Raw genomic sequence first — 94,539 nt, 5'->3', positions numbered from 1 at the left:
GTGGGCCCGCGGCCGGCCCGGCCTGAGGCCGGGAAGTCGTCAGTTGGCGCCGAGCTGGACGTCCTCGAGGATGCCCAGCGCGTCCGGCACCATCACGGCGGCGGAGTAGTAGACGCTCACCAGGTAGGAGATGATCGCCTTCTCGTTGATGTTCATGAAGCGCACCGACAGGCCCGGCTGGTACTCGTCGGGCAGGCTGGTCTGGTGCAGGCCGACGACGCCCTGGTTGTGCTCGTCGCCGGTGCGCATCAGGATGACCGAGCTGGTGCGCTGCTCCGTGATCGGGATCTTGTTGCACGGCAGGATGGGGATGCCGCGCCACGACGGCATCTGGTGCCCGCCGAAGTCGGTGTTGCCCGGGTAGATGCCGGCCCGGTTGCACTCCTGGCCGAACGCCGCGATGGTGCGCGGGTGGGCCAGGAAGACCGTCGGCTCCTTCCACACCGTGGCCAGCAGGTTGTCCATGTCGTCCGGGGTCGGCGCGCCGGAGCGGGTGTGGATGCGCTGGCTGAAGTCGGCGTTGTGCAGCAGGCCGAAGTCGCGGCTGTTGACCAGCTCGTGCTCCTGGCGCTCGCGCAGGGCCTCGATGGTCAGGCGCAACTGCTGCTCGGTCTGGTTCATCGGCTGGTTGTAGAGGTCGGCGACGCGGCTGTGCACGCGGAGCACGGTCTGCGCGACGCTGAGCTCGTACTCGCGGGGCGCGGCGTCGTAGTCGACGAAGGTGCCGGGCAGGTCGGGCTCGCCGGTGTGGCCGGAGGCCACGCTGATCTCGGCCTCGCCGCTGTCGTCGGCCCGGCCGAGCGCGGCGTTGGCCTGGAACATCACGACCTGCTCGCGCAGCTCGGCCGACTGGTCGGTCAGCGCCTGGAAGTCGGCCCGGGTCAGCGAGAGCAGGGTGGCGCTGGTGACCGCCTTGGCGGTGAAGCCCCAGTCGGCGTCCGGGTCGACCAGCGCGTCGACGCCGAAGTAGTCGCCGTCGGCCAGCGTGCCGAGCACGGACTCGTCGCCGTACTTGCCGGCGCCGACCTTGTTGACCTTGCCGTGCGCGATGAGGAAGATCCGGTCGGCCGCGGCGCCGGACTCGGCGATCACGTCGCCGGCCGAGAACTCGTGCTGGCGGAACCGGTTGGCCAGCGCGTCCAGCACCTCCATCTCGTCGAATCCGCGCAGCAGCGGCAGCTCGCCCAGCTCGGCCGGGATGACGCGGACGTCGGCGCCGGTCTTGGTGAACTCGATCCGGCCGTCGCCGACGGTGTAGCTCAGGCGCCGGTTGACGCGGTACACGCCGCCGTTGACCTGGGTCCAGGGCAGCACGCGCAGCAGCCAGCGCGAGGTGATGCCCTGCATCTGGGGCACGGACTTGGTCGTGGTGGACAGGTTCCGCGCGGCGGCGGTGCCCAGGCTCAGCTGGGACTGCCCTTGCTCAAGTCCGGCTCCCGGCTCCAACGTCTCCGTCACGACGGACAACTCCTCACCAGATCGACAAACGAGGAAAAAAAGAGAAAAAGAATAGGGGGAAGCGCATTCGCCCCGCTCCCACAAATTTGTGGGGCCATTGGCGAATTGATCGCAGGCCGATATGGACGCCGACTGCAGCGAAACTAGCACCGCCGTTCAGCGTACGTACAGTCGCCCGAGCGGGTGACTATTGAGCGGCCAGAAGTTTGGTCTTTTGTTCACCCAACCCGGCTAGTAACGAGCCACCGTGCGTAGCACCGCTCACGGATAACACCCGGCCACCGGCCGGCAATACGACAGCGGTGTAGCGACGCACCGCCGTTCGGGTTCTTTTTTCGACCGGACCCTCGGCGGACATAAGCCGGTGGCGGTCGCGCCGGCCGCCCGGGATCGGGTCATCCGATGTCTGGCAACCACTCGAAAGAGACATCGTTCGGCAGGACAGGCCCCCCTTTCGGCCATCCGGGTGGCGATCGATCACGGGGCGCGAGCAGGTGATGGTTGCCCAGTCACGAAACAAGACGTGACCAATCGCTCACTCCATGTCACCACATCGGGCGGAATCACGCGATCCCACGTGTGCTATCCACTCCCGATCGGATTCGGTGAACCAATCATCGACAAATACCGCATCGACGGACACGGACTCGCGGCGATCCGCTGACAAACAGGACAGAGCGTCGGCCGTGCACTTGCTTACCGTGGTCACTGCCCGAAAGTTCGTGACACTTCGTCAGGTCACCGGGGTGACCTTGTTAGCTCTTCGCGATCACGGGGGCGCACCCGGTAACGTCGGTGGCCCCCAGGCCTGACGGGAGCACAGCGATGCGCGACGGCGGCGGCACCGGCCGGCGGTTGATGCCGCGCGAGGAACGCGCCGCCAGCATCGTGGCGGCGGCGGCGCGGGCGTTCGCCGGCCGCGGCTACGCCGGCACCTCCATGGACGACGTGGCCGCGGAGGCCGGCGTCACCAAGATCATTCTGTATCGGCATTACGCCACCAAGAGGGACATCTACACCGCCGCGCTGGACGCCACCTGGCAGCGGCTGGTCGACAGCTCGCAGTTCGGCTACGACACCGAGGTCGGCTTGCAGGCGCTGCTGGCCGCCGCCCGCCGCGACACGGCCGGCTTCACCCTGCTGTTCCGGCACGCGGTCCGTGAGCCGGAGTTCGCGGACTACGCGCAGCAGCTCGTGGCCCAGACCGTCCAGGTGGCCGAGCAGACGCTGGCCGATTCGGTGCAGGACCCGCGGCTGCGCTCGTGGCTGGCCCGGGGCGTGACCGATCTCGTGCTCAACTCGGTGCTGGAGTGGATCACCACCGGAGACCCGGCGCGGGACGCCGAGGCCGCCGGCCTGCTGTTCCAGACAGCGGCGGCGGTCATTGTCCACCACAGGTCAAGGGCGGTCCCCCGGCCGGTTGCACGACGATCGGACGGACTTCGCGAAACTGTATACTGACGAGTTGCGCAGGGAGTACTGTCGGGCCTCCACGGTCAAATCTGGGGAGGTGACAATGGCGACTGGCCAATTCCCGGCGGATGACGCCGAGACCGCCGCGAACGTCTTCGCTGGAGAACTCAAGCGTTGGCGGACGCTGCGCGGGCTGTCGAGGACCACACTCGCACGACGGATGGGCTATGACCGCTCATACGTGTCCAAAGTGGAGAGTGGGGCCAAACCGCCGTCCCGGGACTTCGCCTTTCACGCAGAGAAGGCGTTGCACTCGGGTGGCGCGTTGTACAACGCGTATCGGGAGCACAGCAGCTCGGTCGAACGGTCCAAGGCCGACGGCCAGCTGGTGCGCGCCGCGTCGAGGCCGACGCAGCCGTACGCGGACCTGATCGCCGGTGGCGTGCCACCGGTCGGGAGGTAGATCGGGTCGAACCGCCGATCGGGAGAAAGTGGCGCGAACCCCCGCCGTGCCGACGAGTTTCCCGAGACGCAGCCAGGCGGGCCACATCCAGTGGCCCGCCTGGTTTCTTTTTGCCCGCCGCCGGCTGCGGTCGTGAAAATTCAACTACTTGCAGGTTCAGGAAATGTTCATTGGCCCGACGAACCGATCGAGGCGATTCGGCCGGGGAAGTTCGCCCAGATCTCCGGCGTGTAGAAGTGGCCGCCGGGCAGCTCGTCCACCCGGACCCGGCCCCCGGCCACCTTGGTCCACCGCTCGGCGTTGCCGGCCGGGGCCTTGCCGTCCTCCACGCCGTAGATGACCTGCATCGGGGCCCGCACCAGGGTGTCCGGCCGGTACCGGTAGGTGGAGCTCACCGTCAGGTCGGCCCGCAGCAGCCCGACCGCCATCTCCACCAGCTCCGGCTCGTCCAGCAGCACCTGCGGCAGCTGGCCGACAGTGCTCATCCAGTGCACCATTTCCTCGTTGCTCTGCCCGAGGTGCGGCGGCGTGCCGTCGCGCAGCGGCCAGTCCGTCGGCGCCTCGCTGGCCGACACCGTCAGCGCCATCGGCCCCCGGCCCCGCCGCTCGGCGCGGGCCGCCACCTCGAACGCCATGATCGCGCCCATGCTGTGCCCGAACAGCACATAGGGCCGGTTCGCGACATCCGTGACGACGGCGTCGACCACCTCGTCACACAGCGGATCCCACTCGGTGGCGAACGGCTCGGTGAACCGGCCCTCCCGCCCCGGGTAGCAGACCAGCACCAGCTCCGTGTCGTCCGGCAGCTGCTTCGCCCACGGTCGGAACGGGGCGGTGCCGCCGCCGCTGTAGCCGAGGCACACCAGCACCCGGCTCGCCTGGGGCCGCTCCAGCGGCCGGACCAAGATCTTGGCTCCCGTGCTCACCGGGCCAACCTAACCCGTGCCCGTAGCCTGGTGTGGTGCGCCTGCTACCGCCCCAGGCCCGTCGACCCGCCGTCGGCCTCGTCGTGTTGTGTGCCGCCGTGGTCGCCGTGGGGGCGGCGCTCTATCACGGGCAGGCCCGTGCCGGGCGGTTGGACGACGCCGTCGACGACCGGCTGTTCACGATCTTCGGCCGGGACCGGGCGTTCCTGTACCAACTGCTGCACGTGGCCGATCTCCAGGTCGTGGTCACGGTCCTCGCCGTCGTGGCGGTCCTGGCGGTGCTGCGCGCCCGCCCGGACATCGCGGCGCTGGCGGCGATCGGGCCCGGCGCGGCGATCGGGCTCACCGAGCTGGTGCTCAAGCCGTTGGTGCAGCGCCGATACAACAACTGGCTGTCCTACCCCAGCGGGCACACCGTCGGCATGCTGTCGACCTGCACAGTGCTCGGCGTCATCCTGCTGGGCGCCTCGCTGACCCTTGCGCTGCGCGTGACGCTCGGCGTGCTTCTGCTGGTGGTGTGCGTCATCGTGGTGCTGGCGCTCATCGTCGACGGCTTCCACTACTTCACCGACACGGTCGCCGGCGTCGGTCTGGCGGTCGGCGTCGTGCTGCTGGCGGCGCTCGGGGTGGACGCAGTCACGGGGCTGGTCACCCGGCCGAACGGTGGATTTGCCGGAAGTTGCACTTAGACAGTTCTTTACATCGTCGCCTACCATCGCGAAAATCCTTGACCAGGGCGACGAGCGAGGTGACGGCGTGCGAAGGCTCGCAACTGTGCTGGCAGCGCTACTGACCGTGATCGCTGCTGCATCCGCGGCGACAGCGTCGGCGGCAGTTTCGTCGGTGGCGGCTCCGTCGGTCGCCGCGCCGCGGGAGCTGCGCGGGATGTGGATCGCCAGCGTGGCCAACATCGACTGGCCGTCCAAGGCGGGACTGCCGGCGGCGCAGCAGAAGCAGGAGTACCTCAGCCTGCTCGACCGGGCCAAGGCCCTCGGCGTGAACGCCGTTTTCGTGCAGATCCGGCCGACCGCCGACGCCTTCTACCCGTCGACGCTGGAACCGTGGTCGCAGTACCTGTCCGGGACACAGGGCCAGGATCCCGGTTACGACCCGTTGCAGTTCCTGGTGTCCGAGGCCCACCAGCGTGACCTCGAGTTCCACGCCTGGTTCAACCCGTACCGGATCAGCCTCCAGGGTGACGTCGGCAAGCTCGTGCCGACCCATCCGGCGCGGCTGCATCCGGACTGGGTCGTGGGCTACGGCGGCCAGCTCTACTACAACCCCGGCATTCCGGCCGTGCGGCGGTTCGTGGAGCAGGTCATCCTCGACACCGCCCGGCGCTACGACCTCGACGGCGTGCACTTCGACGACTACTTCTACCCGTATCCCGTTGCCGGGCAACAGTTTCCCGACCAGGCCACCTTCGCCCAGTACGGCGGTGGCTTCGGAAATGTCGCCGATTGGCGGCGGGACAACGTGAACAAGCTGATCAGCGAGCTGTCGACGGGGATTCACCGGACGAAGCCGTGGATCGCGTTCGGCGTCAGCCCCTTCGGCATCTGGCGGGACGCCCGCACCGATCCGTCCGGCTCCGACACCCAGGGCGGCGTGCACGACTACGACGACCTGTACGCCGACACCCGCACGTGGATCCGCAACCGCTGGGTCGACTACATCGCGCCGCAGCTGTACTGGCCCGTCGGGTACACCATCGCCGACTACGGGAAGCTGCTGCCGTGGTGGGCCCACGAGGTCGCCGGCACCGGGGTTTCGCTGTACATCGGGCAGGCCGTGTACAAGATCGGCACGCCCAGCCCCGCCGCCTGGCTGGACCCGTCGGAGATGCCCCGGCACATCGCGCTGAACCGCGCCACCCCCGGCGTGAACGGCGACATCCTGTACAACACCAACACGTTGCTGGCCAACCCGCTGGGCTTCGCCGACCGCCTGCGCACCGATCTCTACGCCCAGCCGGCCCTCATTCCCGTGCGCCCCACCGTCGCCGGGCACGCCCCGTTGCCGCCGGTGCTGCTGCCGCTATGGGGGAACACCCTGCGCTGGATCGGTTTCGCCACCTCGTACGCCGTCTACCAGGACGGAAAGCTGTTCACCACGCTGCGCGGCGCCACTTTAACCCTGCCCGAGGGCCGTCACAGCTATGCGGTCACCGCACTGGACCGCACCCATCACGAGAGCCGTCCGAGCATCACCGAGGAGTACCGATGAGCCCTGTGCACAACAGGTTGACCAGGCTCGCCATGGTGGGCACCGTCGCCGGCGCCCTCGTCGCGCAGCTGACCGCCGCCCCCGCCGTCGCCGCGACCACCGCCGCGCCGGTGGACTTCCACCAGTGGAGCAGCGACTCCCAGTTCTATAGTGGACACTCCGATGGCCTGCTCGTCCGCAACGGCCTGGTGATCGGCCGTCCCGCCGGCTCCGTGCAGCACACCGAGCCCGCTCTGGGCACCACGAAGACCTACGACTACGCCACGTGGACCTCTCCCCGCTACAGCCAGCGTTTCGGGGCCACGCAGCTGATCGCCTCGTGGAACGCCACCACTCCCGCCGGCACCTGGCTCCAGGTGGAGATGCGGGGCACCTCGTCCACCGGCGCCCAGACCGGGTGGTACGTCATGGGTCGGTGGGCGTCGGGCGACCAGGACATCCACCGCACCAGCGTGCCCGACCAGACCGACGCCACCGGCACCATCGACGTCGACACCTTCGAGGCCGCCGACGGCGTCAAGCTGATGGCGTACCAGCTTCGGGTCACCCTCTACCGCCTCCAGGGCACCCACGCCTCCCCCAACCTGCACATGGTCGGCGCCATGACGTCCGCCATTCCCGACCGCTTCACCGTTCCCACCAGCCCCAGCGGCGGCGCGTGGGGCATGGAGCTACCCGTTCCCCGCTACTCGCAGGACATTCACAAGGGCCAGTACCCCGAGTACGACGGCGGCGGCGAGGCGTGGTGCAGCCCCACCTCCACCCAGATGGTCGTCGAGTACTGGGGCAAACACCCCTCGGCGCAACAACTTTCGTGGGTCGACCCCAGCTACGCCGACCCCCAGGTCGACTACGCCGCCCGCAACACCTACGACTACGACTACGAGGGCGCCGGCAACTGGCCGTTCAACGCCGCCTACGCCGCCAGCTACGGCCTGGACGCGCACATCACCCGCCTGCACTCCCTGCAGGAGATGGAGCACTACATCCGGCGGGGCATCCCCGTGATCACGTCCCAGTCCTTCCAGGCCAGCGAGCTCGACGGCGCCGGCTACTCCACCTCCGGCCACATCATGGTCATCGTCGGCTTCACCAAGACCGGCGACGTCATCGCCAACGACCCCGCCTCCAACGACGATCCGGCCGTGCGCAACGTCTACAAGCGCAGCCAGTTCGAGAACGTCTGGCTCCGCACCGAGCGCCCCCTGCCCGACGGCGGCGTCGGCGGCGGCTCCGGCGGCGTGGTCTACATCGTCACGCCCCACGGGATGCCCCTGCCGTAGGTCCGTCCGCCACCCACCTCACTCGCGAACCCGCACGCAGCGCACATGAGTGGCTCACTTGGCCTCCAGCGCCACTTGAGCCACTCATGTGCGCCTGGCCCCGTCACTCTCGCCGGGCGATCAACCTCGTGTTGTGCGGGTTGAGCTGCTTCGCCGCGATCATCTCCGCAGCCACCTCGGTGACGAAGTCGTCCGCGTCGTCCCCCAGCTTCAGCGCCTGCTCCGCCAACCCAGCCGCCTTCATGATCTGCCCCAGCGCGACGGGATCCGCCACGAACTGCGCGTCGAGCTCGGTCGGCGGCACGTCCAGAACCAACCCCTCGGCCGCCAACCTCGCCACCACCTCGTCAGCGGGATGCTGCTGCATGGCGAACGGCGTGTCGGCCAACCGGTCCCGCCACCGGGGCCGGCGCATCACGTCGTCCAGCATGGTCACCGCATCAGACATGTGCCGCGGATTGCCGCGGCTCCACTGGAGCACCAGAGCACCGCCGGGCTTGACGGCGCGGGCCATCTCGCGCAGGGCGTGATCGACGTCGTCGAGCCAGTGCAGCACCCAGGAGCAGTGCACGATGTCGAACGCCCCGGGCTCCAGTTCCAGCTTCCGAGCGTCACGAACCTCGACCGTCACCGGCAGTCCCCAGCACAGCTCACGCGTGGCCTCGACCATCGCCGGCGAGAAGTCGCTGGCCGTCACGGCGTAACCCCGTGCGGCCAGCTCCCGGGTGATCTCCCCGCTGCCGCAGCCGACATCGGCCAGCCGGCCGCCGTGCAGGCCGGCCAGCTCCAGGGCCTCGATGGCGGTGCGGAACTGCCGGCTGTTGGAGCGCCGGTAGTGCTCGGGTGTCCAGGTCTGACGGTCCACGCCGTCGATCAGACCACGGATCACCAGCGCGTGGCGGTGAAGTCGACCGGTCGGGGCTCCAACAATGCCGTCCGGGCCACCAACCCGGACATCCGAGCGGCCATCTCGTCGGCCGACAAGCGTTTGCGGTCACCGTGTCCCGGAAGCACGTACTCGAACCGGATGAGCGGGGCCGTCCGGGCCAGCGACTCGGCCAGCACGCGGATGTCGTACCAGGTGACGGCCTCGGCCACTTCGAGGTCGCCGGTGGTGCGGGACCAGTAGAACGAGTCGCCGGTGAAGCAGTACTTGTCGTCGGCGAGGAAGAGCACGCTGCCCTCGGTGTGTCCGGGCAACGGATGCACCACGACGCCGGGCACGACCTCGACGGGATCGAGCCCGCGCACGACGACGTCGGCATCGGGCGCGTGGGCGAGATCGCCCTCGTGGATCCACAGCTTGGCCCCGAACCGGTCGGCGTACTGCCGGCCGTGGGCCACGTGGTCGCGGTGGGTCAGCAGGACGTGGGCAACGGGCCCGAGCCGCTCGTAGCGGTCGGCCAGCTCGGCGCTCCACCGCGGCGTGTCGATCATCAGGTTCCCGCCGGGACGGCGCAGCAGGTACGAGTTGGCGGCGGCGGTCTGCCGGGAGTTGTGTCCACAGTGGAACAGGTCGTCGTCCAGCGCCAGCGGGAACGGGTCGAGCGACGGATCGAGCCGGTCCTCGGTGTGCCGGATGGAGCGGGTCGGGCAAGCGAAGGCGGCGGTGTGCAGGATCCGCAGCTCGGCCTCGGTCTCGGGCTGCCGGATCACCTCAGAGCGCCCGTTCACCCGCGCGATCAGGTCGGGCGCGAACTGACGGGCCACATCGCAGTCGGTGCAACGGTCGTCGACGTACCAGCCGGTCATGTCTTCCCCCAAAGGTCGGTAACCCAGGACTACCAGGTATTTCCGGGGAAAAGAAAGCGTTGACTTGCCGCCGGACCCCTGCTCTACAAGATCCTTTGACTGTGCCGCAACGAAAAGGCCGGCCCCGACGAATCGGGACCGGCCTCGCGGAACGGGGGCTCAGCCCGCCCAGACGTCCTCCACGTAGCGGTCCTCGGCGATCAGCCCGTCCAGCCACGCCTGGTCGTCGCCGGAGCCGTGGCTGCGGTGGATGGACCGGAACGCCTCCCGCACGGCCGGGGCCATGCCCTTGCCGTCGCCGCAGATGTACACCCGGCCGCCGGCCTCCATGGCCGCCCAGATCTCGTCGCCGTCGGCGGCGATGCGGTCCTGCACGTACTTGACGCCGTCGACCTCGGCGCGGGAGAAGGCGGGGCGCATGGAGATCACGCCGTCCTTCTCGGCCGCTTCGAGTTCGTCCCGGTGCAGGTAGTCGACGTCGGGGTGCCGAATGCCGAAGTAGCACAGCCCGGGGCCCAAAGCCTGGCCGGCGGCCAACTGCGCCGCCCGGTCGCCGATGAAGCCGCGGAACGGAGCCAAACCCGTGCCGGCGCTGACGTAGATCACCGGCACCGTGGTGTCCTCCGGCGCCTGGAACGCCTCGCGCGCCTTGTCGACCCGGGCCCGCAGCTGGTCGCCGGCCGCCAATTGCGACAAGTAGTACGAGGAAACCCCGTGGTACTCGCCGGATCCGGTCCGCGAGGGGCCGGAGACGACGCCGACGATGAGCTCGATCTCGCCCGGCCTGGCCAACGCCGAGGACGAGATGGAGTAGTGCCGGGCCTGGATCGGCGAGAGCATCTCCAGGAAGTCCTCCGGCGCCAGCTGGCAGGCGGGGTTCTGCTCCAGCAGCTCCAGCAGGCTCAGGTCGGTCTCGGCCATGGCCTCCAGCGCCGCCTTCTCGGGCGGGCACGGGTTGCCGCCGGCCAGCACCTTGATCTGCGCCGGCGTCGCCGGGTTCTGCAGCTCGACGAAGTGGGTCAGCAGCTGGCGGATCGTCACGGGACGGTCGACCGGGATGGCGCGCCGGGTCTTCTGCCGCGGGTTGATCGCGACCACCAGGTCCAGCTTGAGCCCGAACCGGGCGGCGACCCGGTCCACCAGGTCGGACGGGTTGTCCGGCACGACGGTCAGATGATCACCGGTGCGGTACGAAACGCCGTCCGGCAGCTGGATGCGCAGGTGCCGCTTGGACCGCCCGAGCGGGCTGTCCACGTCCACCAGCTCGTCGTTGGCCAGCACGGTCATCGGCGCCACCTCGTACCGGGCGTCCAGCGCGGCGGTCACCGGGCCGGTGATCACCCGCACGTCGTAGAGCCGGTCGGAGCTGTCCTCCGCGACCGGCGCGGCGTCCGGATCTCCGTACCGGGTGAGGAGTTCCGTCCACAGCAGGTCGCTCCACGACTCGATGTCGCCGGTCAGGTCGCCGGAGGCGTCGGCCTCGCACCGCTCCACCAGCCGCGTGGCCCCCAGCTCGGACAGCCGGGCGTCCAACCGGGTCGGCACGTGCTGGTAGGTCGCGGCCCAGTTCCGGTCGCCGACACCCAGCACGGCAAAGGACACCGCGGACAGATCGTCCGAAGTGGAATCCAGCCACGACACGAACTTCGCGGCGTCGTCGGTCGGCTTTCCGTTGTAAGAAGCGGCAACCACGACCACCGGACCGTCCGACGGCAGCTTGCCGGCGAACTCGTCCAGCGGCGCGGCGACGGTGGTGAACCCACGGTCGGAACCCTCGTCGGCCAGCTGGCGCGCCATGGCCCGGCAGGTGCCGAGGTTGGAGCCGTGCAGCACGGTCAGCGTCGTGCCCTGCTTGGCCCGCCCGGCGGCCTTGGTCGACTCCCGCGCAACCGAAGCCTGAGCCGCCTTGACCCGCTCGGTGCGGCGAGCGAGGTCCAGCCGGAAGCCGGTCGGCTTCAGGGTCAGCGTCTCCTTGATCTTCAGGTCGTAGTTGAAGGTGTCCAGCAGCCGGTACCGGTGGATGATCATCCCCAGCAGCAGCGTGGCCTCGTGCAGCGCGAACTGCCGGCCGATGCAGGCCCGCTCGCCCGTGCCGAACGGCTTGAAGGCGTGCACCGGGCGGGCCTTCTCCCGCTCCGGGTCGAAGCGCGAGGGGTCGAAGGCCTCGACGTTGTCGCCCCACACCTTGTCCCGGTGCAGCATCGGGGCCAGCACGACGACCCACTGGCACTTCTTGATCGGGTGCCCGCCGATGGTGGTGTCGACGATCGCCTCGCGGGAGAACGCGGCCGCGGTGGGCCACATCCGCAAAGCCTCGTTGAGCACCTGCCGGACGTAGCGGAGCTTGCCGACCTCCTCGTACGTCGGCTGCGGGCTGTCCTGCTCGCCCCACAGCGCGTCCACCTCGGCCTGCGCGCGAGCCAGCACGGCCGGGTTCTTGAGCAGGTAGTACAGGGCGAAGGACAGCGCGCCGGAGGTGGTCTCGTGCCCGGCGATCAGGAAGGTGATCACCTGGTTGCGGATGTTGGTGTCGTCCAGCACCGTGCCGTCGACCGGATGCGGCGCGTTCAGCATCAGGCCCAGCATGTCATCCGTGGACTTGTCGCCCGATTCCTTGCGCTCCTTGATGACGTCGTCGACCACGCCGGCCAGGAACTCGGCGTCCCTGGCGAACTGCTCGTCGGCCCCCTTGTTCAGGATCGGGCCGATCCAGGGCAGCTCACGGGCCTTGGCCTGGGCGTGGGCCAGGCCGCGGACCAGGGCCTGCACGAAGGGGTGCGGGTCGGGGCGCTGGAAGGACTCGAAGTCGAAGGCGAAGCCGGTCAGACCGATGGTGTCCAGGGTCAGCCGGGTCATGTCGTCGGCGACCTCGACCGGGCGGCGGTCGATGTGCTCGTCCCACGAGGCGACCAGCCGGTTGGCCACCTCCAGCATGGCCGGGTGGTAGCCGCGCATCGACTGCAGCGAGAACGCCGGCAGCAGGATGTCGTGGGCCTTCTGCCAGTTGGGCTCGTCGTTGAACGCGGTGAACAGGCCGTCCCCGGCGATGGCCCGGATGCGGGCCAGCGAAGGGGCGACGTGCTTGGCGAAGCGGTCCTCGTCGGCCACCTCGGCCACCAGGTCGGCGCCGGACACGAACACGACGTCGTGGCCGAAGAACTGGCGGGCGAAGATCGGCCCCAGCTCGCGGGACTGCCGCATGGCGTCCTGGATCGGGGTGGCCGGCGAGGTCCCGACCACGTCGCCGACCAGGGGAATCCGGTTGGCCGGGTGCGGCAGGCCCGTGGTGTCCATCGAGGTTGTCATAGCTCTTCCCCAGGTTGGTGCGTCTTGATCGCTCCATCCCAGCCTGGCAGCGACCGGGCGCGCACGCGACAAGAAGGACTACAAGAACCTGTAGCTTTGCCCTGTGAGTGAAGCGACGCCCGATTTCCGCGCGGAGCAGCGCCGGACCGGCGTATGGCGCAACCGCTTCCTCGCGCTGCTCGACCGCACCCCGGTGCCCACCGCGATCTGCCAACTGGACGGCACGATCACCGTGGCCAATCCGGCCTTCGCGGAAGCGCTTTCCACCCGCCCGTCCCACTTGCGCGACCGGCGCGTGCTGGAGTTCTTCCAGGCCAAGGTGCAGCGCGACTACGAGCGGCTGGTCGCCGGGCTGCACCGCGGCCGGGCCCGGCTGGTGATCGCCGTGCAGTTCCCGGGCGGCGCCGGCGAGCTCACCGTGCAAGCGGTTTCCGACGACGAGGGCTCCGGCCTGCTGATCACGCTGCGGATCACGCCCGTGCCGACCGACGTGCACCTTTCCGACCGGGAGAGCGAGATCCTGCGGATGATCGCCGGCGGCGCGACCTCGGCGGCCGTGGCGGCCGAGCTCGGCATCACGGGCGACGGCGTGAACTACCACCTGACGCGCATGTCCGACCGGTTCGGCGTGCCCAACCGGACCGCGCTGGTGGCGCGGGCCTACTCGCTCGGGCTGCTCGACCCGACCACCTGGCCGCCACGCTGATCGTGTGATCCAGGGCACATCACCGGAACGTCGGTACCGTCGAATACACCAGCTCACTACGCTTTTCGGACTAGCCGGCCAGGTTCGTGCCGACGCGCATCGTGTGCGAACCTGACCGGCTTTCCTATGCCCGCCGCTCGGCCACCCGGCGCAGGTTGTCCAGCGTCCGCTCGATGTTGCGGCGGTTGTGCTCCGAGCGGTCCCACACGCCCGTGGCCAGCGGCGCGAGCACATAGCGGAAGAACGCGTTGCGGCGGTCGAAGGTCGTCTCGGTGACCCGGCAGCCGCGATCCCCCGGCTCGATCAGGTACTCCCACTCGGCCACGTCGATGCCCAGGCTGCGCACCATATAGCGGAACCGGCGGCCCGGCTCCGCGCTGACCACCTCGGACGTGGTCGCCCAGCGGAACGGGCCGTTGCGGTTGCTGCCACGGAAGACCGCGCCCACCTCGGGGCCGGTGGCCGGGTGCACCCACTGCGAACGGGTGCACTCCTCGGTGAACCGGTGCTGGCCGGTGACGTCGCTGACCAGGTCGTACACGATCTCGGCCGGCGCGTCGACATGCATGCAGACTCTGACGGGATCCTCGCTCACGCCAGGCACAACGACGCCGCTCGGCCGGGGTTTCGCCCCGTGTCACCCGTTCCGGTGACGGCTTTCGCCACATGCGCTTCCCGTTTGCGTCCTGGCGCCACCGGGGAAGCGCATGTGGTGAAACCCGTGCGGGGGTCGCGATGCGGGCGGGGAAGTGCGAGGCTGCCGATCAAGGGCGACGAGGCCGGAAGGGGTAGCCGATGCCGTACGAGGTCAACGGGGTGGTCGCGGCCGGGAAGGGCGCTCCGGTGAGCGTCCAGAAGATCATCGTGCCGGATCCGGGGCCGGGCGAGGTCGTGGTGCGCGTGCAGGCCTGCGGGGTCTGCCACACCGACCTGCACTACCGCGAGGGCGGCATCAACGACGAGTTCCCGTTCCTGCTGGGCCACGAGGCGTCGGGGATCGTGGAGGTGGTGGGCGCGGGCGTGACGAACGTGGCGCCGGGCGACTTCGTGATCCTGAACTGGCGCGCGGTGTGCGGCGACTGCCGGGCCTGCCGCAAGGGCAAGCCCTGGTACTGCTTCAACACCTTCAACGCCAGCCAGCCGATGACGCTGGCCAGCGGCCAGCCGCTGAGCAACGCGCTGGGCATCGGGGCGTTCGTGGAGAAGACGCTGGTGCATGCCGGCCAGTGCACGCCGGTGGACCGCCGGGTCAGCCCGGACGTGGCAGGGCTGCTGGGCTGCGGCGTGATGGCCGGTCTGGGCGCGGCGATCAACACCGGCGGCGTGTCCCGCGGCGACACGGTCGCGGTGATCGGCTGCGGCGGCGTGGGCAGCGCGGCGGTGGCCGGGGCCCGGCTGGCCGGGGCGGCGAAGATCATCGCGGTGGACGTGGACCAACGGAAACTGGAGTGGGCCAAGGACTTCGGCGCGACCGACACGGTCAACGCCCGCGAGACCGATGTGGTCGAGGCCATCCAGGGCCTGACCGACAGCTTCGGCGCGGACGTGGTGATCGACGCGGTCGGCCGGCCCGAGACGTGGAAGCAGGCCTTCTACGGACGGGATCTGGCCGGCACCGTGGTGCTGGTCGGCGTGCCGACTCCGGACATGACCCTGGACATGCCGCTGATCGACTTCTTCTCCCGCGGCGGCTCGCTCAAGTCCTCCTGGTACGGCGACTGCCTGCCTTCGCGGGACTTCCCGATGCTGGTCGACCTGCACCTGCAGGGCCGCCTGCCGTTGGAGAAGTTCGTCACAGAACGAATCGGGCTCGGCGACGTAGAGCAGTCGTTCGAGCGCATGGGGCGAGGCGACGTGCTGCGCAGCGTGGTCGTGTTCGACTAATACTGGACAGGTGCTAGCACCGTTCGGCGACGAGGACTACCCCGCTGCGCCCTACCCGGGCGCCCGGCCGGACGTGTCGTTCGCCCACCTGAACGGGGTCGGCGCGCCGCTGCGCCCGGATCGGCACTGCCCGTCCGGCTGGCGCGTCGACCACTCCGGGCAGGATCTGGACGAGTGGCTGGCCGCGCAGGACGCCGTGCCGATGAGCGGACGGGTGCCGGTGCTGGCCTACGGCTCCAACGCCTGCCCGTCGAAGATCACCTGGCTGCGGGAGTCGCTCGGCCTGACCGGGCCGGTGGTGGTGCTGCGGGCCCGTTGCGAGGGCCTGTCCGCGGTCTGGGCCGCTGGCCTGCGTGTGGTCGACGACCAGCGGCCGGCGACGTTGATGGCCGACAAGGACGTGGTCGAGGAGCACGCCGTCTGGATGGCCGATCCGCAGCAGGTGCGGGTGCTGGACGCCTGCGAGGGCCGCGGCCGGCGGTATCGGCTGGCCCGGGTGCGCAGCGGCCGAGTGGTCCTTGACGACGGGGCCGTGGTGGATCGGGTGCTGGCCTACATCGCCGCCGACCGGGTGCGCCGGCCCATCCTGGTGCGCGGCAAGCCCGTGCGCTGCACGGACATGGACCAAGCGGCCGCGCAGGGCCTCGTCGGCAAGCGGGCCGGCAGCGATGGCCTCAAGGCGTCCACAGTGGACGGTGAGCCCAGCCCCGACTCGTGGCCCAAGCGCGTCTTCGTCTACGGCACGCTGCAGCCCGGGCACGAGGCGTGGCGGCTGCTGGCCCCGATGGTCACCGGCCGCCCGCGCAAGACGTCGATCCGGGGTTCCCTCTACGACACCGGAATGGGCTATCCGGCGCTGCAACTTGACGGCACGGACACCATTCCGGGCTGGGTGGCGCCGATCCGCTCGCCGCGCCGGACTCTGTCCACTTTGGACAAGTACGAGGGCCCCGACTACCGGCGGGTCCGGCTGGTGCTGCCGGACGGCGTCGTGTGCTGGACCTACGTCTGGACCGAGCCGACGCACGGCATGGACCTCCTGCCGCAAGGGTGGCGGGCCTCGGCCTGAAACCCGGAATCCCTGAGGCAACCTCAGACCGGGCCCGGGCGTCTGGGGAATGGAGGTGGTCCATTCATGTTCATCAACCGCGTTCTGGTCGCCGCCGGCGTGCTCGCCGCCGTCGGGGCCGTCGTCGCCCCGGTCGCCTCGGCGAGCCCGGCCAGCACCCGCTGCAATGCCGGCACGTTATCGGCCACACTGGCCAATCCGGACGCCGGCGCCGGGCAGCGTTATGCCCAGTTCATCGTCACCAACACCGGCCGCGCGGCCTGCACGCTCTACGGCCACGGCGGATTCGCCCTGGTCGGCGCGCCGACCCAGTTGACCTGGACCGCCAATCCGGGGGCCAGCCTAGTCACGCTGTCGCCGGGCGAGCGGGCCGCGATGACCCTGCACTGGACGGCCGTCCCGGCCGACGACGAGGCCGGTGACCAGTGCGAGCCGGTCGCCGCCTCGGCGATCTCCATCCCGCCGGACGAGACCGTGCCGCTGTCGGTCAGCTGGCCCTACGGGTCGGTCTGCCAACACGGCCAGATGGACGCCAGCGCTTACTACAAGCTGTGAGATGTGCTGAAGTGGACGGGTGATCCCACCGATCGAATGGACCCTGTCCGGGCACGCCGGCGAGCTGGCCGCCCGCACCTGGCCCAATCCTGACGCCCGCTGGCTCGCCGTCCTCGTGCACGGGCACGGCGAGCACCTCGGCCGGTACCAGCACGTGGCCGACGCGCTGGCCGGCATGGGGGCCATGGTGGTCGGCGCCGATCTGGCCGGCCACGGCCGGTCGGCCGGCGAGCGGGCGCTGATCGGCGACTTCGAGGCGATGGTGTCCGATGTGGACGCCGTGGTGACGGCGGCCCTCGACGGGCACCCCGACCTGCCGGTGGTGGTCATCGGGCACGGGCTGGGCGCCGCCATCGCCGTCCGCTACGCCCAGCGCTTCGCCGACCGGATCGCCGCCATGGTGCTGTCCGCGCCGGTGCTGGGCGTGTGGCCGATGCTGGATCTGTTGGAGTACGAGGAAATCCCCGACACGCCGGTCGACCCGTCCAAGCTGTCCCGCGACGCCTCGGTCGCCGCGGCCTACGCCGCGGATCCGCTGGTGTGGCACGGTCCGTACAAGCGGCCGACGCTGGTGGCGCTGGACGAGCTGCTCCAGACGATCAGCTTCGACCGGCCGCTCGGCGACGACCTGCCGGTGCTGTGGCTGCACGGCGACGCCGACGAGCTGGTCGACCAGGCCGACACCCGCGCCGGCACGGACCGGGTGCGCGGCCTCGGCTTCGAGGAGCACACCTATCTCGGGGCCCGGCACGAGCTGTTCAACGAGATCAACCGGGACGAGGTGTTCGCCGACATCGCCGCCTTCACCGCCCGGGCGGTGAAAGGCTAGTCAGCTCCTGGTCCTTGCTCTGCGCCGGCGGCACCTCGGGCGGCGGGGTCTTCGTCGGCGGCAGCGCGATGTTGCGCACGCCCGACGCTAGCTCGTGCAGGCCGAGATGCTTGTTGTGCAGCTTGGCGAACACCGCGAAGCCGACCGGCAGGGCCACGCTGACCAGCACCGCGAACACCGCGAAGGCCACCTCGCCCGGCCGGTCCTCGGCGATGCCGATCAGCGTCGACAGCTGGAAGTTCTGCATGACCTCGACCAGCCGTGACGCCGACACCACCAGGAAAACCGCGCCCAGCATGGCCACGAAGGTCAGCGGCACGAAGGCGACGGCCAGCAGCACCTGGCGGATCAGCAGCCGCCACACCGGCGGCCGGTTGCCGTCCTTGTCGACCAGACGCAGCCGCAGCACGTGTTTGCCGACCGTGCCGCCGGTGACCCACGGCATGAGCACGAACCACAGCACAAAAGCGAACAGCGCCACCAGGAACGCGCTGGACAGCGACTCGCCGCCGAGCAGGTACCAGGCGCCGGCCAGGAACGGCAGGCAGAACGCGTAGCCGACGGCGTCCAGCAGCAGCGCGATCAGGCGGCGGCCGAACGGCACCGGGACCCGTTCCAGCGCCCGCACGTCGATGCTGTCCAGGGTGGGCAGCCAGCGGGTGATCGGGCCGGCCAGCGCCCAGCCCAGCATGCAGCCCAGGGAGTTGACGATGATGTCGTCCACGTCGAACAGCCGGTACGGGCACGGGTAGATGCCCCACAGGCCGGTCAGCTGCGTGAACTCGAAGAAGCAGGCCACCGCCAGGCCGGTCGCCGCGCTGGTCCAGCGGCCGCGGCGGAAGTGGTAGCGCAGGTACATGCCCAGCGGCAGCAGCAGGGCCAGGTTGAACGCCGTCTCCCAGACCGCCGGATTGTGGATGATCAGCGCGTTCGGGTTGAGGGAGCCCTTGGCTTCCTTCCAGATGTCGCTGAAGGTGTTGCCCGGCACCAGCTGCGGATGCCCGAAGTCGGCGTACACCCGGCAGACGTCGACCTGGCGGCTCGGCAGCGGCACGATCACCAGGCAGAACGCGGCCAGGCAGTAGTAGAGGAAGCTGGCGAACGACAGCCCCCGCCACCGGCTGAGCACGCCGTGGCGGCGGTACAGCACGATCGCCGTCGGCACGAACAGCACTATCGCGAGCAGCGGAAACAGCAGGGCCGCGGTCCGGATCGGCAGCAGGTAGGCGTTCACCACCCGCCGCACTATACACACGGTGAATACCGTCAATAAAAGCGCGTGGGCCTCAAGTTGACCCGTACGTGTGACAGTAGCCCTCACATCCGCCTCACGGCCCCTCAAGGGCGGGCTCGTACCCGAAGGACTGCCCTCGAAACCACCGACAAGTGCCGCCCGGCCGACTGCGCAGCGCAGCCGCGGGCGTGATCGATCCGAGCCGGGACCACACAGGTGGGTGACCCTCGTGTTTCCCTTCGCTCTCGTCGGACATCCCTTGCCCATCAGGGGAATTCGACCAGGAAAGGGCGCAGCCATGACCAGCATCGCCAATCCCCGCGACCTGATCGGCACCGAGGTCGTCGACCGCGACGGCGAACGGGTCGGCAAGGTCGGCAACGTCTACGTCGGCGACGACAACCGGCAGCCGCAGTGGGTGACCGTCCGAACGGGACTGTTCGGCCAGAAGGAGAGCTTCGTTCCCTTGCAGGGCGCGCAGATCTCCGACGGCGGCCTCCGCGTGCAGACCACCAAGGACGCCGTCAAGGACGCGCCGCGGATGGACGCCGAGGGCCACCTGTCCGACGAGGAGGGCCGCCGGCTGTACCAGCACTACGGCCTGCCCGGCCAGCGCGGGCGCACCGCCCCCAAGGGCGGCATCTCCGGCACGGGCGCGGGTTCCGGCGCCGGTGCCGGGGACCAGGCCATGACCCGTTCCGAGGAGCAGCTGCGGGTCGGCACCGAGCAGACCGAGAGCGGCCGCGTCCGCCTGCACAAGTACGTCGTCACCGAGGAGCAGCAGGTGACCGTGCCGGTGCGGCACGAGGAGGTCCGCGTCGAGCGGGAGCCCGTCCGCGGCGGCGAGCGGGCCCACATCGGCGAAGACGACCAGGAGGTCGTGTTGCACGCCGAGCGCCCGGTCGTGGAGACCGAGGCGGTGCCGGTGGAGAAGGTTCGACTGCGCACCGAGACCGTGACCGAGCAGCGCACGGTCAGCGGCAAGGTCCGCAAGGAGCGGATCGAGGTCGACGACGCAGGCGAGCACAAGAAGTAACCGGGTGTGGCGCCGGTCCGCCCCTCAGTCGGGCCGGCGCCGCCGCTCGCCTTGACGCCGCGGCAGGCCGTTTTGCCCGGGACCTGACGTGACGCCACCCACCGCGCCGCGTCGCCGCACGCCTGAGGGACAATTGGCGGCGATGGTGGAGCAGGACCTCAGGCTGCTGATCTCCGTGGTGGTCAGCGCCGAAGACGAGCGACAGGCTCATGACGCCTGCCGCGACCTCGTCGACCGGATCGGCGGCCGCGTCGTCGAGGCCGCGGACTGCTCGGACGAGGAACCCGGCTGCTGGTCGGTGACGATCGGCAAGGACCTGCCGTCGGTGCAGGTCCACAACGACGCGGCGGCGCTGGCCCGGTCGGTGCGCACCTTCGTGCGGGAGCTGGCCCCGGACTCGCCGCTGCCCCGCGTGTGCTGCGAGCCGCCGACGGCCTGGACGGTGCTGGACGACCCCGAGCTGATCGGCAAGCTGGTCGAGGGCGCGGAGCGGCTGCTGGTGGAGGCGTGGTCGGAGCAGGCCCCCTTCCAGCCGGTCAGCTATCAGGAGCCGGTGGCTCCGGAACCGGTGCCGGCGGAGCACACGACCCGGCTGCGGCTGCGGGTCGACGTGGCCGTGCAGCATCCGGCCGGGGCGCAGTGGCAGGCGCGGGCGCTGGCCAGCCGGATCACCGAGGCGGCCACCATCACGGGGGTCACGCAGGGTGGCGACGGCGTCTCCGTGCATCTGGACCTCGGACGATGGGCGCAGCCGCCGCAGCAGGCCGTGGCCGACGCGGCCGAGGCGCTGGGCCGTCCCGAGTGGTCGCCGATGGAGCTCAAGGCCGATGGGACGGTCGTGCAGCGGTGGCTGGACGTGCTCCGGCCGACCTCGGGCATCACGTCGTTGGAGCTGGTCGCGGACCGCGCGGAGGCCGAGGTGGCGTGGCCGACCGAGGACGAGCCACCGGTGTGGCGGGAGCCGGGAAGTTGATCGTCTACAGTGGAGGGACACGGACTGCCGCGACCGAGGCCAACCGTGCACTCTAATGCCCAGAAATACCGCTCGATCAGCCGATCCTGGTTGAGCGGGCGTCGTGTGACAGTACTAAGTTCGGGAGCGTTGGACTGCACGGTCGGGCAGTCACGTTACTGGGAGGGACCGGATCAGCTATGGCTAGCGTCGAGCAGGTGATGGGCCAGATCGGCCAGGCCAAGGACCAGGCCGAGCAAGCTGCCCAGGCGTTGCAGACAGCGGAGACCGAGGTCGGACAGGCGCAGCAGGCCTTCCAGCAGGCCTCGCAGGGCAGCAACCAGTCCGAGGCCAGCGATGTGAACAACATGTTCGCCCACGCGCTGCAGAAGATCGGCGAGGCGCGCGACGCGGTGATGGCCGCGGTGAGCGGTGCGGAGTCCTACGCCGGCCGGTTGTGACCGATGGCGTCAGTCGAGCAGGTGCAGGCCTCGCTGATGGTGGTCGGTGACCATCTTCGGACGGCGCACCAGCAACTGACCGAGGCCTGCGAACGGCTGACCGAGGCGCACGCCATCCTCGAGGAGGCCAGCCGGATGCACCCCCGTTCACTTGTGCCCCCGGAGCTGACCAGGGCGTGCGACCATGCAAGGGAGCAGCTGACGCTGCTGCTGGGCGTCATGGAAGCCGTGGAACGGTTCTCCGGTCGCCTGTGAACTGACCGTAGAGGTGGGCGTTGAACAGGCGAAATGATCGCCGGCAACGGATACTGGACGCGTTCGATGCCTTCCACGACGCGGTCGCCGCGGCCCGCGGCGCCGCCACGCGGGCGCACGTCGCCGCCGCTCTGCAGCAGGCGAGGGAGACTTTCGAGCAGGATCTGCGGGCCCGGGGCATCCACCAGGCCCTGCGTGATCCGGACTACGCCCAGTCGCTGACCGATCCGCACCTGGCCGAGATCGTGAGGCAGGCCAAGGACGACTGGGAGCAGGCCTTCGCCAAGTGGACCGACGAGGGTCCGCAGACGCTGGCCGCCCTGGTCGCCGAGGCCGCGCCCGGCAGCGCGTCGGAGGACTCCGAGAACTGGCTCGGGCAGATCGGCACGGTCGACGGCCGCGGCCCGGTCCCGGGCCTGTGGCGGATCGGCACGGCCATCGCCACCAGTTCGCCCGTGCCGGTGCCGTTTCCGGTCGCCGTGCCGCTGCTGGACCGGTCGCACCTGGCCATCTTCACCTCGCCCACAACCCGGCCGCAGGCCGAGAACCTCGTCGAATCGCTGCTGCTGCGGGTGCTCAGCCACTTCCAGCCCGGCCTCGTGCACGTGCACGTGTGGGACTTCGGCCAGCTCACCGGGTCGCTGCCCGGGCTGTATCCGTTGACCCGGGCCGGTTTGCTCACCGTGCACGATCCGGCGCGGCCGGCCGAGCTGCTGGACGAGCTGGCCGAGCACATCCGCAAGGTCCACACCTCGGTCCTGGTGGGCGGCCACGATTCGTTGCGCTCCATGGAATCCGACGCCGGGCTGCGCACCGAGCCGTGGCGGATCGCGGTGATGTTCGGGCGGGCCGAGGCGCTCAAGGACGAGGAGCTGCACAAGCTCCAGCGGATCGCCCGCAACGGCCTGGCCGCCGGCGTGCAGCTGGTGCTGGTGGACATCCCGATCACCGTCAACAGTCCTATCGAGACGGTCAAGCTGTTCGACGACAAGCCGTGGCGCACAACGATGTCCGGTGATCACGCCACCTTCCACGTCGATCCGGCGCTGCCGCGGGAGATGGTGCCGCGGGCCTGCGGGGCGATCGCCGCCGCGCTGGAGGAGCGCCGCAACCGCGTGTGCACCTTCGACGAGCTGCTGCCGGAGCACTACTGGTCGCACCAGTCCTCGGCGGTCGTGCAGACGCCGATCGGGCACCGGGACGGCGTGGCCGTGCCGATCACCATCGGCGACAGCTCGCCGCACGTGCTGATCGGCGGGCCCAGCGGCTCCGGCAAGACGAACTTCCTGTACGCCATGCTCGGCGGCCTGGTGGCCCGCTACTCGCCGGCCGAGCTGGAGCTGTACCTGCTGGACTTCAAGGAAGGCGTGTCCTTCGCCCAGTTCGCGCCGGGGCGCAAGGACCCGACCTGGCTGCCCAACGCGCGGCTGGTCGGCGTGAACGTCAACCAGGACCGGGAGTTCGGCGTGGCGCTGCTGCGCTTCCTGGCCGACGAGATGCGCCGCCGGGCCGACGCCGCCAAGCAGCACGAGGTCACCAAGCTGGAGGAGCTGCGGGCCGAGGACCCGGGCGGCCGCTGGCCGCGGGTGATCGCCGTGATCGACGAGTTCCAGTACCTGTTCGCCGAGAAGGACGCCGTAACGCGGGAAGCCGTTGCCCTGCTGGAGGATGTGGCGCGGCGGGGCCGGTCGCAGGGCATCCACCTGGTGCTGGCCAGCCAGGACGTGTCCAGCATCGAGGCGTTCTGGGGCAAGCCGGCGATCTTCGAGCAGTTCACCGTGCGGGTGGCGCTGCCCAAGGCCCGCCGGGTGCTGGTGGACGGCAACAACGAGGCCATCAACCTGCCGCGCTGGCACGCGATCGTCAACCACGAGTCGGGGGTCAAGCAGGGCAACGAGATCGCCCGGGTGCCGGACGCCACCGGCCGCGGCGCCTTCGACCGCGTGCAGGCCCGGCTGTTCGAGATGAAGGATCCGGATCTGCCGGTGCCGCGCCTGTTCGACGGCAGCCGCATCCCGGCGCTGGCCGGCCTGCCCGGTTTCCAGGCGCTGGCCCCGGTTTCCGGCTCGCCGACCGTCCTGTTGGGACAGGTCATCGACGTGGAGGACCGCGCCGCCCGCGTGACGCTGGCCCGGGCCCCCGGCCGGAACGTGGCCGTTTTCGGCTCGGTGCTGAAGGAATCGACCAGCGTGCTGGCCGCCGCCACGCTTTCCGTGGCCCGGCAGCACCTGGCCGGCGAGGCTCGCTTCACCGTCGCGCCGATGATCGACGACGCCATGCCGGCCGCCTCGTCCCTGGCCGCGCGGTTGCAGGCCATGGGGCACGAGGTCGTCACCGTCGGCCTCGACGGCATCCGACAGCATCTGGGCCAGGTCGCCCGCGGCCTGGAGGAGCGGCTGTCCGGTTCCGTGTCGGAGCAGCCCGTGCCGCACTACCTCGTGCTGTACGGCATGGACGCCGCCAATTCCGTGCTGGAGACCAAGGATCCCGACACGCGGGTGTCCGGTGTGGACAGCTTCCGGCAGGTGATCAAGAGCGGGCCCGAGCACCGGACCCATCTCATCGGCTGGTGGCGCAGCCCCGGGCGGCTCAAGAGCATGCTGATGATGGGCGCGTCGGCCGACGACATCGGGGCCTGGGTCGGCTTCGACGTGCAGGGGCAGGACCTCAACACGTTCGCCCCCGGCCAGCTGATCACATGGTCCCCGCGGCCGGGCCGTGGCCTGTTCTTCGACCGCTTCGAGCACGCCCGGCCCCAGGTCGTCATCCCGTTCGACACCGAAGGGGAGGCCTCGTGACCGAGGACGTCGGCGCCGACGTGCGCTACCGGGAGATCACCGCCTGGCTCGGCGACGCCATGCACCACATGCAGGAGCAGAACGCCGAGCGCGGGCAGCTCGTCGAGCGGCAGCTGGACTACGCCATGGCCGAGACGATGGCTGCGCTGACCAGGGCCGACGAGAGCATGGCCAAGATCGACGGGCTGTGGCGCAAGGCCATGGCCGAGCTGTTCCACGAGACCTGGATGAAGGAGATGCGGCCCATTCCGCCGCCGGACGCCACCGGGCCGGCGCGCCCGCTGGAGTTCTACGAGGCCGAGGTGGAGGCGACCTGCGCCGCCCTGATCGAGGCGATCAAGAAGAAGGGCATCCTGGGCCGCTAGTGACCGTCGCCACTCGCGGGAACACGTGTCCGGATGCATGGTGTTGGACAGAGTGAGCATCAATTACTGAACTATCCAGTCTCGAAAATATGGAGGCGCTCGCCATGTCCGTTCCGACCACCGTCCGCGAGATCCGGCTGGCCGCACGACCGAAGGGCTGGCCCACGGAGGAGACCTTCGAGCTCGCCGAGGCGCCGCTGGTGGTCGAGCCCGGGCACATCGTGGTGCGCAACCAGTTCATGAGCGTCGACCCGTACATGCGCGGCCGCATGAACGACGCCAAGTCCTACAGCGCCCCGTTCGAGGTCGGCAAGGTGATGGAGGGCGGCGCGATCGGCGAGGTCGTGCAGTCCGACGCCGAGGGCTTCGCGGTCGGCGACACCGTGCTGCACTTCAAGGGTTGGCGCGACTACGCCGTCCTGCACCCCAAGCAGGGCGTGAAGGTCGACGCCAAGGCCGCCCCGATCAGCACCTACCTCGGTGTGCTGGGCATGCCCGGCCTCACCGCGTACGCCGGCCTGCTGCGCTCCGGCGAGTTCAAGGAGGGCGACACCGTCTTCGTCTCCGGTGCCGCCGGAGCCGTCGGCCAGGTCGTCGGCCAGCTGGCCAAGCTCAAGGGGGCCAAGCGGGTCATCGGCAGCGCCGGCAGCCCCGAGAAGGTCCAGTACCTGATCGACGAGCTCGGTTTCGACGCCGCCTTCAACTACAAGGACGGCTCCGTCACCGAGCAGCTGGCCACGGCCGCGCCTGACGGCATCGAGCTGTACTTCGACAACGTCGGCGGCGACCACCTCGAGGCCGCCCTCAACAGCCTCAACGAGCACGGCCACGTCGCCGTCTGCGGCATGATCTCCGGCTACAACAGCACCGAGGCCACCCCCGCCCCGCGCAACCTGGCCCAGGTCATCGCCAAGCGCCTGACCATCCGCGGCCTGTTGGTGGGCGACCACTACGACCTCCAGCCCGAGTTCGTCGCCGAGGTGGCCCCGCTGGTCGCCGGGGGCAAGCTGCGCTACACCGAGACCGTGGTCGAGGGCCTGGAGAACGCCCCGCAGGCGTTCATCGGCATGATGCGCGGCGAGAACACCGGCAAGATGCTGGTCAAGATCTGAGACCGAGCCGCGGGGTCGCGCGAGCGGGGTCGGCGCTACGGCGGCCCCGCTGAAGCGCATCGCGGCTGGGGTCAGCACGGGCGGGGCCGGCACGACAGCGGCCCCGCCGAAACGCATCGCGGCTCCGGGCGGCACGGGCAGGATCGGCACGACAGCGAGCCCGCTGAAACGCATCGTGGCCGCGGCCAGCGCGAGTGGGGTCGGCGCGACAGCGGGGCCGCCAGAGCCTGAAGCATCGGGCCGGCCGCGGTCGGCACGGGCAGGCGCGGCGTTACTGTGCCCGGCCTGCGCGACCGGCCTGGCTGCTTGGTGGCGGCGCGTCGTCGGAGCACGCCGCCACCAGGCCTCCCCCCGGGCGAAGTCTTTCCCCCCGCCCCCCGGCACCGGTCCGACCGTCTCCACGCCCCCGCATTGAGATCAACCGGCCGGCGACCTGTGATGCTGTGCGTTCAACCTCTGGTTGAACGCACGACTCCAGTCTAAACTGGCCCGAACCATCGTTGTCAACCACTGGTTGAGGTGCCCCGGATGCCCGACAGCGAGCAGTCGCTACTGGCCGACCGGCTGAACCGGCTGTTCGAGGACGTCCGTCCCGGAGGTCGGACCGGCCGGCGCTGGACCAACGAGGAAGTCGCCAACGCCGTGAAGACGGCCGTGCCCACCGTGCGGGTCAGCGGCGCCTACCTGTCCGCGCTGCGCACCGGGGCCAAGCGCCGCCCCTCCACCGAACTCCTGGCCGCGCTGGCCCGCTTCTTCCGCGTGTCCGTCGACTACTTCGTCACCGGCGAGACCCGCCCCGACGCCGAGACCGAGCTGGCCCGCGTGGCCGAGAACCTCGGCGTCCGCCACCTCGCCCTGCGCGCCCTCGAACTCTCCCCCGAGGGCCTGGCCGCCGTCACGAAGATCATCGAGCAGGTCATCGAACTCGACGCCAAGGCCGTGGAGGAGAAGGGTTAGACCACCTTTCCCTGGTGCACCACGACTGTCGGCTCGCGCCGGTCGCGGATTACCTCGGCGACGGTGGCGCCGGGCAGCACGACGAACTCGGCGCGATCGCCCTCGACCAGGCCGTGGTCGCGCTCGCCGAGGACGGCGGCGCCGCCGCGGGTGGCGGTGTCGGCGCACATCTCGATCATGGGGTCGGCGGTGTAGCCCTCGGCCTCGGCCAGATCCCAGAGGTCGCAGCCGCCGATGCCGACCCGCACGCCGCCCCAGCGGAGCTTGCGCAACGGCAGGGGTTTGGTGGCGATGACGGCCACATCGGACTCGGCCAGCCGGTCGATGAGCTCGTCCTGACGATCCGGATCCACAGTGGACAGAGCCGCGGCGTGGGTGATGGCGACCCGGCCACGCAGGTCCAACGCGGAGGTGCGGGCGCAGATCAGCTCGATCTCGAAGGCGCCGAGCTCACCGGGATCGTCGAGCTGGATGTCGATGCCGCACTGGTGCTTGTCGGCCAGCCCGAACACGACATCGAGGTGCCGCACGGGATCCCGGTCGACCCGCGCCGGATCGATGCCGCCGACCAGATCGGCCCCGGCCTCCAGCGCGGCGTCCAGGGCGTCCATGCCAGTGATGGCCCCGGTGAGCGACACCGCGACCAGCTGCACCTCGACCCGACCAAGCAGTTGCTCCCGTTGAGCGAGGGCCTCGTCCATGGCCCCCAACGGAATGTGTGCACGGGCCATGGTGGTGCCGGGGCGCAACGCGTCCAGTTGGGCATGGGCGTCGACGAAGGACGGCAGCAGCACACCGCCGCCGCCATCGACGACGGGAGTGCCGGGCGGCGCGGAAAGGCCGACGCCGATCTGGTCGATCCGGCCGGCCACGCAGAGCACATCGACCGCGGGCAGCTCCACCGCGCTCGGCCACGGCCGCACGGAGGTGATCAGCAGCTCACCGCTCATCACGGGAGGTTAACCCCGATCGGCCGCCGGCAACAGCTTTCCGGGGTTGAGCACGCCGGTCGGGTCGAGTGCACGCTTCACCGAGGTCATCACGTCGATGCCGAGCGAGCCCACCTCGCCCGCCAGGTACGGCGCGTGGTCGGTGCCGACGGCGTGGTGGTGGGTGATGGTGCCCAGCGGCGCGATCGCCTCGGAGGCCGCCCGTTTTGCCCGCTGCCACTGGCCGATCGGGTCCTCGTCGGCCCGCGCGGCCAGCACGGTGAAGTACAGCGAGGCGCCCGTCTCGTACGCGTGGGACACGTGGCACATGACGATCGCCCGGCCCAGCGATCGTTGCAAGGCCCCTCGCACGGCCGACCGAAGGGTGCTCAGCTGCGACCAGTGCGTGGCGGTCTCCAGCGTCTCCACGAGAACACCCACGTTGAGTAGAGAATCCCGTTGCCGTGGCCCGGCGAACCGCCCGTGCCGCCACGTCTCGCCGATGGGCTTGCCCAGGCGGACGTACCGGTGCGGTCGCAGGGCGCGCAGTGTCCCGGCGCGACGGACGGCCAGCTCGCCGGCGGATCCGGCCTCCCAGCCCAGGATCAGCAGGCACGGGTCGTTGATGCGCCGCGCCCGCAGGTACGCCCGCACGGCGCCGGCCTTCACGCCGCCGGTGAGCGAGAGCTGCACCTCGGTCTCCTCGGCGTCCGACAGCCGGGTCACGTCGGCCAACACGCGGTGCTGGGCCAGGTCTCGGATGGCGTCGGTGGCCTTGTCCCAGCCGTCCAGGAAGTAGCCCTCGTACCGGGTGTGCGTGGCGACGGGCCGCACCCGCAGGGTCACCTCGGTGATCACGCCGAAGGCGCCCTCGCTGCCGATCACGAGCTGCTTGAGGTCCGGGCCGGCCGCGGTGGCCGGGGCGACGCCGAGGTCGAGCTCGCCAACAGGGGTCGCCAGCCGGACGCCGTCGACCATGTCCTCGAAACGCCCGTAGCCGGCCGAGGCCTGCCCGGCGGAGCGGGTGGCGGCGAAACCGCCGATGGTGGCCCGTTCGAAGGACTGCGGGAAGTGGCCGAGAGTGAAGCCGTGCGCGGCCAGCATCCGCTCGGCGTCGGTGGCCCGGACGCCGGCCTGCAGCACGACCAGCCGGGACAACGGGTCGATCGACACGAGCCGGTTGAGCCGGGTCAGGTCCAGCACGATCGCGGCGTGCTTGCCACCGCGCAGCGCGGTCACGCCGCCGACCACGGAAGTGCCACCGCCGAAGGGAATCACGCCGATGTCGTGCTCGGCGCACGCCCTCAGCACGGCAACCACCTCGTCCGGGTCGCCAGGCAGCACCACGGCGTCGGGCACGGCCAGCTCGCCGCAGCCGCGATGCCGCAGCAGGTCCACATAGGACATACCACCGGACCGGCCGAGCCGGGAGTTCCGGTCCAGCAGCACGTTCTCGGCCCCGACCACCGACTCCAGCGCCGCGCGGCCGACGATCGACAGCTCCGGTTCCGGCACGGTCAGCACCGAGTCCGGCGCGATCGGCGTCGGATGCTCGGCCAAGCCGATCCTGGTCCGCAGCCAGCGCAGCGCGTGCGGGGGCAGCGCGTGCTCGCCGAGCGTCCAGCCGCCGCGCAGGGTGTGATCGATGCCCGGTTCCATTGCTACAGTGTTACATATGCCGTCACAACGTCACAGCACCCGAGTCGGGGACGACGTCCTGCTGGACACCGCGCACAAGTGCGTCCTGCTGGTCGGTGTGCGGCGCACCACCCTGACCGACGTCGCCCGCGAGGCCGGGGTCAGCCGCATGACCCTCTACCGCCGTTTCCCCGACGTGCGCAGCCTGGTCGCAGCCCTGATGACCAGGGAGTTCGGCGCGCTACTGGGCGAGGTCGGCCCCGGCGCCACGGCCCGCCAGCGCCTGGTCAACGGCGCCGTCGGCACCGTCCGCCGGCTGTTGGCCAACCCGCTGATGGCCGCCGTCCTCGACCGGGACGCCGAACTGCTGCTGCCGTACGTCGTGGAGCGGCTCGGGGCGACGCAGCTGATCGCCGAGCAGTTCCTGCGCGTGGAGCTGGCCGCCGGGCACACGGACGGCTCCATCCGCGCCGGCGACCTGGACGTGCAGGCCCGCACCCTGCTGCTGATGGTGCAGTCGTTCGTGCTGTCGGTCCGGCCGGCGATCGCCGATCTGGAGCCGGACACCGTCTTCGACGAGCTGGCGCTGATGGTGGAAGGAGCGCTGCGGCCGTGAGGACATCGTTGAACGCGGCCCGCCGCCTTCGTGAGCTGGCCGAGGTCGCCGGCGGTCTGGCCGTCGATGTGCTCGTGGTCGGCGGCGGCGTGACCGGGGCCGGCGCCGCCCTGGATGCCGCCTCACGCGGGCTGTCGGTATGCCTGGTCGAGGCGCACGACCTGGCCTTCGGGACGTCGCGGTGGTCGAGCAAGCTGGTGCACGGTGGCCTCCGTTATCTCGCGCACGGCGAGGTCGGGCTGGCCTACGAGAGCGCGGTCGAGCGAGGCATCCTGATGACCCGCACCGCCCCACATCTCGTCCGTGCACTGCCACAACTCGTTGCCCTGCACGGGAAACAGCGCGACTCGCTCGTAATGGCCGGGCTACGGGCCGGCGACGTGCTACGCCGCGCCGCCGGCACGCCCAGGTCCGTCCTCCCGCCGCCACGGCGGATCTCCGCGGCGGAAACCCTGGCCCTGGCCCCCGGTCTGCGCGCCGACGGTCTCACCGGCGGCCTGCTTTCCTTTGACGGCCAGCTGATCGACGACGCCCGGTTGGTCGTCGCCCTGGCCCGCACCGCCGCCGGCCTCGGCGCTCGCATCCTCACCCGCGCTCGCGTCACCGAGCTGGCCGGTGACGGCGCGCGGGTCCGCGACACGCTGACCGGTGACGACTTCGACATCAAGGCCCGCAAGGTGATCAACGCGACGGGGGTGTGGGCCGGGCAGCTCGTGCCGTCGGTGCGGTTGCGGCCGTCCCGCGGCTCACACCTCGTGCTGAGCGCCGATGCCGTGCAAATCGGGTCCACCTCGCTGACCGTTCCCATCCCGGGCGAGACCAACCGTTTCGTGCTCGTGCTGCCCCAAACCGACGGCCGCGTCTACGTCGGGCTCACCGACGAACCCGTGGACGGCCCGCTCCCGGACGTCCCCACGGCCCCACAGTCCGATGTGGACTTCCTGCTACGAGTCGCTTCCTCTGTCCTGCAACGCCCCCTGACCACCAGCGACGTCATCGGCTCGTACGCCGGGTTGCGGCCGCTCATCGAGCAGGAGGGGTCCCGCAGCGCCGACCTGTCCCGCAAGCACGCCGTGCTGACCTCTCCCGACGGCGTGATCACCGTGGTCGGCGGCAAGCTCACCACCTACCGCCGCATGGCCGCCGACGCCGTCGACGCCACCGGCCTGGCGTCAAACCCCGGCCGTACCAAGGACATCCCACTCGTCGGCGCCACCCGCTCGGCCGTCGACGCCCCGCCCCGGCTGGTCGCGAAGTACGGCGCCGAGGCCCCGCAGGTGGTGGCCCTGAACCGGCCGGAACCGGTGTTCGGCGAGATCACCGAGGCCGAGATCGCCTGGGCCTACGACCACGAGGGCGCCCTAGACGCCGACGACGTCCTGGACCGCCGCACCCGCATCGGCCTGGTCCCCGCCGACCGCTCACAGGCCACCAAGCACCTAGCCCGCTTCGCCACGTGAGTGGCTCATTTGCCCTCCACAGCCCACGTGAGTGGCTCATTTGCCCTCCAGGCCCACTTGAGCCACTCATGTGCCCCACCCTGCCCACCCCAGCGGGCACGTGAGTGGCTCAAGTTGCTTCCAGGGAAAATGAGCCACTCACGTAGCCAGAAGGCCCGCGTCCACCGTTGACGATCTGTTGGGTTTTTGCAACACTTCGTTCCGTGAGCCCAGTAAGGCGCGGTAAAGAGCTGCCGATCCACAATCGGCTGCAGGTGCTGCGCGCGGAACGGGGGCTGACCAGGGCCCAACTGGCGGAGCTGGTCGAGGTGAACCCGCAGACGATCGGCGCGCTGGAGCGCGGCGACCACTACCCGAGCCTCGATCTGGCCTTCCGGCTGTGCGAGGTGTTCGCGCTGCCGGTCGAGGCGGTGTTCAGCCGCACCCCGTTCCAACCGCTGTCCACTCAGCTGTACGGCAAGGGGGAGTCATGACCACGTTCAAGGATCGCTTTCACGAGCAACAGGAACGCCAGGCGGCGGCGTACGCGGACTGGCTGCCGGGCTGGCGCAACCGCCGCACCCGCCGCCGGGTGGCCGTGGCCTGGCTGATCGCCGCGCTGGCTGCCATCGGCCTCAGCACGGTCGCCGGGTCGCCCGACTCGACCGTCCTGCTGGTCTGGATGGTCCTGTTGCTGATCACGATCATGTTGCAGTTGCTGAACAAGGTGCTCACGAACAACATGGGCGAGCGGTCGGCCCGGCTGTTGGACGAACGTGAACTCGCGCTGCGCGGCCGGTCCAGCTACGTTGGCTTTCTCGTTGCCACGTGGAGCATGATCGCGGCCGCCGTCGCGTTCGCGGCGACGCCGATCGGCAGGCTGCCGCTTGCTCCGTTCGTGGTCCTGATGAGCCTGGGCATGCTCGCCGCCAACACCCCGAGCGCGCTGCTGGCCTGGCAACTGCCGGATGACGAGCCCGACCCGATCGCCGAAGGAGACAGCCGTGGCTGAGGGCGTGCTGGAGATCGACCGGATCTCCAAGCGCTACGGGACCGTGCGCGCGCTGCACGAGATGACCTTCGACGTCGGCGCCGGCGAGCTGTTCGGCTTCGTGGGCAGCAACGGCGCCGGCAAGACCACCACCATGCGCATCGCGCTCGGTGTGCTGGCGGCCGACGGCGGCGAGGTCCGCTGGGACGGCAGGCCGGTGGATCTGGCCACCCGCAGGCGAATCGGGTACATGCCGGAAGAACGTGGCCTGTACCCGAAGATGAAGGCACGTGAGCAACTCGTCTACCTGGCCCAGCTGCACGGGATGTCGGCGGCCGACGCCCGGCGGGCCACCGACGGCTGGATCGACCGGCTGGGCCTCGGCGCCCGTCGCGACGACGAGGTGCAGAAGCTCAGCCTCGGCAACCAGCAGCGGGTGCAGCTGATCGCCGCGCTGGTGCACGAGCCGGCGGTGCTGGTGCTGGACGAGCCGTTCTCCGGGCTGGACCCGGTGGCCGTGGACCTGATGAGCGAAGTGCTGCGGGAGCAGGCGAGCCGCGGTGTGCCGGTGCTGTTCTCCAGCCACCAGCTGGATCTGGTCGAGCGTCTATGCGACCGGGTCGGCATCGTCCGAAGTGGACAGATGGTGGCCAGCGGCGGCGTGACCGAGCTGCGTGAGAGCGGCCCGGTGCGGCTGGTGGTCGACGGGGCCGACGCCGACTGGGCGACCGGGCTGGCCGGCGTGCGCGTGGTCGCCGCCGAGGGCGGCCGCACCACGGTCGAGCTCGGCGAGGGCAGCGACGACCAGGAAGTGCTGGCCGCGGCCCTGAAAGCCGGGCCGGTCAAGGAGTTCAGCCGGTTGCGGCCGAGTCTGGCCGAGCTGTTCCGCAACGTCGTGTCCGAACAGGGGGCATCGTGACCACATCGCGCGTGATCGGCCTGGTCGCGGGCCGCGAGTTCACCACCCGCGTACGCAGCAAGTCGTTCGTCATCAGCACGCTGTTGATCCTGGCCGTGATGGCCGCGTACGTCGTGCTGTTCACCGTCATCGGCAAGGGGACGACGGCCAAGGTCGGGCTCACCGGGCAGGCCACCGCCATGGCCCAGCCGCTGACCGCCGCCGCCGAACACCTCGGCAAGACGGTGCAGATCAGCACCGTGGACAACGAGGCCGACGGCGTTCAGCAGGTCCGCGACGGCAAGTTGGATCTGCTGGTCAAAGGCCCGTTGGGCGCGCCGACCGCGGTGTTCAAGTCCACTGTGGACCCGGCGCTGCAGAACGCGTTGGAGCAGCAGGTGCGGGCCCAGGCCCTGCAGGCCCTGCTGGCCCAGATCCAGCAGCCGGCCAGCGTGCTGAACCCGGTGCTCAACGCCAAGGTGACGCTGGACCAGCTGGAGCCGCCGGATCCCGACCAGGGGCCGCGGATCGCGGTGTCGCTGATCACCGGCATCGTGCTGGTGATCTCCATCATCACCTTCGGCACGGCCGTCGCCCAGGGCGTGGTCGAGGAGAAGTCCAGCCGGGTGGTGGAGATCCTGCTGGCCACCATCCGCCCCTGGCAGCTGCTGGCCGGCAAGATCCTCGGCATCGGCGCGGTGGGGCTGATACAGGTGCTGGTCATCGCCGGGGTCGGGCTGGTGCTGGCCCGGACCAGCGGCGTGGTCGACCTGCCCACGGTGACGGTCGGCACGGTGCTCGCGGCGCTGGGCTGGTACGTCCTGGGCTTCTTCCTCTACGCCGCGCTGCTGGGCGCCGCCGGCTCGCTGGTGTCGCGCCAGGAGGAGCTCCAGTCGGCCGTCACGCCGGTGACGCTGCTGCCGACGATCGGCTTCGTGGTCGGCGTGAACCTGCTGATTCCCAATCCCACCAACACGATCAGCACCGTGCTGTCGATGGTCCCGCTGTTCACGCCGACCCTGCTGCCGGCCCGGATCGCGCTCGGCGTCGCGCCGCCGTGGCAGATCGCGCTGGCGGTGGCGCTGATGATCGCCTCGATCGCGGTCGTCACCTGGCTGGCCGGGCGGATCTACCGCAACGCCGTGCTCCAGACCGGCGGCCGGGTCCGGCTGCTGGATGCGCTCAGGTCGTCCTGATCGCGTCGTACCGGTCCAGGGAGACCCGGCGCTCGTGGGCGTGGTCCACGATGGGCGCCGGGTACTCCTCGGGCAGCTTGTCCAGCTTGTGCACGGTTTTCCCCGGCACGCCACGCAGTTCCGGCACGTACTTGCGCACGTAGTCGCCGTTGGGGTCGAACTTCTCGCCCTGAGTGATCGGGTTGAAGATCCGGAAGTACGGGGCGGCGTCGGTGCCGCAGCCGGCCACCCACTGCCAGTTGTGCTGGTTGGAGGCCAGGTCCCCGTCGATCAGCTGGCGCATGAAATGCCTTGCGCCCCACCACCACGGCACGTGCAGGTCCTTCACCAGGAAGCTGGCGACGATCATCCGCACCCGGTTGTGCATCCAGTTCTCGGCCGCCAGCTGCCGCATGCCGGCATCCACGACCGGATAGCCGGTGCGGCCCTCACACCAGGCCTTGAACCGCTGCTGGGCGGTCTTTTCGGTGTCGTGCTCGAACTTGTCGAACTTGCGGTCGTAGTTCTCGCGGGCGGTCTTCGGCTGGTGCCACAGCACATCCGCGTAGAACTCGCGCCAGGCCAGCTCGGAGCGGAAGGTCTCGTTGCCCGGCTTGAGATCGGCCAGCAACGTGCGCGGATGCACGCAGCCCCAGCGCAGATACGTCGACAGCCGGCTGGTGCCCTCCCGGTCCGGCCGGTCCCGCCCCGTGTCGTAGTCGGCCAGCGCACCGTCCCGGAAGTCCTCCCACGCCTCAAGGGCGGCGGCCTCACCGGCCGGCAGCTCCGACTTCGCGACCGGGATCTTCTTGCTGCCCTCCAAAGTCATCCAGGCAGCACTGTCCACACCGGACTTCGCCGGCTTGCGCCAGCCGTGGTCGAGCCAGGCCCGGCGGAACGGCGTGAACACCCGGTACGGGTCGCCGTCCTGCTTGCGCACCCGGCCCGGCGTCACCGCGTACGGCGATCCCGTACGCACGAAGTCGATGTCCCCCAACGCCTTCTGCACCCGGTCGTCGCGCTCCCGGCCGTACGGGGCGGTGTCGGCCGTGACGTGCACGCTGCCGGCCTTGATCTTCGCGGCCAGCTCCGGCAGCACCCGCTCCGGGTCGCCGTGCGCGATGTGCAGGCGGCCGCCGAGGTCGTGGTCCAGCGCCCGCAGGCAGTCGAAGAGGAAGCGCCGCCGCGGCTCCCCCGCCGGCTTGAGCAGCCGGTCGTCCAGCACGAACAGCGGCAGCACCTCGCCGGCGTCGGCCGCGGCCAACACGGCCGGGTGATCACACAGCCGAAGATCGCGTCGGAACCACATGATCGCGGGCGGGGTCATGCCCTCCGACGCTACGGTGATCCCCTTCCGGCCGCACAACGGGGAGGGTCATGGGCGTCACCGTCTCCGACCGCCGCACCGTGTACACGCACTCCACCGCGGGCCTGCTGTTCGGCCTGTTCGGCGGCGTAGTCAGCGCCTTCTTCGCCTACTTCGTGACGATCACGCCGGGCGGGGCGTTCCTGCTCGACCCCGGCGCCGCGCTGACCGCCCTCGCCCGGCTCGGCGACACCCCGCCGCTGCGCTGGCCGTCGCTGGCCCTGGACCCGTTCCTGCCCGTGGTCGAGGCCATGGTCGCCGTGCTGTGCAGCCTGTCCGCCGCCCGCCACGTCGGCGTGTCCCTGATCAGCCGCCCCCGGCTGCTGATGATCGCCCTGTTCGCCCTGATCCTGACCCTCGGCGTGCTGACCACCCCCACCGCCCCCCAACAGGCCCACTGGCTCGGCCTGACCATCACCCTGCTGGCCCTCTCCCTCCCCCACCACACCGACAGCCCCTGACGTGCGGAAGGGACCATTCCTCCACTCGGAGTGGAGCAATGGTCCCTTCACGTCACAGGTGGACCGGTTCAGCGATCGATTCAGCCTACGAAGCTCAGCGCTCGTCGATGGCCACGAAGTTCCGCTCGGCCGGGCCGACGTACAGCTGGCGCGGGCGGCCGATCTTGGTGGCCGGGTCCTTCATCATCTCGCGCCAGTGGGCGATCCAGCCCGGCAGGCGGCCCAGCGCGAACAGCACCGTGAAGAACTTCGTGGGGAAGCCCATCGCCCGGTAGATCAGGCCGGTGTAGAAGTCCACGTTCGGGTACAGCTTGCGCTCGATGAAGTAGGGGTCCGCCAGCGCGGTCTCCTCGAGCTTCTTGGCGATCTCCAGCAGCTGGTCGTCGCCGCCCAGCTTGCCGAGGATCTCGTCGGCGGTCTTTTTGATGATCGCGGCGCGCGGGTCGTAGTTCTTGTAGACCCGGTGGCCGAAGCCCATCAGGCGGACGCCGTCCTCCTTGTTCTTGACCTTGTTGACGAACGAGGCGACGTCGCCGCCGTCCTGCCGGATCTTCTCCAGCATCTCCAGCACGGCGCTGTTGGCGCCGCCGTGCAGCGGGCCGAACAGGGCGTTGATGCCGGCGGAGATGCTGGCGAACAGGTTGGCCTCGGACGAGCCGACCAGGCGCACGGTCGAGGTGGAGCAGTTCTGCTCGTGGTCGGCGTGCAGGATGAACAGCAGGTCAAGCGCGCGGACCAGGGCGGGGTCCACGTCGTAGTCCTCGGCCGGCAGGCCGAAGGTCATCCGGAGGAAGTTCTCCACCAGCCCCAGCTGGTTGTCCGGGTAGAGGAACGGCTGGCCGATCGACTTCTTGTACGCGTACGCGGCGATCGTCGGCAGCTTGGCCAGCAGCCTTATCGTGGAGATCTCGACCTGGTTGTCGTCGAACGGGTTCAGGCTGTCCTGGTAGAAGGTGGACAGCGCGGAGACCGCCGAGGACAGCACGGGCATGGGGTGCGCGTCACGCGGGAAGCCGTCGAAGAACCGCTTGAGGTCCTCGTGCAGCAGGGTGTGACGGCTGATCTGGCGGCTGAACTCCTCGACCTGGGCCTGCGTCGGGAGCTCGCCGTAGATGAGCAGGTAGCTGACTTCCATGAAGTTGGACCGCTGCGCCAACTGCTCGATCGGATAACCACGGTAACGCAGAATGCCGGCGTCACCGTCGATGTAGGTGATCTCGGAGGAGCATGAAGCGGTGTTCACGAAACCGGGATCGAGGGTTACCATCCCGGTTTTCGCAAGGAGTTTACCGAGATCTATGCCGGGTGCGCCCTCTGTCGGGAGCGACACACCCATCTCGTGCTCTCCGCCCGCATAGTGCAGCGCGACGGTACGGAGGTCGGTATTCGGCGCAGTCGTCGCGTCGGGCATCAAAATCCCTCTCACGCTCAGACGGGGCGCCGCTGGGCTCACAGCGAAGGTGTCGAGCGAGCGCACGGAACCGGGGTGACCGCACCGCAGCACCGCCCCGTTGGGGTCCTGTCGAGTAGCACGCTAGTAGCGTTCGAGCCCGGCGGACAGCGCGGCGGGCGTGCTGTTGCACGCGATGGGACAGGTATCACACGATGTCCCGACCCGTCAGGGTCACGATAAGGACACATCGGCGCCGGGCCGTGGCGTGCGACACTCCCGGTCCCGGTCCCGCCCGCCGGCCGCACCCGCCCCGGTTTCCGCCGTCCGGCCCAGCCGGCTGGGCCGCCCAGGTGACAGCCGGCACAGCGGATGGGGGTTACCGACACGTCCGGTGACGACAGGTCGACACAGTCGTGTGGCCACAGCACGGTGTCCCCGGGTTAATTTGTTCTCAGCGGCCGCATTTCCGGAAATCAATTTCTGCACACGAGGCGGAGGTTTTCCGATGATCGTGATCGGCTTGGGTGTTGGCCTTTCCCTGGGCACGTGGTGGTGGCATCACCACTGCTGGTGAGTCATTTCCGCGCTGCGGGGCGGTTCGGCCCCGGCGCGGGAAACGGTGATCGCGGCGGCGGCTCCGGCAAAAGCCAGGGCCGCTCGCCACTCCTGGGCGGTCAGCGCGGAGACCGCGTCCTTCGACAGCGCGCCGTGACGGTGCAGCCACGCCAGTAGCGCGCCCTGCACCGTGTCGCCCGCGCCGATCGTGTCCACCACGTCGACGCGGACCGTCGGCACCTCGACGAGCTGGCCGTCACCCGACAGTACGGCCAGCCCGTCGCCGCCGCGGGTGATGACCACCGCGGCCGGCCCGATCTGTTGCCAGGCCCGGATTTCCGTCATGGCGTCGGCGTCCCCGGCCAGCCACTGGGCGTCCTCGATGGACACCTTGAGCAGGCCCACATCGGGCAGCCAGGAACGGAACCGGGCTCGGTAGGCGTCGGCGTCCGGGATCAGCACCGGGCGCACGTTGGGATCGAGCGCGGTCAGCAGACCGCGGGCCGATTCCTTGCGCAGCAACGATTCATAGACCGAGGCGCCCGGCTCCAGCACCATGGACAGGGTGCCGAAGGAAACCGCCTGGGCGTCGGCGGGCAGCGGGCCGGGATCGACGACCAGGCGGTCTGCGGTGCCCTCGACGTAGAAGCCGTAGCGGGCGGAGCCGTCCGGGGCCAGGCCGACGACCGCCAGCGTGGTGGGCTCGGGGCCGCGCTGCACCAGGCTCACGTCCACTTGCGCGTCCTTGAGGCGGGCCACCAGGGCGTCGCCGAAGGCGTCGGTGGAGACCCGGGACAGGAAGGCCGTCGGCGCGTCCAGCCGACCGGCCGCCACCGCCACGTTGTACGGGCCGCCGCCGAGCTGCGGCAGCAGCGCGCCACCCGTCGTCGGAACCAGGTCGACCAGCGCCTCACCAGCAACGACGATCACGAGCACTCCCCTGTCAACGTTGTCATGAGCGGGGCAATGCTAACGGTGTGAAGGCGCCCTTCCTACACTCCGAGTGGAGGAATGGTCCCTTCCGAACACGTCAGGCGGTTGGGGAGAGGCCGCCCAGGAGGAATTCGGCCAGGGCGTCGAAGGCCTCGGCGTCCGACAGGCCGGTGCGCTTGGCGATGACGCCGAGGTGGATGTTCTCGATGGTCAGGCCGACCATCTCCGACACCAGGGCGGCGTGCACGTCACGGAAGGCGCCCTGTTGGACGCCCTCGGCGATGAGGGTCCGGATGCGCGTGGCGGCGGCGCGGGCGTTGAGCTCGTAGACGGCCCGGGCCGGCGGGAAGGCGGCGATGTCGGCGATGAACTCGCGGCTGGCCGGGCGCAGTTCGTCAGCGGCGGCGGAGAGGTAGTCGCCGATGCGGACCCGCACGTCGGCGACCTCGGCGATGCGGGCCTCGATCCGTTCGGTGGCCTTCTTGAAGAAATGGCTGACCACCTGCACCGACAGCTGTTCCTTGCTGGGGGCCAGCGCGTACAGGGTGGACTTGGAGCACCGCATCCGGGCGGCCAGGTCGTCCAGGGTGAAGGCGCCGAAGCCCTCGGCCAGGAACAGCTGCTCCAGGCGGTTGAGCAGGTCGGCCTGGCGAGCGGTCAGCGTGCGCCGGCGCGGCATCGCGGTGACTTCGGACCGGGTCATGTGTGGAGACTGCCACAATCGCCGAAGTAGTACTTCAGTACGTCCCAGAGTACTGTTCTCAGTATCGAACCCACGATCTGGGAGCGTGCCATGCCCGCCGAGCGCCTGCTGCCGACCACGGAGGCCGAGGACCTGATCTCGCTGGTCAGGGACATCTGCCGGGAAGAACTCGCGCCGCACGCGGCCGCCGAGGAAGAGGCGGGCCGGTTCCCGCGCGAGACGATCCGGCTGCTCGGCAAGACCGGCCTGCTCGGCCTGCCGTACCCGGAGGAGCTGGGCGGCGGCGGGCAGCCGTACGAGGTGTACCTCCAGGTCCTGGAGGAGATCGCCGCCAACTGGCTCACGGTGGCCGAGGCGATCTCCGTGCACGTGATGTCCTGCTACCCGCTGGCCACCTTCGGCACCGGCGAGCAGCGCGAGCGGTGGCTGCCGGACATGATCGGCGGCCAGCTGCTCGGCGCGTACGCGCTGTCGGAGCCGCAGGCCGGCTCGGACCCGGCCGGCATGACCACCAAGGCCGTCCGCCAGGGCGACGAGTACGTGCTCAACGGCACCAAGGCGTGGATCACCCATGCCGGCGTGGCCGACTTCTACACGGTGATGGCCCGCACCGGCGAGGTGTCCTGCTTCCTCGTGGACGGTCACAGCGAAGGACTTTCCGCCGCCGAGCGCGAGCGGACCATGGGCCTGACCGGGTCGCCGGTGGCGCAGCTGCGGTTCGACGACGTGCGGGTGCCGGCCGAGCGGCGGATCGGCCAGGAGGGCAACGGCCTCAAGTTCGCACTGTCCGCTTTGGACTCCGGGCGACTCGGGATCGCCGCCTGCGCGGTCGGTCTGGCCCAGGGGGCGCTGGACGAGGCCGTGCGCTACGCCCGTGAGCGCAAGCAGTTCGGCCGCCCCGTCATCGAGTTCCAGGGCATGGAGTTCCTGTTGGCGGACATGGCCGCCGCGGTGGAGTCGGCCCGGGCCACCTACCTGGAGGCGGCGCGGCGGCGGGACCGCGGGCTGTCGTTCAGCCGGCAGGCCTCGATCGCCAAGCTGGTGGCCACCGACGCCGCCATGAAGGTCACCACCGACGCCGTGCAGGTGCTCGGCGGGGCCGGCTACACCCGCGACTTCCCGGTCGAGCGCTACATGCGCGAGGCCAAGGTGTTGCAGATCTTCGAGGGCACCAACCAGATCCAGCGCATGGTGATCGGCCGGCACCTGGCCCGGGGTTGAGGACGGAGCGGGTTCGCCGGTCGAGGCGAACCCGCTTACCTGTCAACGATCTTTGTAGTACGGGTTCTCGGTGACGCCTTCGCCGCTCTCCTCGTCGAAGCGGTAGACCTTGCGGCCCTGGATGAACACCTGCAGGGCCCGGCTCATCACGTCCAGCGGGTCGCCGGACCAGATCACCACGTCGCCGTCCAGGCCGGGCTTGAGCGAGCCGACCCGGTCGTCGAGGCCGAGGATGCGGGCCGGGTTGCTGGTGATCGCCCGCAGCGCGGTGTCGCTGTCCAGGCCCTCCTTCACGGCCAGGGTGGCCTGGTGCACCAGGAAGTGGATGGGCACGACCGGGTGGTCGGTCATGATCGCCAGCTCCACGCCGGCCCGGGCCAGGATGCCGGGGTTGCGCAGCGAGCGGTTGCGCAGCTCCACTTTGGACCGGCTGGTGAACAGCGGGCCGATGATCACCGGAATGTTCTTCTCCGCCACCAGGTCCGCGATCAGGTGGGCCTCGGTGCCGTGGTTGATGACCAGCTTGTAGCCGAACTCCTCGGACAGCCGGATGGCGGTGGCCACGTCGTCGGCCCGGTGCGTGTGCTGGCACCACGGCAGCTCGCGGTCGAGCACCTTGACCAGGATCTCGTTGTTGGCGTCCCGGTCGAAGGGCTTGCCCTCGGCCGCCGCCGCGTCCCGCTTGGCCTTGTAGTCCTGGGCCTTGGTCAGGGCCTCGCGGATCACCGCGGCCACGCCGAGCCGGGTGCTCGGAGTGACCTTCTTGTCGCCGTAGACCCGCTTGGGGTTCTCGCCGAGCGCGCTCTTCACGCTGACCGGCTCGCGCAGCACCATCTCGTCCACGGTGCGGCCCCAGCACTTCACGGCCACCGTCTGGCCGCCGATCGGGTTGCCGGAGCCGGGCTTGATCACCGCGGTGGTGACGCCGCCGGACAGCGCGTCGGCGAAGGCCAGGTCGCCCGGGTTGATGCCGTCCAGCGCGCGGAACCGGGCGCCGACCGGGTCGGTCATCTCGTTGGTGTCCTCGCCGGCCCAGCCCTCGGACTCCTCGGACACGCCGAGGTGCCCGTGGGCCTCGACGAAGCCGGGCAGCACCCACGAGCCGGCCGCGTCGACCACCTCGACCTCGTCGGGCACGTCGACGTCGGCGTCCGGGCCGACGGCGGCGATCCGCCCGTCCATGATCAGGACTGTCCCGCCGTCGATGGGGTCGCCGTCGACCGGCACCACGTATCCGCCTGTGATCGCCACGTTCATGGTTCGCAATGCTAACGGTCTCAGGCGGCTTGGCCAGGGTTACTTGGGAAGCAGGCCCCAACGAGCCGACCAGGCCTCACCGGGCGCGATCGTGATGAGGTCGACGCCCGAGTTCAGGGCGTCCGGCGGGCAGGTCATCGGCTCGATGGCGACGGCCCGGCCGCGGCCGAGGAAGTCGTTGGGCGTGTACACCTGCACCCAGCGGAAGTCCGGGTCCGCCCACAGCTCCACGCCGCCGCCGTCCGGGCCGATCAGCCGGTGCCGGATCAGGCCGTCCGCGCCCGGCTCGCAGCCGCCGAACGCGTCGTCCAGGTTGACGCCCCGCAGCGACGTCGGCTTGCTCAGATCCAGGATCGAGCCGGCCAGCGGCACCGGCGGGCCGTCCGGGGTCATGGTCTCGGCGCTCAACGGCAGGCTCGTGGTCGCGGCCAGCTGCAGCGTGCAGTCGTCGGTCGCGGCGCGACCCGCCCGCGGGTACGGGTGCATGCCGACGCCGAAGGGCACCGGCCGGTCACCCACGTTGGTGACGCCGTGCGTGACGGTCAGACCGTGCGCGTCGAGGGCGTAGCTGATCGTCACCCGCAGCGGCACCGGCCAGCCCTGCTGCGCCTGCACGTCGGTGCCGAGCGAGATCAGCGAGCCGGTGTGGTTGATCACCTGCCACGACAGCTTGCGCACGAAGCCGTGGATGGCGTTGCCGCGCTCCGGCTCGGTCAGCTCCAGCTGCTGGACACCGCCCTCGAAGGGCCAGCTGCCGCCCCGCACCCGGTTGGGCCAGGGCACGAGAACCGCCCCCGAGCCCATCGGCGGATGCGTGTCGTCGGGGTAGCTCTCGACGTGGTCGACACCGTTGACCGTATAGGTCCGCAGGCTCGCGCCTATCTCGGTGACGACCGCGCGGGCATGGCCGTAGGTGATCTCGAACTGCTCGCCTGTGGGACCGCTCACCCGTGCGAGCTTAGAGGTCCGACGCGGGAAGTCGTAACGATCGGCTCACCGATCGGGGCCGAACTCAACACGGTTCAGCTTCACCCGACCGGCGTATCTAGGGTTGTGCGCGTGGCGATCAGCATCGTGGACGCACCGACGAACCTGGGCCTGCGCCCACCTGCGCCCGGAGTGGTGCCTGGCTGCGCCAAGGCGCCCGCGGCGCTGCGGGAGGCCGGCCTGCTCAACCGGCTCGCCGCCGCCGACGCCGGCGGGCTCGTCGCCCCCCGCTACGACCTGGGCGAATGGCAGCCCGGGGACGGTGTTTTCCACGCTTCTGAGATCGCCACGTACTCCCGTCGCATCGCCGACCGCGTCGCCGGCCTGATCGGCCACACCTTTCCGCTCGTGCTCGGCGGCGACTGCTCCGTGCTGCTGGGCACCGGCCTCGCGCTGCGGGAGCGGGCCATGGCCGAGGGACGCCGCTACGGGCTGGCCTTCATCGACGGGCACAGCGACTTCCGCCACCCCGGCAACTCCACCGGCGCCGGCATCGGCGCCGCGGCCGGCGAGGACCTCGCGCTGGCCACCGGGCGCGGTCAGTCCGATGTGGCGTGCCGGCTGTTCGAGGACGCCGACGTGGTGGTGCTGGGCATCCGCGAGGACGACGAGGGCCGAGCCGAGCTGGCCTCATCCGGCATCGGGCACCGGACCGCCCTGGAGATCCGCAAGGCCGGGGCGGCGGAGTCGGCGGAGTGGGCCCGGCGGCGGCTGGACGAGCTGGACGGCTTCTGGGTGCACCTGGACGTGGACGTCCTGGACCCGGCCGTGATGCCGTGCGTCGATTCCCCCGATCCGGACGGCCTTGAGCACGCGGAGCTGGCGGAGCTGCTGGCCGGGCTGACGGTGGCCCCGGGCTGCCTAGGCGTCGAGGTGACGGTCTTCGACCCCGACCTCGACCCGGACGGCACCTACGCCAAGTCCCTCGTCGACACCCTGGCCCGGGGCTTGGCGCCGCGCGTGTCCTAACCCCCGCGAGTCCCGCTCTCAGGCCGCCATATGTCGAGTTCCGGAAGTCGACACATGATTGCCCGAGAGCGGGACTCGCGATTAGTTGGTGGGGGCGCGGTAGCGCCACATGGCGGGCAGCAGGACAGCGGCGATGGCGATGGCGATCAGCACGGCGATGCCGCCGCCGGAGACGGCCACGGACGTGCCGACGGCGGCGCCGATGGTGCCGTGAAGCACGTCGGACAGGCGGGGGCCGCCGGCGACGACCACGGTGAAGACGCCCTGCATCCGCCCCCGCATGTCGTCGGTGGCGGCGGATTGCAGGATCGCCCCGCGGAACACCATGCTCACCATGTCGGCGGCGCCGGCCAGGGCCAAGAACGCCACGGCCACCCACAGCGAAGACGACAAACCCAAGCCGATGATCGCCACGCCCCAGACCGCGACGGCGGCCCAGACGGCGACCCCGTGCCGGGTGATGCGGGACAGCCAGCCGGAAACGAGCCCGAACAACAGCGCCCCGAGCGGGATCGCCGCGAACAGCCAACCCAGAGCGGGCCCGCCGCCGGGCGGGTCGTGGAAGGTGCGCTCGGCCATCTCCGGGAACAGGGCCCGCGGCATGCCGAACACCATGGCCACGATGTCGGGCAGGAACGAGGCCAGCAGTACGCTCTTCGTTGACAGGTAACGGAAACCGTCGATGACGGAGCGAAGCCCGGCGGTGCGGCGGACACCGTCCAGCGGCGGCAGCGGCGGCAGCTTCCAGACCGCCCACAGCGTGGCGGTGAGGCCGATGGCGTCGATCAGGTACAGCGTGGACAGCCCCACCACGGGAATGAACGCGCCGGCCAGCATCGGGCCGAGGACCGCGCCGAAGGACTGCACGGTGGAGCCGAGGGCGTTGGCCGAAGGCAGCAGCTCGACGGACACCAGCCGCGCGATGGAGGCGCTGCGGGCCGGCATGTTGACCGCGAAGAACGCCTGCTGCAAACCCAGAAGCACCAGCACGACGGTCACGGAGTTCATGCCGGAAAGCGCTTGCAGCCAGAGCAGGATCGACACCACGGCGATGCCGAGGTTGCTGATGATCAGCAGCTTGCGACGGTCCATCACATCGGCCACGGCGCCGCCCCACAGCCCGAACACCAGCAGCGGCACGAGCGCCACCGCGCCGGCCACGCCCACGTACGCGGACGAGCCGGTGATGTCGTAGACCTGCTTGGGCACGGCGACCGCGGTCAGCTGGCTGCCGATGGCGGTGATCACCGTGGACAGCCACAGCCGCCGGTAGGCCACCACCTTGAGCGGCCTCGTGTCGAGGACCAGTCGGGCCAGCACGCCCCGTTTGGGGCGCGCGGAAGTGGTGTCAGCAGCCGTCACGGGTCGTTAGTTTAGGATAACTAACGACCCGTCGGGGTGTGATCCGCGCGGCTTACGGGGCCAGGCGCTCCAGCTGCCAGGTGTCGCCGACCAGGTGGAAGCGCAGGCGGTCATGCATGCGGTCCTGCCGGCCCTGCCAGAACTCGACCATCTCGGGCCGGATCCGCCAGCCGCCCCAGTGCGGGGGCACCGGTACTCGATCGGCGTCGGCGAACTGCCGGTTGATGTTGGCCAGCGCGCTGTCCAGCACGGTCCGGTCGCGCACCACGCGGGACTGCGGCGAGGCCCACGAGCCCAGCTGCGATCCGCGCGGACGGGTGCGCCAGTACTCGGCGGTCTCGGCCGGGTCCACCTTCTCCACCGTGCCGCGGACCGTGGCCTGCCGCTGCATCGCCAGCCACGGGAAGGTGGCCGAGGCGTAGCGAGTGGCCCGCAGGTCGTGGCTCTTGTTGGAGGTGTAGTTGGTGTAGAAGACCAGTCCACGCGCGTCCAGGCCCTTGGCCAACACGGTCCGTGACGACGGCCGGCCCTCGGGATCGGCGGTGGCCAGCACCATGGCGTTCGGCTCGGCCAGACCGGCCCGCGTCGCCTCGTCCAGCCACAGCCCCAGCTGCTCGTGCCAGGTGCCGGCTAGATCGTGCTCGGTCATCGAGCCCTGCTCGTAGGACACGCGCATCGCAGGGAGCGCGATGTTGGTCTCGGACTGGGTTTCCGGCATAGCGGCCTCCGCGCGGAAGAGCACTCGTGGTACCAACCGTGTTCGTCGGAAGGTACGGGTTTTGCCGGCAAACCGGAACCGCCCGCGAGGTGACGGTGAACACCCGGCGAAGTGATCACGAACGGGAATTGGCCACGCTGTGGTTCTGGACCGAAAAAGTGATCAATTCAGAAGCGCCGTCCACTGTGGAAAGTCCCGGGTGACCTGCGGTCGCGTCGGCCAGACGGCGCTGCGCGGTGACGGCGTCGGCCGCCAGCGCGGTGGCCAGCGATCCGCCCCGCGCAAGCGGAACCAGCGACCACCAGTCGCCGCTGCTCGCCGACGCCGGATCGGCGCCCCAAACCAGCAGCTCAGTGGCCAGAACGCGGTGCCCGGCCAGGTAGGCGGCGCTGGCCGCGAGCGCCGGGTCACCGATGTCGACGCGCTGCCGCAGCAGCGGCGTTTCGCCCCGAACGACCTCGACGGTGCTGTCCAGGCTGCCGGGCCGTTCGCCGACCCGGCCGAGAACCAGCGTCTCGCGGAAGCGCAATCGGGCCGTGTCGGCCAGTTGCGCGGCGAACACCGAGCTGTGTGACGCCCGCGACGTGACGATCGTCGGTTCGGGCAGGAATTCCACCGACGCTTCGTCATCGATGTCGAAACGGATCGACGCGTGGCTGCGCTCCCCCTTGTGCCCCGGCAATGCGAGCGTCGCCGCGATGCCACGGAGCTGGAGATGCGCGCCGGGACCGACGTGCACCTCCAGCGAGAGGTCGTCGCCGCCCAGCGGCGCGGTGGCCGAGCTCACCAGGTGCACCACGGCGGTACCGGTTCCACGCCGCAGCCGACTTCGTTGCGGCAGCAACGTCATCGGCGCGGCCGACCGCAGTTCCGTCACGACGGTCCGGCCGTCGCGGCGCTCGACCGCCAGCCGGGCGCGGGCCCGCATCAGGCCAGCTGCTTGCGCACCCAGTCGGCCACCTCGGGCGCGTCCGGGGTGCGGGTCAGCGACTGGGTGATCACCGGCAGCCGGTGGTTGCGCATCCGGTGCGCGTCACTGGTCATCACGTCCAGATCGGCCCCGACCAGCTCGGCCAGGTCGATCTTGTTGATCACCAGCAGGTCGGCCGTGGTGACGCCGGGGCCGCCCTTGCGCGGCACCTTGTCGCCGCCGGCCACGTCCACCACAAAAATCTGCCGGTCGACCAGGCCCCGGCTGAAGGTGGCGGTCAGGTTGTCGCCGCCACTCTCGATGATCACGAGGTCCAGCCCGGGAAACCGCCCTTCCAGCACTTCCACGGCGTCCAGGTTGGCGCTGATGTCGTCGCGGATCGCGGTGTGCGGGCAGCAGCCGGTCTGCACCGCCTCGATCCGGGCCGGGTCGAGCACGCCGGCCCGACGCAGGAAGTCGGCGTCCTCGGTGGTGTAGATGTCGTTGGTCACGACGGCGAGCTCGATCTCCGCCCCGAGCGCCCGGCACAGGGCCGCGACCAGGGCCGTCTTGCCGCTGCCGACGGGGCCGCCGATGCCGATGCGGACCGCGCGGCCGTCACTCGACGCCTGTTCGTGGTGGTCGTGCACGGTGAACGTGGGGTCGAACGACACCGGGTGCTCGTGGTCAGCTGACAAAGAGACGCACCTCCTGCTGGTGGATCCGGGCATGGGAGTCGGCGAACAGGTCCAGTGCCGGCGCGCTGAGCATCGGCAGGCCCTTGAGCGCTTCGTCGACGATCTCGGTCATCCGCATCCGGGCCACGATCGCGTTGACCTGGAACGGATCGAGCCCGAGCAGCCGCACCGCCGCGCTGGCCGGGCCGCTGACCGAGAGATAGGCGGCACACTCCGCCGCCTCCTCCCGTGTCCCGCCGGCAACCTGCACCAGCGCGCCGACGGCAATGGCATGGTGGGGCTGGGAAAGCTCCTTCAGCCGCGGCGACGGCCAGGCCACTCGGCCGGCCCGCAGCGTGCTCTTGCCCTGAGCCCGCGAGGCCGCCCGCTGGGCCGGCGAAGGAGTTCTGGCGTCGAGCTCCATGTCCAAAGTGGACCAGTCGCCGTCGACGGCCGCCGCCGCGAAGGCCGCCGACACCAGGCCGTTGGTCCGCAACCGGCCGTAGAGAAACGATTCCAGGCTGTTCTCGTCGGTGATCAGCCCGCGCGCGGCCGCCTCCTCGACGCCGCCGGAATGCGCGTGCCCGCCGCCCGGGAACCGGGAATCGGCCAGCACGAGCAGCACGGCCGACATCAGAACAGGAAATAACGTTGGGACATGGGCAGTTCCGTCACGGGATGGGGCTCGACCAGCTCGCCGTCCACGTGCACGGCGAAGCTGTCCGGATCGACCGTCACGCGCGGCAGCGTGTCGTTGCGGATCATGTCTGCCTTGCCCCTACGGCGAGTGTCCGCGACCGGCAGCAAGAGCCGCGACAGCCCCAAACGCTCCGCCAGCCCGTCGTCGATCGCCGCCTGCGACACGAAATGCACGCTGCTCGCGGCCGCGACCCGTGGCGCCGCACCGAACATCGGCCGGGCCAACACCGGCTGCGGCGTCGGGATGGAGGCGTTGGCGTCACCCATCGCCGCCCACGCCGCGAACCCGCCCTTGAGCACCATGTGCGGCCGCACACCGAAGAACTTCGGCTCCCACAGCACCAGATCGGCCAGCTTGCCGACCTCCACCGACCCGACCTCGTGGTCTATGCCGTGCGCGATGGCCGGATTGATCGTGTACTTGGCGACGTAGCGCTGCGCCCGCTCGTTGTCGCCCAGGATCCCTCGCCGCTCCTTCATCACGTGCGCCGTCTGCCAGGTACGAATGATCACCTCGCCGATGCGGCCCATGGCCTGCGAGTCGGAGCTGATCATCGAGATGGCCCCGATGTCGTGCAGCAGGTCCTCGGCCGCGATGGTGGTCGGCCGGATCCGGCTCTCCGCGAAGGCCAGGTCCTCCGGCACCGACGGGTTCAGGTGATGGCAGACGACCAGCATGTCCAGGTGCTCGTCGAGGGTGTTGACGGTGTGCGGCCGGGTCGGATTGGTGGACGAGGGCAGCACGTTGGGCTCGCCGACCACCTTGATGATGTCCGGCGCGTGCCCGCCGCCGGCCCCCTCGGTGTGGTAGGCGTTGATCGACCGCCCGCCGATCGCGTCCACAGTGGACTCGACGAAACCGGCCTCGTTCAACGTGTCGGTGTGGATGGCCACCTGCACGCCCGAGGCGTCGGCCACTCGCAGCGCCGAGTCGATCACCGCCGGCGTGGTGCCCCAGTCCTCGTGCAGCTTGAAGCCGCCGGCCCCACCCCGCAGCTGCTCCCAGAGCCCTTCCTCACTGACCGTGTTTCCCTTGCCCAACAACAGGACGTTCACAGGCTGGTAGTCCATCGAGGCCAGCATCCGCGCCAGATTCCAGGATCCCGGCGTCACCGTCGTCGCCTTCGTGCCCTCGGCCGGCCCCGTGCCGCCGCCGATCAACGTCGTCAGACCAGCGGCCAGCGCCTGGTCCACCAGCTGCGGGCAGATGAAGTGCACGTGGCAGTCGATGCCGCCGGCCGTGAGGATTTTCCCGTTGCCGGCCACGATCTCCGTGGACGGGCCGATCACCAACGCCGGGTCCACGCCGTCCATGGTGTCCGGGTTGCCGGCCTTGCCGATGCCGACGATCCGCCCGTCGCGGATGCCGACGTCCGCCTTGATCACGCCCCAGTGGTCGAGGATCACCGCGCCCGTGATCACGACGTCCGGCGCGCCCTCGGCACGGGTGGCCATGCCCTGGCCCATGGACTCGCGGATCACCTTGCCGCCGCCGAAAACCACCTCGTCGCCGGAGCCCGCGCCGCGGCTGCGGTCCTCGGTCACCTCGATGACCAGGTTGGTGTCGGCCAGCCGGATCTGGTCGCCGGTCGTCGGCCCGAACAGCTCCGCGTACCGGCGGCGGTCGATGCCCGTCACAGTTCCCCCGACCATTCCTTGCGCAGCCCCGGAATCACCCGTCGGCCGGCGATCGGCACCAGCGTCACCTCGCGCTCCACGCCCGGCTCGAACCGCACGGAGGTGCCGGCCGGGACGTCCAGACGCTTGCCCCAGGCCGCTTTCCGGTCGAACTCCAGCCCCGGGTTGGCCGCCGCGAAGTGGTAGTGCGAGCCGACCTGCACCGGCCGGTCCGCCGCGTTGACCACCGTCAGCACCGTCCGCTCGCGGCCCGGATTCAGCTCCACCGGCTCGTCGCCGGGAATGATCTCGCCTGGAATCATCGGCCCCTCACGCGATCGGGTCGTGCACGGTGACCAGCTTCGTGCCGTCCGGGAAGGTGGCCTCCACCTGCACCGAGTCCAGCATCTCCGGAATGCCCGTCTGCACCTGGTCGCGGCGCAGCACCTGCCGGCCGCTGGCCATCAGCGCCGACACCGACTCGCCGTCCCGCGCGCCCTCCAGCACGTGGTCGGTGATCAGCGCGACCGCCTCCGGGTAGTTGAGCAGCACACCCCGCTCCAGCCGGCGGCGCGCCACGTCCGCGGCGACGTGCACCAGCAGCTTGTCCCGTTCGTGCGGCGTGAGGTGCATGGCGAAAGATCTAACACGCGGTGACCGCCCGGTGGCGACCGCAACATGATGTTTACCTGCGATTGCCGATCAGCCGCTCGGGGTGCAGGGTTGCGCCATGGAGGACGGATTCCGGCCAGGGCTCGAAGGTGTCGTCGCTTTTCGTACCGAGATCGCCGAACCCGACCGCGACGGCGGGGCGCTGCGCTACCGCGGCGTGGACATCGAGGATCTCGCCGGACGGGTGACGTTCGGCAACGTGTGGGCGCTGCTCGTCGACGGCCGGTTCGGGCCCGGGCTGCCGCCCGCCGAGCCGTTCCCCATCCCCGTGCACACCGGCGACGTCCGGGTCGACGTGCAGGCCGCGCTGGCCATGCTCGCGCCGATCTGGGGCTACCAGCCGCTTCTGGACATCACCGACGAGCAGGCCCGCGATCAGCTGGCCCGCGCCTCGGTCATGGCCCTGTCCTACGTCGCCCAGTCCGCCCGCGGCATCGGCCGTCCCGCCGTCTCGCAGCGCCGGATCGACGAGTCCGCCACCGTCACCGAGCGGTTCATGACCCGGTGGCGCGGCGATCCCGATCCCGCCCACGTCAAGGCCATCGACGCCTACTTCGTGTCCGCCGCCGAGCACGGCATGAACGCCTCCACCTTCACCGCCCGCGTCATCGCCTCCACCGGCGCCGACGTCGCCGCCTCCATGTCCGGGGCCATCGGCGCCATGTCCGGGCCGTTGCACGGCGGCGCCCCCGCCCGCGTGCTGCCCATGATCGAGGAGGTCGAACGCGTCGGCGACGCCCGCGCCGTCGTCGCCGGCATCCTTGACCGCGGCGACCGCCTCATGGGCTTCGGGCACCGCGTCTACCGCGCCGAGGACCCCCGCGCCCGTGTGCTCCGCCGCACCTGCCGTGAACTCGGCGCCGCCCGCTACGAGGTGGCCAACGCCCTCGAACAGGCCGCCCTGGCCGAGCTCCGCTCCCGCCGCCCCGACCGGGCCATCGAGACCAACGTCGAGTTCTGGGCCGCCGTCATCCTCGACTTCGCCGAGGTCCCCCCGCACATGATGCCGGCCATGTTCACCTGCGCCCGCACCGCCGGCTGGTGCGCCCACATCCTCGAACAGAAGCGCACCGGCCGCCTCGTCCGCCCCTCCGCCCACTACATCGGGCCGGCCCCCCGCAAGCCCGAGGACGTCGAAGGCTGGACCACCATCGCCCACGCCTAGCCTCGGTTTCGCTACGTGAGTGGCTCATTTCGCTCCCACAGCCACCCAAGCCACTCACGTACCCCCAAGCCGGCACCCCCCCAAAGCCACGTGAGTGGCTCATTTCGCTCCCACGGCCACCTAAGCCACTCAGGTAGAGAAAAAGGGGTGGGCCGTTCGAGTGAACGGGTAGGGGAGGGAACCACTCTCTGAGGTGGCGTTTGAGCGCGCTCTCACCCGCTAGCCTCCACAAATGCGGGACGGGAGGGCCGCCGCCAGGGCAGCGGAGGCGGCGGAGGCCGAGCGGCTGGCGGCGCTGATCCCGGAGGAACGGGCGCAGTACCTGGTGGAGGCCGCGGAGGGGTGGGCGGCGGCGGGCTGCCCGCAGCGGGCCGGGGAGCTGTTCGCGGCGGCGATCGAGGACGGCGGCCCGGTGGTGGGGGACGCGAGGTCCTACTACGCGGGGTTCCTGTTCGACACGGGCTGCCCGGAGCGGGCGCTGCACGCGCTGGCCCAGCTGACGAGCTCGGACGACCCGTTCGCCTACGTGTGCGCGGGCGAGGTGCTGGAAGAGGCGGGGGACCTGGACGGCGCGCTGCGCTGGTTCACGAACGGGCTGCGCCGGTTCTACCGGGACTTCGGGCCGCCGGACGCGGTGGACGACGCGACGCTGATGCAGCTGCTGACCAACCGGCAGCGGGCGCGGCGGCTGCTGGAGCTGCCGCCGGACAGCTGGGACGACATCGCCAGCAGCGCGCAGGCGGTGCTGCTGGCCGATCTGACCGATCCGTGAGACGCAAAGTGTGGCGCGGAACACCCGGACGTCACGCGCCGGACACCGGTTTGCAACACTGGCCCTTCCCCGGCAACGGCGCCGGCATTCCTTGCACTTGCTGACACGTCCCGGAGGCGCCGGCATGACGCAGACCGCAGACCCCGCCACCCTTGTCCTGCCCACCGAGCTGCGCCCGTCCGACGGCCGCTTCGGCTGCGGCCCGTCCAAGGTCCGCCCCGAGCAGCTGGCCAAGCTGGCCGAGTCGGGCGCGACGTACCTGGGCACCTCGCACCGCCAGAAGCCGGTGAAGTCCCTGGTCGGCCGGGTCCGCGCGGGCCTGCGGGAGCTGTTCTCGCTGCCCGAGGGCTACGAGGTGGTGCTGGGCAACGGCGGCACCACGGCCTTCTGGGATGCCGCGGCGTTCGGCCTGGTGCGCGAGCGCGCGCAGCACTTCACCTACGGCGAGTTCTCCTCGAAGTTCGCCACCGTGACCAAGGGCGCGCCGTTCCTGAAGGACCCGGTCGTGGTGAAGGCGGAGCCGGGCGACGCGCCGGAGATCGCCTTCGCCGCCGGCGAGGGCATCGACCTGGTCGGCTGGGCCCACAACGAGACCTCGACGGGTGTCGCGGTGCCGGTGATCCGGCCGGCCGGCTCCGAGGGCGCGCTGGTGGCCATCGACGCCACCTCGGGCGCGGGCGGCCTGCCGGTCAAGGCCGAGGACTTCGACGTCTACTACTTCGCCCCGCAGAAGTCGTTCGCCTCGGACGGCGGCCTGTGGCTGTCGCTGATGAGCCCGGCGGCGCTGGAGCGGGTCGCGGAGATCGGCGCCTCGGACCGCTGGGTGCCGGAGTTCCTGTCGCTGACCACGGCGCTGGACAACTCCACCAAGGACCAGACCTACAACACGCCGTCGGTGGCCACGCTGTTCCTGCTGGCCGAGCAGATCGAGTGGATGCTCGGCAACGGCGGTCTGGAGTGGACGACGGCCCGCACGGCCGACTCGTCGTCGCGGCTGTACTCGTGGGCCGAGGCCACCGAGTACACGACGCCGTACGTGGCGAACCCGGCCAACCGCTCGCAGGTCGTGGGCACGATCAACTTCTCGGACGACGTGGACGCCGCCGTGGTGGCCAAGGTGCTGCGGGCTAACGGCGTTGTGGACGTGGAGCCGTACCGCAAGCTCGGCAAGAACCAGCTGCGGGTGGCCATGTTCCCGGCCATCGACCCGGACGACGTGACGGCCCTGACCAAGTGCGTGGAGTGGGTCGTCGGTCAACTGTGAACCGGCTCACAGATCGAGATCACCGTCCGTAGCGGTGAACCTTCCCGGCTCACCATGCGTCCTACCTAGTAAATCCGGCAGGATCATGGTCGGATGTCGATAGACTCGGCGCGCCTACGGCGTCAAGTAGGCGCGCCGAACTATCGTTGGTCAGTGGCGAGGTGACAGATCGGGGAGGCCGTGATGCGAGCGCTGCGAGTCGTCGGGCTCGACGACGACGGCACATCTGTCATCTGCGAAGACCCCGTTCGCGGCGAGCGCTACACCATCCCCTGCGACGAGCGGCTGCGCGCCGCCGCGCGGGGCGACGTCGCCCGTCTCGGCCAGATCGCGGCGGAGACCGACGTCCAGATGCGTCCCCGCGAGATCCAGGCCCGCATCCGTGCCGGCGAGTCGGTCGACCAGGTCGCCGCGGCGGCCGGGCTGCCGACGCACCGTATCGAGCGCTACGCCTACCCCGTGCTGCTGGAGCGCTCCCGCACCGCCGAGCTGGCCCAGCGCGCCCACCCGATCCGCGAGGACGGGCCGGACGTGCAGACCCTCGGCGAGGTGATCGCGCACTCCTTCGGCCTGCGCGGCCAGGACTACTCGGCCGGGCACTGGGACTCGTGGCGCGGCGAGGACGGCAAGTGGATCATCCAGCTGCACTGGCAGGCCGGTAGGTCGGAGAACCGGGCGCACTGGACGTTCCACCCGGGCGCGCACGGCGGCACAGTCTCGCCGATCGACGACCACGCCATCGACCTGCTGGACCCGTCCCCGAACCGGCCGCTGCGCACCGTGCGGCCGGTGACGGAGCTGGCCCGGCAGGCGCTGGAGCTGGAGCACCAGGCCCAGGCCCACACCCCGGCGCAGGCCCAGCCCACCCCGGCGCCCGCGCCGGTGGTGCCCGAGCAGGCGCCGGAGCCCCCGGCCGCCCGCAAGGCGGAGCCGCAGCCGGCGCCCGCCCCGGAGCCGGAGACCGCGCGCGTCGAGCCGACCCACACGGCGGCCCAGGCGCCCGTGATCAACGACCCGGAGCCGGTGGAGGAGCCGCCCGCGGCGCAGGCGCCCGTGCCGCAGCAGCCGGCGGCGCAGTCCCAGCCCGACGCGCAGCCCGCCGCCCGCAAGGCGGAGGCCCCGCCGCGGCGGGGCAAGAAGAACCACCCGATCGTGCCGTCCTGGGAGGACGTGCTGCTCGGGGTTCGCTCGCAGCGCTAGGTCACAGGCTCGGTCACAGTTGCTCGAAGGCGTGCCAGTCGATGCCTTCGCGCTCGCACCAGTCCTCCGCCTCCGGGCGGGTCAGCGGCTTGGCGTCGATCGGACGGTCGTCGCCGAGCCGCGTCCACCCGTCCGGCGCCAGCAGGTAGAGCTGGTGCTGCTTGCGGGCCAGCAGCCGTCCGTCGGGAAACGCCATCGTCGGCTCGGTGCGGAGGTAGCGCACCGACTCGGGTCGCGTCATGCCTGCATCATGCGCCGGATTCCCGCGCGCCGTCATCCCCCTCACGAGGACCTCCCCCGGCCCGTGTGACCAGCCACGACGGACTTGACCTCCAGCGCGATGGAGGCCGTACGGTCCGGAAAATCGGATGTCCGATGTCAGGGGTCCTACGTATGGTCGGGGTGAAACTCGAAGGGGGATTGTCGAATGAGTGACGACGGAGCCCAGTCCGTCACCCACCGCTCATCCTTCGCCACGCTGAGCAGGCTGTGGCCCTATGTGCGTCCGGTGCGACTGGAACTGCTCGCCTCACTGGCGGCGGCGCTGGGCGCGATGCTGGCCGGACTGTCTATTCCGCTGGTCATCCAGCAGATCATCGACGGCCCGGTCGCGCGCGGCGAGCTGTCGGAGCTGCCCTGGCTGGTGGGTCTGGTGCTGGTCCTCGGCGTCGCCGAGGCGGTCCTGTTCTACGCGCGGCGGCGACTCAACGTCCGGCCGAGCACCACGGTGGAGATGCGGCTACGCGAGGACATCTACCACCAACTGCAACGACTGCCGGTCGCGTTCCACGACAAGTGGCAGTCGGGGCAGCTGTTGTCCCGTGCCGTGAACGACCTGAGCACATTGCGACGGTTCATCGCATTCGCGGCGATCTTCCTGGTGGTCAACGCGACCGTCCTGGTGGTGGGGGTCGGCGTGCTGCTCACGCTGTCGCCGCTGCTGGGCCTGATCGTGATCGCCTGCGGCGCGCCGCTGGTGGTGCTGTCCTATCTGTTCGAGACCAAGTACAAGATCTACGCCCGCAGGGCCCAGGATCTCCAGGGCGACCTGGCCAGCACCGTGGAGGAATCGGTGCTGGGCATCCGCGTGCTCAAGGCCTTCGGCCGCGGCCGGAACATGACGAAGTCGTTCATGGCCCAGGCCCGGTCGCTGCGCGGGGCGGAGCTGAGCAAGGTCCGCGTGATGGCCGCGCTGTGGGCGGTGTTGGTGAGCCTGCCTGAACTGGCCATCGCCGGTCAGCTGGCGATCGGCGGCATCGGCATCGCCAACGGCACCCTGACCGCGGGCACCCTGGTCGCCGCGATCACCGTCGCCACGTACCTGCGCTGGCCGTTCGACTCGATCGGCTGGCTGCTGGCCGAGACCAACATGGCGGCCTCGGCCTGCGACCGGTACTGGGAGGTCCGCGACGAGATCAACCCGCTCGTCGAGCCCGAACATCCCCGCGAGCTCCCGGAGCACGTCCACGGCTACCTGAGGTTCGAGGACGTGCACTTCGCCTACGACGGCGGCCAGCGCGAGGTGCTCAAGGGCATCGACCTGGAGGTCCGTCCCGGTGAGACGGTGGCGCTGGTCGGCAGCACCGGCTCGGGCAAGACGGCGCTGACCGCGCTGGTGGCCCGGCTGGCCGATGTCACCGGCGGCCGCGTGACGGTGGACGGCATCGACGTCCGCGACCTGCGGATGAATGACCTGCGCCAGATCGTGGCCACGGCGTTCGAGGAGCCGGTGCTGTTCTCGGCCAGCGTGCGGGAGAACGTGGCCCTGGGCACGCCGGACGCCACCGACGAGGACGTGCACGAGGCGCTGCGGGTGGCGCAGGCCGAGGAGTTCGTCACGAAGCTGCCGTGGGGTATCGCGACCCGGGTCGGCGAGCAGGGCCTGTCCCTGTCCGGCGGCCAGCGGCAGCGGCTGGCCTTGGCCCGCGCGGTCGTCGGCCGGCCGGCGGTGCTGGTGCTGGACGACCCGCTGTCCGCATTGGACGTGCACACCGAGGGCGAGGTGGAGCGTGCGCTGCGACGCGTGCTGCACGACGTGACGGCGCTGGTCGTCGCGCACCGGCCCAGCACGGTCCAGCTGGCCGACCGGGTGGCGATGCTGGTGGACGGCCGGATCGCCGCCGTGGGAACGCATTCCGAGCTGATCGCCACCAACGCGGAGTACCGGCGACTGCTGTCCACATTGGACGAAGACGAGGACGAGGAGGTGGCGGTCTGATGAGCGCGCCGACAACTGCGACTCCGACCGACACCGACTGGCGCGGCGTCGCCGCGGAGGACATCGAGAACGTCGACAAGGTCGTCACGGCCCGGCTGCAGGCCCGGTCGCGACGGCTGCTGGTGTCGCTGCTGCGGCCGCACAAGTGGGCCGTGGCGCTGGCGCTGGTGTTCGTGCTGCTGGAGAACGGCGCGCAGCTGGCCGGCCCGCTGCTGGTCGCGGCGGCCATCGACAACGGCGTGACCGGCGTGGTCGCCGGCCATCCGGCGACGTTGGTCTGGTGCGTGCTGGGCTATGCCCTGTGCGGCCTGGCCAGCGCCGGCGCCAAGTTCTCGTTCGTGCGGCTGTCCGGCCGGGTTGGCCAGGACCTGCTGCTCGACCTGCGGCGCCGGGTGTTCCGGCACGTGCAGCGGCTTTCCCTGTCGTTCCACGAGTCCTACACCTCGGGCAAGATCATCTCGCGGCTCTCGTCCGATGTGGAGTCCATCGACGACCTGCTCGACATGGGCCTCGACGGGCTGCTCAGCTCGATCTTCACCGTGGTCGGCATCGCCGTCACGCTGCTGGTCCTCGACCTGCGGTTGGCCCTGGTGGTGCTGCTGGGCTTCGTCCCGGTGTATCTGGTGACGCGCTGGTTCCGGCGCAGTTCGCACAAGGCGTACCGGGCCACGACCACAGCCGTGGCCAAGGTGATCGTGCAGTTCGTGGAGACCATGAACGGGATCCGCGCGGTGCAGGCCTACCGGCGGCACGACCGCAACGAGCAGATCCTGCACGCGGTCAACGTCGAGTACCGGGACGCCAACAACCAGGCGTTCAAGGTGATGTCGCGGTTCACCGCCACCGTGCGGCTGGTCGGCAACGTGACCGTGGCCGTGGTGCTGGCCTGGGGCGCGCTGCGGGTCGTCGACGGCACCCTGCAGCTGGGTGTGCTGGCGGCGTTCACGCTGTACCTGCGCCGGCTCTACGACCCGCTGGACGACCTGGCCATGTTCGCCAACTCCTACTCGGCTGCGGTGGCCGCGCTGGAGAAGATCTCCGGCGTGCTGGAGGAGGAGCCGGCGGTGGCCGAGCCGACAGAGCCGACGGCGCTGCCCCATGAGGGACGGCGCGGCGAGCTGCGGTTCGAGGCCGTGGAGTTCCACTACGGGCCGGACACCCCGGTGGTGCTGCCGGAGTTCGACCTGCACGTGCCGGCCGGGCAGACCATCGCGGTGGTCGGCGCGACCGGCGCCGGCAAGTCGACGCTGGCCAAGCTGGTGGCCCGGTTCTACGACCCGTCGAAGGGCTCGGTGTCGCTGGACGGCGTGAACCTGCGCGAGGTGGCCGACGTCGACCTCCGGTCCGCGGTGACCATGGTGACGCAGGAGAACTTCCTGTTCGCCGGGTCGGTGGCCGACAACATCGTCATGGGTCGTCCGGACGCGACACGGGAGGACGTGGAGCGGGCGGCGGCCTCGGTCGGGGCGCACGAGTTCATCAGCGCCCTGCCGGAGGGCTACGACACCGACGTCCGCAAGCGCGGCGGCCGGCTGTCGGCGGGCCAGCGTCAGCTGGTGGCGTTCGCCCGTGCGCTGCTGGCCGACCCGTCGGTGCTGGTGCTCGACGAGGCGACGTCCAGCCTGGACGTGCCGACCGAGCGGGCGGTGCAGGCGGCGCTGGAGACGGTGCTGGCCGACCGCACGGCCCTGATCATCGCCCACCGCCTGTCGACGGTCCTGATCGCCGACCGGGTCCTGGTGGTCGACAACGGCCGCATAGTCGAGGACGGCTCCCCCGCCGACCTCATCGGCCAGTCCGGCCGCTTCGCCCGCCTCCACGAAGCCTGGATGGAATCCCTGGCCTGACAGAACGCGAGTCACGTTCTCGGGCTTGAGAGTCACGTTCTCGGGACACACCCACCCAACGCACCACGGTGGAAACGTCCCGAGAACGTGACTCGCGGTGCCCGAGAGCGTGACTCGCGGGGGTTTACGTAGCAGGGCCTAGGAGGCTGAGGAGGAGTACCAGCCAGGCCAGGCCGAGGCCGCAGGTGACGCCGAGGGCTACCCAGCGCCAGATGGGGACGTCGCGGGCCAGCCAGACGGACGGGGACAGGCCGCCGATGATCACCACGTTGGCGATCACCGCCAGCCACAGGCTGGCCTGGGCCAGCGCGAAGGACAGGGTCGTCACGGCGATGGTGATCATGGCGGCGACGATGACGGTGACCGTGAGGCCGGTGGCCCAGGGCGTCGGCTCCCGGCGTGGGAAGTCCTCGACGACCCCCTCGTCGGGCTCCTCGACCGGCGGCGCGGCCAGCACGGCCGGCTCCACCTCGACCATGCGCCCGGACACCGGGTCCGCGTAGTCGATGGGCAGCCCCAGCTCGGTGGCCAGCCGCCCGGCCAGCTGCCGGCCCCGTCGGGTGACCAGGTCACCGGCTGTCCCGCCGACCGGCTGGTGGTCGTTGGGCACGAGCGCCCGCGCGACCTCGGCCCACTCGTGCAGCGCGGCGGTCAGGTCGGACGGCAGCGCCAGCGACCGGGGGTCGACCTCACGCAGCTGGGTGCCGTCGTGGCCGACGAGCACGGCTTTGCCCGCTCGCGCGTGAAGCTGCACGATCGTCTCCTCCGACCCGTCGGCGCCTGCCTGGTCGACGGTACTCACGACACCCCCAACGCGTGAAACGCCACGGCGGCCGCGGTGGCGACATTCAGCGAATCCACACCCGAGGCCATAGGGATCCGGACCGCGACGTCGGCCGCGTCGATGGCCTCATCGGTCAGCCCGGGCCCCTCGGACCCCAGCAGCAGCGCGACCTTCTCCCCCGCAAGCTTGCAGTCGCGCAGGTCGACGGCGTCGGCTCGCGGCGTCAACGCGGCTACGGTGAAGCCGTTGGCGCGCAACAGATCCAGCCCCGACGGCCACGGGCGCAGGTCCGCGAACGGCACCCGCAGCACGTGCCCCATCGACACCCGCACGCTGCGTCGGTACAGCGGATCCGAGCAGCCCGCGCCCAGCAGCACCCCGTCCACGCTCAGCGCGGCGGCGTTGCGGAACAGCGCGCCGAGGTTCTCGTGGTCGCCGACGCCTTCCAGCACCGCCAACATCCGTGCGCCTTCAACCATTTCGGCGGGATCCGGCTGCGGGGCGCGATCCGCGGCCGCCAGGACACCCCGGTTCAGGTGAAAACCGACAATCTGGGCCATCAGGTCGGCCGACACGGCGTAGGCAGGGCCGTCGAAATCACCCAGATCGGGGACGAGCTCCTCGATCCGGCGGCGGATGCCGAGTAGGCCACGCAGCGGGTACGGGGAATCCAGCAGCCTGCGCACGACGATGACGCCCTCGGCGATCACCAGGCCGCGCCCGCCGGGCCGGTCCGGCCGCCGGTCGGCGGTGGACAGGTCGCGGAAGTCGTCCAGCCTGGCGTCCGAGGGGTCGTCGATCTCGATCACCTGCGGCACGCCACGCAGTCTCTCACTGTTCGCCCATACCATGTTTCCCGTTCGCCAGGTGTGGTAATCCCAGGCCTCCTACCAGCGCATTCTCACCGGAAGTTATGCCAATGTGACAGAGAGCACCGATTTGGCCGATGGGCAGGGTCAAACCCGTTGTGTCACCGTGGGCATTCGCTTCAGGCGCTCGGGGAACCCGGGCAGACCGAAGTGGGAGGCGGCATGGGCAAGGACGTGTCCGACCGAACATTCAGCCGGGAGGACCGCCAGCGTTACCGCGAGAAGGTGCAGCGCTGTCTGGACGCGTTGGCCAGGATGCTCACGGATGACGTGTTCTCGTTCCCCCAGCAACAGATGGGGTTGGAGATCGAGCTGAACCTGGTCGACGAGAAGCTGCGACCGGCGATGACGAACTCCGTGGTGCTGGAGAAGATCGACGATCCCTCCTTCACCACCGAACTCAGCCAGCACAACCTGGAGATCAACGTGCCGCCCCGGCCCCTGGCCGGCAACGAGGCCGTCGACCTGGAACAGGAGCTGCGTCGGACGTTCGACAACGCCGACACCAAGGCGAAGGACGCGGGCGCGGCGATCGTGCTGATCGGGGTGCTGCCGACACTGCGGCGCGAGCACTTCGATCCACGCTGGCTGACCAGCAATCGACGCTACACGGTGCTCAACGACGAGATCTTCGCCGCGCGCGGCGAGGAAATGGTGCTGCACATGGAGGGTTCGCCGATGCCGGGCGGCGAGCCGGAGCGACTGCGCAGCTACGCGGAGTCCATTCTGCCGGAGGCGGCCTGCACGTCCGTGCAGCTGCATCTGCAGGTGCAGCCGGACGACTTCGCCGCGCACTGGAACGCGGCGCAGTGCCTGGCCGGCGTGCAGGTGGCACTGGCCGCCAACTCGCCTTTCCTGCTGGGCAAGGCGTTGTGGCACGAGACCCGGATTCCGCTGTTCCAGCAGGCCACCGACACCCGGCCGCAGGAGCTGCAGAACCAGGGCGTGCGGCCGCGGGTCTGGTTCGGCGAGCGCTGGATCACCTCGATCTTCGACCTGTTCGAGGAGAACGTGCGCTACTTCCAGGGCCTGCTGCCGGTGATCGACGACGAGGACCCGCTCGCCGAGCTGGCCGCCGGCCGCGCGCCGCAGCTGTCGGAACTGCGGCTGCACAACGGAACGGTGTGGCGGTGGAACCGTCCGGTGTACGACCTGGTCGACGGCGTGCCGCACCTGCGGGTGGAGAACCGGGTGCTGCCGGCCGGACCGACCATTGTGGACATTCTGGCCAACGCCGCGTTCTTCTACGGCGCGCAGCGGGCACTGGCCACCCAGGAACGTCCGTTGTGGACGCAGATGTCGTTCCAGGCGGCCGAGGAGAACCTGTACTCGGGCGCGCGGCACGGCATGGGCGCCCAGCTTTACTGGCCGGGCATCGGCTGGGTGCCGCCGGACGAGCTCGTGTTGCGACGGCTGCTGCCGATGGCCCATGAGGGCCTGCGCGACCTGGGCGTCTCCGACGCGGCCCGCGAGCGGTATCTCGGCATCATCGAGCAGCGCTGCGTGGCTCGGCGCACCGGCTCGTCGTGGCAGCGGGAGACCGTCGCGCAGCTGGAGCAGCGCGGCGCCGACCGCGAGGCGGCGCTGGTCGGGATGCTGCGTCGGTACATCGACCTGATGCACGCCGGCGAACCCGTGCACACCTGGCCGGTCTGGTAGCCACCGAGGCCCCGCCGTTCCCGGCGGGGCCTCGGCCCGTCTTCAGGCCGTGTAGGCCTGCACCGACGACGTGAGCCGCGTGAGCAGGTCGCGCAGGACGCCGAACTCCTCTTCCTTCAGCCCCATCGCGGTGCCGATGACCGGCGGCACGGACAGCGCCCGGTCGCGCAGCGCCGCACCCTCGTCGGTCAGCGCGACGGCCACCGAGCGTTCGTCGTCGGCCCGCCGGGTCCGGCGCACCAGCCCATTGGCCTCCAGCCGCTTGAGCAGCGGCGACAGCGTGCCGTAGTCCAGCTGCAACGCGTTGCCGAGGTCCTTGACCGGGCTGGTGCCGTGCTCCCACAACACGAGCAACACCAGGTACTGCGGATAGGTCAGCCCCAGCTCGTCCAGCATCGGCCGATACAGGGCGGTGACCGATCTGCTGGCGGCGTACAGCGAGAAACACAGCTGATCCTTCAGCAGCAAGGGGTTGTCCGTGTCGTCCATGCCACAATCATAACTTGTCAACTTAAGTTGTGCACGATCTAAGTGGACGCTACTGTTCGCGGCGTCAGGTCAGGGACCAAGCAGCAGGAGGAAGCCATGAGCGTCGTTCTGGAGCCGGCCGCCAAGGAGTTCGCCGAGGCCACCGCCAACCCGCCGTACCTGGCCGACCTCGGCCCGGTCGAGGGCCGCCGGACCGTCGACGAGGTGCAGGCCGGTCCGATCGACAAACCCGAGGTCGACGCCGAGGAGCTGACCGTCGACGGCGTGCCGGTGCGGATCACCCGGCCCGTCGGCGCGACCGGCCCGCTGCCGGTGGTGATCTACATCCACGGCGCCGGCTGGGTGTTCGGCAACGCCCACACCCACGACCGGCTGGTGCGCGAACTGACCGTGAAGACGGGCGCGGCCGTGGTGTTCCCGGAATACAGCCTGTCGCCCGAGGCCCGCTATCCCGTGGCCATCAACCAGAACTACGCCGTGGCCAAGTGGGTCTTCGAGCACGGCGCCGAGCACAACCTGGACGCCGCCCGCGTGGCCGTGGCCGGCGACTCGGTCGGCGGCAACATGACCGCCGCGCTGACGCTGATGGCCAAGCAGACCGGCGAGTTCTCGTTCAGGCAGCAGGTGCTGTTCTACCCGGTCACCGATGCCGCCTTCGACACCGAGTCGTACCGCCAGTTCGCCGAGGGCTACTTCCTGCGCCGCGACGCCATGCAGTGGTTCTGGGACCAGTACACGACCGACGAGGCCCAGCGGGCCGAGATCACCGCTTCGCCGCTGCGGGCCACCGTTGATCAGCTCCGCGACCTGCCGCCCGCCCTGGTGATCACCGGCGAGGCCGACGTGTTGCGGGACGAGGGTGAGGCCTACGCGGCCAAGCTGCGTGAGGCCGGCGTGCCCGTGACCGCCGTCCGCTTCGGCGGCATCATCCACGACTTCGTGATGCTCAACGCGCTGCGTGGCACTCACGCCGCCGACGCCGCGATCGATCTGGCCGCCACGTTCCTGGCACGGGCCCTGGCCTGACGTGCGAGAAGGCCCCGGGTCTGCCGGACCCGGGGCCTTCTCTGTTCCCGAACTGACTGCCGCTCCCACCACGAAGCGGTTGAACTTAGGTTAGCCTTACCTTGTCTACGGCGCAACCCGTCTGACCTTCCCGAGGGCCACGAGCTCGACGACGATCACGATCGCCAGCGACTCCACCGCCAGCAGGCCCAGCAGCACGACCAGCTGCAACGCCCCCGCCAGCCATACTGGCGAGCCCCCGAGCAACATGCCGACAAAAGCCCCCGGAAGGGTGACCAGGCCGACCGTGCGGGTCTGGTCCAACGCCGGCAGCAGGGCATCGGCCGCCGGCTTGCGCACCAGCTCCCGGATCGCCACCGGCTCGGTGAACCCCAAGGCCAGCGCCGCCTCGTACTCCCCGTGCCGCTGCTTGAGGGTGTCCAGAACCCGGCGCACCGACAGGGTCGTGGCCGTCATGCCGCCGCCGATCAGGATGCCGCCCATCGGCACCAGGGCGATGCCCGTCACCGGCAGCAGACCCGAGCCCACCAGCAACGCCAGCGCCGGGATCACCCCCGCCACGATCGCCAGCCCCACCCAGGCGCCCCGCCGCCCCACGCCCGTCCGCGCCGCCGACGTCGCCGTCGCCACCACCGCCATGAGCAGCAGAAACGCCCCGGTCAGCCCCAGAGAGGCCAGCACCGCCGTGATCACCGCGGAGACGGCTGCCAGCTGCAGCACCGCCCGTCCAGCGGCGAGCACCACCGGCCACGGCGGCATCAGCCGCCCCGCCCACACCACCACCGCCGCTGCCGCCGTGAACACCACACACACGACCACCAGCGGCAGCCATCCCACCGACCCCGAGATCACAGACCCCATCTTGATGCAGGGAAGGACGCCTTACCCTCGTTCAACGCGGGTAAGGCGTCCTTCCCTGCATCAGGGGACCTCGGGGACGGTGCGGCGGCGGAGCAGGGAGCGGAGGCTGATGCCGCCGCGGCGCATGAGGATCAGCCCGCAGGCCAGCGTCGCCAGCACCGACACGATGCCGCCGGCGACGAACGGGGCCCGGCCGCCGAAGGCGTCGGCCAGCCAGCCGGTCAGCGGTCCGCCGATGGGGTTGCCGCCCAGGAAGACCAGCATGTACAGGCCCATCACGCGGCCACGCATCTGCGGCGACACGGACAGCTGCACGGTGCTGTTGGCGGTGGTCGTGAAGGTCATCAGCGCCATGCCGATGGGGATGAGCATCAGCCCGAAGGCCAGGTAGGTCGGCATCACCCCGAGCACGACCTCCAGCGCCCCGAACACCAGGCCGCCGATGAACAACATGCGCAGCCGGGGACGGCCGCGGGTGCTCCGGCGAGCGGCCATGGTGGCGCCGGACAGCGTGCCGACGGCGAGCATCGTGGACAGCAGGCCGTAGCCGTCGGCGTCCTGGTGGAAGACGTTGGCGGCGGCGACCGCGAGCGTGGTGAAGAAGGTCATGCCGAAGGTGCTGACCAGGAACACCAGGGTCATCAGCATCACGAGATCGGGGCGTCCGCGCACGTAGCGAAGGCCTTCGAGGAGCTGGCCCCGCTCACGCGGCGCGGGGGTGCCGCGGTGCAGCCGGGACGTGTCCATCAGGGCCAGTCCGGTCAGCACGCCGATGAAGCTGGCGAAGTTGCCGAGGAACACCCAGCCGGTGCCGATCAGCGTGATCAGCACGCCGGCGATGGCCGGCCCGACGATGCGGGCCAGGTTGAAGGTCATCGAGTTCAGCGCCACGGCGTTGGTGACCTGGGACTTGCCGACCATCTCGATCACGAACGACTGCCGGACCGGCGTCTCCACGGCGGAGAAGCAGCCGAGCACGAAGCAGAAGATGTAGACCTGCCACAGCTGCGCCACGCCCGTGACGTCGAGCAGGCCGAGGCCGAGGGCGCAGACGCCCATCGAGCCCTGCAACAGCATCAGCAGCTTGCGCTTGTCCAGCCGGTCGGCCAGCACGCCGGCCCACAGCGACAGGAACAGCGTCGGTAGGAACTGGAGGGCGGCGGCGATGCCCAGCGCGATCGGGTCCTTGCCGGACAGCTCCAGGACCAGCCAGTCCTGGGCGACGCGCTGCATCCAGGTGCCGATCAGCGAGACGATCTGCCCGCTGGCGAACAGCCGGTAGTTGCGTTCACGCAGCGAACCGAACATTCCGGTTGTGCGCGGGGTTTCCGAGGTGTGCTTCTGCCCTGTTCCGGTGCTCCCCGCGTATGCCGGCACTTCGTCCGCCGCCCCCTTTACTGGCCCGCCATCCGGTCGATGATCTCGGCCGCCCTGGCGAGCAGCTCCCGATCGTCGTCGTCCAATTCCGCGAGCCGCGAGTCCAGCCAGGCTTCCCTGGCCGACACCTCGGCCCGCAGATAGGCGGTGCCCTGTTCGGTCAGCTCGACGATGGCCTGCCGGCCGTCGGTCGGGTGTGGGCGCCGGGACACGAAGCCGTAGTCCTCCAACGCCGCGATCACCCGCGTCATCGACGGGGGCTGGACACCCTCCTTCGCGGCCAGCTCGCCCGGGGTCAGCGGCCCGCACTTGCGCAGCGCGGACAGGGCCGAGACCTGGGTCAGCGTGACCGACGAATTGGTGCGCTGGGCCCGCAGCCGACGGTTGAGCCGCACCACGGCCAGCCGCAGGCGGCTGGCCAGCGACGGCTCGTTCGGCTCGGGTTCCGCCATGTAGTTAGCATACCTCACTAACTACCGGCCAGGGCCGACTCGATGGGCCCCACCGCGAAGTACGCGACGAACGCCACAGCCACCACCCACATCAGCGGATGCACCTTGCGGGCCCCGCCGGTGGCCACCGCCAGCAGCACGTAGCTGATGAAGCCGGCCCCGATGCCGTTGGCGATCGAGTACGTGAACGGCATCACCACGATGGTCAGGAAGGCCGGCAGGGCGATCCGGAAGTCGGTGAAGTCGATGCCGCTGGCCTGCCTGATCATCATCGCGCCGACGATCACCAGGGCCGGCGCGGCCGCCTCCACCGGCACCACCTGGTACAGCGGCGTCAGGAACATCGCGGCCAGGAACAGCAGGCCGGTGACGATGTTGGCCAGGCCCGTGCGGGCGCCTTCCGCGATGCCCGACGCCGACTCCACGAAGACCGTGTTCGAGCTGGCCGAGCCCAGGCCGCCGGCCGCGCCGGCCAGACCCTCCACGAACAACGCGCGGCCGACCTGCGGCAGCTGGCCGTCGTCACGCAGCAGGTTGGCCTCCTTGCCCAGGCCGGTCATCGTGCCCATGGCGTCGAAGAAATCGGCCAGCACCAGCGTGAACACCAGCAACAGGACCGTGATCGCCGGCAGCCGGGTCCAGGCGCCGAACGAGACGTGGCCGACCAGCGAGAGGTCCGGCAGGCCGAGGATCTGCTGCGGCAGCGCCGGGTAGCCCAGGTCCCAGCCCAGCGGGTTGGTGCCGTTGGACGGGCCGGCGTGGAAGATCGCCTCGACGACGATGGCCAGGATGGTCGTGCCCAGCACGCCGATCAGGATCGCGCCCTTGACCTTGCGGGCCACCAGGATGCCGGTCAGCACCAGGCCGATCACGAACACGAACGTCGGCCAGGACGCGATCGAGCCGTTGATGCCCAGGCCCACCGGCACCGTCGTGTGGTCCGCGTCCGGCAGCCGCCGCACGAAGCCGGCGTCGACCAGGCCGATCAGTGCGATGAACATGCCGATGCCCACCGCGATCGCCGACTTCAGCGCCGCCGGCACCGCGTTGAACACCGCCGTGCGGAAGCCGGTGAAGACCAGCAGCACGATGATCAGGCCCTCGACCAGGACCAGGCCCATCGCCTCCGGCCAGGTCACCTGCGGGGCGATCGTCACCGCCACCAGGCTGTTCAGGCCCAGTCCGGTGGCCAGGGCGAACGGGTAGTTGGCCAGCAGGCCCATCAGGATCGTCATCACGCCCGCGACCAGCGCCGTGACCGCCGCCACCTGCGGGACCGGCAGGATGCCGCCCAGCACGTCCTTGTGCGCGCCCGGGTCGCTCGCCGAGAAGCTGCCGATGATCAGCGGGTTGAGCACCACGATGTAGGCCATCGCGACAAAGGTCACCAGGCCGCCGCGGAGCTCCCGCCCGATCGACGAGCCACGTTCGCTGATCTTGAAGAACTGGTCAAGCCCGTTCGCCCTCATGGCGCGGTAGCCTGCCTGACGTGGCCGACAAGTCCAAAGAGGAGCCCGGTAACGAGTTGGTTGCCGCTCCCACCCCACCGCCCCTGCCGCGGTCGCTGACCGACCCCGTGCCGGTCGTCGTCGTCGGCACCGTCGTGTTCCTCGTCGCCTTTGTCATCATGCTGCTCGTCGGCGCCCCCGCGCTGTGGACCTGGTCCTGCCTGGCCGGCTTCGGCCTGGGCTTTGTCGGATACGGCGTCTTCCGCTGGCAGCGCTCCGCCGCCCGCCGCGGCTCCCGCACCGCCCAGGAGGGCCTGCTCTAGACCGGCCTGACGTCGATGTCGTCGAGCCTTTCCGGGTCCGCGATCACGTCGTAGGCCGTGACCTTCCCGCCGCTGACCGTGATGGCCAGAATCAGCCGCAAGTGTCCGTTCGGCGCGACGACCGCGCCCGTCCTGCCGCCCACCAGGGCAGGCTCCGCGTAGGCCGCCCGCTTGCCCAGCACGAGCATCTCCCGCGCCACGTTCTCCCGGCCCCGGACCACCGTCGCCCGCCCCGTCGGCAGGGCCTTCGCGTCGGCCGTTCGGACCACGTCCGGCGCCAGGACTTCGAGCAGCGCCTCCAGGTCGCCCTCCCGTGACGCCTTGAGGAACGCCTCCACGACGGCCTTGTCGGCCGGTGCCATCGGCTCGACGCCTCGGACCCGGTGGCGGGCCCGGCTGGCCAGCTTCTTCGTCGTCGCCGTCGTCCGGTCGACAACGGCCGCGATCTCCTCGAACGGCACCGCGAACAAGTCGTGCAGGACGAACGCCACCCGTTCCGCCGGGCTCAGCCGGTCCAGCACCACCAGCATCGCCCGGCCGACCTCGTCGACCAGCAGCGCTTCCCGCTCCGGGCCCTCCACCTCGGCCGGCGGGTGCCAGTCGATCGGCTCCTCGCGCTTGGCCCTGCGGCTGCGCAGCATGTCCAGGCTGATCCTGGACACCACCGTGCGCAGCCAGCTCTCCAGGTTGTCGATGCCGTCGGCCTTGGTGAACCGCAGCCAGGTCTCCTGCACGGCGTCGTCCGCCTCCGCCGTCGAGCCCAGCACCCGGCCGGCCACCGCCCGCAGCAGCGGCCGGTGCGCCTCGAACCGTTCAGCGTCCATCGGTCACCTTTCCCCGTCGCGATCCGTCTGTGTCGTGCCACCGACCGACCGACGCTCCAGGGAGTCCTTGATGAGCCAGGGTAGCGCCTTGCTGCGCCCCGTGACCTTGGGTGATCTGACGCTGCCCAACCGCGTGGTGATGGCCCCCACCACCCGCTGCCGCGGCTCCGTGCCGTCCCCCTTGCACGCCTTGCACTACGCCCGCCGCGCCTCCGCCGGGCTGATCATCGCCGAGGGCACCCTGATCAGCCCTCAGCCCGTCCCTTTCGTAGGCGTGCCCGGTCTTTTCTCCGACGCGCAGGTCGCCGGCTGGCGTCGCGTCACCGACCTCGTGCACTCCCTCGGCGGCCGGATCATGGTCCAGCTCTGGCACGCCGGCCTGCGCCCCCTGTCCTCGACCGAGATCGCTTCCACCATCACCGACTACCGTTGCGCCGCTGCGAATGCCGTCCGCGCCGGCTTCGACGGCGTCGAGATCGCCGCCAACGGCACCTACCTCGTCGCCCAGTTCCTCAACCCCCGCCTCAACCGCCGCACCGACGCCTACCGCTCCCCTTCCCTGCTGTTGCTCCACATCCTCGACGCCGTCCACTCGGTGTGCCCCCGCGTCGGCGTCCGCCTCTCGCCTTACTGGCTCCCCACCGACAGCACTCCCCCGTGCCCCGCCTACTTCCCTTCCGGGGCCACCCTCTCCGTCTACGACGACCTCGTCCCGCAGCTCACTTCCCTTGCCTACCTACACCTGCGCGGCCCCGCTTTGTTCTCCCCCGACGCCTTTTCCCGCTACCGCAAGCTCTTCCCCGGCTTCTTCATCGCCAACAACGGCTTCTCCGCCGCCACCGCCTCCGACGCCATCGACTCCGACCTCGCCGACGCCGTCTCCTTCGCCCGCCACTTCATCGCCAACCCCGACCTGGTGACACGGTTCGCCCTCGACCAGGAACTGTCCTTGGCCGACAAGGCCTTCAACTACGCGGGCGGCCCCGAGGGCTACGTGACATGACAGGCGCCGTCCCTCGACGGCGACGTATCAGCGCTCCGTCGGTCGCTTGCTCAACTGGCTCATCGGTGACCCACCAGGCGACGGGGTAGCGGGTGTCGCCGCGGCGGACGGAGAGCTCGTCGTAGACGACCACGAGGCCCTCCGGGACGGGGCGGTCGAGGAGCTCGCTGGCGGCGACGACGGCGCCGAGGTCGGACCAGCTGACGGGCTGGCCGTTGCCGATGAGGGCGTCGGCGTCGACCTCGTCGATGGTGAGCGGACCGCCGCCGTCCGGAGGTGTGCCGACCAACACCAGCTCGTAGGCGCTCGAATCGCCGACGAAGTGCAGGGTGTCGTCCTCCGTCTTGTTGAACGGGTCGTGCCGCTCGACCACGACGTCGGGAACCTGGACTCGCAGCTCGTCGAGCACGGCGTCGAGCACGCCGCCGGTACGGTCGGCCGGGCCCCAGGGTCGGCCGCGAAAGGAGGTCTCGGCATGACACCGATCATGCCCGTTCGCCGCGCTGCTAGCCCTGGTAGTCCTCGAACTCGTGGTGGCCGTACCGGCTGAGCTTCTCGGTGACCTCGCTCCAGGTGGCGCCGGTGCACTGGTTGACCAGGCGCTCGAAGCAGGCACGAATGGTCGGCCAGTGGAAGCGGTCGACGATCACCAGGTGGCGCCCGTTCAGGGGCCCGCTCTCACGCACCCGGTCGGCGAGCCAGGCCGGGGTGCAGACCTCGAAGTCGAACGACTCCTCGCCGGGACCGTCGTTCGGCCCGGCGAGCAGCTGGACGAGGAACATGAAGTTCGCCGGGTCTTCGGGGGCGTAGGTGTCGACGTCGATGTCCGGGGTGTGGAGATAACGGATCTCGGCGCGGTCGGTCATGACAGGTAGGTCGCGGCGGTGGGGTCGTCGAGGAGGGCGGCGAGGAGGTGGCGGTCGTGCCAGCGGTCGACGGCCCAGGCCAGCGCGCGGGAGAGGCCGGCCGGGGTGTCCTCGGCGTGGACGACGCCGTCCTCGGTGACCCACCAGGCGACGGGGTAGCGGGTGTCGCCGCGGCGGACGGCGAGCTCGTCGTAGACGACCACGAGGCCCTCCGGGACGGGGCGGTCGAGGAGCTCGCTGGCGGCGACGACGGCGCCGAGGTCGGACCAGCTGACGGGCTGGCCGTTGCCGATAAGGGCGTCGGCGTCAACCTCGTCGGCGGCCAAGGGGAGGTCGAGGAGCTCGGCGAGGGGCTCGGCGTCGTCGGGATCGGCGGCGACGACCTGGTCGGGGGTGAAAGCGGCGAGCAGCCAAGGGGAATCGAGCACGACGGTGTGCTCGCCGGAGACGGAGGCGCCGGACAGGGCCCGGACCCGCTCGTCGAGTTCGACGTCACCGGCGTCGACGGCGCCGGAGCGGACGGCCTCGGCCAACACGCCGTGGGCCCGCATGGCGACGCCGGAGGGCACATCCCGGGAGGGATCTCCCAAGCGCTGCAAGACATCCGTGACGTCGGCGGCGTCGGTGACGACCAAGGAGGCGCGAACACCGATGGCGGCCAACAGGTCCGTGCGAACGCCGACATCGGGGATGGGGTCGTAGACGCCGGCCAGGGCGTCGGCGTCGGGCAGACGCCACGAACGAGGCGAGGAGCCGGCGAGGCGGGCGTTGCGGGCCAGCCACCACGAGGTGTAGCCGCCGGGCAGCAGGATCGCTTGCCACGTCTCGGGTTCCGCGGCCAACAGGCGCAGTGCGTCGGGCCACTTGTCGTCGGCGACGAGATCGAGATCCCGCACGCCGGCGAAGGTCGAGGGCGGGTTGAGGTCGCCGTCGACGGCGGCCCACCACGCCTCTTCGTCGGCCAGCTCGTGATCGGGGCCGCCGGGCGAGTCGTCGAAGACCACCACGAACGAGTCGATCACGCCGACCGCGGCCAGCACGTCGGGCGTCCACCGCGACGCGAGGTCGTCGGCCAGCACGCCCAGCGGGGAGTCCTTGCCGATCACGTCGTCGGCCAGCACCTCACGTAGCGGGCTGGACGGCAGGATCAGCTCGTCGGCGTGCCGGAACTCGCCGTCGGAGTCGGGCAACGCCAGCGTGGCCAGCCACGGCCGCTCGCCACGACGGGCGCCGGTCGATTCGGTCAGCCACAGCACGAAGTCCACCAGCGAGGTGGTGTCCCCACCGGACTCGGCGTCGTCCATGCTCCGCTCGACCGCGGCCTGCATGGCGTCCAACAGATCGGCCGGGCCGGCCGACCGCGCGCCGAGTCGCTCCAGCAACCGGTGCACGGCCTCGGGATGCGCGACCCGCAGCCCGGTGACGTCCATTGTGGACAACTCGGCCAACGTCTCCGAGTCGAAGTCCGGCAGCAGCACGTCACGGGGACCGGTGACGGTCCGACCGTCGATCAGCGGCACGGGCAGGTTGCCGAGTTCCTCGCGGGCGGTGGAGTCCTGCTCCGCCACGGGGTCGAGCGCCGCGTACAGCCGGGCCCACCACGCGGGCTCACGGTCCTGACCGGAGATGATCGCCGACACCTCGGCCAGCCGAAGTCGCGGAACCTCAAGCGCGGCAAGCTGTCGGGCGTGCTCGGTGCCGGACAGCTCGGCCTTCGCCAGGCCGTCCACGATGTCGGCGAGCATGTCCGCCAGGTCCGGGGCGAGCACGTCCAGCACACGCGAACGGGCCGGGGTGCCGAAACCACCCTCCTGCAACGGAAGCCACACAGAGGTGCGCAACTCGGAGGTCACCAGCGCACGGAGTTGACCATCCACTTCGGACTTGGGGAAGTCCGGCAGCGGCACCAGCAGCGTGCGATGCTCCGGCTTCACGGCCAGCACCAGCTCGGAATACGCCCGCGCCGCGGCGGCCAGCACCGCGTCGGCCGCGGCACCCGGCATCAGCCGCCGACGCGACGCCTCGACCGGGATCGTCGCCAACAGCCGTGCCGGCAAGGAAAGCCGCTCGTCGGTCGGCGTCGGCGCGTGCAGCACGTCCTCGTCCAACGGACGGGGCACGCCTTCGTCGTCGATCGGCACCGCCCAGCACACGGCCCACTCCGGCCGCTGCCGCGCCTCGACGCCCAGCCCCTCGACCACGGCGGCATCGAGCTCGCCGGAGGAACGCCGCAGCAGCCACCGGACGCGTCCGGTCGGACCGTGCAGGACGACAGTGCCGTCCTCGTTGTCCTCGCGCCACCACGCCTGCTCGCCGACCTCGACGCGGCTCAGCCCGGGCAGCGCGATCAACAGATCCGGCGTCTCCGCGGCGCATTCGGCCAGCAGCTCGGCGGCGTCGACCTCGGGACGCAGCGGCAGCCGCACCTCGGTGTCGAAGCCCTCCGGCACCGGCGGCTCGTCGTCGGCGAGCGGCCACGCCAGCCGCAGCACCGGCACCGCGCCGTCGCGCTCGGCCACCTCGGGCAGGTCGCCGACGAGTTCTCGGGTCCGTGCGGCGGAAAAAGCCACGCCGCCGGTCGTGGACACCACGCGCGGCTCGTCAGAAACGGCCAGGACAGCGGCGAAGCCGACGCCGAACTGGCCGACGGTGAAGGCGCCGCGCTTGGCCGAGGCCCGTAACGACGCGAGCGCGGCCACCCCGGCCTCGGTCAGCGGCGCGCCGGTGTTGGCCGCACGCAGCTCGCCGTCCACAACGGACAGTCGGAGCACGCCCCCGGAGCCGGCCGCGTCCGCGGCGTTCTGCGCCAGCTCGACGAGCAGCCGGTCGCGGTAGCCGCCGAGGCGAAGGTCCTCCTCGGCGTTCGCGTCCTCACGGAACCGGGTCGGCGAGCCACGCCAGGCCTGGAGGACGGAAGTGCGAAGGTCAGTGACGCCGAAAACGCTCACTGCTCGACTTCGAGTTCCGCGTCGTCGTACACGAGCTCGGCCACGGGCACCGGCGAACCGGCGTCCACCTCGGCCTCGGAGTGCGCGCCGCAGCCGTACTCCACGTGCACGACGTGGCCGTCGGCGGGCGTGATCTCGTTCGTGCACACGCCGAACGCGGCGCCGAGACTGCCGGCGATCTGCTGGTAGAAGCCGCACGTGCCGCAGTGGGCGGGCGCGCTGCGGGCCATGTCGCTGCGCGGGCCGAAGTCGCTGTCCTCCCAGCGGCGCGCCGAGTCGAGGCGGCCGAACCGAGACAGCACCCGCACGCGGCCGAGGCCGACCTCAAGGGCCACCTCTTCCACCGCGGGGTCCTCGGACTCCAGGTAGCCGGGCGCCAGCCGGGCGTCGTCCGGAGTGGTCGGCATGAGGTCGCCGACGCCGAGGTCGCCCGCGCGGACCCGCTCGCCCCACGGCACCCAGTCGGGCGCCACGAGCGACTCGGGGCCGGGCAGCAACACGACCTCGCTGATCGTCACCGGGTCGTCGCTGCCGGTGGTGGTCGCGATGGTCACCGCCCACCGCCAGCCGTCGTAGCCGGGGTGCGATGCCTCGAACAGGTGTGTGACCGACGCCTCGTCCTCGGCGAGGACGCCGGTGTGCGGGCCGATCGGCTCGTCGCCGGCCTCCTGCTGGGCGGCGGCCCTGGCCAGCTCGACTACCGATGCGAGGACCGGATTCGGGTGCTGCTCACTGGTGGTCGGTGCGGTCACCCGTCGATTGTGCCGCACGCGGGGAACCTCGCCGCACACGTGTCACGCTCTTGAGATGCGCGCAGCCGTGCTGTTACTTGCCGTGGTGTTGCTCACGGGCTGTGCCAGCCCCGCCGGGCCCCCGCACCTGCGGGTGGAGGTGCTCGGCACGATGCCGCACGACACCTCGGCCTTCACGGAAGGTTACGAGCTGGCCGGCGGCGTGCTGTACGAGAGCACCGGGCTGCAGGGCTCGTCCACACTGCGTGCGGTCGACCCGAAGACCGGGCGGGTGCAGCGCAGCGTCGATCTGCCGGCCGAATACTTCGGCGAGGGCATCGCCGTGGTGGGGGACAGGATCTGGCAGCTGACCTGGCAGCAGAACGTGGCGATGCTGCGCGATCGGACCACCCTGGAGCAGCTGGGCACCGCCTCGTACCAGGACGAGGGCTGGGGCCTCTGCTACGACGGCAGGCGCCTGGTGATGAGCGACGGCACCTCGCTGCTGACCTTCCGCGACCCGAGGACCTTCGCCGTGACCGGGCACGTGCAGGTCGCTTACGAGGGCCGGCTCAACGAGCTGGAGTGCGTCGACGGCTCGGTCTGGGCCAACGTCTACCCCACGAAGACGATCATTCGGGTGGATCCGGCCAGCGGCGCCGTGCAGGGCGTCGCCGACCTCTCCGCGCTCGGCCCGACCGGCGACACCGCCGCTGACGACGTGCTCAACGGCATCTCGGTGGCGCCCACCCCCGGCGAATTCCTGGTCACGGGCAAGCGGTGGCCCCTTGCTTACCGGGTGAGGTTCACACGCGACGGCTCCTAGTGCGGCAGGATTGAGGGGTGACCGCCGACCACTCCGACCCCGCCCGGCCCCGTCGCGGGTGGAGCGGGGCCAGCCGACGGCGCCAGGAGTCCGCGCAGAACGACCCGGACCTGGTCGCCGAGTGGTCGCGCACGCCCAAGCCACCGACCCGGCCGATGCCGCGGTACCCGTGGCAGGAGGAGGCCCAGGAGCCGCCGACCTACCGCACGGCACCGCCGCCGCCTCGGTACGAGGAGCCCACGCACCGGCCTGACCCGCCCACCTATCGGCAGGCCCCGCCGCCGCCTCCGCCTCAGCAGGAGCACCGGTTCGTGCCGCCCGAGCAGCCGTCGAGCGGGCCCCGCACGCCGAAAAAGCTGACCGTGACCCGGGTCGCGTGGTTCCGCAGCCGGCAACTGGGGCAGCGCGGCGTCGACGCGTTCCGGCGGGCACTGCACGCCGACGGCGCCGACCAGTCCGGGCTCGCGGCGCTGACGTGGGCCGTGATGATGAACTACGCGACCGACGCCACGCTGGCGGTCGCCCTGGCCAACACCCTGTTCTTCTCCGCCGCCACCGGCGAGAGCCAGGGCAAGGTCGCCCTGTACCTGCTGATCACCGTCGCGCCGTTCGCCGTGATCGCGCCGATCATCGGGCCCGCCCTGGACCGCATCCAGCACGGGCGACGGCTCGCGCTGGCCGTGTCCTGCTTCGGGCAGGCGCTGCTCGCGGTCGTCATGGCGCTGCATTTCGACGACTGGGGCCTGTACCCGGCCGCGCTGGGCACCATGGTGCTGTCCAAGTCGTTCAACGTGCTCAAGGCGGCCGTCACGCCCCGTGTGCTGCCGCCGGACATCACCCTGGTCAAGACCAACGCCCGGCTCACCGTCTTCGGCCTGGCCGCCGCCGGTGTCTTCGGCGCCGTGGCCGTCGGCTTCGCCCAGCTGTTCAACTCCCCCGGCGCGCTGTGGTTCACCGCCGTCCTCTGCGTCGGCAATGCCGTGCTGTGCCTGCGGATTCCCGCCTGGGTCGAGGTCACCGAGGGCGAGGTGCCGACGTCGCTGCGGGCGCAGCCCCGGCAGAAGACCCGGCAGCCGCTGGGCCGACAGGTCGTGATGGCGTTGTGGGGCAACGGCACCATTCGCGTGCTCACCGGCTTCCTGACCCTGTTCGCCGCCTTCGTGATCAAGGCCCAGACCGAGCGCGACCATGCCCCGGTCGAGCAGATCCTGCTGCTCGGCATGATCGGCGCCGCCGCCGGACTCGGCAACTTCCTCGGCAACGGCATCGGCGCCCGTCTCCAGTTCGGCCGCCCCGACCAGGTGATCATCAGCTGCCTCGGGGCCGGGCTCGGCATGACGGTCGTCGCCGCCCTGATCCCCGGCGTGCCCACCGTCGTCGTGCTGGCCCTGGTCGGCTCCGTCGGCAGCGCCCTGGCCAAGATCAGCCTCGACGCCACCATCCAGGACGACCTGCCCGAGCAGTCCCGGGCCTCGGCCTTCGGACGGTCCGAGACCATCCTCCAGTTCGGCTGGGTCTTCGGCGGGGCGCTCGGCGTGCTGCTGCCCGCCCAGTACTGGATCGGCTTCGCCGTCATCGGGCTGTTCCTGGCCGCCGGGCTGGCCCAGACCGTCATGGTCAACCGGGACAGCACCCTGCTGCCCTGGCTCGGCCGCCGGCGCCCGCTGAAGTCCGATCCGGTCACGCGGCCCAACCACCACCGCCCCGCCCCTGGCGCGGCGGCCCCTCCTCCGTAAGCGCTCAACCCCGGAGCGGCGTCGCCCGGCCCGTATCCGTAGGCTCGTCGGACGTGAGCGCGAAACGCCTTGTCCCGCTGGTGTTGGTCGGCGCGGGTGTGCTGGCCTCGGCGTGTTCGGCGCCGCCGCTGCCGCAGGTGACCTTCTTCTCGGTCAACAGCACCGCCGTCACGGGGCCGTCCGAGTACTGCGACTTCCAGGTCAAGAAGTGCGCCGCCGACGCCGCCGCCGGCGCCACCCTGGCCGTGCCGCCCAACAAGCCGGTGCAGATCTCCGTGCCCAGCGAGATCGCCGACGCCGCCTGGCAGGTCGCGTTCAAGTACAAGGTCAACGGCCAGGAGCAGCAGGGCCGCAGCGCCGTCTTCGCCAACGGCGAGCGCCTCGCCTACACCCTCGAACTGCCCGGCGCCGCCCAGCTCGAGACCGCCGAGGTCCAGCGCTTCGCCGGCGTGCTCACGCTCGACCCCAACACCGGCGAGCCCCAGTTCGTCATCGGCGCGACCTGGGTCCTGTCGGTGACCGGTCAGCCGGGCTGACGCCCCGGCGGCTGGCGGTACTTCAGCTCGCGGGCGACCTTGGTCGTCTTCCGCTTGCCGCCCGGCATCGCCGCCACGCGGGCGCGCAAATCCGCCAGGTCCTGGCCGGCGCGGACCAGTGCTCGCGCCGCCGTGGACCCGGGGTCGTCGAGCAGCGCGAGCAGCACGTCGCGAGTGGTCCGATGCTCGATGAGCACGCGTTTGACCCGTTCGCTGAGCCGGGTGTGCGGATCCGACGGGCCGGCCGTGAGCACCCGGACGTGGTCGCGCATCTCGTCCAGGTCGACGTCGAGCTCGACGCGGCCGCCTTCGGGATGGAGCGCGCCCAGCAGGAGATGGCCGCTGCTCACCTGAGCGCGGGCCTCCCGCCGGGCGACCGCGAGCACTCGGCTCGTCTGCTCCGACTTCGGTTTACGGGTCGAGGTCCCGGGCCACGCCGCGGACCAGCTCGGCGATCAGCTTCGACGTCTTGCGGTCCGGATAGCGCCCGCGGCGCAGGTCGGGCTGGACCTTGGCCTCGAGGATCTTGATCATGTCCTCGACCATGCCGTGCAGCTCATCGGCCGGACGGCGCTGGGCCTCCGCCACCGACGGCGGGGCGTCGACCAGGCGGACGGACAGCGCCTGCGGGCCGCGACGGCCCTCGGCCATGCCGAACTCGATGCGCTGACCGGTCTTGAGGCCCTCGACTCCCGGCGGTAGCGCGGACGCACGAACGTAGACGTCTTCGCCACCGTCCTGGGTGACGAAGCCGAATCCCTTTTCCGTGTCGTACCACTTGACCCTGCCGGTCGGCACTGTCCTCACCTCTCCCTGCACACAACGAACGCGCCCGGGGACCACGTGCCCTGGGCGCGAACCTCAAGGGTAGGGCATCGGCGGCGGCCCCGGGGCCTGGTCGAGTTACGCTGACGGCATGACGAGCTCCGCGCCCGGCACCAAGCTGATGCCGCTGTCCATGGTGGTCTTCGCGCTCGGCCTGGTGGCGCTGGCCGTGGTCTTCGCCCTCTACGCCAGCGGCGCCCGCGACCTGCCCCTGTGGCTCAACCTGGCCGGCGTCGTGCTCACCCCGCTCGGCCTGGCCCTCGGCCTGGTCGCCGTCTTCCTGCAGAACCGCCGCCGCACGCCGGAGGCGTAGTCAGCCGGCGATGGGCTCGGCGAAGCGGCCGGCGTTGTCGGCCAGCCACGACGGGAACTGCTCCAGGCTGGTCAGCACCACCTCGGCGCCGGCGTCGACGAGGTCCTCACGGGAGCAGGGGCCGGTGGTGACGGCGACGGAGACGGCGTCGGCGGCAAGGGCGCCCTGGACGTCGCCGATGTGGTCGCCGACGTAGACGGCGGCGCCCTGTTCACGCAGCACGGCGCCCTTGCCGGCGGACCAGAGCTCGCCGCGGAGGTGGTCGACGGACCAGCCGAGGGCCTCGACGTGCAGGCGGGCGTTGGGCTCGTACTTGCCGGTGATCACGAGGACCCGGCCGTCCAGGGCACGGACGGCGGCCATGGCGGCCTCGGCGCCGGGCAGGGCGACGGTAGTGGCGATGACGACGGTGGGATACAGCGCCCGGTAGCGGTCCATCAGCCCGGGGATGATCGCCTCGTCCATGCCGGCGTCGCGGAACATGTCCTGCAGGGGCGGCCCGAGCCGGGAGGCGAAGTCGGAGCCGGAGAGGGCGACGCCGAACTCGGCGCCGACCTGGTCGATGGCGGCGGCCACACCGGGCCGGGCGTCGATGAGGGTCATGTCCAGGTCGAATCCGACGGTCAGTGCCACGCTTCGCACCCTAGCTGTTGACACCAGCGGTTAATACGTCCAAGCACTTGACATCGGGCACGCGAATGTCAAGCTGAAGAAGTGAACCAGGTCACACCGTTCACCGAGCGGGTACGGGAGTCGCTGCGGACTCAGCTGCTGGACGCGGCGGCCGAGCTGCTGGCCGAACGGGGCGTCAAAGGGCTGCGGATGGCGGATGTCGCGGCCAGGACGGGCGTGAGCCGACAGACGGTGCACAACGAGTTCGGCACCAAGGAAGCGCTGGTCACCGCGGTCGCGGCGCACACCGTCGAAGACTTCCTTGAAGGCGTGGCCCAGCGCGTGGCCGAAGCGCCGGACCTCGCCACCGGCATCACGGCGGCCGCGCGGCACACGCTGGTCCACGCGACGGAGAACCGCCTGGTCAACGCCATTCTCACGGGCACAGACGCGGAAGACCTGCTGCCGTTGCTGACCACGAAGGGGCAGCCGGTGCTCATGCCGGCCGTCGACCTGCTCACGCAGCTGTGGCGCCCACGCCTGCCATGGCTGCCGGACGACGAGATCCGCCTGCTCGCCGAGACCGGCATGCGCCTCACGGTCAGCCACCTGCTGACACCGACCGGCACGGTCGACGAGGCCGTCGCCACGATCACCGCCCTGATGTGCCGACTGATCCCGGAGGCCCCCGATGACTGATCAGCGCCGGACCGGATTCCACTCCCTCCAAGGCCGTTTCCACTGGGACCATCTGCCGCTGCGCCTGTTCGCCAAGGGCAACACCAGGTTCTGGAACCCGGCGGACATCGACTTCACGCAGGATGCCCGCGACTGGGCCGAACTCACCGACGCGCAGCGGGAGAACGCCACCTACCTGGTGGCGATGTTCGTCGCCGGCGAGGAGGCGGTCACCGAGGACATCCAGCCGTTCATGCGGGCGATGGCGGCGGAGGGCCGTTTGGGCGACGAGATGTATCTCACCCAGTTCGCCTTCGAGGAGGCCCGGCACACCGAGGTTTTCCGCCGCTGGATGGACGCCGTCGGCCTGACCGAGGACCTGCACGCCTACGTCGCCGACAACCCGGGCTACCGCACGATCTTCTACGAGGAGCTGCCCGAGGCCCTCCAGAAGCTGGAGCACGACCACAGCCCGACGGCGCAGATCAAGGCCAGCGTCACCTACAACCACGTGGTTGAGGGCACGCTGGCGCTGACCGGCTATTACGCGTGGAACAAGGTGTGCAAGAGCCGCGGCATCCTGCCCGGCATGCAGGAGCTGGTCCGCCGCATCGGTGACGACGAGCGACGGCACATGGCCTGGGGCACCTTCACCTGCCGCCGTCACGTTGCCGCGGACGACGCCAACTGGGATGTCGTCACACAGCGCATGGGCGAGCTGGTGCCGCACGCGCTCAACGCCATCCAGTGGGTTCTCGATCACGTCGACCAGAGCGCCTTCGACCTGGAGGTCACCGAGTTCGTCGGCTACGCGGGCGATCGCGCGCAGCGCCGGCTCGGCGCGATCGAGTCTGCTCGCGGCGCGGACGTGGCGAGGATCGACCTGGACTACACGCCGGAACGGCTGGAGGAGCAGTTCGGCGACGAGGACGCGGCCGCCCTGGCGCAGATCTAGTCGTTCCCGGCCTATCGGTTGCAGCAGTGGTCTCGATCGCGTCCCGCCTGCGCGGCGGTGCTGGTCGGCCCCGCCTTCGTGGCGGACGGGAATTCCTTGGACGGCGCGCATACGGCCCTAGCAGGGCTGATCGCCGGGGTCGTGATCACGCTCAACGTGGCACTGGCCATACTTACTTCGTGACCCGGCGTATCTCTCGTCGAGCCGCGCTCGGAATCGCCGCGACCACCGCCCTGGCCGGGTGCGCCGGACCCCCGACCGCCGCTCCCTCCCCCAGCGCGACCACGCGTTCGACCACCACGACGCCGCCGGTCACGACCACGACAACCACGACGACAACCACCGTCGCCCCGGGCGGCCCGGCCGTCGAGGTGGTGCGGGCGTCGAGCGGCCGTCCCGAGGTCGCACTGACCTTCCACGGCGACGGCCCGCTGGAGATCACCCGCCAGGTTTTGGCGCTGCTGGCCAAAAATAACGCCAAGATCACGGTGTTTGCCGTCGGCACCTGGCTGACCTCGACCCCGGACGGCGCGCGCATGGTCCGCGACGGCGGGCACGAGCTGGGCAACCACACGTGGAGCCATCCGGACCTGGAGCGCTACCAGCCGGGCCCGATGCTGACCGAGATCGAACGCTGCCGGGACGCACTGTCCACAGTGGCCGGAACGCCGGGCGTGTTCTTCCGCCAGTCGCAGGGACAGCACGCCACCGCGCGCGAGCTGGCGGCGGCCGGAGCCGCCGGCTACGCCCGGACTCTGTCCTACGACGTGGACTCGCTGGACTGGACGGATCCCGGCGCGGCCGCGATCCGGCGGGCGGCCGGCGGCGCCAAGGCGGGCAGCGTGGTGAGCATGCACCTGGGCCACCCCGGCACCGTGCAGGCGCTGCCCGGCATCCTGACCGATCTCGCCGCCCGGGGACTGACCCCGGTCACCGCGGCCGAACTGCTGAGGTGAGAAGTTGCCTTCCCCTGCCGGACGGGCGCTGCTCGCGCTCGCATGCGTCGCCGCACTGACCTCCTGTTCGTCGGCCCCCGCCGCCGAGGAACCTCCGCCCACCATCACGACAAAAACGACCACCGCCACGCCACCGCCGACGTCCATCACGCCACAGTCCCTTGTGGACGGTCTGCCCGGCATGCCGCCGGTGACCGACCTGCACAACGTGTACGCCAACGCGGGCGCCAACATGGTGCTGGACACGGTCAAGCAGGACAAGCCGCTGGTCTATGTGCCGCACAGCGGTTCCGGCGACGTGTGGGTGATCGACCCGACGACGTTCGCGGTCGTCGCCAAGTACCCGGCCGGCAAGGAACTCCAGCATGTGGTGCCCTCGTACGACATGCGCACCCTGTACGCCACCGACGACCAGGGCGACCACCTCGTGCCGTTCGATCCCAGGACCGGCCTGCCGGGCGCGAAGATCCCGGTCGTCGACCCGTACAACATGTACTTCACACCGGACGGCAAGTTCGCCATCTCGGTGGCCGAGCGGCTGCGCAAGCTGGTCTGGTACGACCCGCACACGTGGCAGAAGCAGGACGAGACCGCCGTGCCGGACTGCGCCGGCATCGACCACGCCGACTTCAGCCCGGACGGCCGCATCGCGGTGTTCACGTGCGAGTTCGCCGGCCGGGTCGCGGTCATCGACATCGCGTCGCACCACCTGCTCCGCATGATCGACATGCCGCAGCGGCACACCGTCATGGGGCCGCAGGACATCAAGCTCGCCCCGGACGGCTCCGTCTACTACATCGCCGACTCGGACGCCAACGGCCTGTGGGTGCTCGACGGCGCGGCGACCAAGGTGCAGCGCTTCATCCCGACCGGCGGCGGCGCGCACGGGCTCTACCTTTCCCGTGACGCCAAGCAGTTGTACGTCACCAACCGGCACGAGGGCTCGGTCAGCGTGCTCGACGCCTACACCGGCGCCGAGCAGACCAAGTGGCGCATTCCCGGCGGGGGCAGCCCGGACATGGGCAACGTGACCGCGGACGGCTCGCAGCTGTGGCTGTCCGGGCGCTACGACCGGATGATCTACGTTTTATCCACAAAGGACGGGGCGCTGCTGAAGAAGATCCCGGCCGGCAACCAGCCGCACGGCCTGTGCGTGTGGCCGCAGCCGGGCCGGTACTCACTGGGGCACACGGGTATTACTCGCTGACGTCGTCGTTGTTGTTGTCGGCGCCACGGTTGCCGTGGTCGTCGGCGGCGGCGCAGTTGTTGTTGTTCTAGCCGTCGCCGTTGTCGCTGTTGTCGTTGTCATTGTTGTTGTCGGGACGGGCGACGAGGTCGTGGCGCTCGGCGTTGTGATCGGCGTCGTCGGCCCGACGCACGGCGTGTCCGGCGTGACGGCCCTGGTCACCGAGGACGCGACAACCGTCGAGGGCACCATAACCGCACTGCTCGGGCTCTGGCCGGACTGTTTGGCGGCGGCCGCCGGCTTGTGCAGGGCCAGCGGCTGCTCGGCGATCGTGGTGTCAGACGGCGGCTGCTGCTCCTCTGTGTCCATCGGCATGGTCTGGCTGGCCCTGGTCGGATGCGGCAGCCCGAACAACGCCGGACCGGTGGCCTCGTCCGGCGCGTTCAGCAGTGTGGTGAGCGCGGTCAGACCGGCGAAGGCGGCGATGGGCGCGATCATGACCGCGGCAAAGCATCCTCGACCGCTGGCCGGCAGATCCCGATGAGTCACACCGTGATCATGGTGTACTCCCGCCGTGACGGCAGCTGCCCCTGTATCGCTAGATAGGGTGATCATTCCACTTCGGACAGTGAACGGCCCCCGGCGCGTCGCCGGGGGCCGCTTTGTCGACAGGGCGACTTACTGCTTGTACGGGGCCGCGGCCGCCTGCGCCGCCGCCGTGAAGGCGCCCTTCATCTGCGGCCAGAAGGTGCTGTCCAGGCAGGAGAACTTCGGGAAGAAGCCGCCGCAGTTGCCGCTGGACGGGCCGACCTCGATGGTGAAGCTGGCCACGCCGAGCACGCCGTAGGTGAAGTCGTCGGTGGTGCCGGACGTCTCGTAGCCGACCGTGCCGCCGTTGGTGTCGACGACGTAACCGTTGGAGGCGGCCATCTTCTTGCCCAGCGCCCGCAGCTGCGCGTCGTTGGGCGAGGTCTTCTCGGTGTAGCCCCAGGGCACGATGATGTCGTTGCCGTAGCTGTGCAGCGTGATCATCGTGCCGCGGGCGGTCACCGGCGCCGGGTCGTTGTCACCCGTGCCGCGCTGCACCGGGTAGATCGACCGGAAGAACTTCTCCAGCGCGGTCACCTCGGGCTCGCTGCCCTTGCTCGGCCCCTGGTAGGTCTCGTCACAGGCCTGGTTCGAGTCGCCGCCCCACTTGTAGGTGGAGTTGCGGTTCAGGTCGATGCCGAGGTTCGTGCCGGTGCAGCCGCCGCGCGCGTTGTCCACGTTCTTGCGCTGCATCTTCGGCGAGTTGCCGCCCGAGGCCACCACGTCTGTGCCGTCCGGGTTGGCGATCGGGATGACCCAGATCTCGGTGGTGTCCAGAATGGACGTCGCCGTGGTGTCCGTGCCGTAGCCGTTGACCAGGTAGTCGATCCAGCGCTGGGCCAGCTCGCCGGTGGCGATCTCGCGGGCGTGGATCTGGGCCATGAGCGTGAACTTCGGCTTGGGCGAGGTCGTGCTCAGCGTGCAGTCGCCCGAGTGCTTCTTGGTCAGGCAGATGGCCTCGATGTCGTGGCCGCTCTTGCCCTTGGTCTTCAGCCACGAGTCGCCGATGTCGTACACCGTGGCGAGGTCGGGGTGCGCGCCGGCGACCTGGGCCAGGTGCTGCTCCTGGTCCGGCACGGAGCGGTAGCCGCCGTAGAAGGTGGTGGCCAGGGCCCGCGGCTGTTGCTGCCGCGGGGCCAGGTCCTTGTAGATCGTGTCGTACTGGGTGGGGCGATATCCCATGTCCCGCAACGACTGCGCGGTCTGGCGGGTGCCGGTGACGTAGGCGACGCCCTCGGCCCCGGTCTCGGCGACGTCGAAGCCGGCGGCGACCAGTTGGCCGGCTTGGTTCCCGCTGATGGGCACCTGCCACATCACGGGCGTGTCGTCGCCGGCGGCCGCGGAGGCCGTCCCGACGAGCAGCAGTGCGGCGACACCGGCGGCTATGCGGATCAGGGCACGTGGCCTCATGGCGGCTCCTCACATCGGATGGCGCCGCGTAACCATACCGACACGGCATGTGCGCCTGACTACCCGCCGTTCGTCTGGTTCGCCCGGAGGATCTCCGACGCCCGTTCCCGCATCTCCACCTTGCGGATCTTGCCCGTCACCGTCATCGGGAACTCGTCGACCACGTGCACGTAGCGGGGAATCTTGTAGTGCGCGAGCTTGCCCGTGCAGTAGTCGCGGACCTGCTCGGCCGTGATCGGCTCGGCACCCGGGCGCATCCGGATCCAGGCCATCAGCTCTTCGCCGTAGCGCTCGTCCGGCACCCCGATCACCTGCGCGTCCAGCACGTCCGGGTGTGTGTAGAGGAATTCCTCCACCTCGCGCGGGTAGATGTTCTCGCCGCCGCGGATGACCATGTCCTTGATCCGGCCGGTGATCGCCACATAACCGTCGTCGTCCATCACCGCGAGGTCGCCCGTGTGCATCCAGCGGGCCGCGTCGATCGCCTCCGCCGTCTTGTCCGGCTGGGCCCAGTAGCCGAGCATCACCGAGTAGCCGCGCGTGCACAGCTCCCCCTGCTCGCCCCGCGTCGCCGTCAGACCCGTTGCCGGGTCGACGATCTTGACCTCCAGGTGCGGATGCACCCGGCCGACCGTGGCCACCCGGCGGTCCAGCGAGTCGTCCGCTCGGGTCTGCGTGGACACCGGGGAGGTTTCCGTCATGCCGTAGCAGATGGTCACCTCCGTCATGCCCATGCGGTCGATCACCTGCTTCATCACCTCGACCGGGCACGGCGAGCCGGCCATGATGCCCGTGCGCAGGCTGGGCAGGTCGTAGTCGGCGAAGTCCGGCAGCGCCAGCTCCGCGATGAACATCGTCGGCACCCCGTAGAGCGAGGTGCACCGCTCCGCCTGCACCGCGTCCAACGTGGACTTCGCGTCGAACGCGGCCGCCGGCACCACCATGCAGGCTCCATGCGTTGTCGCGCCCAGGTTTCCCATCACCATGCCGAAGCAGTGGTAGAAGGGAACCGGGATGCACACCCGGTCCTGCTCCGTGTACCCGCACAGCTCGCCCACGAAGTACCCGTTGTTCAGGATGTTGTGGTGCGACAGCGTCGCGCCCTTCGGGAAGCCCGTGGTGCCCGAGGTGTACTGGATGTTGATCGGGTCGTCCGGCGAGAGCCTGATCTCCTTGAGCCCGCTTCGGTCCCCCCGCCGGCCGCCCTCCAGCACGTCCGTCCACTCCGGACGCCCGATCAGCAGCACCGTCCGCAGCTTCGGGCAGTTCGGCCATACCTCACCGATCATCGCCTCGTAGTCCGACGTCTTGAACGCCGGCGTCGCCACCAGCGTGCCCACCTCGGCCTGGTTCAGCACGAACTCCAGCTCGTGCACCCGATAGGCCGGGTTGATGTTGACCAGGATCGCCCCGATCTTCGCCGTCGCGTACTGCGTCAGCACCCACTCCGCGCAGTTCGGCGCCCAGATCCCCACCCGGTCGCCCTTGCCCACGCCCAGGCCTTGCAGCCCCAGCGCCACCGCATCCACGTCCGCCGCCAGCTCCGCGTACGTCCACCTGCGGCCCGACGCACACTCCACCAGCGCGTCCCGCTCCCCGAACCGCTCCACCGTCCGGTCCAGGTTGTCGCCGATCGTGTCGCCGAGCAGCGGCACGTCCGAGGTTCCCGAGGCGTATGCAGGCAGTGCGACCATGTGGCCCATCCTCGCCTGTGACGCGGACCACTGCCACCCCCGAGCGGGGGGTGCTGTGGACAACCCTCCCCGGCGTCGCGTTGTCCACACCTTGATTGCCCGAACGCAGTCCACGTCCATGCGTCGCCGCGCTCGCTGCCCCTGCCCGAACTCCGCCGCCACGGCTTCCCGTCCCCGTCGCCCTACCGCGCATCCAAGGCTCCGCCGGTATCCCCGTGAATCCCATCGCGGTGTTCTGACCGAGCACGGGCCGGTAGTCCACAGAGGGCGGGTGGGTGGGGCACAAGAAGCACACACGCCCACAACGGCCTTCGCGGATTGCATTGGGACGTAGGTAGTTCGAGCCGGTGGAACTGGCAGAACGAGACCGGCGGTTCAGAGCTCCGCTCGGGACACAGGGGTCTGCCTGCGAGGCTGGTCAGGCCTGAGCCACAGCGCCTCGACCTTGTTTCGAGCCGTCGCACGCACTGCGGCGACATCACGGCCGTTGGCGCGGTCGATGGCCGCCTTGTCGGCCTTGACTTCGTGCCAGGAACGAGCCATGTCGGAGGCCTCCTTTCGTCGTCGCAAGGTGCTCCGCATAGTGCAGCCTCGCCGGTGGGCCCAGGTCCCGACACGCCGGACGGGACTCGGCACGTCGAGCGGGCAGGCAGCGCCCCACCAGCGCCCACAAGCCGTCTGACCTGCTGAAACCGCGTGGCATCGGACGACAGGGAGTAGCAATCTTCGTTTCTTTCGAATATGCTTTCTGCTGTTGACGCCCACCGCCGCGGTGGGGGCGCGACGCCGAGGAGCTTCGCCGACGTCACGATGGAGGGACAGGGATGAGCACTGTGCTCCTGGAGCAGCAGACCGTGCTGCCTCCAGCGCCCAACCACGCTCGCGACGCGCTGGACAAGCTGGCAGCGGTGTTGACTGCACAGCAAGGCCAAGGTCACGCGGCGCTCGTCGGCCCGGGTGGTGACCGGATCGAGCTACCGGCTGAGGTCTACGAAGCGCTTCGACAGGTTGTCGCCGCACTGAAGGGCGGCTATGCCATCACCCTGGCCCCGCACACGACGAAGCTGACCACGCAGCAGGCCGCGGACCTCCTGAACATCTCACGTCCGACCTTGGTCGGAATTCTGGAACGCGGGGAGATCGCGTTCGAGAAAGTCGGACGGCACCGCCGAGTCATGCTGAGCGACGTCCTCGAATACCAGCAGCGGGCCAAGCAGAAGCGGCAGGAGACCCTGCGGGAGATGACGCAGGAGGCCGAGGACTTGCAGCACGTGGACGGCTTCGATTTCACCGGCCGCTAAGGTACGGCCTCAACACTCCGAGCAGCCGACTGTGACACTGAGACTGTGTCCGCCTTTCCCGCCTTCCTGGACGCCTGTGTCCTGGTGCCGGTCAATCTGACCGATCTCCTGTTGCGCCTGGCCGAAGCTGATACGTACCGTCCATTGTGGTCGGCCGACGTGTTGGCCGAGGTCAGGCGCAACATACTCAAGTTCCCCCAGGTCAGCGAAGCCAGCGCGGACAGGCGAATCAAGGGAATGCGGACAACGTTTCCCGACGCCGAAGTCACCGGCTACCAAGCGCTCATCGACTCCATGACCAATCACCCGAAGGACCGGGCACGTGCTCGCTGCGGCCGTCCGGGGAAATGCGAGCGCCATCGTCACGGCGAACCTCAGGGACTTCGACGAGCCGTCACTCGCTCCGTACGACATCGACGCCGTGCATCCCGATGAGTTCCTGCTCAACCAGCTGGACCTCTACCCGCAGCAGACGGTCCGATGCCTGCTGGACATGGTGGCGGACAGGAGGAAACCACCGGTCACCATGGAGGACTTCCTGATCGGGTTCACCAGGACGGTCCCGCGATTCGTGAAGACCGTGCGCCCTCTTATGTAGCAAGCTGACCGACCAAAAAGGGTTAGAGCTCCACGACCAGGCAGGGGCCGCCGTCGAAGAGGCCGCCGTCCACCGCGAGGACCTTGCCGTCGGCGTAGGAGAGGGGGCCGTCGACCTGCTCGGGCTCAATGCCGAGCTGGTCGGCGATGATGCTGTGGCCGTGCACGATGCGCTGGCCGCCGAACTTGCCCATGATCTCGTCGGCGGTCTGGGCGCCGGTGGCGCCGCGGAAGGCGAAGCGGGTGGTCATCTTGTGCCAGCAGTCCCACCAGGACGTGAGGTCCTGGCCGTGGAGGATGGCTCGGACGGCGGAGTTGATCTCCTCGACGGAATCGCCCCAGGACAGGTACGCGGTGGTGTCGGAGTGCAGGAGCAGGTGGTCGTCGACGACGACGGCGACGGGACGGTCGGTGAGCCAGCGCACGTGCCGGTCGGTGAGGCGGGTCTGGTCGGACAGCTGACCGCCGTTGAGGTGCCAGGAGCGGGCGAAGCTGCGGAAGCCGTAGTCGGAGGGCACGGGCGTGTCGCCGAACAGGTGCATGCCGAGCAACAGCACCTCGTGGTTGCCCAGGAGGGAGCCGACGAAGCCGCCGGCCCGGTCGGCCTGGTCGGCCAGGCGCATGACGAGCTCGATGACGCCGATGCCGTCGGGGCCGCGGTCGACGAAGTCGCCGAGGAACCACAGGCGGTGCCGGCCGCCGGACCACTGCCCCTCGGGGGTGGTCAGTCCGGCATCGTGCAATGCGGTGATGAGCTCGGAGAGGTGGCCATGGACATCACCGACCACGAACACCGACTCGTCACGTTCGTCGTCGCCCACGGTGAGAGACGATAGGCGGTCGACCCCCCTGCCCGCCGACCAGCCCGGTCACCGGAGCGTATCGAAATGATCTCCGTGAGCTGCGGATTCATGGTTTCCAGCTGTCCGCGAACGGGTGATCACGCAGGGTTACTAATCGCGCTTGAACGGGTCGGTGCCGCGGCCGACGAGGTCGGCGATGGAGTCGATCACGAGGGTGGGGCGGTAGGGGAAGCGTTCGGCGGTGTCGGCGCCGGAAATGCCGGAAAGGACCAGAATGGTCTGCAGGCCGGCCTCGAGACCGGAGCGGACGTCGGTGTCCATCCGGTCGCCGATCATGAGGGTGCTCTCGGAGTGGGCGCCGATGGCCCGCAGCGCGGAACGCATCATCAACGGGTTGGGCTTGCCGACGAAATAGGGCTCACGGCCGGTGGCGCGGGCGATGAGGGCGGCGACGGAGCCGGTGGCGGGCAGCAGGCCCTCCCGGCTGGGACCGCTCTCGTCGGGGTTGGTGGCGATGAACCGAGCGCCGCCGTCGACCAGCCGGATGGCCTTGGTGATGGCCTCGAAGCTGTACGTCCGGGTCTCGCCCAGGACGACGTAGTCCGGGTCGGTGTCGGTCAGCACGTAGCCGATGGAGTGCAGGGCGGTGGTGAGCCCGGCCTCGCCGATGACGTAGGCGGCGCCACCGGGGCGCTGGGTGTCGAGGAACTTGGCGGTGGCCAGCGCCGAGGTCCAGATGGACGACTCGGGCACGTCCAGACCGGTCCGCAGCAGCCGGGCCCGCAGGTCACGGGGGGTGTAGATGGAGTTGTTGGTCAGCAGCATGAACGGGATGTCCTGGTCCCGCAGCTCCGCGAGGAACTGGTCGGCGCCGGGGATGATGTGCTCCTCGTGGACCAGCACACCATCCATGTCCATCAGGTAGTTCCAGACCATGCCCTCATGATCCCCCGGCGACGGGGTGCAGGGCCACTTCGGCGGCCTTGACGGCCAGCCAGACCCGGACGCCGGGCTCCAAGGCCAGGTCGGCGACGGCGGCGGCGGTGAGGTCGGCGGCGAGGCCCTCCACCCAGGACGGACCGTCCACGCTACGAGCGACGCGCAGCCGGATGAGGTCGCCGTGGGGCTCAAGGCCGCCGACGACGGCCCCGAACACGTTGCGGGGGCTGCCGGCGGGCGGCGAGACGTGCACGGCGACGGCGGAGGGGGCGAAGACGGCGACGGCCGGGGTGCCCTCGCCGATGGGTGAGGGCACGTGGCCGCTGATCGCGAGGTCGCCGACGGCCAGCCCGGACGGCCCGAAGACGCCGGAAACGAGGTCGAGGCCGGCGATGCGGGCGGTGAAGGCAGTCCGGGGGCGCGAGAGCACGGCCCGGGTCTCGCCCTGTTCGACGATTTCCCCGCCGGACAGCACGACCACGCGGTCGGCCAGGACGAGGGCGTCCAGCGGATCATGGGTGACGAGCAGGGCCGTTCGGCCGGAGTCCCGCAGCACCCGCCGGAGCATGGCCCGCAGGGCAGGAGCGGCGTCGACGTCGAGTGCGGCAAAGGGTTCGTCGAGCAACAGCAGCTCCGGCTCGGACGCCAACGCCCGGGCGACGGCGACCCGCTGGGCCTGCCCGCCGGAAAGCTGACCGGGGCGGCGAGCGGCGAACTCGGCGGCGTCCACATCGGACAGCAACCGCGTCACCAACGCCGCCGAGTCGCTTCGAGAGACACCCCGAGAGCGAGGACCGAAGGCGACATTGGCGGCCACGGTCATGTGCGGGAAAAGCAGCGGATCCTGGGCCAGCAAACCGATGCCACGCCGGTGAGGCGGCACGTGCACGCCGGTGGAGGCGTCGGTCAGCACCCGGCCGGCCAGCGTGATCCGACCGGAGTCGGGGCGCAGCAGCCCGGCCAGCGCCGACAGCAGGGTGGACTTGCCGGCCCCGTTTCGCCCAAGCACCGCAACGACTTCGCCGGCGGCGACGGAGAGCTCAAGCGACAGGGCGAAGGAGTCACGGCGAACGGTGATGTCCAGGTCGAGTGTCATAGCCGGCCCTCGATCGAACGAGGCCGAGCAACGGCGATCACCACGACGGCCAGCACCACCAACAACAGCGACACGGCGACGGCGGCGTCCACATCGGACTGGGACTGCACGTAGACCAGCAGCGGCAGGGTCTGGGTGGTGCCCTCAAGGTTGCCGGCGAAGGTGATCGTGGCCCCGAACTCCCCCAACGACCGGGCGAAGGCCAACACCAGCGAAGAACCCAAGGAGGGCAACAACAACGGCACGGTCACTCGCCGGAACACCGTCCACGGCGCGGCCCCGAGCGTCGCGGCGACGGCTTCGTAGCGCTCACCGGCAGTCCGCAGGGCGCCCTCAAGACCGATCACCAGGAACGGCATGGCGACGAACGTCTGCGCGATGATCACCGCGGCCGTGGTGAACGGCAGCCGCACCCCGAACACCGCTAGGGCCTGACCGCCGAAGCCGTTACGCCCCAACAGGTACAACAGGGCCAAGCCGCCGACGACGGGCGGAAGCACGAGCGGCAGCAGCACAATGGCGCGCAACAACCGAAGACCCGGCAGCCGCCCGCGGGCGAGCACGACCGCGAGCGGACCGCCGAACAACAACGACAGCAGGGTGGCGGCCGCGCCCGTCCGCACCGAGAGCCACAGGGCCTCCAGCGCGGTCGGGCTGGTCACCAGCTCGGGCAGCCGGCCGAGGTCGCTGCGGGCCACCAGTCCGATGACGGGCAGCACGACCAGGGCCAGGGCCAGCGCGGCCGGCACCCACAGCAGGACGGGAACGGACCGTCTCACGGAACCTGGAAGCCCACCGCGGTGAGTTCCCTGCGGCCCTGCTCGCCCCGCACGAACTCGACGAACTCCTTGGCCAGCGCGGACTGCGGGGCGTTGCGCAGCACGGTGATCGGGTAGTCGTTGATCGCCTTGTCGGCCTCGGGGAAGGGCACGCCTTTCACCTTGCCGCCGGCCGAGTTGACGTCGGTCAGGTAGACCAGGCCCGCGTCGGCGTCGCCGGACTCCACTTTGGACAGCACGCCGGTGACGGCGGTTTCCTTGCTGGCCGGGCTGATGGTGACGCCGGTGGCCGCCTCGACCTTCAGCGCCGCCGCGCCGCAAGGCACCGCGTCCGCGCACACGACCACCACGACGCCGGGCTTGGCCAGGTCGGCGAAGGTGGCGATGTTCTTGGGGTTGCCCGGCGGGACCGCGATCTCCAGCTTGTTGCGGGCGAACAGCTGCGGCGCGCCGTCGTTGAGCGAGGCCAAGGTGGCCTTGTCCATGTTGGCCTGGTCGGCCGAGGCGAACACGTCGGCCTGCGCGCCGTTGGCGATCTGCTGCACCAGCGTGGACGAGCCGTCGTAGGTGAGCTTGACGGTGACGCCGGGATGGGCCGACTCGAAGTCGGCCTTGATCTTGTTGAAGGAGGTGGTCAGCGAGGCGGCGGCAAGCACGGTGAGGGTGCCCGACTCCTTCGGGGCCGAACTGGTGGTGGCGGGGGCCGCGGCCGTCTGCCCACCACCGCACGCGGTCAGCAGCAAAGCGGCCGACCCGATGGCGACGACGAGTTTCCTCACGACATGCCTCCCGGCGTCTCGATGATCACCTGGGTGGACTTGACCACGGCCACCGCGAGCATGCCGGGGGTCAGCCCGAGTTCGCGGACCGCCTCCGTGCTCATCAGCGACACCACTCGGTGCGGCCCGCTCTGGATCTCGACCTGGGCCATGACCTTGTCCTCGACGATCTCGGTGACCAGGCCGACGAACCGGTTGCGGGCCGAGCGGCCCACCGCGGACGGGTCGGGCACGGCGGTGGCCTGGGCGCGGGCGAACACGGCCAGTTCGGCGCCGTCGACGACCTTGCGGCCGGCGGCGTCGACCCCGGCGGTGAGCTGCCCGGCGTCCAGCCAGCGACGCACGGTGTCATCGCTCACGCCGAGCAGCACGGCGGCCTCGGACACCCGGTAGGTGGGCGGGTCAGGTCGAGTCACGCGCCGAGACTAACTCCGCCGGTGCGGCACGAAAAGAGGCAACGGTCCGCAGATGCGGATTCGGGACCCGGGTGGATCGAACGGACCGGAAGGTCAGTCCTTCTCGCCGACCCGGGTGACCTCCTTGCGCATCTCGGCCAGCACCTCGCTGCCGTAGGCGAA

The 94,539-nt window shown here is 70.3% G+C and carries 96 protein-coding genes (1 of these 96 running past the window's edge); 47 read left to right on the top strand and 49 right to left on the bottom strand.

Features of this window, described 5'->3' with window-relative positions; translation table 11 throughout:
• Window positions 1-39: 39 nt before the first annotated feature.
• Window positions 40-1,458, bottom strand: coding sequence for a family 2B encapsulin nanocompartment shell protein (locus AB0M73_RS09750; RefSeq protein WP_363889141.1), 1,419 nt, complete (start codon window positions 1,456-1,458; stop codon window positions 40-42).
• 825 nt (window positions 1,459-2,283) lie between these two features.
• Here AB0M73_RS09750 and AB0M73_RS09745 point away from each other — a divergent pair.
• Together AB0M73_RS09745 and AB0M73_RS09740 are read left to right on the top strand one after the other, a co-directional pair.
• Window positions 2,284-2,919: a TetR/AcrR family transcriptional regulator gene (locus AB0M73_RS09745; protein ID WP_363889139.1), complete on the top strand. Its 636-nt coding sequence runs from the start codon at window positions 2,284-2,286 to the stop codon at window positions 2,917-2,919.
• Between the two features lie 55 nt (window positions 2,920-2,974).
• Window positions 2,975-3,334, top strand: a complete 360-nt coding sequence (locus AB0M73_RS09740; RefSeq protein ID WP_184862493.1) for a helix-turn-helix transcriptional regulator — start codon at window positions 2,975-2,977, stop codon at window positions 3,332-3,334.
• Window positions 3,335-3,501: 167 nt separating this feature from the next.
• On the opposite strand, the gene AB0M73_RS09735 is transcribed toward AB0M73_RS09740, so the two are convergent.
• On the bottom strand, window positions 3,502-4,260 hold the full coding sequence (locus tag AB0M73_RS09735) for an alpha/beta fold hydrolase (RefSeq protein WP_363889135.1): 759 nt from the start codon (window positions 4,258-4,260) through the stop codon (window positions 3,502-3,504).
• Window positions 4,261-4,295: 35 nt separating this feature from the next.
• On the opposite strand from AB0M73_RS09735, the gene AB0M73_RS09730 reads away from it, so the two are divergent.
• The 3 genes from AB0M73_RS09730 (at window position 4,296) to AB0M73_RS09720 (ending at window position 7,769) form a co-directional block, all read left to right on the top strand.
• Window positions 4,296-4,949, top strand: coding sequence for a phosphatase PAP2 family protein (locus AB0M73_RS09730; protein WP_363889132.1), 654 nt, complete (start codon window positions 4,296-4,298; stop codon window positions 4,947-4,949).
• Window positions 4,950-5,016: 67 nt separating this feature from the next.
• A complete protein-coding gene (locus AB0M73_RS09725; protein WP_363889129.1) occupies window positions 5,017-6,486 on the top strand; it encodes a family 10 glycosylhydrolase in 1,470 nt (489 codons plus the stop codon).
• Window positions 6,483-7,769 carry a C39 family peptidase gene (locus tag AB0M73_RS09720; RefSeq protein WP_363889128.1) on the top strand — a complete coding sequence of 429 codons (1,287 nt, stop codon included), beginning with the start codon at window positions 6,483-6,485 and terminating at the stop codon, window positions 7,767-7,769. The genes AB0M73_RS09725 and AB0M73_RS09720 overlap by 4 nt, the downstream gene beginning before the upstream one ends.
• A 103-nt stretch (window positions 7,770-7,872) precedes the next feature.
• On the opposite strand, the gene AB0M73_RS09715 is transcribed toward AB0M73_RS09720, so the two are convergent.
• The 3 genes from AB0M73_RS09715 to AB0M73_RS09705 all read right to left on the bottom strand — a co-directional run bounded on the left by AB0M73_RS09715 (window position 7,873) and on the right by AB0M73_RS09705 (window position 12,827).
• Window positions 7,873-8,634 (bottom strand): class I SAM-dependent methyltransferase, encoded by a 762-nt coding sequence (locus AB0M73_RS09715; protein WP_363889126.1) that lies wholly within the window; start codon window positions 8,632-8,634, stop codon window positions 7,873-7,875.
• A gap of 20 nt (window positions 8,635-8,654) precedes the next feature.
• Window positions 8,655-9,521, bottom strand: a complete 867-nt coding sequence (locus AB0M73_RS09710) for a ferredoxin (RefSeq protein WP_363889124.1) — start codon at window positions 9,519-9,521, stop codon at window positions 8,655-8,657.
• Window positions 9,522-9,680: 159 nt separating this feature from the next.
• Window positions 9,681-12,827, bottom strand: a complete 3,147-nt coding sequence (locus AB0M73_RS09705; protein ID WP_363889122.1) for a cytochrome P450 — start codon at window positions 12,825-12,827, stop codon at window positions 9,681-9,683.
• 103 nt (window positions 12,828-12,930) lie between these two features.
• On the opposite strand from AB0M73_RS09705, the gene AB0M73_RS09700 reads away from it, so the two are divergent.
• Window positions 12,931-13,533, top strand: a complete 603-nt coding sequence (locus tag AB0M73_RS09700) for a LuxR C-terminal-related transcriptional regulator (protein ID WP_363889120.1) — start codon at window positions 12,931-12,933, stop codon at window positions 13,531-13,533.
• Between the two features lie 124 nt (window positions 13,534-13,657).
• On the opposite strand, the gene AB0M73_RS09695 is transcribed toward AB0M73_RS09700, so the two are convergent.
• Window positions 13,658-14,128, bottom strand: a complete 471-nt coding sequence (locus AB0M73_RS09695) for an SRPBCC family protein (RefSeq protein ID WP_363889117.1) — start codon at window positions 14,126-14,128, stop codon at window positions 13,658-13,660.
• 200 nt (window positions 14,129-14,328) lie between these two features.
• Between AB0M73_RS09695 and AB0M73_RS09690 the strand changes: the two genes are divergently transcribed.
• The 4 genes from AB0M73_RS09690 to AB0M73_RS09675 all read left to right on the top strand — a co-directional run bounded on the left by AB0M73_RS09690 (window position 14,329) and on the right by AB0M73_RS09675 (window position 17,870).
• Window positions 14,329-15,417, top strand: a complete 1,089-nt coding sequence (locus tag AB0M73_RS09690) for an S-(hydroxymethyl)mycothiol dehydrogenase (protein WP_043719498.1) — start codon at window positions 14,329-14,331, stop codon at window positions 15,415-15,417.
• Window positions 15,418-15,427: 10 nt separating this feature from the next.
• Window positions 15,428-16,486: a gamma-glutamylcyclotransferase gene (locus AB0M73_RS09685; protein WP_363889113.1), complete on the top strand. Its 1,059-nt coding sequence runs from the start codon at window positions 15,428-15,430 to the stop codon at window positions 16,484-16,486.
• Window positions 16,487-16,552: 66 nt separating this feature from the next.
• Window positions 16,553-17,041 carry a DUF4232 domain-containing protein gene (locus AB0M73_RS09680; RefSeq protein WP_052395290.1) on the top strand — a complete coding sequence of 163 codons (489 nt, stop codon included), beginning with the start codon at window positions 16,553-16,555 and terminating at the stop codon, window positions 17,039-17,041.
• 19 nt (window positions 17,042-17,060) lie between these two features.
• Window positions 17,061-17,870 carry an alpha/beta fold hydrolase gene (locus AB0M73_RS09675; RefSeq protein ID WP_363889109.1) on the top strand — a complete coding sequence of 270 codons (810 nt, stop codon included), beginning with the start codon at window positions 17,061-17,063 and terminating at the stop codon, window positions 17,868-17,870.
• Here the strand turns inward: AB0M73_RS09675 and AB0M73_RS09670 are convergent.
• Window positions 17,845-19,107 carry a VanZ family protein gene (locus AB0M73_RS09670; RefSeq protein WP_363889106.1) on the bottom strand — a complete coding sequence of 421 codons (1,263 nt, stop codon included), beginning with the start codon at window positions 19,105-19,107 and terminating at the stop codon, window positions 17,845-17,847. The genes AB0M73_RS09675 and AB0M73_RS09670 overlap by 26 nt on opposite strands.
• Window positions 19,108-19,402: 295 nt before the next feature.
• Here AB0M73_RS09670 and AB0M73_RS09665 point away from each other — a divergent pair, with 295 nt between their 5' ends.
• The 8 genes from AB0M73_RS09665 (at window position 19,403) to AB0M73_RS09630 (ending at window position 27,040) form a co-directional block, all read left to right on the top strand.
• Window positions 19,403-20,140: a PRC and DUF2382 domain-containing protein gene (locus AB0M73_RS09665; protein WP_363889103.1), complete on the top strand. Its 738-nt coding sequence runs from the start codon at window positions 19,403-19,405 to the stop codon at window positions 20,138-20,140.
• Window positions 20,141-20,282: 142 nt separating this feature from the next.
• Window positions 20,283-21,113 (top strand): hypothetical protein, encoded by an 831-nt coding sequence (locus tag AB0M73_RS09660; RefSeq protein WP_363889100.1) that lies wholly within the window; start codon window positions 20,283-20,285, stop codon window positions 21,111-21,113.
• Between the two features lie 179 nt (window positions 21,114-21,292).
• A complete protein-coding gene (locus AB0M73_RS09655) occupies window positions 21,293-21,553 on the top strand; it encodes a hypothetical protein (protein WP_052395294.1) in 261 nt (86 codons plus the stop codon).
• A 3-nt stretch (window positions 21,554-21,556) separates the two neighbouring features.
• Entirely contained in the window at window positions 21,557-21,808 is a 252-nt protein-coding gene (locus AB0M73_RS09650; protein WP_363889097.1) for a hypothetical protein, read from the top strand.
• 20 nt (window positions 21,809-21,828) lie between these two features.
• Window positions 21,829-24,606: an FtsK/SpoIIIE domain-containing protein gene (locus AB0M73_RS09645; RefSeq protein WP_363889095.1), complete on the top strand. Its 2,778-nt coding sequence runs from the start codon at window positions 21,829-21,831 to the stop codon at window positions 24,604-24,606.
• On the top strand, window positions 24,603-24,971 hold the full coding sequence (locus AB0M73_RS09640) for a hypothetical protein (protein ID WP_363889093.1): 369 nt from the start codon (window positions 24,603-24,605) through the stop codon (window positions 24,969-24,971). The genes AB0M73_RS09645 and AB0M73_RS09640 overlap by 4 nt, the downstream gene beginning before the upstream one ends.
• A gap of 104 nt (window positions 24,972-25,075) precedes the next feature.
• A complete protein-coding gene (locus AB0M73_RS09635) occupies window positions 25,076-26,083 on the top strand; it encodes an NADP-dependent oxidoreductase (RefSeq protein ID WP_363889090.1) in 1,008 nt (335 codons plus the stop codon).
• A 528-nt stretch (window positions 26,084-26,611) separates the two neighbouring features.
• A complete protein-coding gene (locus AB0M73_RS09630; protein WP_363889088.1) occupies window positions 26,612-27,040 on the top strand; it encodes a helix-turn-helix transcriptional regulator in 429 nt (142 codons plus the stop codon).
• On the opposite strand, the gene AB0M73_RS09625 is transcribed toward AB0M73_RS09630, so the two are convergent.
• Together AB0M73_RS09625 and AB0M73_RS09620 are read right to left on the bottom strand one after the other, a co-directional pair.
• Window positions 27,037-27,990 (bottom strand): N-isopropylammelide isopropylaminohydrolase, encoded by a 954-nt coding sequence (locus tag AB0M73_RS09625; protein ID WP_363889085.1) that lies wholly within the window; start codon window positions 27,988-27,990, stop codon window positions 27,037-27,039. The genes AB0M73_RS09630 and AB0M73_RS09625 overlap by 4 nt on opposite strands.
• A gap of 9 nt (window positions 27,991-27,999) precedes the next feature.
• Window positions 28,000-29,628, bottom strand: coding sequence for an FAD-binding oxidoreductase (locus AB0M73_RS09620; RefSeq protein WP_363889083.1), 1,629 nt, complete (start codon window positions 29,626-29,628; stop codon window positions 28,000-28,002).
• Between the two features lie 16 nt (window positions 29,629-29,644).
• Here AB0M73_RS09620 and AB0M73_RS09615 point away from each other — a divergent pair, with 16 nt between their 5' ends.
• From AB0M73_RS09615 to AB0M73_RS09590, 6 genes are all read left to right on the top strand, one after another.
• The gene (locus AB0M73_RS09615; RefSeq protein ID WP_363889080.1) at window positions 29,645-30,223 is read left to right on the top strand and encodes a TetR/AcrR family transcriptional regulator; all 579 of its coding nucleotides are present in this window, start codon (window positions 29,645-29,647) and stop codon (window positions 30,221-30,223) included.
• Window positions 30,220-31,683 (top strand): glycerol-3-phosphate dehydrogenase/oxidase, encoded by a 1,464-nt coding sequence (locus AB0M73_RS09610; RefSeq protein WP_363889077.1) that lies wholly within the window; start codon window positions 30,220-30,222, stop codon window positions 31,681-31,683. Before AB0M73_RS09615 ends, AB0M73_RS09610 begins: the two co-directional genes overlap by 4 nt.
• A gap of 203 nt (window positions 31,684-31,886) precedes the next feature.
• On the top strand, window positions 31,887-32,156 hold the full coding sequence (locus tag AB0M73_RS09605) for a helix-turn-helix transcriptional regulator (RefSeq protein ID WP_043719521.1): 270 nt from the start codon (window positions 31,887-31,889) through the stop codon (window positions 32,154-32,156).
• A complete protein-coding gene (locus AB0M73_RS09600; protein ID WP_363889073.1) occupies window positions 32,153-32,674 on the top strand; it encodes a hypothetical protein in 522 nt (173 codons plus the stop codon). The genes AB0M73_RS09605 and AB0M73_RS09600 overlap by 4 nt, the downstream gene beginning before the upstream one ends.
• Window positions 32,667-33,572 (top strand): ATP-binding cassette domain-containing protein, encoded by a 906-nt coding sequence (locus AB0M73_RS09595; protein ID WP_363889070.1) that lies wholly within the window; start codon window positions 32,667-32,669, stop codon window positions 33,570-33,572. Before AB0M73_RS09600 ends, AB0M73_RS09595 begins: the two co-directional genes overlap by 8 nt.
• On the top strand, window positions 33,569-34,747 hold the full coding sequence (locus AB0M73_RS09590; RefSeq protein WP_363889067.1) for an ABC transporter permease: 1,179 nt from the start codon (window positions 33,569-33,571) through the stop codon (window positions 34,745-34,747). Before AB0M73_RS09595 ends, AB0M73_RS09590 begins: the two co-directional genes overlap by 4 nt.
• Here AB0M73_RS09590 and AB0M73_RS09585 read toward each other — a convergent pair.
• Window positions 34,734-36,053, bottom strand: a complete 1,320-nt coding sequence (locus AB0M73_RS09585) for a deoxyribodipyrimidine photo-lyase (RefSeq protein WP_363889064.1) — start codon at window positions 36,051-36,053, stop codon at window positions 34,734-34,736. The two genes, AB0M73_RS09590 and AB0M73_RS09585, sit on opposite strands and share 14 nt — an antisense overlap.
• A 50-nt stretch (window positions 36,054-36,103) precedes the next feature.
• On the opposite strand from AB0M73_RS09585, the gene AB0M73_RS09580 reads away from it, so the two are divergent.
• The gene (locus tag AB0M73_RS09580) at window positions 36,104-36,553 is read left to right on the top strand and encodes a hypothetical protein (protein ID WP_363889061.1); all 450 of its coding nucleotides are present in this window, start codon (window positions 36,104-36,106) and stop codon (window positions 36,551-36,553) included.
• 94 nt (window positions 36,554-36,647) lie between these two features.
• Here the strand turns inward: AB0M73_RS09580 and AB0M73_RS09575 are convergent, their stop codons facing one another.
• From AB0M73_RS09575 to AB0M73_RS09565, 3 genes are all read right to left on the bottom strand, one after another.
• Window positions 36,648-37,964: a citrate synthase gene (locus AB0M73_RS09575; protein ID WP_052395295.1), complete on the bottom strand. Its 1,317-nt coding sequence runs from the start codon at window positions 37,962-37,964 to the stop codon at window positions 36,648-36,650.
• Window positions 37,965-38,504: 540 nt separating this feature from the next.
• A complete protein-coding gene (locus tag AB0M73_RS09570; RefSeq protein WP_363889057.1) occupies window positions 38,505-39,431 on the bottom strand; it encodes a carbohydrate kinase in 927 nt (308 codons plus the stop codon).
• 100 nt (window positions 39,432-39,531) lie between these two features.
• The gene (locus tag AB0M73_RS09565; protein ID WP_363889054.1) at window positions 39,532-40,137 is read right to left on the bottom strand and encodes a TetR/AcrR family transcriptional regulator; all 606 of its coding nucleotides are present in this window, start codon (window positions 40,135-40,137) and stop codon (window positions 39,532-39,534) included.
• Between the two features lie 90 nt (window positions 40,138-40,227).
• Here AB0M73_RS09565 and AB0M73_RS09560 point away from each other — a divergent pair, with 90 nt between their 5' ends.
• Complete coding sequence (locus AB0M73_RS09560) at window positions 40,228-41,358, top strand: acyl-CoA dehydrogenase family protein (RefSeq protein WP_363889051.1); 1,131 nt, start codon at window positions 40,228-40,230, stop codon at window positions 41,356-41,358.
• Window positions 41,359-41,400: 42 nt separating this feature from the next.
• Here the strand turns inward: AB0M73_RS09560 and AB0M73_RS09555 are convergent, their stop codons facing one another.
• Both AB0M73_RS09555 and AB0M73_RS09550 read right to left on the bottom strand, forming a co-directional pair.
• Window positions 41,401-42,615, bottom strand: coding sequence for an amidohydrolase (locus AB0M73_RS09555; RefSeq protein ID WP_363889048.1), 1,215 nt, complete (start codon window positions 42,613-42,615; stop codon window positions 41,401-41,403).
• A 39-nt stretch (window positions 42,616-42,654) separates the two neighbouring features.
• Complete coding sequence (locus tag AB0M73_RS09550) at window positions 42,655-43,563, bottom strand: aldose 1-epimerase family protein (protein WP_363889046.1); 909 nt, start codon at window positions 43,561-43,563, stop codon at window positions 42,655-42,657.
• 111 nt (window positions 43,564-43,674) lie between these two features.
• Here AB0M73_RS09550 and AB0M73_RS09545 point away from each other — a divergent pair, with 111 nt between their 5' ends.
• The gene (locus AB0M73_RS09545) at window positions 43,675-44,571 is read left to right on the top strand and encodes an arginase family protein (protein ID WP_363889043.1); all 897 of its coding nucleotides are present in this window, start codon (window positions 43,675-43,677) and stop codon (window positions 44,569-44,571) included.
• 81 nt (window positions 44,572-44,652) lie between these two features.
• Here the strand turns inward: AB0M73_RS09545 and AB0M73_RS09540 are convergent, their stop codons facing one another.
• The 8 genes from AB0M73_RS09540 to AB0M73_RS09505 all read right to left on the bottom strand — a co-directional run bounded on the left by AB0M73_RS09540 (window position 44,653) and on the right by AB0M73_RS09505 (window position 51,187).
• The gene (locus AB0M73_RS09540; protein WP_363889041.1) at window positions 44,653-45,933 is read right to left on the bottom strand and encodes an MFS transporter; all 1,281 of its coding nucleotides are present in this window, start codon (window positions 45,931-45,933) and stop codon (window positions 44,653-44,655) included.
• 52 nt (window positions 45,934-45,985) lie between these two features.
• Entirely contained in the window at window positions 45,986-46,651 is a 666-nt protein-coding gene (gene pdxH, locus AB0M73_RS09535) for a pyridoxamine 5'-phosphate oxidase (protein ID WP_043730378.1), read from the bottom strand.
• 115 nt (window positions 46,652-46,766) lie between these two features.
• Entirely contained in the window at window positions 46,767-47,579 is an 813-nt protein-coding gene (locus AB0M73_RS09530; RefSeq protein ID WP_363889037.1) for an urease accessory protein UreD, read from the bottom strand.
• Entirely contained in the window at window positions 47,579-48,235 is a 657-nt protein-coding gene (ureG, locus tag AB0M73_RS09525; protein WP_363889162.1) for an urease accessory protein UreG, read from the bottom strand. Before ureG ends, AB0M73_RS09530 begins: the two co-directional genes overlap by 1 nt.
• Before the next feature lie 13 nt (window positions 48,236-48,248).
• Window positions 48,249-48,872, bottom strand: coding sequence for an urease accessory UreF family protein (locus tag AB0M73_RS09520; protein ID WP_363889035.1), 624 nt, complete (start codon window positions 48,870-48,872; stop codon window positions 48,249-48,251).
• A complete protein-coding gene (locus tag AB0M73_RS09515; RefSeq protein WP_363889032.1) occupies window positions 48,872-50,575 on the bottom strand; it encodes an urease subunit alpha in 1,704 nt (567 codons plus the stop codon). Before AB0M73_RS09515 ends, AB0M73_RS09520 begins: the two co-directional genes overlap by 1 nt.
• Entirely contained in the window at window positions 50,572-50,877 is a 306-nt protein-coding gene (locus AB0M73_RS09510) for an urease subunit beta (protein WP_043719548.1), read from the bottom strand. Before AB0M73_RS09510 ends, AB0M73_RS09515 begins: the two co-directional genes overlap by 4 nt.
• A 7-nt stretch (window positions 50,878-50,884) precedes the next feature.
• Window positions 50,885-51,187, bottom strand: coding sequence for an urease subunit gamma (locus AB0M73_RS09505; RefSeq protein WP_363889028.1), 303 nt, complete (start codon window positions 51,185-51,187; stop codon window positions 50,885-50,887).
• A 97-nt stretch (window positions 51,188-51,284) separates the two neighbouring features.
• On the opposite strand from AB0M73_RS09505, the gene AB0M73_RS09500 reads away from it, so the two are divergent.
• From AB0M73_RS09500 to sepH, 4 genes are all read left to right on the top strand, one after another.
• Window positions 51,285-52,391, top strand: a complete 1,107-nt coding sequence (locus AB0M73_RS09500) for a citrate synthase 2 (RefSeq protein ID WP_363889025.1) — start codon at window positions 51,285-51,287, stop codon at window positions 52,389-52,391.
• Between the two features lie 232 nt (window positions 52,392-52,623).
• Complete coding sequence (locus AB0M73_RS09495) at window positions 52,624-53,163, top strand: hypothetical protein (protein ID WP_363889022.1); 540 nt, start codon at window positions 52,624-52,626, stop codon at window positions 53,161-53,163.
• Window positions 53,164-53,287: 124 nt separating this feature from the next.
• The gene (serC, locus tag AB0M73_RS09490) at window positions 53,288-54,427 is read left to right on the top strand and encodes a phosphoserine transaminase (protein WP_043719556.1); all 1,140 of its coding nucleotides are present in this window, start codon (window positions 53,288-53,290) and stop codon (window positions 54,425-54,427) included.
• Between the two features lie 183 nt (window positions 54,428-54,610).
• Window positions 54,611-55,627, top strand: a complete 1,017-nt coding sequence (gene sepH / locus AB0M73_RS09485; protein WP_363889018.1) for a septation protein SepH — start codon at window positions 54,611-54,613, stop codon at window positions 55,625-55,627.
• A gap of 13 nt (window positions 55,628-55,640) precedes the next feature.
• Here the strand turns inward: sepH and AB0M73_RS09480 are convergent, their stop codons facing one another.
• Window positions 55,641-55,868: a hypothetical protein gene (locus AB0M73_RS09480; RefSeq protein WP_043719558.1), complete on the bottom strand. Its 228-nt coding sequence runs from the start codon at window positions 55,866-55,868 to the stop codon at window positions 55,641-55,643.
• A gap of 186 nt (window positions 55,869-56,054) precedes the next feature.
• Here AB0M73_RS09480 and AB0M73_RS09475 point away from each other — a divergent pair, with 186 nt between their 5' ends.
• Both AB0M73_RS09475 and AB0M73_RS09470 read left to right on the top strand, forming a co-directional pair.
• Complete coding sequence (locus AB0M73_RS09475) at window positions 56,055-57,845, top strand: ABC transporter ATP-binding protein (protein ID WP_363889015.1); 1,791 nt, start codon at window positions 56,055-56,057, stop codon at window positions 57,843-57,845.
• Window positions 57,845-59,692, top strand: coding sequence for an ABC transporter ATP-binding protein (locus AB0M73_RS09470; RefSeq protein WP_363889012.1), 1,848 nt, complete (start codon window positions 57,845-57,847; stop codon window positions 59,690-59,692). Before AB0M73_RS09475 ends, AB0M73_RS09470 begins: the two co-directional genes overlap by 1 nt.
• Window positions 59,693-59,816: 124 nt before the next feature.
• Here the strand turns inward: AB0M73_RS09470 and AB0M73_RS09465 are convergent, their stop codons facing one another.
• A complete protein-coding gene (locus tag AB0M73_RS09465; RefSeq protein WP_363889008.1) occupies window positions 59,817-60,494 on the bottom strand; it encodes a DUF2537 domain-containing protein in 678 nt (225 codons plus the stop codon).
• On the bottom strand, window positions 60,491-61,294 hold the full coding sequence (locus AB0M73_RS09460; RefSeq protein ID WP_363889005.1) for an RNA methyltransferase: 804 nt from the start codon (window positions 61,292-61,294) through the stop codon (window positions 60,491-60,493). Before AB0M73_RS09460 ends, AB0M73_RS09465 begins: the two co-directional genes overlap by 4 nt.
• 213 nt (window positions 61,295-61,507) lie before the next feature.
• On the opposite strand from AB0M73_RS09460, the gene AB0M73_RS09455 reads away from it, so the two are divergent.
• On the top strand, window positions 61,508-63,004 hold the full coding sequence (locus AB0M73_RS09455) for a glutamate-cysteine ligase family protein (RefSeq protein ID WP_363889002.1): 1,497 nt from the start codon (window positions 61,508-61,510) through the stop codon (window positions 63,002-63,004).
• 42 nt (window positions 63,005-63,046) lie between these two features.
• Here the strand turns inward: AB0M73_RS09455 and AB0M73_RS09450 are convergent, their stop codons facing one another.
• Window positions 63,047-63,493 (bottom strand): MarR family transcriptional regulator, encoded by a 447-nt coding sequence (locus tag AB0M73_RS09450; RefSeq protein WP_043719570.1) that lies wholly within the window; start codon window positions 63,491-63,493, stop codon window positions 63,047-63,049.
• A gap of 96 nt (window positions 63,494-63,589) precedes the next feature.
• On the opposite strand from AB0M73_RS09450, the gene AB0M73_RS09445 reads away from it, so the two are divergent.
• Window positions 63,590-64,519, top strand: a complete 930-nt coding sequence (locus AB0M73_RS09445) for an alpha/beta hydrolase (RefSeq protein ID WP_363888997.1) — start codon at window positions 63,590-63,592, stop codon at window positions 64,517-64,519.
• A 105-nt stretch (window positions 64,520-64,624) separates the two neighbouring features.
• On the opposite strand, the gene AB0M73_RS09440 is transcribed toward AB0M73_RS09445, so the two are convergent.
• The 4 genes from AB0M73_RS09440 to AB0M73_RS09425 are packed head-to-tail and all read right to left on the bottom strand — an operon-like array spanning window position 64,625 to window position 68,678.
• On the bottom strand, window positions 64,625-65,380 hold the full coding sequence (locus AB0M73_RS09440) for an ABC transporter permease (RefSeq protein WP_363888994.1): 756 nt from the start codon (window positions 65,378-65,380) through the stop codon (window positions 64,625-64,627).
• A gap of 60 nt (window positions 65,381-65,440) precedes the next feature.
• Window positions 65,441-66,757 carry an MFS transporter gene (locus AB0M73_RS09435; RefSeq protein WP_363888991.1) on the bottom strand — a complete coding sequence of 439 codons (1,317 nt, stop codon included), beginning with the start codon at window positions 66,755-66,757 and terminating at the stop codon, window positions 65,441-65,443.
• Between the two features lie 17 nt (window positions 66,758-66,774).
• On the bottom strand, window positions 66,775-67,209 hold the full coding sequence (locus tag AB0M73_RS09430; RefSeq protein ID WP_043719578.1) for a MarR family transcriptional regulator: 435 nt from the start codon (window positions 67,207-67,209) through the stop codon (window positions 66,775-66,777).
• A gap of 17 nt (window positions 67,210-67,226) precedes the next feature.
• The gene (locus AB0M73_RS09425) at window positions 67,227-68,678 is read right to left on the bottom strand and encodes an NCS2 family permease (protein WP_363888987.1); all 1,452 of its coding nucleotides are present in this window, start codon (window positions 68,676-68,678) and stop codon (window positions 67,227-67,229) included.
• Window positions 68,679-68,698: 20 nt separating this feature from the next.
• Here AB0M73_RS09425 and AB0M73_RS09420 point away from each other — a divergent pair, with 20 nt between their 5' ends.
• Complete coding sequence (locus AB0M73_RS09420) at window positions 68,699-68,980, top strand: DUF2530 domain-containing protein (RefSeq protein WP_363888984.1); 282 nt, start codon at window positions 68,699-68,701, stop codon at window positions 68,978-68,980.
• Here AB0M73_RS09420 and AB0M73_RS09415 read toward each other — a convergent pair.
• The gene (locus tag AB0M73_RS09415) at window positions 68,977-69,804 is read right to left on the bottom strand and encodes a sigma-70 family RNA polymerase sigma factor (RefSeq protein ID WP_363888981.1); all 828 of its coding nucleotides are present in this window, start codon (window positions 69,802-69,804) and stop codon (window positions 68,977-68,979) included. The genes AB0M73_RS09420 and AB0M73_RS09415 overlap by 4 nt on opposite strands.
• Window positions 69,805-69,874: 70 nt before the next feature.
• On the opposite strand from AB0M73_RS09415, the gene AB0M73_RS09410 reads away from it, so the two are divergent.
• Window positions 69,875-70,807 (top strand): alkene reductase, encoded by a 933-nt coding sequence (locus tag AB0M73_RS09410; protein WP_363888978.1) that lies wholly within the window; start codon window positions 69,875-69,877, stop codon window positions 70,805-70,807.
• Here the strand turns inward: AB0M73_RS09410 and AB0M73_RS09405 are convergent.
• From AB0M73_RS09405 to AB0M73_RS09390, 4 genes are all read right to left on the bottom strand, one after another.
• The gene (locus AB0M73_RS09405) at window positions 70,770-71,228 is read right to left on the bottom strand and encodes a hypothetical protein (RefSeq protein ID WP_363888975.1); all 459 of its coding nucleotides are present in this window, start codon (window positions 71,226-71,228) and stop codon (window positions 70,770-70,772) included. The two genes, AB0M73_RS09410 and AB0M73_RS09405, sit on opposite strands and share 38 nt — an antisense overlap.
• An 85-nt stretch (window positions 71,229-71,313) precedes the next feature.
• Entirely contained in the window at window positions 71,314-71,673 is a 360-nt protein-coding gene (locus AB0M73_RS09400) for an immunity 8 family protein (protein WP_363888972.1), read from the bottom strand.
• Window positions 71,670-74,621, bottom strand: a complete 2,952-nt coding sequence (locus AB0M73_RS09395) for a hypothetical protein (RefSeq protein ID WP_363888970.1) — start codon at window positions 74,619-74,621, stop codon at window positions 71,670-71,672. Before AB0M73_RS09395 ends, AB0M73_RS09400 begins: the two co-directional genes overlap by 4 nt.
• Window positions 74,618-75,373, bottom strand: a complete 756-nt coding sequence (locus AB0M73_RS09390) for a DUF3027 domain-containing protein (protein ID WP_363888967.1) — start codon at window positions 75,371-75,373, stop codon at window positions 74,618-74,620. Before AB0M73_RS09390 ends, AB0M73_RS09395 begins: the two co-directional genes overlap by 4 nt.
• 55 nt (window positions 75,374-75,428) lie before the next feature.
• Here AB0M73_RS09390 and AB0M73_RS09385 point away from each other — a divergent pair, with 55 nt between their 5' ends.
• The 3 genes from AB0M73_RS09385 to AB0M73_RS09375 are packed head-to-tail and all read left to right on the top strand — an operon-like array spanning window position 75,429 to window position 78,450.
• Window positions 75,429-76,178, top strand: a complete 750-nt coding sequence (locus AB0M73_RS09385; protein WP_363888964.1) for a glutaminyl-peptide cyclotransferase — start codon at window positions 75,429-75,431, stop codon at window positions 76,176-76,178.
• Window positions 76,179-76,195: 17 nt separating this feature from the next.
• A complete protein-coding gene (locus AB0M73_RS09380; RefSeq protein ID WP_363888961.1) occupies window positions 76,196-77,914 on the top strand; it encodes an MFS transporter in 1,719 nt (572 codons plus the stop codon).
• A gap of 53 nt (window positions 77,915-77,967) precedes the next feature.
• The gene (locus tag AB0M73_RS09375; RefSeq protein ID WP_363888958.1) at window positions 77,968-78,450 is read left to right on the top strand and encodes a DUF2771 family protein; all 483 of its coding nucleotides are present in this window, start codon (window positions 77,968-77,970) and stop codon (window positions 78,448-78,450) included.
• Here AB0M73_RS09375 and AB0M73_RS09370 read toward each other — a convergent pair.
• Together AB0M73_RS09370 and AB0M73_RS09365 are read right to left on the bottom strand one after the other, a co-directional pair.
• Entirely contained in the window at window positions 78,438-78,836 is a 399-nt protein-coding gene (locus tag AB0M73_RS09370) for a Clp protease N-terminal domain-containing protein (protein WP_363888955.1), read from the bottom strand. The genes AB0M73_RS09375 and AB0M73_RS09370 overlap by 13 nt on opposite strands.
• A gap of 25 nt (window positions 78,837-78,861) precedes the next feature.
• Complete coding sequence (locus AB0M73_RS09365; RefSeq protein WP_363888952.1) at window positions 78,862-79,248, bottom strand: cold-shock protein; 387 nt, start codon at window positions 79,246-79,248, stop codon at window positions 78,862-78,864.
• 118 nt (window positions 79,249-79,366) lie between these two features.
• Here AB0M73_RS09365 and AB0M73_RS09360 point away from each other — a divergent pair, with 118 nt between their 5' ends.
• On the top strand, window positions 79,367-79,588 hold the full coding sequence (locus AB0M73_RS09360) for a hypothetical protein (RefSeq protein WP_043719595.1): 222 nt from the start codon (window positions 79,367-79,369) through the stop codon (window positions 79,586-79,588).
• Here AB0M73_RS09360 and AB0M73_RS09355 read toward each other — a convergent pair whose 3' ends face one another.
• On the bottom strand, window positions 79,589-80,221 hold the full coding sequence (locus AB0M73_RS09355) for an HAD hydrolase-like protein (protein WP_363888948.1): 633 nt from the start codon (window positions 80,219-80,221) through the stop codon (window positions 79,589-79,591).
• Between the two features lie 81 nt (window positions 80,222-80,302).
• On the opposite strand from AB0M73_RS09355, the gene AB0M73_RS09350 reads away from it, so the two are divergent.
• From AB0M73_RS09350 to AB0M73_RS09335, 4 genes are all read left to right on the top strand, one after another.
• Complete coding sequence (locus AB0M73_RS09350) at window positions 80,303-80,899, top strand: TetR family transcriptional regulator (RefSeq protein WP_363888946.1); 597 nt, start codon at window positions 80,303-80,305, stop codon at window positions 80,897-80,899.
• Window positions 80,892-81,833 (top strand): R2-like ligand-binding oxidase, encoded by a 942-nt coding sequence (locus tag AB0M73_RS09345; RefSeq protein WP_363888943.1) that lies wholly within the window; start codon window positions 80,892-80,894, stop codon window positions 81,831-81,833. Before AB0M73_RS09350 ends, AB0M73_RS09345 begins: the two co-directional genes overlap by 8 nt.
• Before the next feature lie 179 nt (window positions 81,834-82,012).
• Window positions 82,013-82,789: a polysaccharide deacetylase family protein gene (locus AB0M73_RS09340; RefSeq protein ID WP_363888941.1), complete on the top strand. Its 777-nt coding sequence runs from the start codon at window positions 82,013-82,015 to the stop codon at window positions 82,787-82,789.
• A gap of 4 nt (window positions 82,790-82,793) precedes the next feature.
• A complete protein-coding gene (locus AB0M73_RS09335; RefSeq protein ID WP_363888938.1) occupies window positions 82,794-83,996 on the top strand; it encodes a beta-propeller fold lactonase family protein in 1,203 nt (400 codons plus the stop codon).
• On the opposite strand, the gene AB0M73_RS09330 is transcribed toward AB0M73_RS09335, so the two are convergent.
• The 3 genes from AB0M73_RS09330 to AB0M73_RS09320 all read right to left on the bottom strand — a co-directional run bounded on the left by AB0M73_RS09330 (window position 83,967) and on the right by AB0M73_RS09320 (window position 87,676).
• Complete coding sequence (locus AB0M73_RS09330; protein WP_363888936.1) at window positions 83,967-84,524, bottom strand: hypothetical protein; 558 nt, start codon at window positions 84,522-84,524, stop codon at window positions 83,967-83,969. The two genes, AB0M73_RS09335 and AB0M73_RS09330, sit on opposite strands and share 30 nt — an antisense overlap.
• Window positions 84,525-84,653: 129 nt before the next feature.
• Entirely contained in the window at window positions 84,654-85,973 is a 1,320-nt protein-coding gene (locus AB0M73_RS09325) for a M14 family zinc carboxypeptidase (protein ID WP_363888934.1), read from the bottom strand.
• A 59-nt stretch (window positions 85,974-86,032) separates the two neighbouring features.
• Window positions 86,033-87,676 carry an AMP-binding protein gene (locus AB0M73_RS09320; RefSeq protein ID WP_363888931.1) on the bottom strand — a complete coding sequence of 548 codons (1,644 nt, stop codon included), beginning with the start codon at window positions 87,674-87,676 and terminating at the stop codon, window positions 86,033-86,035.
• An 815-nt stretch (window positions 87,677-88,491) separates the two neighbouring features.
• On the opposite strand from AB0M73_RS09320, the gene AB0M73_RS09315 reads away from it, so the two are divergent.
• On the top strand, window positions 88,492-88,968 hold the full coding sequence (locus tag AB0M73_RS09315; RefSeq protein WP_363888926.1) for a helix-turn-helix domain-containing protein: 477 nt from the start codon (window positions 88,492-88,494) through the stop codon (window positions 88,966-88,968).
• Between the two features lie 322 nt (window positions 88,969-89,290).
• Window positions 89,291-89,566, top strand: coding sequence for a hypothetical protein (locus tag AB0M73_RS09310; RefSeq protein ID WP_363888923.1), 276 nt, complete (start codon window positions 89,291-89,293; stop codon window positions 89,564-89,566).
• Window positions 89,567-89,588: 22 nt separating this feature from the next.
• Here AB0M73_RS09310 and AB0M73_RS09305 read toward each other — a convergent pair whose 3' ends face one another.
• From AB0M73_RS09305 to AB0M73_RS09275, 7 genes are all read right to left on the bottom strand, one after another.
• Window positions 89,589-90,386 (bottom strand): metallophosphoesterase, encoded by a 798-nt coding sequence (locus tag AB0M73_RS09305; RefSeq protein WP_043719614.1) that lies wholly within the window; start codon window positions 90,384-90,386, stop codon window positions 89,589-89,591.
• Between the two features lie 132 nt (window positions 90,387-90,518).
• Window positions 90,519-91,304: an HAD-IIA family hydrolase gene (locus AB0M73_RS09300; RefSeq protein ID WP_363888921.1), complete on the bottom strand. Its 786-nt coding sequence runs from the start codon at window positions 91,302-91,304 to the stop codon at window positions 90,519-90,521.
• Between the two features lie 4 nt (window positions 91,305-91,308).
• Window positions 91,309-92,403 (bottom strand): ATP-binding cassette domain-containing protein, encoded by a 1,095-nt coding sequence (locus tag AB0M73_RS09295; RefSeq protein ID WP_363888918.1) that lies wholly within the window; start codon window positions 92,401-92,403, stop codon window positions 91,309-91,311.
• On the bottom strand, window positions 92,400-93,182 hold the full coding sequence (locus tag AB0M73_RS09290) for an ABC transporter permease (RefSeq protein ID WP_363888914.1): 783 nt from the start codon (window positions 93,180-93,182) through the stop codon (window positions 92,400-92,402). The genes AB0M73_RS09295 and AB0M73_RS09290 overlap by 4 nt, the downstream gene beginning before the upstream one ends.
• Window positions 93,179-93,961 carry a molybdate ABC transporter substrate-binding protein gene (gene modA, locus AB0M73_RS09285; protein ID WP_363888911.1) on the bottom strand — a complete coding sequence of 261 codons (783 nt, stop codon included), beginning with the start codon at window positions 93,959-93,961 and terminating at the stop codon, window positions 93,179-93,181. The genes AB0M73_RS09290 and modA overlap by 4 nt, the downstream gene beginning before the upstream one ends.
• Window positions 93,958-94,347 (bottom strand): TOBE domain-containing protein, encoded by a 390-nt coding sequence (locus tag AB0M73_RS09280; RefSeq protein WP_363889159.1) that lies wholly within the window; start codon window positions 94,345-94,347, stop codon window positions 93,958-93,960. Before AB0M73_RS09280 ends, modA begins: the two co-directional genes overlap by 4 nt.
• Before the next feature lie 123 nt (window positions 94,348-94,470).
• Window positions 94,471-94,539, bottom strand: partial view of a MarR family transcriptional regulator gene (locus AB0M73_RS09275; RefSeq protein WP_043719622.1) — the 3' end only. Its footprint extends 432 nt past the window's final position; the window shows 69 of its 501 coding nt (coding positions 433-501); the start codon falls outside the window, past its right edge — the gene reads right to left on this strand; it ends in the stop codon at window positions 94,471-94,473.

It is taken from the genome of Kutzneria sp. NPDC051319 (assembly GCF_040682195.1).
Lineage (GTDB): Bacteria > Actinomycetota > Actinomycetes > Mycobacteriales > Pseudonocardiaceae > Kutzneria.
The sequence above is the reverse complement of the archived record's forward strand: the minus strand, read 5'-3'. Positions and strand labels throughout refer to the sequence as shown.

Bases quoted from the DNA above. Each gene is read 5' to 3' on its own strand.
- AB0M73_RS09745 (WP_363889139.1), top strand. From the start codon at position 2,284: ATGCGCGACGGCGGCGGCACCGGCCGGCGGTTGATGCCGCGCGAGGAA.
- AB0M73_RS09740 (WP_184862493.1), top strand. From the start codon at position 2,975: ATGGCGACTGGCCAATTCCCGGCGGATGACGCCGAGACCGCCGCGAAC.
- AB0M73_RS09720 (WP_363889128.1), top strand. From the start codon at position 6,483: ATGAGCCCTGTGCACAACAGGTTGACCAGGCTCGCCATGGTGGGCACC.
- AB0M73_RS09710 (WP_363889124.1), bottom strand. From the start codon at position 9,521: ATGACCGGCTGGTACGTCGACGACCGTTGCACCGACTGCGATGTGGCC.
- AB0M73_RS09705 (WP_363889122.1), bottom strand. From the start codon at position 12,827: ATGACAACCTCGATGGACACCACGGGCCTGCCGCACCCGGCCAACCGG.
- AB0M73_RS09690 (WP_043719498.1), top strand. From the start codon at position 14,329: ATGCCGTACGAGGTCAACGGGGTGGTCGCGGCCGGGAAGGGCGCTCCG.
- AB0M73_RS09680 (WP_052395290.1), top strand. From the start codon at position 16,553: ATGTTCATCAACCGCGTTCTGGTCGCCGCCGGCGTGCTCGCCGCCGTC.
- AB0M73_RS09665 (WP_363889103.1), top strand. From the start codon at position 19,403: ATGACCAGCATCGCCAATCCCCGCGACCTGATCGGCACCGAGGTCGTC.
- AB0M73_RS09660 (WP_363889100.1), top strand. From the start codon at position 20,283: ATGGTGGAGCAGGACCTCAGGCTGCTGATCTCCGTGGTGGTCAGCGCC.
- AB0M73_RS09655 (WP_052395294.1), top strand. From the start codon at position 21,293: ATGGCTAGCGTCGAGCAGGTGATGGGCCAGATCGGCCAGGCCAAGGAC.
- AB0M73_RS09650 (WP_363889097.1), top strand. From the start codon at position 21,557: ATGGCGTCAGTCGAGCAGGTGCAGGCCTCGCTGATGGTGGTCGGTGAC.
- AB0M73_RS09635 (WP_363889090.1), top strand. From the start codon at position 25,076: ATGTCCGTTCCGACCACCGTCCGCGAGATCCGGCTGGCCGCACGACCG.
- AB0M73_RS09630 (WP_363889088.1), top strand. From the start codon at position 26,612: ATGCCCGACAGCGAGCAGTCGCTACTGGCCGACCGGCTGAACCGGCTG.
- AB0M73_RS09625 (WP_363889085.1), bottom strand. From the start codon at position 27,990: ATGAGCGGTGAGCTGCTGATCACCTCCGTGCGGCCGTGGCCGAGCGCG.
- AB0M73_RS09620 (WP_363889083.1), bottom strand. From the start codon at position 29,628: ATGGAACCGGGCATCGATCACACCCTGCGCGGCGGCTGGACGCTCGGC.
- AB0M73_RS09615 (WP_363889080.1), top strand. From the start codon at position 29,645: ATGCCGTCACAACGTCACAGCACCCGAGTCGGGGACGACGTCCTGCTG.
- AB0M73_RS09600 (WP_363889073.1), top strand. From the start codon at position 32,153: ATGACCACGTTCAAGGATCGCTTTCACGAGCAACAGGAACGCCAGGCG.
- AB0M73_RS09585 (WP_363889064.1), bottom strand. From the start codon at position 36,053: ATGACCCCGCCCGCGATCATGTGGTTCCGACGCGATCTTCGGCTGTGT.
- AB0M73_RS09580 (WP_363889061.1), top strand. From the start codon at position 36,104: ATGGGCGTCACCGTCTCCGACCGCCGCACCGTGTACACGCACTCCACC.
- AB0M73_RS09575 (WP_052395295.1), bottom strand. From the start codon at position 37,964: ATGCCCGACGCGACGACTGCGCCGAATACCGACCTCCGTACCGTCGCG.
- AB0M73_RS09565 (WP_363889054.1), bottom strand. From the start codon at position 40,137: ATGACCCGGTCCGAAGTCACCGCGATGCCGCGCCGGCGCACGCTGACC.
- AB0M73_RS09560 (WP_363889051.1), top strand. From the start codon at position 40,228: ATGCCCGCCGAGCGCCTGCTGCCGACCACGGAGGCCGAGGACCTGATC.
- AB0M73_RS09555 (WP_363889048.1), bottom strand. From the start codon at position 42,615: ATGAACGTGGCGATCACAGGCGGATACGTGGTGCCGGTCGACGGCGAC.
- pdxH (WP_043730378.1), bottom strand. From the start codon at position 46,651: ATGCCGGAAACCCAGTCCGAGACCAACATCGCGCTCCCTGCGATGCGC.
- AB0M73_RS09530 (WP_363889037.1), bottom strand. From the start codon at position 47,579: ATGCGGGCCCGCGCCCGGCTGGCGGTCGAGCGCCGCGACGGCCGGACC.
- AB0M73_RS09520 (WP_363889035.1), bottom strand. From the start codon at position 48,872: ATGTCGGCCGTGCTGCTCGTGCTGGCCGATTCCCGGTTCCCGGGCGGC.
- AB0M73_RS09510 (WP_043719548.1), bottom strand. From the start codon at position 50,877: ATGATTCCAGGCGAGATCATTCCCGGCGACGAGCCGGTGGAGCTGAAT.
- AB0M73_RS09505 (WP_363889028.1), bottom strand. From the start codon at position 51,187: ATGCACCTCACGCCGCACGAACGGGACAAGCTGCTGGTGCACGTCGCC.
- AB0M73_RS09500 (WP_363889025.1), top strand. From the start codon at position 51,285: ATGGAGGACGGATTCCGGCCAGGGCTCGAAGGTGTCGTCGCTTTTCGT.
- AB0M73_RS09495 (WP_363889022.1), top strand. From the start codon at position 52,624: ATGCGGGACGGGAGGGCCGCCGCCAGGGCAGCGGAGGCGGCGGAGGCC.
- serC (WP_043719556.1), top strand. From the start codon at position 53,288: ATGACGCAGACCGCAGACCCCGCCACCCTTGTCCTGCCCACCGAGCTG.
- sepH (WP_363889018.1), top strand. From the start codon at position 54,611: ATGCGAGCGCTGCGAGTCGTCGGGCTCGACGACGACGGCACATCTGTC.
- AB0M73_RS09480 (WP_043719558.1), bottom strand. From the start codon at position 55,868: ATGACGCGACCCGAGTCGGTGCGCTACCTCCGCACCGAGCCGACGATG.
- AB0M73_RS09475 (WP_363889015.1), top strand. From the start codon at position 56,055: ATGAGTGACGACGGAGCCCAGTCCGTCACCCACCGCTCATCCTTCGCC.
- AB0M73_RS09470 (WP_363889012.1), top strand. From the start codon at position 57,845: ATGAGCGCGCCGACAACTGCGACTCCGACCGACACCGACTGGCGCGGC.
- AB0M73_RS09455 (WP_363889002.1), top strand. From the start codon at position 61,508: ATGGGCAAGGACGTGTCCGACCGAACATTCAGCCGGGAGGACCGCCAG.
- AB0M73_RS09450 (WP_043719570.1), bottom strand. From the start codon at position 63,493: ATGGACGACACGGACAACCCCTTGCTGCTGAAGGATCAGCTGTGTTTC.
- AB0M73_RS09445 (WP_363888997.1), top strand. From the start codon at position 63,590: ATGAGCGTCGTTCTGGAGCCGGCCGCCAAGGAGTTCGCCGAGGCCACC.
- AB0M73_RS09440 (WP_363888994.1), bottom strand. From the start codon at position 65,380: ATGGGGTCTGTGATCTCGGGGTCGGTGGGATGGCTGCCGCTGGTGGTC.
- AB0M73_RS09430 (WP_043719578.1), bottom strand. From the start codon at position 67,209: ATGGCGGAACCCGAGCCGAACGAGCCGTCGCTGGCCAGCCGCCTGCGG.
- AB0M73_RS09425 (WP_363888987.1), bottom strand. From the start codon at position 68,678: ATGAGGGCGAACGGGCTTGACCAGTTCTTCAAGATCAGCGAACGTGGC.
- AB0M73_RS09415 (WP_363888981.1), bottom strand. From the start codon at position 69,804: ATGGACGCTGAACGGTTCGAGGCGCACCGGCCGCTGCTGCGGGCGGTG.
- AB0M73_RS09410 (WP_363888978.1), top strand. From the start codon at position 69,875: ATGAGCCAGGGTAGCGCCTTGCTGCGCCCCGTGACCTTGGGTGATCTG.
- AB0M73_RS09400 (WP_363888972.1), bottom strand. From the start codon at position 71,673: ATGACCGACCGCGCCGAGATCCGTTATCTCCACACCCCGGACATCGAC.
- AB0M73_RS09385 (WP_363888964.1), top strand. From the start codon at position 75,429: ATGCGCGCAGCCGTGCTGTTACTTGCCGTGGTGTTGCTCACGGGCTGT.
- AB0M73_RS09360 (WP_043719595.1), top strand. From the start codon at position 79,367: ATGACGAGCTCCGCGCCCGGCACCAAGCTGATGCCGCTGTCCATGGTG.
- AB0M73_RS09345 (WP_363888943.1), top strand. From the start codon at position 80,892: ATGACTGATCAGCGCCGGACCGGATTCCACTCCCTCCAAGGCCGTTTC.
- AB0M73_RS09325 (WP_363888934.1), bottom strand. From the start codon at position 85,973: ATGAGGCCACGTGCCCTGATCCGCATAGCCGCCGGTGTCGCCGCACTG.
- AB0M73_RS09320 (WP_363888931.1), bottom strand. From the start codon at position 87,676: ATGGGCCACATGGTCGCACTGCCTGCATACGCCTCGGGAACCTCGGAC.
- AB0M73_RS09315 (WP_363888926.1), top strand. From the start codon at position 88,492: ATGAGCACTGTGCTCCTGGAGCAGCAGACCGTGCTGCCTCCAGCGCCC.
- AB0M73_RS09300 (WP_363888921.1), bottom strand. From the start codon at position 91,304: ATGGTCTGGAACTACCTGATGGACATGGATGGTGTGCTGGTCCACGAG.
- AB0M73_RS09295 (WP_363888918.1), bottom strand. From the start codon at position 92,403: ATGACACTCGACCTGGACATCACCGTTCGCCGTGACTCCTTCGCCCTG.